The 83,484-nt window shown below is 57.5% G+C and carries 76 protein-coding genes (1 of these 76 running past the window's edge); 41 read left to right on the top strand and 35 right to left on the bottom strand.

Going from position 1 to position 83,484, the window contains the following annotated elements; translation table 11 throughout:
• From FJ145_03895 to FJ145_03910, 4 genes are all read right to left on the bottom strand, one after another.
• Window positions 1-719, bottom strand: partial view of a ribulose phosphate epimerase gene (locus tag FJ145_03895; GenBank protein ID MBM4260566.1) — the 5' portion only. Its footprint begins 61 nt before the window's first position; only the first 719 of its 780 coding nucleotides appear in the window; it begins with the start codon at window positions 717-719; the stop codon falls past the left edge of the window.
• Between the two features lie 156 nt (window positions 720-875).
• Entirely contained in the window at window positions 876-1,328 is a 453-nt protein-coding gene (locus tag FJ145_03900; GenBank protein ID MBM4260567.1) for an isoprenylcysteine carboxylmethyltransferase family protein, read from the bottom strand.
• A gap of 8 nt (window positions 1,329-1,336) precedes the next feature.
• Entirely contained in the window at window positions 1,337-2,395 is a 1,059-nt protein-coding gene (locus FJ145_03905) for a hypothetical protein (protein ID MBM4260568.1), read from the bottom strand.
• A gap of 86 nt (window positions 2,396-2,481) precedes the next feature.
• Window positions 2,482-3,537, bottom strand: a complete 1,056-nt coding sequence (locus FJ145_03910; protein MBM4260569.1) for a hypothetical protein — start codon at window positions 3,535-3,537, stop codon at window positions 2,482-2,484.
• Between the two features lie 219 nt (window positions 3,538-3,756).
• On the opposite strand from FJ145_03910, the gene tcuA (FJ145_03915) reads away from it, so the two are divergent.
• The 3 genes from tcuA (FJ145_03915) to FJ145_03925 are packed head-to-tail and all read left to right on the top strand — an operon-like array spanning window position 3,757 to window position 7,032.
• On the top strand, window positions 3,757-5,256 hold the full coding sequence (tcuA, locus tag FJ145_03915; GenBank protein ID MBM4260570.1) for an FAD-dependent tricarballylate dehydrogenase TcuA: 1,500 nt from the start codon (window positions 3,757-3,759) through the stop codon (window positions 5,254-5,256).
• Between the two features lie 22 nt (window positions 5,257-5,278).
• Complete coding sequence (locus tag FJ145_03920; protein MBM4260571.1) at window positions 5,279-6,046, top strand: electron transfer flavoprotein subunit beta/FixA family protein; 768 nt, start codon at window positions 5,279-5,281, stop codon at window positions 6,044-6,046.
• The gene (locus FJ145_03925) at window positions 6,046-7,032 is read left to right on the top strand and encodes an electron transfer flavoprotein subunit alpha/FixB family protein (GenBank protein MBM4260572.1); all 987 of its coding nucleotides are present in this window, start codon (window positions 6,046-6,048) and stop codon (window positions 7,030-7,032) included. Before FJ145_03920 ends, FJ145_03925 begins: the two co-directional genes overlap by 1 nt.
• 45 nt (window positions 7,033-7,077) lie before the next feature.
• Here the strand turns inward: FJ145_03925 and tcuA (FJ145_03930) are convergent, their stop codons facing one another.
• The 6 genes from tcuA (FJ145_03930) to FJ145_03955 form a co-directional block, all read right to left on the bottom strand.
• Window positions 7,078-8,544: an FAD-dependent tricarballylate dehydrogenase TcuA gene (tcuA, locus tag FJ145_03930; protein MBM4260573.1), complete on the bottom strand. Its 1,467-nt coding sequence runs from the start codon at window positions 8,542-8,544 to the stop codon at window positions 7,078-7,080.
• A 125-nt stretch (window positions 8,545-8,669) separates the two neighbouring features.
• A complete protein-coding gene (locus FJ145_03935) occupies window positions 8,670-9,701 on the bottom strand; it encodes an ABC transporter substrate-binding protein (protein ID MBM4260574.1) in 1,032 nt (343 codons plus the stop codon).
• Between the two features lie 25 nt (window positions 9,702-9,726).
• Window positions 9,727-10,119 carry a VOC family protein gene (locus FJ145_03940; GenBank protein ID MBM4260575.1) on the bottom strand — a complete coding sequence of 131 codons (393 nt, stop codon included), beginning with the start codon at window positions 10,117-10,119 and terminating at the stop codon, window positions 9,727-9,729.
• Between the two features lie 21 nt (window positions 10,120-10,140).
• Window positions 10,141-10,494, bottom strand: a complete 354-nt coding sequence (locus FJ145_03945) for a cupin domain-containing protein (protein MBM4260576.1) — start codon at window positions 10,492-10,494, stop codon at window positions 10,141-10,143.
• A gap of 34 nt (window positions 10,495-10,528) precedes the next feature.
• Entirely contained in the window at window positions 10,529-10,921 is a 393-nt protein-coding gene (locus FJ145_03950; GenBank protein ID MBM4260577.1) for a VOC family protein, read from the bottom strand.
• Window positions 10,922-11,072: 151 nt separating this feature from the next.
• A complete protein-coding gene (locus FJ145_03955) occupies window positions 11,073-12,473 on the bottom strand; it encodes a hypothetical protein (protein MBM4260578.1) in 1,401 nt (466 codons plus the stop codon).
• Window positions 12,474-12,651: 178 nt separating this feature from the next.
• Between FJ145_03955 and FJ145_03960 the strand changes: the two genes are divergently transcribed.
• The 4 genes from FJ145_03960 (at window position 12,652) to FJ145_03975 (ending at window position 16,937) form a co-directional block, all read left to right on the top strand.
• Complete coding sequence (locus FJ145_03960) at window positions 12,652-13,881, top strand: aminopeptidase P family protein (protein MBM4260579.1); 1,230 nt, start codon at window positions 12,652-12,654, stop codon at window positions 13,879-13,881.
• A gap of 84 nt (window positions 13,882-13,965) precedes the next feature.
• Window positions 13,966-14,877 carry a VOC family protein gene (locus tag FJ145_03965; protein MBM4260580.1) on the top strand — a complete coding sequence of 304 codons (912 nt, stop codon included), beginning with the start codon at window positions 13,966-13,968 and terminating at the stop codon, window positions 14,875-14,877.
• Between the two features lie 63 nt (window positions 14,878-14,940).
• Window positions 14,941-15,948: an ABC transporter substrate-binding protein gene (locus FJ145_03970; GenBank protein MBM4260581.1), complete on the top strand. Its 1,008-nt coding sequence runs from the start codon at window positions 14,941-14,943 to the stop codon at window positions 15,946-15,948.
• Window positions 15,945-16,937, top strand: a complete 993-nt coding sequence (locus FJ145_03975; GenBank protein ID MBM4260582.1) for an LLM class flavin-dependent oxidoreductase — start codon at window positions 15,945-15,947, stop codon at window positions 16,935-16,937. The genes FJ145_03970 and FJ145_03975 overlap by 4 nt, the downstream gene beginning before the upstream one ends.
• Before the next feature lie 29 nt (window positions 16,938-16,966).
• Here FJ145_03975 and FJ145_03980 read toward each other — a convergent pair whose 3' ends face one another.
• A complete protein-coding gene (locus tag FJ145_03980) occupies window positions 16,967-17,275 on the bottom strand; it encodes a Smr/MutS family protein (protein ID MBM4260583.1) in 309 nt (102 codons plus the stop codon).
• A 10-nt stretch (window positions 17,276-17,285) separates the two neighbouring features.
• On the bottom strand, window positions 17,286-20,474 hold the full coding sequence (locus tag FJ145_03985; GenBank protein MBM4260584.1) for a PAS domain S-box protein: 3,189 nt from the start codon (window positions 20,472-20,474) through the stop codon (window positions 17,286-17,288).
• A gap of 176 nt (window positions 20,475-20,650) precedes the next feature.
• Between FJ145_03985 and FJ145_03990 the strand changes: the two genes are divergently transcribed.
• Window positions 20,651-22,249 (top strand): UbiD family decarboxylase, encoded by a 1,599-nt coding sequence (locus tag FJ145_03990; protein ID MBM4260585.1) that lies wholly within the window; start codon window positions 20,651-20,653, stop codon window positions 22,247-22,249.
• Between the two features lie 80 nt (window positions 22,250-22,329).
• Entirely contained in the window at window positions 22,330-23,082 is a 753-nt protein-coding gene (locus FJ145_03995) for a sulfite exporter TauE/SafE family protein (protein ID MBM4260586.1), read from the top strand.
• Here FJ145_03995 and FJ145_04000 read toward each other — a convergent pair.
• Window positions 23,079-23,801, bottom strand: a complete 723-nt coding sequence (locus FJ145_04000; GenBank protein MBM4260587.1) for an isochorismatase family protein — start codon at window positions 23,799-23,801, stop codon at window positions 23,079-23,081. The two genes, FJ145_03995 and FJ145_04000, sit on opposite strands and share 4 nt — an antisense overlap.
• Window positions 23,802-23,993: 192 nt before the next feature.
• Here FJ145_04000 and FJ145_04005 point away from each other — a divergent pair, with 192 nt between their 5' ends.
• Window positions 23,994-24,452, top strand: a complete 459-nt coding sequence (locus FJ145_04005) for a methyltransferase domain-containing protein (protein MBM4260588.1) — start codon at window positions 23,994-23,996, stop codon at window positions 24,450-24,452.
• Between the two features lie 10 nt (window positions 24,453-24,462).
• Here FJ145_04005 and FJ145_04010 read toward each other — a convergent pair whose 3' ends face one another.
• Entirely contained in the window at window positions 24,463-25,599 is a 1,137-nt protein-coding gene (locus tag FJ145_04010; protein MBM4260589.1) for an amidohydrolase, read from the bottom strand.
• 211 nt (window positions 25,600-25,810) lie between these two features.
• Window positions 25,811-26,821 carry an amidohydrolase gene (locus FJ145_04015; protein MBM4260590.1) on the bottom strand — a complete coding sequence of 337 codons (1,011 nt, stop codon included), beginning with the start codon at window positions 26,819-26,821 and terminating at the stop codon, window positions 25,811-25,813.
• A gap of 255 nt (window positions 26,822-27,076) precedes the next feature.
• On the opposite strand from FJ145_04015, the gene moaA reads away from it, so the two are divergent.
• Window positions 27,077-28,087: a GTP 3',8-cyclase MoaA gene (gene moaA, locus FJ145_04020; GenBank protein MBM4260591.1), complete on the top strand. Its 1,011-nt coding sequence runs from the start codon at window positions 27,077-27,079 to the stop codon at window positions 28,085-28,087.
• Here the strand turns inward: moaA and FJ145_04025 are convergent, their stop codons facing one another.
• Window positions 28,088-29,389, bottom strand: coding sequence for an MFS transporter (locus FJ145_04025; GenBank protein MBM4260592.1), 1,302 nt, complete (start codon window positions 29,387-29,389; stop codon window positions 28,088-28,090).
• Between the two features lie 94 nt (window positions 29,390-29,483).
• Between FJ145_04025 and FJ145_04030 the strand changes: the two genes are divergently transcribed.
• Window positions 29,484-30,692, top strand: coding sequence for an MFS transporter (locus FJ145_04030; protein MBM4260593.1), 1,209 nt, complete (start codon window positions 29,484-29,486; stop codon window positions 30,690-30,692).
• A gap of 435 nt (window positions 30,693-31,127) precedes the next feature.
• Here FJ145_04030 and FJ145_04035 read toward each other — a convergent pair whose 3' ends face one another.
• Window positions 31,128-32,192 carry an exo-alpha-sialidase gene (locus tag FJ145_04035; GenBank protein ID MBM4260594.1) on the bottom strand — a complete coding sequence of 355 codons (1,065 nt, stop codon included), beginning with the start codon at window positions 32,190-32,192 and terminating at the stop codon, window positions 31,128-31,130.
• Between the two features lie 18 nt (window positions 32,193-32,210).
• On the opposite strand from FJ145_04035, the gene FJ145_04040 reads away from it, so the two are divergent.
• Window positions 32,211-33,398, top strand: coding sequence for a chromate transporter (locus FJ145_04040; GenBank protein ID MBM4260595.1), 1,188 nt, complete (start codon window positions 32,211-32,213; stop codon window positions 33,396-33,398).
• A 385-nt stretch (window positions 33,399-33,783) separates the two neighbouring features.
• On the opposite strand, the gene FJ145_04045 is transcribed toward FJ145_04040, so the two are convergent.
• Both FJ145_04045 and FJ145_04050 read right to left on the bottom strand, forming a co-directional pair.
• Window positions 33,784-34,377: a peptidylprolyl isomerase gene (locus tag FJ145_04045; protein MBM4260596.1), complete on the bottom strand. Its 594-nt coding sequence runs from the start codon at window positions 34,375-34,377 to the stop codon at window positions 33,784-33,786.
• A 17-nt stretch (window positions 34,378-34,394) separates the two neighbouring features.
• Window positions 34,395-35,342 (bottom strand): ABC transporter substrate-binding protein, encoded by a 948-nt coding sequence (locus tag FJ145_04050; protein MBM4260597.1) that lies wholly within the window; start codon window positions 35,340-35,342, stop codon window positions 34,395-34,397.
• 189 nt (window positions 35,343-35,531) lie between these two features.
• Between FJ145_04050 and FJ145_04055 the strand changes: the two genes are divergently transcribed.
• The 13 genes from FJ145_04055 to FJ145_04115 all read left to right on the top strand — a co-directional run bounded on the left by FJ145_04055 (window position 35,532) and on the right by FJ145_04115 (window position 48,528).
• Window positions 35,532-36,137: a polymer-forming cytoskeletal protein gene (locus tag FJ145_04055; GenBank protein ID MBM4260598.1), complete on the top strand. Its 606-nt coding sequence runs from the start codon at window positions 35,532-35,534 to the stop codon at window positions 36,135-36,137.
• A gap of 162 nt (window positions 36,138-36,299) precedes the next feature.
• Window positions 36,300-36,728, top strand: a complete 429-nt coding sequence (locus FJ145_04060; GenBank protein ID MBM4260599.1) for an ATP synthase F0 subunit B — start codon at window positions 36,300-36,302, stop codon at window positions 36,726-36,728.
• Window positions 36,725-37,267 (top strand): ATP synthase F0 subunit B, encoded by a 543-nt coding sequence (locus FJ145_04065; protein ID MBM4260600.1) that lies wholly within the window; start codon window positions 36,725-36,727, stop codon window positions 37,265-37,267. Before FJ145_04060 ends, FJ145_04065 begins: the two co-directional genes overlap by 4 nt.
• Window positions 37,264-37,803: an ATP synthase F1 subunit delta gene (atpH, locus tag FJ145_04070; GenBank protein MBM4260601.1), complete on the top strand. Its 540-nt coding sequence runs from the start codon at window positions 37,264-37,266 to the stop codon at window positions 37,801-37,803. Before FJ145_04065 ends, atpH begins: the two co-directional genes overlap by 4 nt.
• Window positions 37,804-37,947: 144 nt before the next feature.
• Window positions 37,948-39,456, top strand: a complete 1,509-nt coding sequence (locus FJ145_04075; GenBank protein MBM4260602.1) for a F0F1 ATP synthase subunit alpha — start codon at window positions 37,948-37,950, stop codon at window positions 39,454-39,456.
• Between the two features lie 73 nt (window positions 39,457-39,529).
• Window positions 39,530-40,396 carry an ATP synthase F1 subunit gamma gene (atpG, locus tag FJ145_04080; GenBank protein ID MBM4260603.1) on the top strand — a complete coding sequence of 289 codons (867 nt, stop codon included), beginning with the start codon at window positions 39,530-39,532 and terminating at the stop codon, window positions 40,394-40,396.
• Window positions 40,397-40,484: 88 nt separating this feature from the next.
• The gene (atpD, locus tag FJ145_04085) at window positions 40,485-41,894 is read left to right on the top strand and encodes a F0F1 ATP synthase subunit beta (GenBank protein MBM4260604.1); all 1,410 of its coding nucleotides are present in this window, start codon (window positions 40,485-40,487) and stop codon (window positions 41,892-41,894) included.
• A 77-nt stretch (window positions 41,895-41,971) separates the two neighbouring features.
• On the top strand, window positions 41,972-42,388 hold the full coding sequence (locus tag FJ145_04090) for a F0F1 ATP synthase subunit epsilon (GenBank protein ID MBM4260605.1): 417 nt from the start codon (window positions 41,972-41,974) through the stop codon (window positions 42,386-42,388).
• A gap of 34 nt (window positions 42,389-42,422) precedes the next feature.
• The gene (locus tag FJ145_04095; protein MBM4260606.1) at window positions 42,423-43,556 is read left to right on the top strand and encodes a cupin domain-containing protein; all 1,134 of its coding nucleotides are present in this window, start codon (window positions 42,423-42,425) and stop codon (window positions 43,554-43,556) included.
• Window positions 43,557-43,902: 346 nt separating this feature from the next.
• Window positions 43,903-45,420 carry a recombinase gene (locus FJ145_04100; protein ID MBM4260607.1) on the top strand — a complete coding sequence of 506 codons (1,518 nt, stop codon included), beginning with the start codon at window positions 43,903-43,905 and terminating at the stop codon, window positions 45,418-45,420.
• Window positions 45,421-45,480: 60 nt separating this feature from the next.
• Window positions 45,481-46,341, top strand: a complete 861-nt coding sequence (locus FJ145_04105; protein ID MBM4260608.1) for a DMT family transporter — start codon at window positions 45,481-45,483, stop codon at window positions 46,339-46,341.
• A 94-nt stretch (window positions 46,342-46,435) separates the two neighbouring features.
• The gene (locus FJ145_04110; GenBank protein ID MBM4260609.1) at window positions 46,436-47,209 is read left to right on the top strand and encodes a DMT family transporter; all 774 of its coding nucleotides are present in this window, start codon (window positions 46,436-46,438) and stop codon (window positions 47,207-47,209) included.
• Window positions 47,210-47,391: 182 nt separating this feature from the next.
• The gene (locus FJ145_04115; GenBank protein MBM4260610.1) at window positions 47,392-48,528 is read left to right on the top strand and encodes a cupin domain-containing protein; all 1,137 of its coding nucleotides are present in this window, start codon (window positions 47,392-47,394) and stop codon (window positions 48,526-48,528) included.
• A gap of 66 nt (window positions 48,529-48,594) precedes the next feature.
• Here FJ145_04115 and FJ145_04120 read toward each other — a convergent pair whose 3' ends face one another.
• The gene (locus FJ145_04120; protein ID MBM4260611.1) at window positions 48,595-49,497 is read right to left on the bottom strand and encodes a hypothetical protein; all 903 of its coding nucleotides are present in this window, start codon (window positions 49,495-49,497) and stop codon (window positions 48,595-48,597) included.
• A gap of 182 nt (window positions 49,498-49,679) precedes the next feature.
• Between FJ145_04120 and FJ145_04125 the strand changes: the two genes are divergently transcribed.
• From FJ145_04125 to FJ145_04135, 3 genes are all read left to right on the top strand, one after another.
• Entirely contained in the window at window positions 49,680-50,111 is a 432-nt protein-coding gene (locus FJ145_04125; protein ID MBM4260612.1) for a cupin domain-containing protein, read from the top strand.
• A 260-nt stretch (window positions 50,112-50,371) separates the two neighbouring features.
• Complete coding sequence (locus FJ145_04130; GenBank protein MBM4260613.1) at window positions 50,372-51,343, top strand: hypothetical protein; 972 nt, start codon at window positions 50,372-50,374, stop codon at window positions 51,341-51,343.
• Window positions 51,344-51,352: 9 nt separating this feature from the next.
• A complete protein-coding gene (locus FJ145_04135) occupies window positions 51,353-53,494 on the top strand; it encodes a hypothetical protein (GenBank protein MBM4260614.1) in 2,142 nt (713 codons plus the stop codon).
• Window positions 53,495-53,513: 19 nt separating this feature from the next.
• Here FJ145_04135 and FJ145_04140 read toward each other — a convergent pair whose 3' ends face one another.
• Window positions 53,514-54,200: a 7-carboxy-7-deazaguanine synthase QueE gene (locus FJ145_04140; GenBank protein ID MBM4260615.1), complete on the bottom strand. Its 687-nt coding sequence runs from the start codon at window positions 54,198-54,200 to the stop codon at window positions 53,514-53,516.
• 123 nt (window positions 54,201-54,323) lie between these two features.
• Between FJ145_04140 and uvrA the strand changes: the two genes are divergently transcribed.
• Window positions 54,324-59,996, top strand: coding sequence for an excinuclease ABC subunit UvrA (gene uvrA / locus FJ145_04145; protein ID MBM4260616.1), 5,673 nt, complete (start codon window positions 54,324-54,326; stop codon window positions 59,994-59,996).
• 4 nt (window positions 59,997-60,000) lie between these two features.
• Window positions 60,001-60,381 (top strand): DUF983 domain-containing protein, encoded by a 381-nt coding sequence (locus tag FJ145_04150; GenBank protein ID MBM4260617.1) that lies wholly within the window; start codon window positions 60,001-60,003, stop codon window positions 60,379-60,381.
• A 43-nt stretch (window positions 60,382-60,424) separates the two neighbouring features.
• Here the strand turns inward: FJ145_04150 and FJ145_04155 are convergent, their stop codons facing one another.
• Genes FJ145_04155 through FJ145_04165 form a run of 3 tightly spaced genes read right to left on the bottom strand, consistent with a single transcriptional unit; the run spans window position 60,425 to window position 62,135 of the window.
• Complete coding sequence (locus FJ145_04155) at window positions 60,425-60,763, bottom strand: TfoX/Sxy family protein (GenBank protein MBM4260618.1); 339 nt, start codon at window positions 60,761-60,763, stop codon at window positions 60,425-60,427.
• Window positions 60,760-61,620 carry an EamA family transporter gene (locus FJ145_04160; GenBank protein ID MBM4260619.1) on the bottom strand — a complete coding sequence of 287 codons (861 nt, stop codon included), beginning with the start codon at window positions 61,618-61,620 and terminating at the stop codon, window positions 60,760-60,762. Before FJ145_04160 ends, FJ145_04155 begins: the two co-directional genes overlap by 4 nt.
• A 20-nt stretch (window positions 61,621-61,640) precedes the next feature.
• A complete protein-coding gene (locus FJ145_04165; GenBank protein ID MBM4260620.1) occupies window positions 61,641-62,135 on the bottom strand; it encodes an MOSC domain-containing protein in 495 nt (164 codons plus the stop codon).
• A gap of 122 nt (window positions 62,136-62,257) precedes the next feature.
• Here FJ145_04165 and FJ145_04170 point away from each other — a divergent pair, with 122 nt between their 5' ends.
• Complete coding sequence (locus tag FJ145_04170) at window positions 62,258-62,731, top strand: DUF433 domain-containing protein (GenBank protein MBM4260621.1); 474 nt, start codon at window positions 62,258-62,260, stop codon at window positions 62,729-62,731.
• A 248-nt stretch (window positions 62,732-62,979) separates the two neighbouring features.
• Here FJ145_04170 and FJ145_04175 read toward each other — a convergent pair whose 3' ends face one another.
• The 8 genes from FJ145_04175 to FJ145_04210 all read right to left on the bottom strand — a co-directional run bounded on the left by FJ145_04175 (window position 62,980) and on the right by FJ145_04210 (window position 69,344).
• Window positions 62,980-63,897: an isocitrate lyase/phosphoenolpyruvate mutase family protein gene (locus FJ145_04175; GenBank protein MBM4260622.1), complete on the bottom strand. Its 918-nt coding sequence runs from the start codon at window positions 63,895-63,897 to the stop codon at window positions 62,980-62,982.
• A 19-nt stretch (window positions 63,898-63,916) separates the two neighbouring features.
• On the bottom strand, window positions 63,917-64,399 hold the full coding sequence (locus FJ145_04180; GenBank protein ID MBM4260623.1) for a polyketide cyclase: 483 nt from the start codon (window positions 64,397-64,399) through the stop codon (window positions 63,917-63,919).
• A 6-nt stretch (window positions 64,400-64,405) separates the two neighbouring features.
• Window positions 64,406-65,674: a hypothetical protein gene (locus tag FJ145_04185; GenBank protein MBM4260624.1), complete on the bottom strand. Its 1,269-nt coding sequence runs from the start codon at window positions 65,672-65,674 to the stop codon at window positions 64,406-64,408.
• Between the two features lie 168 nt (window positions 65,675-65,842).
• On the bottom strand, window positions 65,843-66,163 hold the full coding sequence (locus FJ145_04190) for a (2Fe-2S) ferredoxin domain-containing protein (GenBank protein ID MBM4260625.1): 321 nt from the start codon (window positions 66,161-66,163) through the stop codon (window positions 65,843-65,845).
• An 84-nt stretch (window positions 66,164-66,247) separates the two neighbouring features.
• The gene (locus tag FJ145_04195) at window positions 66,248-67,375 is read right to left on the bottom strand and encodes an extracellular solute-binding protein (protein ID MBM4260626.1); all 1,128 of its coding nucleotides are present in this window, start codon (window positions 67,373-67,375) and stop codon (window positions 66,248-66,250) included.
• Window positions 67,376-67,462: 87 nt separating this feature from the next.
• The gene (locus FJ145_04200; protein ID MBM4260627.1) at window positions 67,463-68,197 is read right to left on the bottom strand and encodes an anti-sigma factor; all 735 of its coding nucleotides are present in this window, start codon (window positions 68,195-68,197) and stop codon (window positions 67,463-67,465) included.
• Complete coding sequence (locus FJ145_04205) at window positions 68,197-68,757, bottom strand: sigma-70 family RNA polymerase sigma factor (GenBank protein ID MBM4260628.1); 561 nt, start codon at window positions 68,755-68,757, stop codon at window positions 68,197-68,199. Before FJ145_04205 ends, FJ145_04200 begins: the two co-directional genes overlap by 1 nt.
• A 32-nt stretch (window positions 68,758-68,789) precedes the next feature.
• Window positions 68,790-69,344 (bottom strand): hypothetical protein, encoded by a 555-nt coding sequence (locus tag FJ145_04210; GenBank protein ID MBM4260629.1) that lies wholly within the window; start codon window positions 69,342-69,344, stop codon window positions 68,790-68,792.
• 272 nt (window positions 69,345-69,616) lie between these two features.
• Here FJ145_04210 and FJ145_04215 point away from each other — a divergent pair, with 272 nt between their 5' ends.
• From FJ145_04215 to FJ145_04230, 4 genes are all read left to right on the top strand, one after another.
• The gene (locus FJ145_04215) at window positions 69,617-70,288 is read left to right on the top strand and encodes a hypothetical protein (GenBank protein ID MBM4260630.1); all 672 of its coding nucleotides are present in this window, start codon (window positions 69,617-69,619) and stop codon (window positions 70,286-70,288) included.
• Between the two features lie 19 nt (window positions 70,289-70,307).
• Complete coding sequence (locus tag FJ145_04220; GenBank protein ID MBM4260631.1) at window positions 70,308-71,960, top strand: DUF4331 domain-containing protein; 1,653 nt, start codon at window positions 70,308-70,310, stop codon at window positions 71,958-71,960.
• Between the two features lie 69 nt (window positions 71,961-72,029).
• Window positions 72,030-73,316 (top strand): tetratricopeptide repeat protein, encoded by a 1,287-nt coding sequence (locus FJ145_04225; protein ID MBM4260632.1) that lies wholly within the window; start codon window positions 72,030-72,032, stop codon window positions 73,314-73,316.
• A complete protein-coding gene (locus FJ145_04230) occupies window positions 73,313-74,950 on the top strand; it encodes a hypothetical protein (protein MBM4260633.1) in 1,638 nt (545 codons plus the stop codon). The genes FJ145_04225 and FJ145_04230 overlap by 4 nt, the downstream gene beginning before the upstream one ends.
• A 211-nt stretch (window positions 74,951-75,161) precedes the next feature.
• Here the strand turns inward: FJ145_04230 and FJ145_04235 are convergent, their stop codons facing one another.
• The 3 genes from FJ145_04235 to FJ145_04245 all read right to left on the bottom strand — a co-directional run bounded on the left by FJ145_04235 (window position 75,162) and on the right by FJ145_04245 (window position 78,702).
• On the bottom strand, window positions 75,162-76,256 hold the full coding sequence (locus FJ145_04235) for an amidohydrolase (GenBank protein ID MBM4260634.1): 1,095 nt from the start codon (window positions 76,254-76,256) through the stop codon (window positions 75,162-75,164).
• A 145-nt stretch (window positions 76,257-76,401) separates the two neighbouring features.
• On the bottom strand, window positions 76,402-77,496 hold the full coding sequence (locus FJ145_04240) for an ABC transporter substrate-binding protein (protein MBM4260635.1): 1,095 nt from the start codon (window positions 77,494-77,496) through the stop codon (window positions 76,402-76,404).
• A 9-nt stretch (window positions 77,497-77,505) separates the two neighbouring features.
• Complete coding sequence (locus tag FJ145_04245; GenBank protein ID MBM4260636.1) at window positions 77,506-78,702, bottom strand: amidohydrolase; 1,197 nt, start codon at window positions 78,700-78,702, stop codon at window positions 77,506-77,508.
• A gap of 108 nt (window positions 78,703-78,810) precedes the next feature.
• Here FJ145_04245 and cofG point away from each other — a divergent pair, with 108 nt between their 5' ends.
• Genes cofG through npdG form a run of 5 tightly spaced genes read left to right on the top strand, consistent with a single transcriptional unit; the run spans window position 78,811 to window position 83,086 of the window.
• Window positions 78,811-80,031 (top strand): 7,8-didemethyl-8-hydroxy-5-deazariboflavin synthase subunit CofG, encoded by a 1,221-nt coding sequence (gene cofG / locus FJ145_04250; GenBank protein MBM4260637.1) that lies wholly within the window; start codon window positions 78,811-78,813, stop codon window positions 80,029-80,031.
• Complete coding sequence (locus tag FJ145_04255) at window positions 80,028-80,954, top strand: 2-phospho-L-lactate transferase (protein MBM4260638.1); 927 nt, start codon at window positions 80,028-80,030, stop codon at window positions 80,952-80,954. The genes cofG and FJ145_04255 overlap by 4 nt, the downstream gene beginning before the upstream one ends.
• Before the next feature lie 27 nt (window positions 80,955-80,981).
• Entirely contained in the window at window positions 80,982-81,668 is a 687-nt protein-coding gene (gene cofC / locus FJ145_04260) for a 2-phospho-L-lactate guanylyltransferase (GenBank protein MBM4260639.1), read from the top strand.
• A complete protein-coding gene (gene cofE / locus FJ145_04265; GenBank protein ID MBM4260640.1) occupies window positions 81,665-82,417 on the top strand; it encodes a coenzyme F420-0:L-glutamate ligase in 753 nt (250 codons plus the stop codon). Before cofC ends, cofE begins: the two co-directional genes overlap by 4 nt.
• 15 nt (window positions 82,418-82,432) lie before the next feature.
• Complete coding sequence (gene npdG / locus FJ145_04270; protein ID MBM4260641.1) at window positions 82,433-83,086, top strand: NADPH-dependent F420 reductase; 654 nt, start codon at window positions 82,433-82,435, stop codon at window positions 83,084-83,086.
• Window positions 83,087-83,484 lie beyond the last annotated feature (398 nt).

Below are 83,484 nucleotides of genomic sequence, written 5' to 3' on the forward strand. Positions count from 1 at the left end.
CCGACATGATCCGGCTGCAGCGTAGACGCTGCAAGAGCAGCGGCCTCGTCGGATATCGCCGGCCCATTGGGCGCTTTCACGTGGACCTCGGCCACCCGTTCGGCCATCACGAACCAGCCGATCGCTGACTCCACAGACCGGCCCACCGTAAGCAAGCCGTGGTTGCGCAGGATGCAAAGCTTCTTGTCGCCGAGCGCCGCGGCGATGCGCTTGCCGCCATCGATGGAAAGCACTTCTACTTCCTCATCGTCGAAGAGCGCCTGATCAAAAACGAAAGCACACGCCTCCTGACTGAGCGCGCGGAACGGGGCGACGTTGGCTGACCAAGGCGTGCCGAAGGCCGTATGGGTGTGAGCCGCGCTCACGACGTCGGGACGCGCCGCAAGCAGCGGATGGTGGATGTTGTAGCCCGCCGTGTTGACGGCACCGGTAGCGTTGCCATCGGCATCCATCACTTCACCACCGGGCCCGACCAGAACTAACTTGCCAACGGTCGCCGCGCCAAAAGGAACGCCCCAGTCGAGCAGCCAAAAGTGGTCAGTGAGCTCGGGATCACGCGCCGATATGTGGCCGTCGCCGAGCATCCCCCAGCGCATCGCGCCAAAGATGCGATATCCGAGCGCACTTATCCGCTTGCGGTGCGCCCGTTCATCGGCAATCGAACGGATTGTGCCGTAGGGCTCGACCCCGTCAAACGGTGGATAGGGACTCGCGGCCATGTCAGTCATTGTGCGTCAGACGGTGAAGTCGGATATTTCTACGGGAAATCACAACCGCCAATTTTCTGGGCAGAGAAATATCGCCGCGTCGGCAAGCTGTCAATCATGGGAGAGTTTGGAGTTACGAGGTGATCAGAGGATCGCTCCAACTACCGGTTAGAATACTCCGGGGATCCAGCGTTTTACCGATTTCGTGTAGTCGACGTACGGCTGGCCAAGTCGCGTCACCAGTTTTTTCTCATCACCGACAACGCGTAAGTGGAACCAAATCGCTACCGCGACAGTGATCACAGCGGCGAGAATTGAATTTAACGTTAGGGTCAAACCCGTAAGAAAAATAATATGACCCAGGTACATCGGGTTGCGTGTCCAACCATAGGGGCCGCTTGAAACCAATCGTTCTGGCGGTGTCTCAAGTCCGGGACCGCCGCCGCCGTGTTTGATGCGGTACTGGCCGCAGAGGCGATACTGCAGAAAACCCCAGATCATCAAAGGCAGCGCCCAAAGATTCGCCTCGAGCATTCCTGCTCTTACGAATAGTTCCCAGAGCAGGGTGATCAGAGGATAGATCACAAATGTGCGAACAGGCGTGCGGCGAATAAAGCGCATGAATAAGGTCACTCCTCCGCCAAAACCTCTTTGATCCGCTTGATCACATCCGGCGGCTGGGTCACGGTTACGCCGATTTTTTTCTGCATCTGCTCGCCGGTAAGAAAAGCGGTTCCGTCCCAGTCCAATTGCTTCTTCGCTTCCACCCCAAACTCCGGATCTTTGAGCATGCGCTCGAAGCTCTCGCGGAGAATTTGCAGCCGTTCTTTCAGCATCCCGGGCGGCGCGGCGAAGGGGCGGTCGAATTCGGTATAAGCGAGCACGACGCCCATTAAGTTAACGAAAGGTTTGCCTTCCGGCGGCGCGATTTCCGTGACGGTAGGCACGGGTGGTAGCAGTCGGCTTTTTTCCGGACCTTGCTGAAGGACGAACGTGACAAACTTGTCTTTAACCCACTCGTTCCACGGCGCGCGGATGACGGTAACGTCTGAGGTCGCGCGGCAATCGGCCTCGCCACGTGCCACGCCCAGATCGATCTCGCGGCCCGAGCCGAAGCCGAGGACGTTTTTGATCTTAATGTCGAAGACTTTACTGACAAGATTGGCAAACACGTAGCTGATGCTGCCCGTGCCCGCCTGGCCGAAGCGCGGCGGCGTTTTCGCTGACTTTATCGTCGCGATGCTCTTGTACGGTGTGTCGCTGCGGCAGGCGATCATCATCGGCGATTTGTTGAAACTGCCGACCCAGGAGAACTTGCGGAAGTCGAATCGGACTTCCGGTTTGCCGACCATTTGATCCAGATAGTTGGAGCGCGTCACCGCCACAATGGTCAGGCCGTCGGGTTTGGTGAGATTGTAAATCTGATTGGCCGCCACCAAGCCGCCGGCGCCCGGTAGGTTCTGCACCAACGTGTTGGGATTGCCCGGAATATGTTTGCCGAGGAATCGCCCGACGAGGCGCGCGCCGATATCCGTCGACGCGCCCGGCCCGCTGGCGACGACGATGTTGAGCGTCTTGCCTTCGTAGAAGGGCTTGGCGGTTTGAGCGTGTGCCAGAGAACCCGCCGATAAGAAAGCGACGCTACAGACGACGAGAACCCGTTTGAGGGAGAAACTCTGCTCCACCATCTTTCGCCTTTCGTTGAGGAAGGGTTCCCGCGCACGAGGACTGTTCCGACGCCCGCGCCCATTCCGATGGGTTGGGGTGAGGGCAATCAATCCGCCAAAATCTCTTTGATTCGCTTGAGCACGTCCGCGGGTTGGTTGATCACGCTTTCCATCCGCTTCTGCAGTTGCTCGCCGGTCAGATGAGAAGCGCCGTCCCAGTCGAGCAGAGTTTTCGCCTCCACGGCGAATTCCCTGTCTTGCAGCATCTTTACAAAGCCGTCGCGCAGAAGCTGTAAACGGTCTTTTGGAACGTTAGGCGGCGCAGCGAAGGGGCGGTCAAATTCGGTGTAGGCCAGGATGACGCTCATCAGGTCCACCGTCGGCTTCGCTTCCGGTGGCGCCAACTCGTACACGGTTGGCACGGGTGGAATCAGATCGCTTTTCTCCGGTCCCTGTTGCAAAAAAAACGTAATGTATTTCTCCTTGACCCAGCGGTTCCACGGCGAGCGAATCACCGTGAGATCGGAGGTGGCGCGGCAATCGACCTCGCCTCGTTCCATGCCGAGATCGGTTTCGCGTGCCGATTGGAAGCCGGTGACGTTTCTCAGCTTTACGTCGAAGATCTTGTCGAGCAGCTTGGCAAAAATGTAACTGATACTGCCGGTGCCCGATTGACCGACGCGGGGCGGAGTCTTCGAGGCGCGCACTGCGGCCCAGTTCTTATATGGCGTGTCGCTGCGACAGGCAAACATCATCGGCGCTTTGTTGAAACTGCCGAGCCAGCTAAATTTGCGAAAATCGGCCCTGACCTCCGGCCGGCCGATCATCTGCTCCATGTAATTGGCCCGGCTCACCGTCAGAATCGCCAGGCCATCGGGCTTGGAGATGTTGTAAAGATAGTTCGCCGACACCAAGCCGCCGCCGCCTGGCATGTTGCGCACCAGGATCCCCGGATTGCCGGGGATGTACTTGCCAAGGTAGCGCGAAACTAGCCGCGAGACGATGTCCGTTGTCGCGCCGGTGCCGCTCGACGCGATCAGCTCGATGGTTTTGCCCTCATAGAATGGTTTTGCGCTCTGGCCCTGCGCTGGGGAGCTGCACAAAATCGCCAATAGCAAACCGCAAACGACGCGACGATCGTTAACAATGTTTCGTCGGTTCAAGGGAGCCTCCGCAAGCTTGCGCAGCAAAAGTTCGACCCAAGTGCGCAGCCCTAAGGTTCTGCTTCTAAACCTCGGTTGGAAGATTTGCAATCGCTAATTTCGGTTGAACTTTTTGCCCGAAAGGCATAGGAGCAAAGAGTTGTCGCACAGCCTCCCGCGTGTGACCTTTCTTGCGGGCACCTTCTAACAATAGTGACCACGAACTCGGAGGGACTCATTATGAAGACAGAAAACTACGACGTTGTCGTCGTCGGCTTCGGCAACGCGGCTCAAGCGGCCGCCTGCGCCGCCCATGTTGCGGGCGCGAAAGTTCTCGTCCTGGAAAAAGCGCCGGAGAAAAAGAAAGGCGGCAATACCTGGTTCAGCCACGGCGCGCAGTTTCGCCATGTGCACAATGGCCTCGTCGACGAGCGGCCGCTCCTGCCGCATATTTCGGAGGCGGAGTTCGCCAAAATCGATTTGCCGCCCTACACCGCCGACGATTTTTATTCGGACATCATGCGCGTGACACGCGGCCGCTCGGTTCCTGAATTGGCCGAACTGCTGGTGAGCGAGTCCTATCCAACCGTAAAATGGATGCGCGAGATGGGCATCCAGTGGGAAATTCTCTACAACCTCGGCAAACCCGTCGGCGACCGCTTTCAGTGGCATCACGGCAGCAGCTTTATCAACTCCAAAGACGGCGGCGGCGGTTTGGTCGAAATGTGGCACGCGATTCTAAAAAGGTTGGGCATCGAGATTCGCTTTGAAACCGGCGCGCAGCGGCTCTTGGTCAACGAACAAGGAGGAGTTTACGGCATCATCGCCGAGAGTCCGCAAAACGGACTTACGGAAATTCGCTGCAAAGGCGTCGTCTTGGCCTGCGGTGGATTTTCTGCAAATCCGGCCATGCGCGCGCAATTCCTAGGCGCGGGTTGGGACTTGGCCAAAGTGCGCGGCACGCGCTATAACACCGGCGACGGCATTCAAATGGCGCTCGACATCGGCGCGCAAGCGTTTGGCCACTGGAGCGGCGGACATGCCACGCCAATCGATGCCGACGCGGGTGAATATGAAGGCGGGTTCCTCGATCCAACGAACCGGCGCAATCGCACGCATCGGTATGCTTGGACGATCGGCATCATGGTCAACACCGACGGCCGCCGCTTCATTGACGAAGGCGAAGACTTCCACGCTTACACGTACGCCAAGACCGGCGCTGAGATTTTGAAACAGCCGGGCGGCATCGCCTACCAGATTTTCGATAAGAAATTGGAGGAATGCGTCGCCCGCTACCTGTATGAGGGCGCCACGGCGATCAAAGCCAACTCGATTCGCGAGCTGGCCGAGATGTTGGAAATCAATCCGAATACGCTGGAAAAGACCGTCGATGAGTTCAATAAAGCCGTGCAAGACGACAAACCGTTCAACGAACTGATCCGCGACGGGCGCCACACCGAAGGCATTCATCCGCCGAAAACCAACTGGGCCAACAAGATGGATACACCGCCGTACACTGCGTACGCAGCGACTTGTGGATTGACGTTCACCTACGGCGGGCTGAAGGTGAATCCGAAATGCCAAATTCTGAATAAATTCGACCGGCCGATTTCCGGACTCTACGGCGCCGGTGAATTGACCGCGGGCTTTTTCTTCTACAACTATCCGAGCGGCTCAGGCCTCCTGCGCGGTGCTGTCACCGGAAAAGTCGCCGGCACCAACGCAGCGACGAACGGATAAGCTAACGAGCGAAGCAAGTCCTATGAATATTGTTGTTTGTTGTAAATCCGTCCCTGGTTTGGTGACGGACTTAAAAATTGGCGACGATGCTAAGTCGCTCAACTACCAAGGACAACTCTTGGCGATCAACGAGTGCGATGAATATGCGCTCGAAGAAGCTTTGGTGTTAAAGAAAACCCACGGCGGGACGATCACAGCGATCTCCATGGGCAGTATCAAGTCACAGGACGTTTTGTACTATGCGCTTGCCAAAGGCGCCGACAAGGCCGTGCGCGTCGACTGCGAAACACAGGACCCGCAGGTCGCCAGCAAAGTTCTCGCTGCAGCACTGAAAAAGCTTGAATACGATCTCGTCCTCACCGGCACTCAAGCACGTGATACCTTAGGTGGACAAGTTGGAATCACAGCGGCAAACTTGCTTGATCTACCATTTGCCTACGCCGTCGTCGGTGTCGAAGTGAAGGATCCGAGAACAATCGTCGCACGCAAAGAACTTGGCGGCGGGCGTAACGCTGACGTGGAATTACAGCTCCCGGCGCTCCTCTGCATCCAAACCGGCATCCAACCACTCACCTTCGTGCCACCGGCGCGCCGCGTACGCGCGCGACAACAACCGGTGAAATCGTTCACGATGGCGGATCTCGAGATCAGTGCCGACCAGTTAGCGCCGAAGGGTTACCGCATTTTGGCGGTCAAACCGCCGGAGCGTGCCCATCAAGTCGAGCTCATTCAAGGAAATCCGCTCGATGTCGCTGACGCACTGCTTAGCAAGATTCGGGAGAATCGGTAATGGCACAAAGCATCGTTGTTCTCGTCGAACACGTCGACGGTAAAGTCGATTCCGTAACGTTGCAACTCCTAACTGCCGGACGGCAGTTAGCTTCACAGCTCAACGCGCAGCTCATTGCCCTGGCTCTCGGTCATCAAATTGCCGGTGTGGGCACGGCACTGCAGAACTGCGGCGCGGACAAAGTCGTGCTCGTTGATAACGCAGCTCTCGATTCCGCCGCTGGCGAAGTGCAAGCCAAAGTCGTCGCGCAGGTCGCCAAGCAACTAGACGTCTGCTTTGTATTGGTGGGCTACGGCCTAGTTGGCATGGAGCTGACGCCGGCGATCGCCGCGCAAATGGGTGTCAGCGCTCTGACCAACTGCGTTGACGTGAAGTTTGCCGACGATGCGGTCGTCGTGACTCGCCCCGTGTTCGACAGCACGCTGCATGCGCACGTGGCGCTGGATAACGACGAGCGGGCGGTGATCGCATTACAAAAAGGTTCCTTCGCACCGGCGGAAGCGTCGGCTAATCAAGCACCCATCGAAACTGTAAACGTCGACGTCGCGAGCATTCCCGCGCGCAGTAAAGTTTTAGGCATTTCAGAAGAACCAATAGGCGACGTCGACATCACCAAAGCAGAAATTGTCGTCTCCGTCGGCCGCGGCATTGGCACCGTAGAGAAGATTCCGCTGATCGGAGAATTAGCCGACGCCTTAGGCGGCGTGCTCGCTTGCTCGCGTCCCATCGTCGACGTCGGCTGGCTGCCCCGCGAGCGCCAAGTCGGCGCATCAGGAAGAACGGTCACGCCCAAAATCTACATTGCCTGCGGCATCTCCGGCGCCATCCAACACTTGGCCGGCATGCGCGACGCCAACAAAATCATCGCCATCAACAAAGACGCCAACGCGCCGATCTTCGGCGTGGCGCACATTGGCGTCGTCGGCGATTTGTTCGAAATCGTTCCAGCACTCACCAAAGCGGCGAGAGAAGCGAAGGCGGGCTAATCCTATCCTGAAATGTGAAATCTATAATTTGTAATAGCCGCAGGCCTAAAGCCCTTGCGCCGCTGCGTGCCTTCCCGCCAAGCGCGAGAAAACCACATTGCGTGTTTGCCCTGTGCATGACGGGTAGTTGTGAAAAAACAAGCCGACGATGTCGCCTGAGGCGTAAAGGCCGCGAATCGGGTTTCCTGACGTGTTTAGCACCTGGGCGCTTTCGTTGATCTGCAAGCCGCCGAATGTGAACGTCACGCCGCCGGTGATCGAGTAAGCCCAGTAGGGCGGCTTGTCGATCGGGCTCGACCAGTTGGATTTTTTCGGCGTGATGCCCTCGGTGCATTTGCCGTCCAGCTTTGTTGCATCGAAGGGGATGTCTTTGCGCACGGCGCCATTGAACTCTTGAATTGTGTGCTTGAGAATCGTCGGCTCGATGCCGATCTTGCCGGCTAGTTCGTCGATGCTGTCGGCTTCAATGGGTGTCGAGAACTCATAGCGGTTGCCGAGCAACGGAGTCGTCTTCTGATCGTAAATTTGATAGGCGATGGCGCCCGGTTGATTCAACACCGCCCAGCCGGTTTTTGCGTAGGTGTACGAATGGCGCGCCTCGCCCTCGTCGAAGAAACGCTGGCCGAGTGAGTTGACCGTGATGCTATAGGGATAGCCGTAGCGGTTGGCTTTGCTGCCGATCTCGACGTCGGGGTATGTCGAATCGATCGGTGTCGCGTGCGCGCCTTGCCAATGACCGGCGGCTTTGGCGCCCATGGCGAGCGTCATCATTAGCACTTCGCCGGTGTCGTGCCGACTGCCGCGCACTTTCATCAAGTCGGCGTTGGGGCCGAGATAGCGGGCGCGCATTTCAGCGTTGGCCTGAAAACCTCCGGCACAGAGAACGATCGAGCCGCTCTTGATTTCATATTCTTCGTTGGGGTCGGAAACGACCACGCCCTCGATGCGCCGATCGTTGCCGAGCAATTGCTTCACTTTCGACTCGTAGCGAATCTCAATCCCCATGCCGAGCGCGATGTCACGCCACTGGCCGAGCTGCCCTAGACCGCCGCTCACGCCGCCGACAGGATGAACCACCAGACCTGGTTCGAAGTAGTAACGGCCGTCGATGATTACATGAGAATCGATCTCCCACTTGATGCCGAGCTCGCGCATCCAATGGATCGCCGTGTTGGACTGGCTGACCAAAACGTCAGCGAGTTTTTTGTCGATGCGCCCACGCGTGACGCGCTGTAAGTCGGCGTGAAACATTTCAGACGAATAGGCGGGCAGGTTCAACTTCGCAAACATTTCGTTGCTGAGATCCGGGAGGAACTTGCGAATCTCATCGGCGCCGGAAAACACCCAGCGAAAACCGGTATGCGAATAGCGGGCGTTGCCGCCGAACTCCGGCTCCGGCGCTTTTTCCAACATGACGACTTTGGGTGCGGCCGCCTGCTTGGCGGCGACGGCGGCCTCAAAGGCGGCGCTGCCGCCGCCGACTACGAGCACGGGAATGTTTTCGGTTCTCATAGTTCGATTCTCATCTAGAAACCACAAGTATTTGCATCAAGGCTATTTATCTCAAACCAAGCGGGCGGGTCTTAGACCCGCCCCTACATCGGCCTTCGTTTGCGACGGGCTCGGTATACGCCAGGCTATTTCTTGTAAAGACTTGCAATGAAACCGGAGCTTTCAAGCTTGTTCATGACCGAGTGATCGACCAAGGCCTCGACCTTCACATCGGCGACCTTTGGATTCTGTTGCGCCAGAAGTTTTTGCAAACGCTTCATGCCCTCGATCACGACATGAGGCGCGCGCTCATAGTTCTGAATCACCGCCTGATAGGATTCCTCGACATCGGCTGGATTGGTCAAGCGTAGATTGGAGGCCAGAAGGCGGCTGACCAATTCTTTGTGCGCGGGATCGCTGATCAGAGATATCGCTTCGATGGTTGCCTTCAAGTAGCCTTCTATGACTTGCGGCTTGGCTGCCATGGTGCGTCGCGCTGTGACCAGCATGTTTTGCGGCAGGGTTACACCGGCAGTTTTCAGGTTATAGAGTTGCGTGAACCCCTTGTTGGCGTAGACCTCGCCCATGGAACCGCGCAGCGATGTCGCATCGACACTGCCGCTTTCCATCGCCAAGCGCCGGTTCATTTCGGTGCCGGGTATGGTCAAAAAAGCGATCTTCGATTGAGCTGGATCGATATGCAGACCCTGCAGCGCCAACATCGATACCATGTGCGACGTCGATCCAGGTCCGCTGACCGCGATGCGCTTACCGCGAAGGTCCTCGGGTTTCTTGATTTCGGGGCGCGCGTTCAATCGGTAATCGAGCTTTTGATTGAAGTTGGCGAGGCCGACCAGTTCCGTCGCTCCCCCTAGACCGGCGTTGATCAGATGACCGGGACCGATGATCGCGGCGTCGATCTCCCCGGCAAGCAGCGCAGCGATCGCGAGCGGATTGCGCGGCATCAAGATAAACTGCATGTCGATGCCATATTTCTTGAACAGCCCGCGCTCCCGAGCGACCCAGACATGAGTCATGGTCTCGCTGGTGACGCTCGAAGAGAGATTGGATTTGGTTTGCGCGCTAGTGGGCTTTGGCGCACAGACCGAAACGAAGAAAATCGCGATGGCAAGCAGCGCGGTGCTACGCATGAAATTTTCTCCGTAGGGGCGATTCATGAATCGCCCCTACGTCTGTACTGCGTTATTCCGGCTTTTTCTCGCCGAGCGGAATATTGACCTGAAAACCGTGCTCAGAGATGTCGAAGAAATTGCCGTCGACGTCGGAACCACGGGTTTCCGCATAGGGCCGGCCATTGGGACGTGCCTTGGGCAGCTTATTGGGATTGATTTTTTTCATGCGCTCGACGATCTTTTCGCCGTCCTCCACCTCGAAGCCGAAGTGATAGAGGCCGGGCCGCGATTGCTGATCGTGATTGGGCAATATGGCGAGGTTGAAGTAGCCGTCGGTTAGAAAAATCGCGCCGCCTTCTTCTTTCGCTTTGTGCAGCACCTGCATTTCGAAGACATCGCAATAGAACGACGCGAGCTTGCCGGTGTCTTCGGTGCGAATCGCCAAGTGTTTCAATTTGGGCATGATGGGCTCCTTAAATTTTATTTAGGCTTTGCCTTCGGCGCGGGTAATGCCGATGCCAAACGGCTCCGAACGATTGCCGAACAAAATCATCGGTTCTTTGCTCTTGTTGATGAGCTGGTAGTATTCCTTGGCCGCGAAGAACACGATGTCATTTTTCTTGACCACGCGCTCGCCGCCTTTAAGGTCTTTGATCGAACACTCGCCTTGGACGACTAAGAACGTCTCCGGATTCTGGTGAAAATGCATCGGCGTCTCACCCCCCGGCTCGAAATAGAGCATCCAAGTGCGAAAGTTATCGGTGCCGAAGAAGTGGCTGTTGCGAATGTTATGCGTGCGCGCTTCGTCGATTTTTTTGTCTAGGTTCAAGACTTCCATGATCGCCTCTGCTTGCGGTCACCCGCGTCACTCGCTAACTCTTCTTTTTGTCGCCCACCGCCTCGGCGATCATGAAGCCATGCTCCGAAATATCGAACAGGTTGCCGTCGGGATCGGAGCTGCGGGTTTCGGCGTAAAGCCGATCGGCGGGACGTTGCTTGGGCGCCTTCTTGGGATCGACCTTGCGCAGCCGTTCGGCGATTTTCTCATAGTTCTCCACCTGAAAACCGAAATGATACAGCCCATTGGGGGCGTTTTGCTCATGGTTGGGCAAGATCGCCAGGTTAAGATATCCATCGGTCATATAGATCGCCCCGCCCTCTTCCCTGTCCTTGTTGAGGATCTCCATTTCAAAAACGTCCTTGTAAAAGGAAGCGAGCTTGCCGGTGTCTTCGGTGCGAATCGCCAAATGGCGGATCTTAGGCATAAGTGACCTCCGCAAAAAAAATTAGACTGCCTCACCCTTAATCCCCATTGCTAAGAGTTGTCAAGGTGCGGCGAATACACCTAAGGACCGAGCAAAGCTTGCAGCGGAGAGCTTGGAATCGTGAGGAGGGTGGCGAAGAAGAGGGTGCGCGTTAGTGCAAATCGAGTGGAATCTGATCACGATCCGCGATCATTGGCACCATGGCGTCGCGGATCGCTTTTTCGCTGACTTCGCCGAACTTTTCTTTGAAGCGGTCCACGGGAACAACGGCTTTGGCCATGGCGCGGTGGCCGCCGGCGCTGCCGATATCGTCGTAGAGTCTCTTCACGATGTCGCCGGCGCTCTTGACGTAGCCGACGTTACGCACCGAAATGACGACGCGGTCGTCTACCAGGCCCGACACAACGCTCCAATCGACGCCTTCGATCTGCAGGCAGAACTCGGCCATTTGCGGGATCACGTCTTCGCGGTTCACTTCGCCCAGGTGAATGACCGCAACGCCATTGTCGACGTCCAAGTGGCTCAGCGCCCGACCCATGGACTCTAAATCTTCGCGCGGCAGTGCCGGCCGCTCGATGCGCGTGATCATGGCTTTGTTGGCGATCGGGTAGAGATAGTTGAAAGCGCCCAGGTCGGCCAGATTGCTGCCGCGCTCGAGAAACAGGGTGTCGGTTTTGATGCCGTAAAGCAGGGCTGTGGCCAAGCGCTGCGACGGTTCCATACCGGTGGCGCGCAAATATTCCGTAAAAATCGTCGACGTAGAGCCGTAGCCCGTGCGTAAATCGGCGTAGCGCGCTTTGAACGCCGCGCGCTTAGGATGATGGTCGACGACCAAATCAACCCGCCCCAAGGGCTGCTCGAAGTAAGGCGGCTGGACATCGACCAGAGCCAGGCGCGCGCCCTCCTGGTGCAGATCTTCCGGCGTTATCCGTTCGATCTGAATCTCAAGCAATTGTATCATCGCAAGATTTTCCGGACGGGTCACTTGGCCGAACGTAACAATCGGGGTGGTCGTGCGATTGCGTCCCAGGAGTTCGCGCAGGGCCAGAGCGCTGCCGATGGCGTCAGGGTCGGGATCGTGCTGCAACAGAATGTGAACTTTTTCGCCCTCGGCGAACAGCGAGCGAATGCGCTCAATTTTTTTGACGTTGAGTGTGTCGAGTAGTTGCGTCGCGCAAAACTGCTCGAAGATGTCGGCCAACTGCAGGTGACGGAGCAACGGGTCGGGCGGTTCTTTTTTCTTGCCGTTTTTCTCCGACGTCAACGATACGATCGAGAGGTTTTTGTCGAGGCTGCGCAACAGTTGGCAAACGCGCTGTTGCACCTCCGCGTCACGGACAAAGACGATCGCCTGGTCGACGTGGTGCAGCTTGATCTTTTTGTAGGTCTCTTCTTTGAGAAGGTCGCCCTGCGCCACTTTGCCGCCGCGCCTGCGAACGCCGCGCGCAACGGCGTTGTTCTGCACCAAATAGCGCACCTCGCCTTGTTCGGCGGCCACGTTGCGCATGAACTGAAATAGAAGATCGTCCTCGCAGATAGCTAGATATTGCATAGTAGCCCCCAAAGGGGCCTAACGTGGCAACGGCGACGGGGTCGGAATGGCGCGATGGGCAGTGGTTGACACGGATCGGACTCTATCATCACCCATTTTGCATTTCCAGTGGCGGGAGTTTGAAGCCCAGGAGCGATGCAGTTAAGGTGAGCAAAACTAAAAAACGAGAGTAAGGCCTATGATCAACAGCGGTGAACGTGGTTTTGGTTTACCTAAATTCAGCTTGGCGGAACGCGAGCGGCGCTGGCATCGTGTGCGCGAGTTGATGCGCCAGGAAAAACTCGATGCCCTCATCGGTTTTCCCAACCAAAGCCATTGGGATCAGTTCCAAGCGGACATCCGTTACTTGACGCATATCGGTGGCCACCAAACGGAAGTTGCGGTGGTGTTTCCCCAGTGCGGCGACGTGACCGCGTTCGTGCGTGGCGGCAACGAAGTAGAATGGTGGTCGATTGCCCAGGATTGGGTGTTGGATATCCGCACGTCGCGGCGCGAGTGGAGTCCGCCGGTGATCGCGCGCATGAAGGAATTGAAGCTTGACGGCGCGCGTATCGGGGTTTCCGGTCTGAGCGGTTTGTTGCGCGCCCCCGAAGGAACCGTCGTCACCGGAATGCTCGACAAAGTGCGCGAGGCTTTTCCGAAAGCACGGTTCGAGAACGCGACAGAGCTGTTGCAGGACGCCCGTTCGGTTAAAGGCGGCGAAGAAGTGGCTTGGATCGAGCGCGCCGCGGAAATTCTCGACAAAGTGGTGGCGGCGATTCTCGCTAAGGCGAAGCCCGGCGTGATGGAAAACGATATGGTCGCGACGATCTGGCAAACGATCATCTCCAACGGCGGCGACTATCCCTCGATGACCCACTGGGGCGCCGGCGCCGGAGTGCCGTGGGCGTGCCGCATTGCGCCGCATCGGTCGCTGCAAGCAGGCGACATGATCAACACGGAGTTGGAAGCGAAATATGGCGGTTATATTGCGCAAACCGTTCAAGCCGCGTGCCTGGGCAAGATTGCTCCTGAGCTCAAACGCGGATTCGACGCCAGCGTCAAAGTCTTCAACGAACTAGTAAAGTTCATGAAACCGGGTGTGACGTATCGGGAAGTCATTGCGTTCTACCAAAAGCTCGTGCGCGAAGCCGGACTCATCCCGAAAGGGATGTTGCTGCACGGCCGCGGCATCGGCGAAGACCGCCCGCAGGTGACCGGCGAAGTCGCCGGCGATATGTACACCAGCGCCACCTACACGCAGCACCTCGACATACCGCTCGTCGAAGGCAACGTGTTTGTCCTCAAGCCCGGGGCGATGGCCGCGGATGAGCCCGACTCGATCCGCTGCGGCGATACGGTGGTAATCGAAAAGAATGGCTCGCGCCGTCTCGGTAAACGAGTTTTCGAGTTCCCGGAAATTATTTGAAATTTTTCTCGTGGCGTTTGCAAAATCTGTTGACGACACGGACGGCTTCACATAGTTTGCTGCAAAATCGTTTGGAGGTCATTCATGGTCGCAGAAGTTAAGAACGGCGTCGAGACCATCGATCACATCGCCATTCCGGTGCGCGATCTGCCGGCCAATCAAAACTTCTATGTGGATGTCCTCGATCTCAAGTACAAAACCACGCGCAAAAATCCCGACGGGAGTCCGCGCCAAACCTACGTGCTCGCTGGCGATAATATTATCGGCCTACACTTGCCCGGCGTCAGTGCGGCGGCTTCGGCGAGCGCGGGGCCGCGCATCGGCGTCGGTGTATCCGACGAGAAGTTCGACTGTGTCAAAATCAATCTCGCCAATGCAAACCACCCTTTTCGCGGCCCGGTGGAGCACCCTTTAGATGCCCCATTTGTCAGGTCCATTTATTTCGATGATCCCGACGGCAATCATCTAGAGTTTTGCGTGCGCCGCCGGCCACCGGCATTTGAGTGCATTAGCCATACCGTTTTCGAGACTCGGGATATGAACAAAGCGCTGACTTTTTTCGGTGAGGTGTTAGGCACCGGGTCTCCGATGGCCTGCGGCGACGAGTGGTACATCCCGACCCAAAACGGCCAGATGATCGCGCTCGTCGAAGTAAAAGAACTATCCGAGAGGAGCAAGAAGCACGGCCGCGGCTGCCACATGGCGATGAACGTGCCGCAGGAAGATTTCGACGCCATGGTCGCGCTGGTCGACCGTTACGGCGGCAAATCGCAAGGCGATAAACGGGCCGAAGACGGCCTGCGCCCGGAGGGCGAACGCAGTATCTATCTTTTCGATCCCGACAATAATCGTCTGCAGATCACCGCACTCTCACCTGATCACAAAGATGACGAGCTGCTTTCCGACGAGGAAAAGTGGCGCCGCATCATCGCCGCGCGCAAAGAGCAAGGCAAAGGGCTGACGCGTTGGGAGAGCGGCGGCAAGAAACTGATCTAACCTGCGCACTGCGTTTTTGACTCGCTACCTCGACACGCCACCGGATAAATTGTAAAACCACGCATGCAATTTTCCGTGTGTCGCATTCGACTATCCACGCCAATAGCTGTATTGCTTGTCGCAGCGAATTTATTTTTCGATTGCGCCGGCGCGCAGGAGCGCCGCGAGATAAGAATGGCCTATGTCTCGCCGAGCAACAGCCAGTCGATTTCTTGGATCGCCAAAGAGACCGGCATCTTTGCCAAGAACGGTCTCAACGTCGAGATGATCTACATGTCGGGCGGCCGCTCGACGCAGGCTTTGGTCGCGCAGAGCATTGAATTTTCTTCCAACGCAGGCCCACCGATTGTTCAAGCCGGGTTGGCGGGAACCGACGTGGCGTTGATTATCAGCTCCATTGGCGTGCCGATCTTTTCGGTGATCACCCGGCCGGAAATTCAAAAACCGGAAGACTTTCGCGGCAAAGTGTTTGGCGCCTCCGGGCTCAACAACCTTTCCTATTTTATTGCACGCCGAGTATTAAAAAAGTGGGGATTGGAGCCTGACAAAGACGTCAAGCTGATCGCCGCCCGCGAACGCTTTCCGGCGCTGCAGCAAAATATCATTCAAGGCACGTTACTCTCGCCGCCGGAAAATTTCGCCGCGCAAAAAGCGGGTTTTAAAAGCTTGGCAGAAACCGCCGACATGGGGATCAGCTACTCCTACGCAGGCATTATCACGACCAAGAAACTGATCCGCGAGCAGCCGGACGTGGTTCAGCGTTTCGTCCGCTCCTATGTTGAAGGTTTATCGGTCTATCTCAAAGACATGGAAACCGCGCTGCGTGTTGTCGGCAAGTACGCGCGCATCACCGATCGCAAAGTGCTCGAGGAGGCCTACGCGCCGTTTGCCAAGCACTGGCGTAGAGCGCCGTTGCCCGACCGCGAAGGCATCAAGACCATCTTAGAAGATCTTGTTGCGATGGAGCCTAAAGCGAAGGGCGCCGATCCGGATAGTTTTTTCGATCCCAGCTTCGTGCGCCGATTGGTGCAAGAGGGATTCGTCGACAAGCTTTACGGAGACAAGAAATGAAGTTCAGCCTGCACAGCGTCCACGGCGGCGTCAAAACCATCGATGAAATTCACAAACGCGCGCGCCGCGCCGAGGAGGCGGGCTACGACGGCATCTTTCTTGGCGAAAGCCATCTGAGCACCATCGACTCTTTTCAAACTCTGGCGAGCTGCGCGATGATTACACAGCGTCTGCTGCTTGGCATCGCGGTCACGAATATCGTCTTTCGTCATCCAACGGTGATCGCTGGCGCCGCCGCGTCGCTAAACGAGATAGCCAAAGGCCGCGCGATCATGGGACTCGGCACCGGCGATGGGCCGGTTTACACCCAGGGGCTCAAAGCCACGCCGATGAAAGAGTTCGAAGACGGCGTCAAGCTCATCCGTAACCTGGCGCGCGGCAACGCGGCAACTTTTCCCACCGGCGAGGTCAATATCGGGTTTACGATCCATCAGCCGGCGCCGATCTATGTTTCCGCTGAAGGCCCGAAAGGTTTGCAGCTCGCCGGCCGCTGCGCCGATGGCGTGATCTTAGGCACTGGCTTCGATTTGCAGGTCTACGATTGGGCGAAGCAGAAAATCCGTGAGGGCGCTGCCGAAGCGGGCCGAAAAGAAGGCGACATTAAGATCATCGCCGCTGGCATGCTGTGCGTCGACGAAGACGGCAAGAAAGCGCGCAAAGTAGTGCGTAACCGCATCGCCAACCGCGCCCATCACAATTTTCGCTTCACGTTCGAGACCGTGCCGCCGGCAGAACTGCCGGGAATCAAGAAATTCATGGCCGGCTTCGACGTCATGAAACCGATGGAAGACAGGGTCGACCCCGATCTCGTCAGCGATTACCTGGTGCAGCGTTTTTCGGTGGCCGGCAATCCGTCTGAATGCATCGCACGGATCGAGGAACTCCAAGCTGCCGGCGTCGAACATTTGATGCTGACGCCGGCGCGCAAAGTCTACAGTGAGACGGTGGACATGTTCGCCGCCAAAGTGATTCCACACTTCAAGCACTAGCTGACGTAATCACACCATCTGGGCTCGGGCTACCCGAGCTTCAACACGACCAGCGTCGCGCCCCAGCCGCCGGCCTCCAGAGGCGCGTCTTTGAACGAAGCCACCAGTGGGTGATTTGCGAGCAGCCGCTGGACAATGTTGCGCTGCACGCCAACGCCTTTGCCGTGAATAATGCGCACCTCAGGAAAACCGGCGGTGTGGCATTCGCGCAGATATTCGTCAACGACGCTGGGAATTTCTTTAGGTTGAAACGTATGCAGGTCGAGGGAGTCCTCTAGCGGGAGAACGATCGGCTCCGGAAATGGATCATCGGGGTTGGGGTCGTCAGTAGAGGCCATTCGCGCACCGCTAGGCTGATTTCGCACTGCTGGTGTCGCGCCGCTCGTGCGAAAGTTTTTGCAGAAGCTGAAGCAGGACATCGTATTTGATTGGTTTGGTGACATGCATGTCGAAACCGGCTTCCTTCGACCGATCGCGGTCACGACTCTGACCCCAACCGGTGAACGCGATCAAGATCATCTCTTTGCCCCAGGGCTGAGCGCGAATCCGGCGCGCGGCTTCATAACCGTTCAAGCGCGGCATGGCGATGTCGAGCACCGCGATGTCGGGATGGAATCGCTCCGCCACATGCACGGCTTCCAAGCCATCGTTGGCAGTCTCGACTTGATTGCCACTCTCCACCAAGAGCTTGGCGAGAGTGGTCGCGGATTCGGGGAAATCGTCAGCGATCAATATACGGTGGCCTAGTTGCGGCAGTTTGATTTTGTTGGCCGGCGGTATCGGCAGTGGCATAGGAGCGCACGGCTGCGCCAGCACCGGCAAACGGACGATGAACTCGCTGCCGCGATTGATGCCGTCGCTTTTGGCATCGACGCTACCGCCATGCATCTCGACCAAGCGGCGCACCAGCGTTAGCCCAAGCCCGAGCCCGCCCTCGGCCTGTAGATGCGAACGATCCACCTGGTAGAACATGTCGAACAGGTGCGGCAGGCTTTGCGCGGGGATCCCGGCGCCGTTGTCTCTGACCGAAACTACTACAGTGCCGTCATGATGCTGCTGGTTAATCCAGATGCTGCCGGCGCGCGGCGTATACTTGGCGGCGTTGTGCAACAAGTTCATGAAAACCTGGGTCAAGCGCATCTTGTCGCCGTCGATGTAAACCGGCGCGTCTTTCAGATCGAGCCATAGCTTGTGGTTTTGCTCGTCGATCTGAGTGCGGCAGGTGTCGATCGCCGCTCTGAGAATCTCGCCCAGCTCAAGCCGTTCCTTTTGCAGCTCGATTTTTTCCTGCGTGATGCGGCTGACGTCGAACAGATCGTCGGTCATGCGGGTTAGATAGTCGATTTGTTTTTCGACGATGCGATGGCTGCGCTGCACCTCGGCCGGTGACGCACCCGGGTGCCGCAGCAGGTCGATGACGTTGCGAATCAGCGCCAAGGGGTTGCGCAGCTCGTGGGCGAGGGTGGCGAGAAATTCGTCCTTGCGCCGGTCGGCATCGCGCAAAGCTTCTTCGAGCTGTTTATGTTCTGTGATGTCACGCGCCACCGTCGATAGGTACTCGACTTTGCCGGCAGTGTTGCTATGGGCAAGGACCAGCTGCGACACGCGAACTTCCGTGCCATCGCCCCCCAACAGCGCAGTCTCACCGCGCCATAAGCCGCGGGCGATCGCCTGTGGAATTGCCACCTCCGTGACGACGCGGGCGGCCCAGGGCGGGTGGAAATCAGCGATCGTGGTTCCCGTTATATCGGCACTCTCGCTAATGCCGACCATCTTGCGGCCGGCGCGGTTAAGATAGGTGGCGCGCGCGTTGGTATCTGCGGTGCCGACAAAGTCCGTTGTCTGCTCTAAGATCGCCACCAAGCGGCGCAGCTGTGCCTCGCTTTGGCGCAGCGCGGTGTCGAGGCGGAGTCGCTCAACGGCGAGCCAGGTGCGCTCCGCCACGGCCATCACTAGGGTTACTTCGCTGTCGCGCCACTCGCGCGGCCGTTGCGACGCAACGATCAACGACGAAGTCCAGCGGCCGTTGCTCAGCAGCGGCGCGACAACGTAAGCGCTCACGCCGAGCTTGACATAGTTCTCAGGATGCGCGGCGGTGCGTTGATCGGTCGCAATGTCGTTGACCACCACGCTCCAACCGGCGCGCGCCTCGCTGACGATGTCCGGGCCAAATAGATCTAAACCGTAGGTGCCGCTCAAGGAGCGAGCGTGACGGTGGTAGTCGCGCTGTACGATGAAACAATCGTGATCAGTATCGACTTCGGCGAAACCGGCGCGATCCACATTGAGATGCTCGCCCAACGCCACCGCGACTGCCCAGGGCAGCTCATCCGCTTCCGTGGCCAGCCGGATGCACTCGCCGACGTCGAGCATAAAAAGCGCATCTTGTTCGCTTCGCTTGCGCTGCGTAATGTCGCGTACCGCCACGTTGACGCCGAGCACGCGACCGGTATCGTCTTTCACCGGATAATAACTAGAAACCCAGTAGCGATACTCGTCCGGTTTTGCTGGCGCATGGCCACGCACTTCAACGTCGAGCACCGGCTGTCCCGTCTCGATGGCGCGCCGGTAGCGCGGCTCGACGGTCGCTGCCAAGCGGGGTACCAGCTCGCGAATCGTTTTGCCGATATGTTCTTCGGGTGAGCGGCCGTTTATGGCCGCCAGCGCGTCGTTTACCGTCACATAGCGGAGGTCGCAGTCGACAAAGGCCAGCGCAGCGGGGGCGGAGGCGTACACGCTCTTGAGCTGCGCTAAACGCTCATTGGCCAGCCGTTCGCTTTGGCGCAGCGCGTCCTCGGTTTGTTTGCGCTCGGTGACGTCCTCGCACACGATCAAAGCCTGAAGAACCCCGGTGTCATTCTTGACAATGCGCACCCACTCACGCACCCACAGGAGCGTGCCGTCCTTGCGCAGCTTGCGGAACTCCCACTGGGTCAATTTACCTGGGTATTCGAAAGCCTGGGCAAACTGCGCCGCGACTGTGGCACGGTCGTCCTCGTGGAAGATATCGAACACCGAGCGACCCACAAGCTCACCGGGACTGTAGCCCAATTGGGCAGCGCCAAAATCGTTGACGGAATGAACTAAGCCGCCGCGGTCGACGCTGAAGTACATCGACGGCGTGCCATGATAAAGCGTGCGGTAGCGTTCTTCGCTGTCGCGCAGCTCCTTTTGCGCGCTGCGGTGGCGGAACTCGAGCGCGGTAACGACCCACAACATCGAGACCGCAAAGCAATGGGTGACGATTTGCACCCAGGGTATGACTCCGGGCCGGGTCAGCGAGCCGATGTAAACGGCGACCGTCAACGCGGTGCATAGAGCCGCGAGCACCGCTTTGTCGCGCCCGTTGGGAGCGAGGATGATCAGGACCAACGCCGCCATATAGCAGACCGGCATGCTGATCACCATCGGCAGCCACATGTCGACATAAAACAGCGCCAACACGAAGAATGGCGCGGCATGCCAAAGCCGCGATCTCTTGCGCTCGGCAAACATCAAGTTTAGCGGGGTCGCTACGGTTGGATTGGCGTCTTGCATCGCTTGTCTCTAGCTCACGGCGGAAGCCTCAAAGATGAAAGCGGATATTAACAAACCGAGAAGATTCTATTCAAGAGATCGACTGTCCTATGGCTGCGGCCCTGTAAGCGCCACAACGGCTTGACAATGTGCAGATGGCAGACGATAGATGACGGAGAAACTTTCAGGAGAGTGGCATGGCCAGTTCGAAAAAGTACTACCGGGATTTTCGTGAACATCTTAAAGCGCTCGAAGAGTGCGGGAAATTGGTGCGCATCAAGCGCGAAATCAACAAAGACACAGAGCTGATGCCGTTGGTGCGCTGGCAGTTTCGCGGCTTGGACGAACGGGACCGCAAAGCTTTCATGTTTGAAAACGTCGTCGATTCGAAGGGCCGCGAATATTCGATGCCGGTCACGGTGGGGACGCTGGCCGCAACGACAGAGATCTACGGCATCGGCATGATGTGCGATCCGGACCAAATCCACGTGCGCTGGAATCAAGCCCAGCTCAATCCAAAAGAACCCGTGAAGGTAACTTCGGCTCCAGTGCAGGAGGTGGTTTGGCAAGGAAACGATCTGCAAAACGGCCACGGTTTGGATATGATTCCGGTGCCGATTTCGACGCCGGGCTTTGACAACGCTCCCTATCTCACTTCCGCCAACTGGATTACTAAAGATCCCGACACTGGAATTTACAACATCGGCAACTATCGAAGCCAAATCAAAGCGGGCAATCGCTGCGGCGGCTTTTTCATGGCGCAGCACATGGGGCAGCATTGGAAAAAATGCAAAGCGATGGGCAAACCCCTCGAAGCGTGTATCGCCATCGGTGTTTTGCCGAGCATCGCCTATTCCGCCACCGCGAAGATTCCCTACGACTTCGATGAATATCGCTTGGCGGGCGGGCTGGCCGGCGAGCCGGTCGAAGTGGTGCAGGCTAAGACGGTTAATCTCCTGGTACCGGCTACCGCGGAAATCATCATCGAAGGCAAAATTCCCACTGACACGATCGAACCGGAAGGCCCCTTCGGTGAATATCCCGGCTACATGGGCCATCGCTCGGTATCGCCGTTTTTGGAAGTGTCCTGCATTACCCATCGCAAGGACGCCATCTACACGGCTCTCATGAGCCAGTTCCCGCCCAGCGAATCAAGCAAGATTAAACACACCGGCACGGAAAAAATTATTTTTAAATTGCTGCGCCAGGACAGCGGCAACTCGGCGGTCATCGACGTGGCGCTGCATGACGAAGTGAGCGGCAGCGGCCAGGCCTACTGCGTTATCAAGATGAAAAACGCGACTAAAGCCGAAGCGTGGCGCGCGCTTTGGGCTTCGGCCGGTTTCACCGGCAGCTATGCCAAAGTATGCGTGGCCGTGGATGAGGATATCGACATTCACGATCCGGCGATGATCAACTGGGCGATTTGCTACAACATGCGCCCCGATGAAGACGTCGAAATCGCCAAAGGGAAAATGCCCGGGCTCGATCCGTCGACTTATCCGCCCAGCGGCGAAGGCCAGGCGAGCCAGCGGCAGTCTACTTCGGCGCTGCTGATCAACGCCGTGCGCCCGTGGCCGTACACGCCGGTGTCGCTGCCGAAGAAAGAGTTCATGGAACGCTCGAAACAAATCTGGGAGGAGCTCGAACTGCCGCCGCTCAAACCGCGCATGCCGTGGTATGGCTACAGCCTGGGCGCATGGACCGACGCCGACGACGCTGAGGCGATGCTCGCCACCAAGGGCGATTACTACGAGACCGGCAAGAAACAGGTCGGCCAGCGAAAAAAAACCTAAAAGACTATTAGCGACTAGGAACCGGCCGCTGTCTTTGATGGCGGCGCGGTCGCTTTCCCTGTCCTTTTCTATCTCGGTTCATGGCATTAGATCCAACTCATATCCTGGTCGGTGTCGCCCTTTTGTTCGCGGCGTTCGTCAAGGGCGCCACCGGCCTGGGCTTTCCTCTCATTGCGACGCCGACCGTCGCGCTGCTGTTGGACATTCGCATCGCGGTGACGATTCTTATCCTGCCCAATTTATTAATGGACGTCACGCAGGCGTTTCGCGACGGCTTTCCCCACGCGGTGTTCAAACGCTTCAGATCGATGGTCGGGCTGACCGTCGTCGGTGTGTTCCTCGGCACCATGGTGCTGGTGATGCTGCCGCTATGGGCATTGAATCTGTGCCTTGGAATCATGGTGCTGGTTTTTGTCGCGTCGAATCTCACGAAGTTCGACTTCACGATCACGCCCGCGGCGGAGAAAATACTTTCACCGTTTTTTGGCTTCGTCAGCGGTTTTCTCAATGGCATGACCAATGCCGCCGGGCCGACGCTGGCGATTTACTTTTACAGCTTGAAATTGGAGAAGCGCGACTTCGTCAAATCGATCGCCACGATCTTCGTGATCACCAAAGCCACGCAATTAATCGCCGTCTCGACCTGGAATCTGTTCAACTGGGAGACGATCACGCTGTCGATGCAGGTTTTGCTTTTTACCTTGCTCGGTTTCTTCGCCGGCCTGAAGACCCAAGACCGAGTGAATCAAAAAACCTTCAATCGCGGTCTCCTAGTTTTGCTGACCATCATCGGCGTGATTTTGATTGCGCGGGCGATGCTGCAAACAGCTTAAAGCGCCGGCGCGTAGAGATTGTCCGGCAGGCTGCGAATGTACTCGAGGGCCTCTTTGAGCGGCACCACGTCGGCGTACTTCATGGCCATGTCAAAAAGATTGATCTTGTGCGACGCCTGGCCGCGGTCGAAGACGCATTCTTCGACCACCGAGACTTTCATGTTGTAGGAAAAGGCGTCGATGACGCTGGCACGGACGCAGCCGCTGGTGGTTGTGCCCGTGACGATCAAAGTGTCGGCATGAACTTCGGTCAGCATGCTCATGAGCGGCGTGCCGAAAAAGGCGCTCGGTTTTTGTTTGTGCACGACGATATCGCCCGGTTGCGGCGCGATCTCGGCGACGATTTGATTGGCTTTTTCCCATTGATCGGTCATGTCTTCGGTGCTGCGGCTGCTTTTCGCAGCCCAGCCGCCGATCAGCGTCGTGCTGTTTGAGCGGTTTTCTTCCGCCGTGGTGTAAAACGTCGGCAGATGTTTTTTGCGCGCTTCAGTCAGCAGCTCACGAATGTTATACACGCCGTCCCAGCCCTCTTCGCCGCAGCTGGTGCGAAAGCGCTTGACCGATTCCAAAATCGGCTCGGGCTTGTCACCGGTAAAATTGTAATTGACATCGATGATCAAGAGCGCGGGCCGCTGGCCAAAACCGGCCTTTTTGCCGAAACCTGAAAGCTTGAAAACTTCTTTATCGCGCGGCGTCAGAATGTCGTCCCAACTGGCCATGGCGGATCCTCCCACTCGTTGATGCGCGATGTTCATAACAATCGCCGTGCTTTGTCAAGCTAGTGATTGCGCGCTCTTTTACTGATAGAAACGTTGAACGGTGAGCAAAACATGAAACGGTTATTCATTGTAATTCTAGTTGCATTGACAACCGGCTGCGGCATACCCGTCGCGGTCTGGACAACCGGTGAGGTGCCCTTCGTGCCGACGCCGCCGGAAGTGATCGACCGCATGCTGCAAATGGCTCAGGTAAAGAGCACTGATTCGATCTATGACATCGGCAGCGGCGATGGGGCGATCATTATTTACGCCGCGAAAAAATACGGCGCGCGCGGCGTCGGCATCGAAATCGACCGCGATTTGGTCTTGAAAGCGCGCAACAAAGCGTTTGTCGAAAAAGTGGAACATCTGGTCGAGTTCCGCGAGCAGGACGCTTTTACGGTGGACGTGTCGCCGGCAACCGTCGTGACGCTCTACATGCTACCCGAGTTCAACGCCAAGTTAGCACCCATCTTGGAGCGCCAGCTCAAACCGGGAACTCGAGTGGTCTCGCATGACTACGAGATTCGCGGCTGGGTGCCCGACCGCGTCGAGGACATGCCTGGCCACGTGCTCCACAAGCACACGATCCTGTTGTTTGAAATCCGTTGATCTGGGCAGTCTAGAACTCTGGCAAGTCGTAAAAGCGTGTCGGATTGGTTTCCAAAATCTTGGTTTTCGCCGCGTCGCTGATATCTTTGCGATCCGTCAAAGTTTTTGCGGCGAATCGTTCGCGGTCGCCGTGCGGCATGTCGGAAGCGAACATCAGTTGTGTGTCGCCGACCAAATCGAGAACTTGCGGCAGCAGAATGTCTTCGACTTCGGAGCTGAAATACAGGTTGCCCTTCTTGATGTATTCTTCCGGCGCCAGTTTCTGTATCGGCGCCGTGCGCGAAACGATGTTAGACAGGTTCTTGCCGGAGTGCTGAAAGCGATGGTGCAACCGTTCGAGAATGAAATGCACCCACAGGCAGCCGGCCTCTAGGTAAACAACGCGCAGCTTTGGAAACTTGTCGAAGATGCCGCCGCTCATCATCGACACCATGCCCATCAACACCGGCATCAAAAAGGGAATGACGCCCGAGGGATAGATGTGCGTGTAAAGATTGTTCAGCGACGGACAGGCCCAACCAACATGCACCGCCAGCGGCAAGTTTTCGCTTTCCATCGCTTCATAGAATGGCAGAAGGCTGGCGTCGTCGAGCAGCCGATCGCCGGCGGTGCCGAGAATCATCATGCCGACGGCTCCCAGCTTTTTTGCTTCCTTCACTTGTTTAACCGCTGCGGGAATGTCGTCGAGGTTCGCCACACCCACCCACTTGAGCCGCTCATGGCGGCCCAGCACATCACCCAACCAACGGTTGTACGCGTCGCACATGGCCGAGACATAGGCGGGATTGCTGCTGAGCGGATAGGCAAGAAAAAGCGTCGGGTACATCACTTGGATCGCGATATTTTCTTCATCCATGATCTGTAAGCGTTCACTCAGATTGGTCAGCTCCATGCTGCCGACCGTGTCAGGTTTCCGCTGCGCGTGGCGCACCGGTTTACCGTTATAGCTTGTAGGCGTGCCTAAATTGTTGCAGCCGCGGCCGACGCGGCGCGGCAGGAGCTGCTCATCGATCATCCAATAGGCGAGGCCTTCTTCGGGGCCGGGCACAACGACGGGTCGAAACGGGCGAAACTCGGGGGCGAAATATTTATCGCTGAAAGTGATCGGGTTTTCTTCGACGTGGCCGTCAGCATCGATGACACGCATGGGGAATTCCTCCGCTTGATTTAGCTGTTTTTCTTATAACAAGAGGAGTTTGCGCGATTCAACCACAAAGCGATGTCAGAGTGACGGAGCGCTGAAGCAAGTCAATTGGGGCACGCGGCGATGATTCGCCGCGGGAAAAAGGACCGGGGGGATGGTCCCATAGCGTGAGGAAAAATCCGCCTCGGTCTTTCTTGCAACGCGGGAAGAGAAATTAGTTCCAGCCGTAGAGCCGCTTGGCGTTTTCTCCGAGTATCCGCTTCTTGCTTTGTTCAGATAGATCCTTGCGCTCGCGAATGGTTTTCGTCACATAGGGAAACATGCCGTCCCAGTGCGGGTAGTCTGACGCAAAAATAATCTTATCATCGCCAAGGTGCTCGATCGCAAAGGGCAGGGTTTTCTCCTCGGGCTCGAAGGCGAAGAACCAGTTGCCTTGACTGATATATTCACTGGGTTTGTGTTTGCACAGCGGCGCTTCGACTTTGCCGCGCTTTTCCCACTCTTCGTCCATCCGTTCGATCCAATAGGGCGCCCAGCCGACGCCGCATTCGAGAAACGAGATGCGCAGTTTGGGAAACTTCTCTGGCACGCCAGCATACATCAAGCCGGCAAATTGAATAACGGTCTCCACCGGGCGGCCGATGGTGTGCATAAAGATAAAACTGTCAAAGCGTTTGTCGCCCGCCGGCGTCTCGCGCCGATTGTGCACGCTGAGGGGAACATTTAAGCGCTGCATTTCTTCGTAAAGCGGCCAGAAAGTTTTTGAGCCGAGGTGCTCTTTGGTGCCTTGGGTCGCCACGGCGATGGAGCAAAGGCCAAGCTTAGTCACCGCACGGTTGGCTTCAGCAACTGCCGCCTCGGGATCTTGCAGCGCCACCAGGCCTACCGCTTTCAGACGCGGGCTGTGTTTGCAAACTTCGGCGGCGTAGTCGTTGTAGGCGCGCGCGTAGGCGACTGCGTAGTCGCGCTCCATGAAACCGTTAACGGCGAAGCTGCTGGTCGGAAACAGCACGGCGACGTCGATGCTTTCTTTGGTCATGTCGGTCAGGCGAGTCGGAATGTCAACTTCCTCCAGGCCGCCCACTAAACCGCCCAGATTGGTGTCCAAGCCGTCGGAGGGCAGCAACCTGCCGCCGCGTTTGTTGAAAGGTTCGGTTAAGTATTTTCTGATATCGGAATCTTTTTCGACGATATGGCCGTCGGCATCGATCGTGTTCATGTTCATGGCATGCCTCCCTTGAGTTTCGAGCTTCGCACAAAGCTTAGTCGTTAGCGGTTATTGCTGTCAAATTCTCTCTAGGGCTAGAGAAATCTTCGGAGTCCTTCGACTGGCTCAGGACGAACGGATCAGATGCTGTCAATTGCACACATTGCGGCCTCTTTGGCTCCTTGCGCTTTGCCCTTTGCGCTTGCCTCCCTGCTCCGCGCTCCCTGCCGTGCCGCCTTGCACCCCCAAATGCGATATTGCATATTGACTGTGATGCTCGTCGACACTTTCAAACGCCCGGTGAAAGACCTGCGGATTTCGGTCACCGACCGGTGCAATTTCCGCTGCACCTATTGCATGCCATTGGACGAGTACGAGTGGATCCATAAGAGGGAAATTCTCACTTTTGAGGAGATCACCCGGCTCGCGACCCTGTTTGTCTCTCTCGGTGTCGAGAAAATTCGCCTGACCGGCGGTGAGCCGCTGGTGCGCCAGGACCTACATCAACTGGTGGCCAAGCTCTCTGCCATCGATGGTCTCAAAGACATTTGCTTGACGACCAATGGCGCGCTGCTGGCGGAAAAGATCGCGGCGCTGAAAGACGCCGGTCTTAAGCGCGTCAATATCAGCGTCGATTCGTTGGATCCCGGGAAGTTTCGGCGCATCACCAAACGGGGAGATTTGGACAAGGTGCTCGACGGCGTCTTTGCCGCAAAGCAGCATGGACTTGCGCCGATCAAACTGAACGCGGTAGTAGAGCGCGGCGTCAATGACGATGACATTCTCCCGTTGGTCGAGTTTTGCCGCGAGCATGGGTTCGCCATGCGCTTCATTGAGTACATGGACGTTGGCAATGCCAACAATTGGACTTCGGCCAAGCTGGTTTCCAAAAAAGAAATCATCGAGATCATCCACTCGCGCTATCCGCTCAAAGAAATCGGCCGCGCCGATGGCCACGCGCCGTCGGTGGATTACGAATTTGTCGACGGTAAAGGCGATATCGGCGTCATCGCCTCGGTCACCGAGCCGTTTTGTTCGAGCTGCACGCGGGCGCGCATCACTGCCGATGGCAAGTTTGTGACGTGTCTCTTCTCACAAGTGGGCCACGATCTTAAAGCCAAGCTGCGCAGCGGCGCTTCGGACGATGAACTCTTGCAACTGCTTAGTTCCATCTGGGGCCAACGCACCGATCGCTATTCCGAAGAGCGCCTGCGCGCGATGCGCTCGGCCAACTACGATCCCAAAGAGCATAAGAAGATCGAGATGATTTCTTTGGGCGGTTGATCAAACCCGCGCCCGCGCGTTCTCGCGAACCTCGAACTTTCGCACTGAGCCAACCGCCGCCAAGCTGGCGGCGACCACCGTCACCAGCGCGCCGCCTAGTGCCGTCGACGCGACCGGGCCTATGGCCGACGCCACTGCGCCGGCTTCGAATTGCCCGAGCTGCGGCCCGGTGTTGGTAAACATGCTGTTGACGCTTGTGACGCGTCCACGGATTTCGTCGGGCGTTACCAGTTGATTGATGGTGTTGCGCAGCACAAAGCTCACGGTATTCGCCGCGCCCGCTCCGGCGAGCATGAGAAACGATAGCCAGAAGGAATGCGAGATGCCGAAGAGCGCCGTGAAGATTCCATAGGCAGCGACAGCCATTAGAACCCATATGCCCGCACGCTGCGGGGGCCTGCGCACGCTCATGACCGCGCCCATGACGAGCGCTCCGACCGAATTGGCGGTGTAGAGTAATCCGAGTCCCTGCGGGCCGACGTTTAAGATGTCGCGGGCGTAGACTGGCAGGAGCGCCCGGCCGCTACCGAAAAAATTTTGCGCGAAATCCAACGCCATCATGGCGAGGATCACCGGATGCGCCCAGACAAACTCCACGCCTTCGCGCAGCGCTTTCATGGAGACCGCGCCGCGTCCGCCAGCCGTCTGCACCAGCGGGCGCATCATCGCCAACGCGGCCAACATTGCCAACCATGATAACGCATCGACGACGTAGCACAGCGCGGCGCCGCTGTGGGCAAGCAACAAACCCGCCAAGGAAGGGCCGACGATATTGGCCACCTGCCGTTGGGTGCTGCTCAAGGCCAGCGCGTTGGTGAGATCGCTGCGCGGCACGATGTTGGGAATAATCGCGGTCCGTGCCGGCTGCTCAAGGGCGCTGAACAGGGCGAGAAATAGACTGGCGGCATAGAGCACCCAAGGCGACACTTGCCCCCAAAGGGTTAGCAGCACGAGAACGACCGAGACAATCAATTGGCCGATCTGCGTCGCAATCAAAAGCTGACGCCGATTGACAGCGTCCGCCAGCAAGCCGCCGAACAGTAGCAACACCAACATCGGTGCACCGCGCGCCAAGCCGAGCATGCCCAACTGCAGCGGCGAGTTGGTCAGCTCGTAGATCTGCCACGCCATCGCCACGGTGGTGAACTGGGTGCCGACCAACGATAAAACCGAACCGCCCCAGTAAATGGCAAATTCACGATGCCGCAGCGCGGAGATCGGTGTGCGTCTTTCGTCGGGTCCTTTGACCGAGGCTTTATCGTTCATCGATTTTCCGAGAAGCGCCAGCTTCGCACTGCTCATGCCAATTGTCGAGCCAACAGGTGAATCTGTATGAGAGACACGGTATGACTTAAGTTGGCGTGGCGAAGAATTTCTCCTACCGCAGCAGATTCCAATGACCTTCAAACTATCGCGCGATGGCTGGCTGCTACTTGTCACCTGCGCGGTGCGTTCGTTTGCCTACGGCTTTCTCTCGGTCATTCTCGGTCTGTATCTCGATGCGCTTGGCCTCAGCGCGGCGACAATCGGTTGGATCTTTACCGCCGCGTTGGCCGGCGGCGCGGTGATGACGCTGCTCTTGACCAGCGTCGCCGATACGATGGGGCGAAAATTCCTGCTGGTCGTCGGCGCTTTGTTGATGGCTGCGGCAGGTGTGGCATTCGCTGTCACGAGTAATCCGTGGTTTCTAGCCATCGCGGCAGTTCTCGGCACCATCAGTCCGTCTGGAAAAGACATCGGGCCTTTTCTTTCGATAGAACAAGCGATCCTGCCGCAAACGACCGACGATCGAAATCGAACGACAATATTCTCCGTCTACAACCTTGTGGGGTCATTGGCAGGAGCGCTGGGCGCGCTTGCCGTCGCCGCGCCATCGTTCTTCTTGTTTTCCCAATTGGAAGGCTATCGGTATCTGATCTGGGGATACGTCTGTTGCGCTCTGCTGCTAGCGTTTTTGTTTGGCTTACTTTCACCCAGTGTGGAAGGTGCGAGAAAGCGCGACCCCGCAGCGCCAAGAGCTGGTTTGAATCGTTCGCGCGGTATCGTGATCAAATTGGCTGCGCTCTTTTCACTCGACGCGTTCGCCGGTGCGTTTATCGTGCAGAGCATCATGGCTTACTGGTTCTATCTGCGCTACAACGTCGATCTGAAATCGCTCGGCGGTATCTTCTTCGGCACGAATGTGCTCGCGGCGCTGTCATTTCTTGCTGCGCCAGCCATCGCGCGGCGCTATGGTTTGCTCAACACGATGGTCTTTACTCATCTACCGTCGAATGTGTTGCTCTTATTGGTGCCGCTGATGCCCAGCGTCGAGTGGGCGGTGGCGGTGCTTTTGTTGCGTCATCTGCTATCGCAAATGGACGTGCCGACGCGACAATCCTACACGATGGCGGTCGTCGAACCCGACGAACGCGCCGCGTCCGCCGGCGTGCTCTCCGTCGCACGGAATGTCGGAGCAGCCGTTGCGCCGTTGTTTACAGGAGCGATCCTCGCGGCGCCCGCGCTAGGGTTGCCGTTCTTACTCGCCGGCGGACTGAAGATTGTTTACGATTTGTGGATCTTCGGGGTCTTCCGGCATGTGAAGCCGCCGGAGGAGCAGCGATAATTCTGCCAAGCTTTCGCCAGATAGCAACTGTGGCCGCAGCCAGAAAATGCTTGCTCCATATCGAGCTTGCGCGAGGGCGTGATCGAAAAGGCCTCGCGATTCGGCCGGGCACTCTTCTAAGCGAAGCTATCGTCGATTATCGGCATCACATCGACGTCGTTAGGCGCTTGCTTTGCCGTGACGAACAAATCGGCTGACGTGTCCGGTCCGCAAAGCAAGATCAACAAGGTGAACTAAGCGGCGGCTGCAGACATTGCGCGGTCCTGTTGGTGAGCCGAATCGCTCCAACACCTCGGCCAATGAGCTCGGTGTACGCCAACCACCAAATCACCCTGTGCATGAAATCAAGTAAAGGCATTCGTCTCTTAGCATGCCGACGCTGGAGGATTTCGGTCTACCTCTCGACATCCGAAACAGAGTTCAAGCACGAGGCAACTACAGCCGAAATCGCCGCGCGAAGATTTTCAACTTTCCCTCCCGCGCGGTCCACACCATGAGATACTCACCTGGCTGATCGGTGGCGATAATCTTGCCGGAATAACTCGGGCGATTTTCGTTGGTCAGTTGCAGCACCGGCGCAGAGTTGTTGGACAGATCGCGAACCAAGATCGCGCCGTCGGGACTCGATCGGCCCGAAGTCCAACTGAGGTAGAATCGCCGCTGTTCACGATCGCTGAAAACATGGGGCACAAGGTCAAGATATTGTGAGTTGGGATCAGTTGGAGAAACAACAACGGGCTTCGACCACGTGACTCCGTCGCGTGAGTTGGCCATGACGATTTCCGCTGAGCCGTCTTTGACGTAATCCAACAGCGGCGAGCCGGGACGGTAGCGCGTCCAAACCATGACGCGATCACCGTTCGCGTTTGCCAACACGTGGGGAAAATCATCTTCCTCCGGACTTCTCGTGATTTGCTGGGGCGCAAACCAGTTTTTTCCGTTATCGTGCGACTGAACTGCAAACAATTCGCGATTGCCGGTGCGACCGGACGACCAAACAATCCACAGAACACCCTTGGCATCTTCGTAAACCGTCGGCGCCCAGTCTTTGCCTTCTTTTGTGATGGTCGTCGGTCGGGCCCAGGTGTGACCATCGGATGAGTTGGTATAGAAAATATCACGCCGCCCGCCGGCTCTTTGCAGCCGAAACCATCCTAAATGAAAGGTGCCGTCGCGTGACTGAGTAAGCGATGGATAAAAGTTTTCCCCGGGTCCGTCCGGAATACGCCTTTCGTTGGTCCAAAGTCGTCCATCGCGCGAGCTGCGCATCGTGAGATTGGCCTGGTTGCCTTGCTTTGCCGACCAGACCACATAAAACTGACGGTCGCGTCCCACGATCAGCGTCGGATCTTCGTCGTCATCCGCACTGTGACTCACGCGCACCGGCGCAGATAGGTCAAGATTCGTGATCGGTGAGGTATCGAACGCTTGGCGCGGCGGCGCGCACGCGCTAAGTAGGAAGATCGCCGACAACAGAAAACCTAACATGAACTTGAACATACCAGAGTAGTCGACTCGATGACCAACGAATTGAAGAAAGGCAGTTTTCTTGAAGTTCTGGGCGTCGCCCTGCGCTTGGGACTCACTTCCTTCGGTGGGCCGATCGCACATCTTGGCTACTTTCGCGACGAATACGTGACGCGGCGCAAATGGCTCGATGAGCGCAGCTATGCCGATGTGGTTGCGCTGTGCCAATTTTTGCCGGGGCCGGCGAGCAGCCAAGTGGGCATGGCGATCGGCATCGCGCGCGCGGGATTGCCCGGAGCATTAGCCGCATGGTTGGGATTTACTTTGCCTTCGGCTTTGTTGCTGGTCGCGTTCGCGTTCGGGATTAATGCGCTCGGCGGCGCGGCCGACAGCGGTTGGTTGCATGGACTGAAAGTCGTGGCGGTGGCCGTGGTCGCCCAAGCCGTTTGGGGCATGGCGAAAGGATTGTGTCCCGATCGACAACGGGCAACCATCGGGATCGTCGCGGCGATAATAACGTTAACTTGGCCAACGGCGGCGGGGCAGTTGGCTGCGATCTTCGGCGCAGGAATCGTTGGCTGGCTGCTCTTGCCGCCGACGGCACTGGGCAGCGACTCGCATGCTCGGTTTCCCGTGAGCAAGCAAGTCGGTGTGTTCGCATGGGTAATTTTTTTCGTGTTACTTTTCGGCTTGCCAATATTAACTCAAATTTCCGGGAGCAAATCGCTGCACGTGTTCGACGGCTTTTTTCGCGTCGGTTCGCTAGTCTTCGGCGGCGGCCACGTCGTGCTGCCATTGCTGCAAACAGAGGTCGTTGGCCCCGGTTGGTTGACCAATGAACAGTTCGTCGCCGGCTACGGCGCAACCCAGGCTGTGCCCGGGCCGTTGTTCACTTTTTCGGCTTATATCGGCGCAGTGATGAATGGTTGGACCGGTGCTTTGCTGACGCTAATCGCAATTTTCTTGCCGTCCTTTTTGCTCGTCGTCGGTGCCCTGCCGTTTTGGGATTCGCTCCGCGCCAACGGGAAATTCCAATCGGCATTGAGCGGTATCAATGCCGCTGTCGTAGGGTTGTTGCTGGCTGCGCTCTACAAGCCGGTGTGGACCAGCGCGATCCTCACGCCCGCGGATTTCACTCTCGGGCTGACGGCCTTCGGGTTATTGATGTATTGGAAGTGGCCGCCGTGGGTTGTGGTTGTCTTGAGCGCTGTGAGTGGGGAGATCCTCTCAAACGTCTGATTTTTCCGTGCGATGACGCTGGGACCGAAAGTTTCTTGGTAGCGCTATTGTTCGCATGCACCTCCGAGGATAGACTCGCAGCATACCCACTGTCGTGTTCGCGTTCTGTGGAGGAGTCATCGGAATGTCAGGCGGATAGACCCGTTTGCATCTCTTCGAAAAGAGTCTTGGCACCTGTTCGTCAGTCAGAATTCTTGCGCATAATAGGCGACTACCCCGGCTGCTGTCAAAGTTTTTTCGATTGACGGCAAAGCTTTCGGTAGCTTTAGGGGGAACTTCAGACCAGAGTGGCAGGCAATAGGCGGGTGAACAGCAGGGCAGCACGCCAATCTGCGCCCCAAGCGCGGGCGGAGATTGGCGAGAGGGAAGCAAGAATTAGCGCATCTCAGTAGCTGCCTCTGGTAATGACGATTTCTTTGATCGTTACGTCTTTGACAGGGCGATTGTTAAAGTCACGAGGGACGTTACCAATCGCAACAACCACATCTTGGCCTCTAATCACTTCTCCAAAAACGCTGTGTCTATTGTCCAGATTCGGCGTCGCTACGTGCGTGATGAAGAACTGGCTGCCGTTGGTGTTCGGCCCGGCGTTGGCCATTGAGAGAATGCCGGCCTTGGAATGTTTCAGATCGGGATGAAACTCATCGGCAAAGCGATAGCCCGGCCCGCCGGTGCCGTTGCCGAGCGGGTCGCCGCCCTGAATCATGAAGCCGGGGATAACTCGATGAAAAATCGTGCCGCTGTACAGGGGCTTTTTTACCTTTTCTTGGGTTTTCGGATCGGTCCATTCCTTCGAGCCGTTTGCCAGGCCGACAAAATTAGCGACGGTATTGGGCGCTTTGTCTTCGAAAAGCTGCACGACGATGTCGCCCATGCTGGTTTTGAAAGTCGCGTAGACCGGACCTTTTTTGTCCTGGGCATGGGCGCTGACAATAGCTAGACCTATCGTTAATGCTGCGATCGCGAAAATCTTTTTCACCGGTTCCTCCTGGTTTATTACTTCTGTCCTAGCTCAGCCATGATTTCATTGACGAAACGCAGATCCATATATTCACGGGCCGGCCGCTTCGCTTTGATGTTCAGTGCGGTGGCTTGCCACTGGGCCATTAGCTCGACACCTTTTTCCGTCGGCACCGGCACCAGCGCTTCTTTGACAAGATTGTAAGCGTCGAGGGCGGCGTCGCGGTCCATGCGAAAATGTTTAACCATTGTATGCACCGCATCGTCGCGGTTCTCCCGGGTGTGGAGGACGCCGCGAACGATGGCGCGGGTCATGCGTTTTACCAATTGCGGATTTTCTTTAATGGTCTTGCCGGTGGCGGCAAGACCGCTGAAGGAGGTGTCTTTAAATAGGTCGGCCAGGTTGGCAATGCGCTTGAAGCCGGCTTTGATGGCGACGTAATCGGAGGGCGGCGCCAACAAACCCGCTTGCACGATGCCCTGTTGCATGGCGGCGATCTTCGGTTGACTGCCGGGAATGCTGACGTATTGGACATCTTTCTCGGGGTTCATCTTATAGAGTTCTAACAGCGCCTTGGTGCCGGCAAAGGTCGAACCGCCGAAGCTGACGCCGATTTTTTTGCCCTTGAGGTCGGTGACACTCTTGATGTCCGGCGTGACCATCATCGAAAACGTCGGCCGGCCAACCATTTGCGCGAGCAGAATAATATCGCTGCCCTCCCAAATCGAAGGCATCTGCGGGCCCACCGAGAAGATGAAATGAATTTGATTGCCGATCAGGGCCTGCACCGCGGTGACCGCGTTACGCACAGAAATTAGCTCAGCATCGAGCCCCTCGCGCTTGTAAAAGCCCTTTTCTAGGGCAACGAAAGCCGGTAAGAACTGTACGTTGGCGGACGGGTAGGCGCCGCGCACCGGCTCGGCTCCGGCATGGGTGCAATGGAGCAAAATCGACGCCGCAATGATGCCAATGAACTGCTTCATGGGGCTCCTTTGGACAGAATTTTGCCACAATAGTTTCAGCCAAACGGCATGGTGCTTGGGAATGTCGGGCTTCGGATTATTCCTCCAAGCTAAACAAAGGTCGCACAGGGGTCAAGCAGGGCTACGACTTTTTGACAATAGGGTGGCTGGATGGTATAGCAAACTTGCTCAAACAAAGGACTGACTTCAATGGCATGGTTCGATCGCAATGTCGGCGGTAAAAAGGGTCAAGAGGAAGAGCGCCCGGTGGTGCACGAAGCACCGGCAGCGCCGGTGACAGCGGCTCCGACGCCAACGCCGCCGCCGGTGCAGGCACAAACACCGACGCCGAAGCCGCCCGAGCCTGCGCCAACGGTGGCGAAAGATACTCCGCCGCGGGTGCCCGACCCAGCACCGTCGCTGGTTGCGGCCTTACATAAAGGGAGCAGGGTTAGCGGTCAGCTGATTTTTCAAGGCGCGGCGCGTATCGACGGCAGCGTCGATGGCGAGATCCAGTGCCATGGTAAGCTGACCATCGGCGAAGGCGCCGAAGTTAAGGCCAAGATTTCTGGCCAAATCGTAGTTGTGCAGGGCCGGGTCGAAGGTAACGTCACGGCAAAAGAAAAAGTGGAGCTGCTTGCGCCGGCGCGCTTGTTCGGTAACATCAGTGCGCCGCGCTTGACGATTACAGAGGGCGTGGTTTTTGACGGCGACTGTTCGATGGGGGTAGGTAAGCCAAAGAGCACGGTTGCCGGGTCACAGAGCGCTAGCGCCGAGAAGGCGGGTGCGGCGCAGAAGGTACCAGCCGAGTCATAAACTTTACGACTTCGTTCGCTGTTCGCCTCATCTCTTAGTTCCTACGTTCATTCCTTAGGTTGAAGGTAGGTTTTTTATATTGGGTGGCTCACGGGCCGCCCGAAGGATCACGGCAACCGCTGTGTTGGCCGGCTTGTTGATGGTAACGCTAATCGAAAGCGCATGATTCATTTAGACATAAGCATCCTCTATCAGGTAGTGTTGTTCGTCGTCCTTTGGATGATCCTGAGCAAGCTATTCTTCAAGCCCTACATAAGTTTGCTGGAAGAGCGGGAACGCAAGACCACCGGCGCACAGCTTGATTCCTCCGACCTTGAACACGACGCTGCTCATTTAAAAGCCCAATACGAAGAGCGCATGGCCAAAGCGCAGGCGTCTGCCTATGCCGCCAAAGACGCGCTGCTTCAGGACGCGCGCCAGCAGCGCGAAAAAATTCTCGCCCAAGCCCGAGAAGATGCCGCGAAAAATCTCGACCAGGTGCGCCGCGACGTCGTCGCCGCACTGGCGCAGGAGAAGCAGCTCGCCGACGCGGAGGTTTCCCGCGTCGCCCAGGACATGGTGAGTAAGGTTCTGGGGAGGAGCGTGTCGTGAGCCTGTTGGACCTTCTCGCTCCCGCCCAGGCGTGGGCGGCAGGTGGCGCCGGTCATCATCCGTCGATCGCCGATCTCATCTGGCCGCTCGGCAACTTTCTCATTTACCTGTTCATCATCGTTAAATTCGCACTGCCGTTGGTGCGCGATTTTCTGCGCTCGCGCCGCCAGGAAGTGGTCGAGACGGTGCAATCCGCCTCCGCCAAAAAACAGGCCGCCGAAGCCCTAGTCAGCGAATACAAAGGCAAGATCGCCGGCCTCGACAAAGAAATCCAAACACTCGAAAACACTTTGCGTGACGAAGGTCAGCGCGAAAAGACCAAGCTTGTCGACGAAGCCAACGCGATGGCGACAAAAATTAAAGACGATGCGCGCTTTCTCGCCGACCAAGAAGTTAAGATGGCGCGGCAAAAAGTGCGCGAAGAGATGGCCAATCGCGCCGAAGCGAGCGCGCGCGAGTTGGTCCAGCGCAACCTCTCGGCGGCTGACCAGGGCCGTTTGGTGGACGACTTCATTCAAAGCATTGGACAGGCCCGATGATCGAAGGCAGCCTAGCGAGACGTTATTCCCGCGCGCTTTTCCAGCTGGCCAACGAGGCCCGTCAGGAAGACGGCGTCGGCACGGAGATCGAGCAGTTCAATGCGGCCTATAACAGCTCTGAGCTGCAGCAAGTTCTAACCAACCCGGCCTTCGGCGTCGATGTCCGCAAAAAAATTCTCAGCCAAGTGATGCAGTCGCAGCAGTTTTCGTCGTTGACCGTGCGCTTTCTGTCGCTGCTTTTGGAACGCGATCGGCTGGCGCATCTGGGCGGCATCGTTAGCTGCTATCGTCGATTGTTGAATCAAGCCAAGGGGCGTGTCGAAGCCAAGGTGGTCAGTGCCAGCGCCCTCGATGACGGTATGGTCGAGCGCGTGCGCACGCAGCTGCGGGGCATATCCGGCAAGGAAGTCGTGCTGCAGCAGGAGGTCGATCCTAACCTGCTGGGCGGCCTGCTGGTCGAGTTGGAAGGCAAAGTTTACGACGGCAGCGTGCGCACCCAATTGGAAAAGATGAAGCAGCGCATCGCCCGCGCCTAGTGTGTGAAAAGTAGCAGCTGAAAACGGAACATGCTTCGACAAGCTCGGCATGAGCGGTCAACGGACATACATCCGAGTCCGTTCGTCCTGAGACCTGTCGAAGGACTCCGACAGTGTTTCGTGGAGTTTCTAAGGAGCAAATAGATGGAGATCGGAACAGCGGAAATCAGCCGGATCATAAAAGAACAGATCCGCGACTACGAAAAGACGGTTGAAATCCAAGAAGTCGGCACCGTGCTCTCCACCGGCGACGGTATTGCCCGCGTGCATGGCTTGGACAAAGTCGCCGCCGGTGAGCTGCTCGAATTTCCCCATGGGATCTTCGGCATCGCGCTGAACTTGGAAGAAGACAACGTCGGCGCCGCGCTGTTCGGCGAAACCCATATGATCCGCGAAGGCGACACGGTGAAGCGCACCGGCCGCATCGCGGAAGTGCCGGTCGGCAAAGCCTTGGTTGGCCGCGTGGTCGACGCCCTCGGCGGGCCGATTGACGGCCGCGGTCCGATCGATACCAACGAGCGCCGCCGTATCGAATTGAAAGCGCCGGGCATCGTTGCGCGCCAGCCGGTGAAAGAGCCGCTGCAAACCGGCCTCAAAGCTATCGACGGCATGATCCCGATCGGCCGCGGCCAGCGCGAGCTGATCATCGGCGACCGCCAGACCGGGAAAACCGCCGTAGCCGTCGATGCCATCATTAATCAAAAGGGCGGCAACGTTATCTGCATCTACGTCGCCATCGGCCAGAAGCGTTCCACCGTCGCGCAGGTCGTCGACAAGCTCAGAGAGTCCGGCGCCATGGACTACACCATCGTCGTTGCCGCGACGGCATCGGACTCCGCGCCCTTACAATTTATTGCACCCTATTCGGGCTGCACCATCGGCGAGTTTTTCCGCGACAACGGCGGCCACGCATTGGTGATCTACGACGATCTTTCCAAACACGCCGTGGCCTATCGGCAATTGTCCTTGCTCCTGCGCCGGCCGCCGGGACGTGAAGCGTATCCCGGTGACGTTTTTTATCTGCATTCGCGCCTGCTCGAGCGCGCCGCGAAAATGAGCGCCGATCGCGGCGGCGGTTCGCTGACCGCGTTGCCGATCATTGAAACCCAAGCGGGCGACGTGTCGGCTTACATTCCGACCAACGTCATTTCGATCACCGACGGACAGATCTTTTTGGAAAGCGATCTTTTCTATTCTGGCGTGCGCCCGGCGATCAACGTCGGTATTTCGGTGTCGCGCGTCGGCGGCAACGCGCAAATCAAAGCGATGAAGCAAGTTGCCGGAACCCTGCGTTTGGAATTGGCCCAATACCGCGAAATGGCCGCCTTCGCCCAGTTCGGTTCCGACCTGGATGCGGCGACGCAGAAGCAGTTGAACCGCGGCGCGCGCCTGGTCGAATTGTTGAAGCAGGGCCAATATCAGCCGCAGCGGGTCGAGCAACAGATCGTCATCATCTACGCCGGCACCAACGGCTTTGTCGACGATTTGCCGGTGACATCGCTGAAAAGATACGAGCAAGAGCTGTTCTCGTTCATCGAGTCGCGGCACAAAGACGTCTTCGACGATATTTTGAAAAAGCGCGAGCTCGACGGCGACCTGCGCGGCAAGCTGAACAAAGTTTTGGAAGAGTTCAAAGGGATATTCAAAGCCTAGTTTCGAGTTTTGGGTTTCGAGTTTCGTGTTGAACCCGTAACCCGAAACGCGAAACTCGAAACACCACGAACCCATGGCCACACTCAAAGCCATAAGAAAACGGATCAGCTCGGTAAAGAACACCCAGCAGATCACCAAGGCCATGAAAATGGTCTCGGCGGCCAAGCTGCGGCGCGCCCAGGAGGCCGCCGTGCAAGCGCGGCCCTATGCCGAGAAGATGACCGAGCTGTTGAAAAACGTTTCGACGCGGGTTTCCAGCAGCGCCCATCCGCTGCTCACCAGCCGTGAGGAGAAAAAAGTTCAGCTGGTGCTCTTTACCTCGGATCGCGGCCTGTGCGGCGGCTACAATACAAACATGATCCGTGCCGCCGAAGCGTTTGTACGCCAGCACTCGGGCGACAAAGAGATCGAGTTGACCTTGGTCGGCCGCAAGGGCGCCGATCACTTCCGCCGCCGCGGCGCCAAGATTGCCGATCGCTACGGCGACATTCTTTACAAGGCGCCCGATGAGTTGGCGAGTGAAATCGCCCAAAAGTTAATTGATCGATTCATCAGCGGCGACGCTGACGCGGTTTACATTGTCTATAGCCGCTTCCGTTCGGCGTTATCGCAGGTGCCGACGTTGGAAAAGCTGTTGCCGGTGTCGTTAACGCAAGCTAGCGAAGCGGAAGCGGCGCAGCAGACCGAATATGTTTATGAGCCAGGTGTTGAACAGTTGCTAGCGAGTCTTTTACCCCGGGTCACCGGTGTGGCGGTGCAACGGGCGCTCTTGGAAGCGACCGCCAGCGAACATGGCGCGCGCATGACCGCCATGGAGTCAGCATCGGGCAATGCGGCCAAGATGATCGGCTCGTTGACGCTGCAAATGAACCGCGCGCGCCAAGCCTCGATCACGCGCGAGCTGTTGGAAATCGTCGGCACGGCGGAAGCATTAAAATAAGTTTCGGGTTTCGAGTTTCGGGTTCCGAGTTAACGCGAAACTCGAAACTCGAAACTCGAAACTGTTCCGATTTGGAGGTTTGAACACAATGAGCATGGGTAAACTCACCCAGGTTTTGGGTGCGGTCGTCGACGTTGAGTTCTCCGACGGCGCGCTGCCGCCAATTTATAATGCGCTTAAGATCACCAACCCCGCCATCAGCGATGAGGAATGGAATCTAGTTATCGAAGTGGCGCAACATTTGGGTGAGAACACCGTGCGCGGCGTCGCCATGGATACCACCGAAGGTCTGGTGCGCGGTATGGACGTGATGGATACCGGCGCCGGTATCAGCGTGCCGGTGGGTGAAGGAACCCTCGGCCGAATTATCAACGTCATCGGCGAACCGGTGGACGAAGCCGGTACGATCAAGGCGACCAAGCTCTCGCCGATTCACCGCGCCGCGCCTGAGTTTGTCGATCAAGAAACCAAAGTCCAAGCGCTCGAAACCGGCATTAAAGTCGTCGATTTGCTCGCTCCCTACGCCCGCGGCGGTAAGGTCGGCCTGTTCGGCGGTGCCGGCGTCGGCAAAACCGTTATTTTGATGGAGTTGATCAATAACATCGCCCAGAAGCACGGCGGTTATTCGGTCTTCGGCGGTGTCGGCGAACGGACCCGCGAAGGCAACGATCTCTGGCTGGAAATGAAGGAGTCGGGGGTTATCAACAAAACCTCGCTGGTTTACGGCCAAATGAATGAGCCGCCCGGAGCGCGCGCCCGCGTCGCTTTGACCGCCTTGACCCTCGCGGAATATTTTCGCGACGACGAAGGGCGCGACGTGCTGCTGTTCTTGGACAACATTTTCCGTTTCACCCAGGCGAACTCGGAAGTCTCGACCCTGCTCGGCCGCATGCCCTCCGCCGTCGGCTATCAACCGACCTTGTCGACCGACTTGGGCGAGTTGCAAGAACGCATCACCACCACGCGTAAAGGTTCGATCACTTCGGTGCAAGCGATTTACGTCCCGGCGGACGACTTGACCGACCCAGCGCCGGCGACGACTTTCGCCCATTTGGACGCCACCACCGTTTTGTCGCGTCAGATCGCCGAGCTGGGTATCTACCCGGCGGTGGATCCGCTCGATTCCACCTCGCGTATTCTCGATCCACTGGTAGTCGGCGAGGAACATTACGCGGTCGCCCGCTCGGTGCAGTTGATCCTGCAGCGCTATAAAGACTTGCAGGACATCATCGCGATTCTCGGCATGGACGAATTATCCGAAGACGACAAGTTGACTGTCGCGCGCGCCCGCAAGGTGCAGCGCTTCCTGTCGCAGCCGTTCCACGTCGCCGAGCAGTTTACCGGCACACCCGGGGAATATGTCGAATTGAAGGACACCATCCGCGCCTTCAAAGAAATTGTCGACGGCAAACACGACGATATTCCGGAACAGGCATTTTACATGGTTGGCACCATCGAGCAGGTGGCTGAGAAGGCCAAGAAGATGGCGGCGGCGTAAGAAGGCAACAGGCGAAAGGCAACAGGCAACAGGAAGAGATTCGGAGGCCGGGAGGCCCTGTTGCCTGGGATTTCAGAATGGCAGACAAAATCAGACTGAGAGTGGTGACGCCTAGCCGAATGCTCCTCGACGAGGAGGTCGACGAAGTCACTGGGCCGGGCGAGTTGGGTGAGTTCGGCGTGTTGCCGAACCACATTGCGTTTCTGACCAACTTGGTCCCCGGCGAGATGACTTATCTGCAGGGCGGCACACGTCATGTGCTGTCGGTCAGCGGCGGCTATGCCGAGGTGCTCGACAACGTGATGACCGTTTTGTCGCCTGCGGCCGAGTTCGCCACCGAGATTGACACCGCCCGTGCGCAGCGCGCCAAGGAGCGCGCCGAGAAACGCATGGGCGAGGTGAGCTGGGAAGACGCCGAGTTTGCGGGACTCGAAGAAGCGCAGCGCCGGGCCAACGCGCGGCTGCAGGTTGCTACCCGTCAAGCGAGAAGATAAAAAGAGGCAAGCATAGAAAGAAGGAGAACGCCTTATGGCCGAAGCAGCAAAACAAGAACCCGTCATTACTATGTGGAGTAAGGAATTTACCTACGACCGCTGGATGAAATCGAAGGGCATTCCGATCCACAAGGGTTATTTCATTCCCGATCTGCGCACCATCGAGTTGGAATGGTGGGAAGAACGCGGCGCCAAATCCGCGTTCATTCAGCTGCTGGGCCAAGAGGGTGTCAGCGCCTCGCGCGTCACCGAAGTGCCGCCGGGGAAATCGTTGCCGCCGGTAAAGTTTGCCCTCGACGAGATCATCTATGTCTTAACCGGCCGCGGTTTAACCACGGTTTGGGCCAACGACAACAGACCGAAAAAGAATTTCGAATACCAGGAACATTCGATGTTCTTGGTGCCGCGCAATCACTGGCACGTCTTCAGCAACATGACCGGCGATAAGCCGCTGCGGCTGTTTCATTACAGCTACATGCCGATGGCGATGTCTGCGCTTCCCGAGCCAGACATGTATTTCAACAACCCCTACGAACCGAAAATCACCGCCGATCAAGGCGACTTCTATTCGGAAGCGAAGATGGTTCAAGCGAAAGACGCCGACGAAGGCTTGGGCATGCGCGCCTTCTGGTACGGCAATTTCTTCCCCGACATGCGCGCCTGGAACAAGCTCGACGCCAACGAGCGGCGCGGCGCCGGCGGCAAGAGCGTGTTCATGCAGTTCCCCAATTCTGAATTGACCGCCCACATGTCGGTGTTCGCGCCGAAGACTTATAAAAAGGCGCACCGTCACGGCCCCGGCCGCGCCATCATCATCCCCGCCGGCGAAGGCTATTCGATCATGTGGGAAGAGGGCAAAGAAAAGATCGTCTGCCCGTGGCACGAGTGCAGCATGATCACCCCGCCGGATAAATGGTTCCATCAACATTTTAACGCCGGCGGCGACATGGCACGCTACTTGGCGCTCCATCCGCCGATGCAGTTCCACGGCCATGCGGAAAAAGTCGAAGACCGGGCCAAAGATCAGATCGAGTACCCGAACGAAGATCCGTTCATTCGCAAGAAGTTCGAAGACGAGTTGGGCAAGCGCGGCATCAAGAGCGAAATGCCGGCCGAATGCTACAGCAATCCAGAGTACGAGTGGTCGAAGGCGATGGGCAAACAATAGGCAGAATTACCAATCAACGACAAAAAAGGTCGGTTTGGAATCCCCGCTCCAGCGAGCGGGGATTCCTGTTATTGGCGCCCGAGAATTTTGAGGTGCAGCGAGATTGAGGCACAATCCTTCCGGACCGAAGGCAACAGAGTTGCGCTTACATGCCGCGATGTTGGGGCGACCTACGGATCGCCTGCGCTTTGCGAAGGACAGGGAAAGGGTCGAAAGATTGCACCAAGTGTCGAAGAACAACACGCGAGATTTGCGCTGAGGCCTTCACTCCTCCAGGATTGCACCGCAATCTCGCACTACCCAATCGTAGGAAAATAAAATGGCAGAAAAAATACAGAGGCTACCCATGCACGACGATATTTACGATCACGACCATCCGGATAATTTTATTATCAAAGAAGATGAGATCGTCACCGACATCGAAGGCTTGGAGATGTTCTCGCTTAAAAGCGTGGGCATTGACATCGGCTCTTCGACGTCGCACTTGATCTTTTCTTTGATCACCCTGCGGCGCGAAGGCGCGTCGCTGTCGGGCAAATTCCGGGTGACCAATCGCGAGGTGCTCTATCGCTCGCCGATCATGCTGACGCCCTATCTGTCGCCGACCAAGATCGACACCGACAAGGTCAACGCTTTTATTCAGAACGCCTACAAGGAAGCCGGTTTGACGCCGGAAGACGTCGACACCGGCGCGGTCATCATCACCGGCGAAGCGTTAAAAAAAGAGAACGCCCAGCCGATCGTCGAGAACTTCGCCAAGTACTCGGGCAAGTTCATCTGCGCTGCCGCAGGCCATAATCACGAAGCGCTGCTCGCCGCTTATGGCTGCGGCGCCGTCGATCTGTCGAAGTCGGAACACAAAACCGTGCTCAACGTCGACATGGGTGGCGGGACGACGAAGTTCTCGCTCGTGGAAGACGGGGTGGTGACACAGACCGCGTCGATCAGCATCGGCGCGCGCCTGATCGCCTTCGACGAGAAAGATAAGATCACCCGCGTCGAAGACCCCGGCGGCACGATGATGAAAGAGCTTGGCCATGCGGTTGCGGTCGGTCAGACAATTTCCGATAAAATGAAAGAAGACTTCGGCGCCTACATGGCGAAGATTCTTTTCGAGACTATCGAGCAGGGGCCGACTTCACCAATGGCGAAATCGTTGATGGTCACGGCGCCGTTTGTCAATTACACCGGCTTCAAACAAGTGCAGCACCTGGTCTTCTCAGGTGGCGTGTCGGAGCATGTCTACGATCACGATCCCAAATCCTACGGCGACATTGGCCCAGTGCTCGGCCGCAACGTGCGCGATTATCTGAAAAAACTGCCCAAAGACGTCCTGCGCGAACCGGTGGAAGGCATCCGCGCCACCGTCATCGGCGCCGGTGAATACACCATCCAAGCGAGCGGCAACACCAGCTATGTGTCCAATGAGAAGGCTCTGCCGGTGCATGGTTTGAAAGTCATTCAAGCGCCGGTGCGCGAGGGCGAGTCGGTGGCGGCCGCGCTGCGGCAATCGCTGCGCAAGTTCGACCTGGAACACTTCACTGCCGGCCTTGCGCTGTCGCTCACGGTCGCCGGCGTGCCCGACTATCAATCGGTGCGGCGCATCGCCGAAGGCATTGCCGAGATTCTGAAAGACGCCGACGATGCCAAGTGCCCGCTCTATCTGACGTTGGATCTCGACATCGCCAAATCTCTTGGCGGCATGTTGAAGGATGAGTTGAAAGTCAGCCGCGACATCATCGCCGTCGACGGCATCGAAGTCGGTGACTTGGATTATATCGACATCGGCGAATGTCTCGGCATCACCGAAGTTATTCCGGTCACCGTCAAGTCGCTGATGTTCCCGACCTCAAGCAGCGACTAACAATGTGCCGCTGCGCGAGTCTCAAGAGGCCTCGCTAAACGCGGGGCCTTTTTTTTGCTCATGGCCGAATACTATTCCCTTCAAGCCGCGCTGCTTTTTTCCATCGCGCACATTTTCGTGCGCCGCGGCCTGGTCGGTTCCAATGCCCTGACCGGTTCCGTTATTTCCCTTGGCACCAGCGCAGTGCTTTTCTGCACGATGGCTTTGTTGTGGGTACCGATCGCGCAGCATTGGAGGCCGGAGCTGGGCTATTTCATCGCCGGCGGCTTCTTTGCGCCGGCCATCGGGCAGACGCTCGGTTATATCGGCATGGAGCGCATCGGCGTCGCGCGCGCCTCGCCGATTGTCAATACGTCACCGCTCTTCTCATCGATCTTGGCGGTTTTGCTCCTCGGTGAAATCTGGGTGCAGCAGAACATCGCCGGCACACTGCTGGTGATTCTGGGCGTGGTTATCTTGTCATCGAGCAGCGCAGCCAAAGAGCAATGGCACAAGAAGGATTTGATCTTTCCGATCCTTGCCGCTTTGGCGTTTGGCATTTCTACGACGCTGCGCAAAACCGGATTGACCACGGTGCCGGTGCCGCTGTTGGCGGCGGCGGTGACGGTGGGCACGGCGTTTTTCGTCGTGCTCGGCATCGTCCGGCTGCGCGGCGGCTTCCAAAAACTAAATTTCACCAAGACCAGCAGCGCCTGGATGTTCGCCGGCGCCATCGTCAACTCCGGCGCGATCCTGTCGTTTTTTTCCGCGTTAAGCGTCGGCAGCATCGTGCGGGTGGAGCCGCTGGTGGCTTGCAATCCGCTGCTGACGATGATCTGGGCGTCGATTTTCTTGCGCCAAATCGAAACTCTGTCGAGCCGAAGTGTGCTCGGCGGCTTAGTCACCGTGGCCGGCACGGTACTGGTAGTGATGGTCAAGTAGGCAGGCCCTGGACATCTATTTTTCCTTTCAAGCGGCGCTGTACTTCTCGATCGCCCATATCCTGATTCGGCGCGGGCTGACTGAGTCGAACGCGATGACCGGCGCGTTCATCTCGCTGTCCATGAGCGCCGTCGTGCTCTGGTGCGCGCTGCCGTTTTTCGTGCCGCTTTCGGCACTGGCCGATCCCGCCATATTGATCTTTGTTGCGGCGGGAATTTTTGCACCGGGTATCGGCCGGACTTTGAGCTATGTCGGTATCGAAAGAATCGGCGTGGCGCGCTCGGTGCCGATTGTTAACTCCTCGCCGATCTTCGCATCGGTTTTTGCGGTGATCTTTCTCGCCGAAGCCTGGGTGCTACAAAATATCGTCGGCACCCTGCTGGTGATCGGCGGCATTGTGATACTTTCCATGGCCAAGCCGGCCCAAGGCGAATGGCGCAAGATCGATATCATCTATCCTTTGATCGGCGCGGTCGCGTTCGGCATCTCCACGACGCTGCGTAAGGCCGGGCTCGGTTACATCAATATCCCGCTGCTCGCCGCGGCGATGACGGCGGGTGCCGGCGCGCTGTTCTCGTTGGCGTTGCTCAAGTATCAAGGCGGCAGCAAGGCTTTTAAACTCACGCGCAATAGCGCCGCCTGGCTGTTTCCCGCGGGAGCTTTTAATACCGCGGCGATGCTGTCGGTATTCTTCGCCTTGAGCCACGGCAAAGTCGTCATCGTCGAGCCGCTGGTAAGCTCCAATCCGGTGTTGACGCTGACGCTGACGGCAATTTTCCTACGCGACGTCGAGTCGATCTCGCTGCGGGTCATCATCGGTTCCGCGCTGACGGTGACCGGGACGATCTTGGTGGTGCTGGTGAAATGAGCGCTATGGGATGATAGATTATCAGCTTTGCTGAAAAACCGATCGGGGTCCTTCGACAAGCTCAGGACGAACGGAATTGAAGTCTCAAACATGTCACAAAATCCGTTCATGCTGAGCTTGTCGAAGCATTCTTCGGGGTTTTCAGCAGAATCATTACCTAGATCTACTTTTTGGAGGAAATCATGTCGAAGGCGATGCAGGGCGAGCGAAAAATGTGGAGCAAAGTGTACACCTACGACGAATGGATGGAAGCCCAGGGCGTGCCCATCTATCGCGGCTACTACATCGAGGATCTGCGCACGTTGCAGTTAGGGTGGTGGGATGCGCGGCAGTGCCATTCGGCATTCATTCAATTGGTCGGGCAGGAAGGCGTGACTTCTGCCCGGGTGACCGAGATCCCCGCCGGCAAGACGCTGCCACCGCTCAAGTTCGCTCTCGATGAAATTGTTTACGTTGTCGAAGGCCGCGGCCTGACAACGATTTGGGCAGGAGATAAACGGCCGCGCAAGACCTTTGAGTGGCAAAAGCACAGCATGTTCTTGCTGCCGCACAATTACACCCATCAGTTCACCAATATGCAGGGCGACAAGCCGGTGCGTTTGCTGCACTATAATTACATGCCGCTGACGTTATCAGGCGTGCGCGATGTCAATTTCATCTTCGGCAGCAATTACGAAAGCAACGACATCCAGAACGAGATGGATTTTTACTCCGAAGCCAAGATGGTCTCACAGAACCAGCTCGACGAGACTTGGGGCCGGCGTGCCTACTGGTTCGGCAATTTCTTTCCCGACATGCGCGCCTGGGATAAGCTCGACACCAATGCGCGCCGGGGAGCCGGCGGGCGCAGCGTTTACATTCAATTTCCCGATTCAGAAATGTCGTGCCACATGTCGGTGTTCGACGCGCGGTTGTACAAGAAAGCGCACCGCCACGGCCCCGGCCGCGTCATTGTGATTCCGGTCGGGGAGGGCTACTCGATCATGTGGGAAGAGGGCAAAGAAAAGGTCGTGGTGCCGTGGCACGAAGCCAGCCTCTTCGTGCCGCCGAACAAATGGTTTCATCAACACTTCAACGCCGGCGGCGAACCGGCACGCTACCTGGCGCTTCACCCGCCCATGCAGTTCCACGGCCATGCGGAAAAAGTCGAAGACCGTGCCAAGGATCAGATCGAGTACTGCAACGAAGACAAATGGGTACGCGAAAAATTCGAGGGCGAGCTGGCGAGCCGCGGGCTGACTTCACTAATGCCGCCGGAGGCGTATTCCAATCCCGATTTTGAATGGAACTGGAAGCCGTTTGTGCAGAGCGCGAAATAGGAGCCGCGCACATTTTAGTCGGAAAGCCCCGCTCAACGCGGGGCTTTTTTTGGACGTGGTGAGCGGCTATGCCGCCTTCACCGCGCCGGCCACGGCCCATTCGGCGGCGATCTCGCGCACCTGGGCGGATTTTCCCGGCGCGACTTGGCCGACCAGTTTGCTCAGGTGTGCGAGATCGATCTGCAGCGACTCGTCCATGTGACCAAGATATTGCTCAAAGACTTTGTCGGCTAAGAGCTGACCGTGGCCGAACTTGGTCTTCAACAACTCGATCACTTTGGCCCGGTTGGCTTTGGCATAAACGATGCCCTCGCGATGGGCGGTAACAAAAGCTTTGAAATCGGCGGCCCGGTCCCGGGCAAGCTGCGCTGTGGTTTCGATGGAAATACATAGCGGGTCATCGACGATATCGGGCCAGGCGCTGAGACGGCGACACCCCTTTTCCTCGGCGACGAAGCCATAGGGGCGCGGCACCAGCGCCGCGGTGGCTCTCTTATCCAAGAGACGGTGAAACGCCTCTTGGTCGCTGGCGACGAGGTCGAGTTTGACATCGCTGCCGATGGTCAGACCGCCGATCTGTTGAAATGTTGCGCCGAGCGGCACACCGCGCGCCGGCCCCTCGCGACAGACCACCGTGCCGCCCTTTAGATCCGCAATTTCTTTGATCGCGCCATCGGCGACCAACCAGTAGGGGCAACTGTTCATGGCGCAGCCCAGCAATCGGCTTGCCTTGGTGTCCAGAAAATGCGGCAGCGATGCGCGCGCGACGACGAACGAAATCTGCGCTTCTCCGGTTCCCAGTCGGCGATAACGTTCTTCGGTACCCTGCACGTGGTTCCACGACACTTCGAGCCCGTGCTTGGCGTAGATGCCGGCATCGATGGCCAAGTAACCGGTAATGTCGCGCGCGAACTTTGGCTCAATGCCTTCGAGATGACCGTACATGCAATTGATTTTGGTTATCGACACAGCGTTTCTCCTTCGACGTGTGCGCTCAAACGACAGCCACAAGCACGAGTCACGAACAATGAATTACGACCTTCTATAGTACGCTTGGCTGTGCGGTACAAACTTCGCCTTGACAGAACTTTGACAACGGGACTAGAGTCACGCCGTCTGAAGCACCAACCCCATTTTAGAAGGAGGTTACGATGAAAGTTTTAGACGTGTTGGAAACGTCCAAGGGGCGCAAGAAAGGCCAGCGGCGCATTGATTTATTTCGCCGCGAAAATTTAGAAACGTGGATCTTGATCTTCCCACCCGGCGATGTGCAGCGCATGCACAACCATCCCTCGGACCGGACCTACTATGTGCTCACCGGCAAGGGCATCATGAAAGGGCGCAACGAGACCCATGAGCTGAGGCAGGGGGAAATCATTAGTATCCCTGCGCATGAGTTTTACGAAGGCTCGAACCCGTTCGACGAACCGATGATTTTGCTGGGCAATAGCCACAAGGCGACGGCAGAAGATCTTGCTAAAGCCGGCGGCCAGCGCAATGAAATTGACGATAAGACCGGCAAGCGCGTCATCTTTCAGCATGGCGGCGGTCAGGACATGGGCGTCTTGGCTGACTGGAATTAACAGCGTCGAGTTTTACTCGCACAGGGCCGTTACCTCCAACAACGGGGCTGACGCCAGGCCCAACGCGCGGCTGGGTTACCACCGGTCGCGCGTCCCAGTCTTCATCGATCGCTCCACAAATTCCTCTAAACGATCAAAAATTACGCGGCTCTTTTTCGGTCATCAGCACAAGATCTCGGCGCGCCGACGGCGCCGAAAACGGCGCGCTTTTCGCATAGTTTTTCGCTTCGGTTGTGATATAAGTTCCCTGGCGTAGACCCATGAACGGCAAGTCCATCCCTAGCGAGCTCTCTCAAGTTCGGGCCTCCAAATTTCGCTGGTTTCCCGCATGGCGTGGCCCGATTAGGTGGCGCCGTTGGCTGCTGCTGCTGGCCATTCTGCTCGCCGTTTGCGTTTTCGTCGAGATTCAAACCTCCGTGGTTCAGTCCTGGGTATTCACGCGCACCAATCAAGAAGTGCATTACAAAATTGCGCCGGGCGCCAGTCCAAGCATTGCGTTTCCGCGCGGCGGACCTTTGGATGAGCGGCGCGGTTACACCAAGTTGGGGAATTTTCGCGCACGGCTGGAAAACCAGGGCTACCGGGTTGCGCTGCAAGCGCAGCAATCGGAGATGATGGTATTTCTGCTGAACCGAAACATCTCGCCACCCTATCGCGAACCGGTGGAGACCGGCATGGCGGTCAGCGGCAAAGACGGCACTGCGCTGTTTCGTTACGCGCAGGGCGATTTCTTGTTCAATAAAGCCAGCGATATTCCGCAGCTGGTCACCAAGACACTGCTCTTCCTGGAAAACCGCGACCTCGACCAGCCGGCAACGGATTGGCAGAACCCGGTGATCGAGTGGAATCGCATGTTTAAGGCGATGCTGTATTACATCGGCTCGAAGCTCTATCTGCCGGTGCCGGTACAAGGTGGCAGCACGCTGGCGGTGCAGCTGGAAAAATTTCGCCACTCGCCCAATGGCCGCACCGATACGCCGCTGGAAAAGGTGCGCCAAGTGTTTGGCGCAAGTTTGAAAGCGTATCGCGCTGGAAAAAACACCCGGGAATGGCGCGAGCAGTTGATCGTCGATTATCTCAATTCCGTGCCGTTGGCGGCGGCGCCCGGCTACGGCGAGATCCACGGTCTTGGCGAAGGACTCTACGCCTGGTTCGGCACTTCTTTGAGCGATGCCGTCAAGGCCATCGAGATGCCGGGCATCACAGTGCCCAAAGTGCGGGCTTTCAAGTAGATACTTTCTTTGCTCGTGTCGGTGCGCTCGCCATCGGTGTTTCTCGTTGAGGAGCGTGAGTCGCTGGAAGAAAAAGTCGGGCAGTTTACCCGGCTCATGGCGCGCGAAGGTTTGATCGATTGGGAGTTCGCCACGGTGCTGCAAGAAACACCGGTGCAGTTTCTCGGCAAAGGCCCGGTCTCGCCACAGGCTTCATCGGTCCAGAACAAAGCAGCCAACGCCATTCGCACGTCGATGATGGAATATCTAGGCCTAACAAATCTTTATGATTTGAATCGGCTGCACCTGGACGTCGAGAGCACCATCGATGTGCCGCTGCAGAAAAAGATCACCGATTTTCTCCATACGCTGACACAGCGGGAGGTGATTCGCGCCAACGGGCTCACCGGCAAGTACTTGCTGGAAGATGCCGACCCGCAGAAGGTGGTGTATTCGTTCCTACTGGTCGAGCCTGCCGCCGACGGCAAGAAAATCCGTGTGCAAGCGGACAATCTCGGCAGCCCGCTCGACTTCAACAAAAGTGTCAAGCTCGAGCTCGGCAGCCCCGCCAAACTGCGCACGGTGGCGCACTATATGGAGCTGATGGGCGAACTGCATAAGGATTTATTTCCGCTGGACGCAGAGGGTTTGAGAAATACTGCCGAGCAAGCGCGCGACCCTCTGACCAAATGGGCGGCGGCGGTCCTGCTGCAAAATAAAAAACTTGCGCTCGAGCCGTTTTTGGAGCGCGCCATGAATCGGCGCTACTCCGCGAGCCCGTGGGAACAATTTTATACCGGCGGCGGCATGCACACGTTCGAGAACTTCGACAAAAGCGACAACGAAAGAATCCTGCCGCTGCGCGATGCTTTCCGGAACTCGACCAACTTGGTTTTCATCCGTCTGATGCGCGAGCTGGTTTACTACCATCGCGCCCGGCTCGACTACAACGCCGACGAGCTGCTCGCCAATCCGGAAAACGAGCGGCGCAAAAAAATGCTTCAGGAGTTGGCCGACGAAGATTCGAGCGCGATCCTGCGGCGCGCCTTTCAGAGCTATCGCGGTCAAACCGCAGAGCAGATCGCTGCTCGCCTGTTGGGTACAAAAACCAACGTCGAGCGACATCTGGCGATCTTGTTCTTTGCCTGGAAGCTCGGCAATGACGAAGCCACTTTGGCCGCGTGGTTCAAACAGAATCAAGTGGAACTTGCCGAAGAGGACGTCGGTAAACTCTTTCAAGCCTACGCTAACCCGCGCTTAACGCTGCTCGATTACGCCTATCTCCTTAGCTTCAATCCGCTGGAGTTGTGGTGCGCCGGAGAGTTTCGCCAGCAGCCCAACCTTTCCTGGGAACAACTCTATGGGCGCAGCAGCGAAACCCGCCGTTTAGCGGCGACCTGGCTTTTGAACCCAAACAACCGGCGCGCTCAAGAATCGCGCTTGCGCACGCGTGTGGAAAAGGAAGCGTTCGCTCGCATGACGCCTTACTGGCAGAGATTGGGTTTTCCGTTTAAGACCCTGGTTCCGTCTTACGCCACGGCGATCGGCAGTTCGTCGGACCGGCCCACGGCACTAGCCGAGCTGGTTGGCATCATCGTCAACGACGGCGTGCGCCGCCAGCCGACCAGTCTGACCAACATTCACTTTGCAACTGGCACGCCCTACGAGACCCACTTCGAGCAACAGAAAGAAAAAGGCAGCGTCGTGCTGCTGCCGGAGGTGGCGCGCGCTATCCGTAAAGCGATGGCCGCCGTGGTCGAAGGGGGCACAGCGCGCACCCTGCACGGCGTGTTTAAATCGGCCGACGGCAAGATCATTGCGACTGGCGGCAAGACCGGTTCCGGCGACAACCGTTTTGAAACCTACAATCGCTTCGGTGCCGTAACGTCATCGCGCGCGACCAACCGCACCGCGACCTTTGTCTTTTACATCGGCGATCGCTACTACGGTGTCGTCACCGCTTACGTGCAGGGACGCGAGGCGGCCAACTACAAATTCACCAGTGCATTACCGGTGACCGTGTTGCGCCTGCTGGCGCCAAGCATCATGGAAACCATGAACAGCAATGTTGGCATGATCAATCCCGCCGCTGTCAAAGTGCCGGACAAAACGGCTACGCAAAACGTCGGTCACGCCGGAGCGCCGCGGGACGCCAAGGCGCAAATCTATTAGCCACTTGGCTACGCCGGCTCTAAGTGCCGCGCCGGTTGCCAAACAATTCGATGTGCAGGCGCGGTGTGAAACCGTAGCCGGTTTTTTTGCAGAGCTCGACGATCCAAGCCGATTTCTGGCGCAGTTCGTCTCGCCGGTTGCCTTCGGGCATGAGCAAAACTCGCGTCGGGTCGACGCTTCTTAGCATACGGATCAAAGTGCGGATCTCGCTGAAATCTTCTGCTTGCTGCACGACGAATTTCAATTGGTAGTCATAACCATCGACGAATTGTTGCAAGACCTCTAGGTTACTCCGGCGCGCTTCGTGCATCGCGGCGAATTTTCCCCGCTGTTTTTTCCACGGCGTCGAATTGGCGAGCTTCGGGCTCAGCGAGATCAGGTCGCAATCTACGACTTTGAAGATCGTCGCCGCGGTTTCGATGGTGATATGTTTGCCGCGGCGCTTTAACGCCGCCGTGAGTTTGCCCAGCTCGGGCGCTATAAACGGTTCGCCGCCGGTCACGACCACGTGACGGGCGGGATATTTGCTTATCTCTTTGAGGATTTCACTCAAAGACCACTCTCTGCCCGTCGGACGCCAAGACGTGTAAGGCGTGTCGCACCAAATGCAGCGCAGGTTGCAGCCCGAAGTGCGCACGAACACTGAGGGCACGCCGACCAGTCTCCCTTCGCCCTGGATGGAATAGAAGATCTCCGCGATTCGCATAGTCGCAACTTAACAAGGCGGCGCGGCTGGTGCCACCTGCTTTTGTTTCGCTTGCCGGCTGTGATAAGTGTGTAAGCTTCGCACGGAGCGAAGAGAGACTCAGTAGTAACAGCAGAGCGCGTCATGACCCAGAACGCTATTCATATCCGCGGCGCCAAGCAGAACAATTTGAAAAATCTCGACATCGAGATTCCGCTCAATGCTTTAACCGTGATTACCGGCGTCAGCGGCTCGGGCAAGTCGACGCTCGCCTTCGACATTCTCTATGCCGAGGGACAGCGGCGCTACGTCGAGAGTTTTTCCGCCTATGCGCGGCAATTTCTCGACCGTATGGACAAGCCCGACGTCGAGAGCATCGAAGGCATTCCGCCGACCATCGCCATCGACCAGAGCCGGCCAGTGAAGACCTCGCGCTCGACGGTCGGCACCATGACCGAGCTGCACGACCATTTCAAATTATTATTTTCGAAAATCGCTGTGCTTTACTGCCGCGGCTGCGAGCGCGTGGTTGAACGCGACGGCGCGCCGTCGGTGCTGAAGAAAATATTGAATCTTGCCGAAGGCACACCGATGGTTCTGACGTTTGCGTTGTCGCCGTCGACGCTGCCGTGGGAAGAGGTGCGGTCCAATCTCCAGCGCGCCGGCTTCCACCGCCTGCTCGACGGTGAAACTTTGCGCGATCTTGAACAGCTGAACGAGGCGCCCGCAGGCGCGGAGTTGTTGCAGATCGTCGTCGACCGCTTCGCCTATCGCGCGGAGAATCGCAAACGCATCGCCGATTCGCTGGAACAAGCGTTTCACTACGGCAAAGGCCAGCTGACGCTGCATTTGCCCCAGGACAACTGGCGGCGCGAGCCGTTTAGCAATCATTTGCACTGCCCGCATTGCGATATCGCCTACCGCGATCCGGTGCCGAATATTTTTTCTTTCAATAGCCCGTTAGGCGCATGTGAAGCTTGCCGGGGCTTTGGCCGGGTGATGGACATTGACATGGACCTGGTGATTCCCGACCCGGGCAAATCGCTCGCCGACGGCGCGATCCGGCCGTGGATCAATCGCACACGGCGCACGCGCCGTTTGCTCGACTTTTGCGAGCGCCATCGGGTGCCGACCAAGAAACCCTGGGGCGAACTAACCGACAAGCAAAAACAGTTGGTCGTCGACGGCGACGGCGACTACAAGGGCATCCGCGGCTGGTTTCGCCGGCTCGAGCGTAAAAGCTACCGCATGCATGTGCGCGTCATGCTGGCGCGCTACCGGGCCTATTTAACATGCCCGGATTGCAGCGGCAGCCGCTTGAAACCGGACGCGCTGCACTATCGCATCGACGGCAAGGACATCGCCCAGGTCAACGCCATGAGCGTCGGTGCAGCGGCGCAGTTCTTCAACGATTTGAAACCAGCCGGCGCGCTGGACCAGGTGGCGAGCTTGATCCTCGACGAGATTCGCCGCCGCTTGAACTATTTGCTTGGCGTTGGCTTGGAATATCTCACCCTAGATCGCCAGTCGCGCACGCTTTCCGGCGGCGAGTTGGAGAGGGTGGATTTGACGACCGCCATCGGGTCGTCGTTGGTGAACACGCTTTACGTGCTCGACGAACCTTCGATCGGTCTGCATCCGCGCGACAGCCGGCGCTTGGTCGAGATTCTGCATCGACTGCGCGCCAACAAAAATACCGTCGTGGTTGTCGAGCATGATCCCGAGATCATCAAAGAGTGCGATCACATCATCGACCTCGGCCCGAAAGCCGGCGAGCAGGGCGGCGAGATCATGTTCGCCGGCAGCTACGATGCACTGTTGAAAGACGAAAACTCGTTGACCGCGGCTTATCTCAGCCAGCGCAAAGCGATCCCGATGCCGGCCCGCAGCCGCAAGCCGTTATTTCAACGGGCGATCAAAATCAGGGGTGCCTGCGCCAATAATCTCAAAAATATCGATGTCGAAATTCCGCTCGGCTTGTTCGTTTGCATCACCGGTGTTTCTGGTTCGGGCAAATCCAGCTTTGTCGAAGACGTCCTGCACAAGAATTTGAAAAAACTCAAAGAGGCGCCGACGGCCGGCGTGGTCGATTGCGCGGCCATCGACGGCGTCGACAAGATTTCCGAAGTGGTGATGGTCGATCAGTCGCCGGTGGGCACGACGCCGCGGTCGAATCCGGCGACGTATATGAAAGCTTTCGACGGCATTCGCAAGCTCTTCGCCACCGCCGATCTGTCCAAACTGCGCGGTTACACGCCGTCGACTTTTTCTTTCAACATCGAAGGCGGCCGCTGCGAATCGTGCCGCGGCGAAGGCTACGAGAAAGTCGAGATGCAGTTTCTCTCGGACGTCTACACGACTTGTCCGGAGTGCCATGGCAGCCGCTACCGCGAAGAAATTCTCGAAGTCACTTATCGCAACAAGAACATTCGCGAGGTGCTCGATCTGACGGTCACCGAGGCGTTGGAATTTTTCAAAGACGTCAGCGAAATCAAGGCGGCCATCGAGCCGCTGCGCGCCGTGGGATTGGAATACGTTCGATTGGGGCAGCCGCTGACGACATTGTCCGGCGGCGAGTCGCAGCGTTTGAAACTTGCGGCGCATATGGCGCGCGCTAGAAAGTCGGGCACGCTGTTTATTTTCGACGAGCCAACCACCGGGTTGCACTTCCACGACATCGAACGGCTGCTGTGGGCCTTTAACGAGCTGATCGAGCAAGGCCACTCCATCGTTGTCATCGAACACAACATGGAAGTGGTGAAATGCGCCGATCATATCATCGACCTCGGCCCGGAGGGCGGCGACCGCGGTGGTGAAATCATCGCCACCGGGACGCCGCAGCAAATCGCGGCGGTGAAAGCGTCGCATACCGGTGTCTATCTGCGGTCCTATGTCGATCGAAACAGCGCGTCGCCGTTTGCCGCGACTCTGGAAAAAGCGGCGCAGGAGGCGGACGCCGCGGCGGCGGTGCTCGACGAAAACGCCATCGCCATCGTCGGCGCCAAGGAACACAATCTAAAAAACATCAGCCTGAACATTCCGCGCGACCGCTTTGTCGTGATCACTGGTCTCAGCGGTTCAGGAAAATCGTCACTCGCCTTCGATATCATCTACGCCGAAGGACAGCGGCGTTATATCGACAGCTTGTCTGCTTACGCGCGGCAATTTTTGGAAGTGATGGCGCGGCCCAATGTCGACCTGCTCTCGGGCATTCCGCCGACGGTGGCGATCGAGCAGCGGCTCAGCCAGGGCGGCAAGAAATCGACTGTCGCCACGGTCACGGAGATTTACCATTATCTGCGACTACTCTACTCCAAAGTCGGCAAGCAGCACTGTGTCCAGTGCGGCCGGCAGATTCACTCGCTGACGCGCAGTCAAATTCTTGACCGCGTCGCGCGCTCCTATCGCGGCAAGGAAGTGATGATCTTGAGCCCAATCATCCGCGGCCGCAAAGGTTTTCACAAGGAAGTGATCTCGGGCGCGCGCCGCTTGGGCTATCGGCGCGCGCGCATCGACGGCAAGTTGGTCGACCTGCGTGCGCCCGAGTTAACCAACGGCCTAGAGCGTTTCAAAGAGCACGACATCGACGTCGTCATCGGCAAGGGCAAAGCTGGCAGCCGCGAGGTCGAAGCGATGGTCGATCACGGTCTGCGCTTGGGCAACGGTGTGATTCACCTGATTTCGGAGGGCGGCGAGCAGGTGTTCAATCAGAAACTGTTTTGCTTGCAATGCGGCATCGGCTACGAGCCGCTCGATCCGCGGCTGTTTTCGTTTAACAGCCGCCAGGGAGCATGCGCGCAATGCAGCGGCATGGGTTTTCAGTGGGACTTCGATGCCGATTTGATCCTTGCCGACCCGCGCAAATCGGTGCGCGAAACGCTCGACGTCATCGGCGAATCCTTTAGCTTGAACGCGGCCCATTTGCGGCGCGCCATGGAGCGGCTGAGCGAAAAGCTCGAAGCGCGCTGTGAGATGGACACACCATTCGCCAAGCTGAGCAAAAAAGAACAGGAAGAGGTTCTTCACGGCGGCACCGGCCGCGGCAGCGCGCGCGGCATCATTCCCTTCCTGCGCGAAATTTGGGGCGACGGCGAGGATGAAGCCAATCAAGAACTGAGCGAGCTGCTTTCGGAAACGGCGTGCAGCGCTTGCCAGGGGCTGCGCCTGAACCCACGCGCGCAGGCGGTGCGCGTCGATGGCAAGTCGATCTCGCAGGTGACGGCTTTTTCCGTCGAAGCGGCGAAAGAGTATTTCGATTCTTTAGAGTTGGCGCAGGGCGACAACGGCAGCGCCGAGCGCGACCGCGCCGTCGCCGACAAGATCTTGCGCGAAATTCAGCAGCGGTTGGCGTTTCTCGCCGAAGTCGGCTTGCCTTATCTGACCCTGGACCGGCGCGCCGATACTCTGTCGGGCGGCGAGGCGCAGCGCATTCGTCTGGCGGCGCAGCTGGGCTCGAACCTGCGCGGTGTCTGTTACATCCTCGACGAACCGACCATCGGCTTACATCCGCGCGACAACGACATGCTCTTGCGGACATTGAAACGGCTCGAAGAAGTCGGCAATAGCGTGCTCGTAGTCGAGCATGACGAAGCGACGATGGAATCGGCCGACCTGATCATCGACTTGGGTCCGGGCGCCGGCGTGCGCGGCGGCACGGTGGTTTCCATCGGCACGCCGGAGGAGATTCGCAAGAATCCCAATTCGCTGACGGGCGCCTATCTGCGCGCACAGCACAAACGGCTCGGGCCCGAGCGCGCGTTGAAAAAAGCCAATTGGCTGACCATCAAAGGCGCCAAGGCGAACAATTTGAAGAACGTCGACGTGCGGTTGCCGCTGGGCATGTGGACATGCGTGACGGGAATTTCTGGTTCGGGCAAGAGCACGCTGGTCAAAGAAGTGCTTTACAAAGGGCTCAAGTTGAAGCTCGGCCAATTTGCCGGACGACCCGGCGTTTACAAAGAGATCGTCGGTTGGGAGAAGTTGGAACGTATCGTCGAAGTCGATCAAACCCCGATCGGCAAGACGCCGCGCTCGGTGCCCGCCTCCTACGTCGGATTGCTCGACGAAATCCGCAAGCTCTACACGCTGACGCCGGAAGCGCGGCTGCGCGGCTACACGCCGAGCCGGTTTTCGTTCAACGTCAAAGGCGGCCGCTGCGAGGAGTGCGCCGGGCAGGGGAAGATTCGCAAGGAGATGAACTTTCTCCCCGATGTTTTTATCGACTGCGAAGCCTGCAATGGCCAGCGCTTCAACGAGGAGACATTGAGCATCCGCTTCAACGACAAGAGTATTTCGGATGTTTTTCGCATGACCGTCGAAGAAGCGGTGCCGTTTTTCCAGGCGTTTCCGAAAATCGCCCGGCCGCTGAAAATCCTCGACGACATCGGCATGGGCTACATCACCCTCGGTCAGGCGAGCAACACGCTGTCGGGCGGTGAAGCGCAGCGCATCAAGCTTGCCTATGAGCTGGGGAAGGAATCCCACGGCAAAACGCTCTACGTGTTGGATGAGCCGACCACCGGTTTGCACTTTGCCGACGTGGAAAAGCTGATCCAGATTCTTCACCGCCTGGTCGACATGGGGAATACGGTGGTCACCATCGAGCACAATCTCGACATCGTTAAGGACGCCGATTACCTGGTTGACCTGGGTCCCGAAGGCGGTCAGGACGGCGGCCGCGTGGTCGCTTGCGGCACGCCGGCGGAAATCATCCAGGACGGCAAGCAGTCTTTCACCGCGCGCTTCTTGCGTGACTATCTCAATGGCGGTGCCAAACCCGTCAACTCAAAGAGACGGCGCGAATCGGTGACGGCTTAGTGCTGTGGCGAGTAGAATCGTTTCGTTGCTGAGTTACGCCCTGTGGCTGCGCTGCCCGCGCTGTGGCATCGGCAAGCTTTATGAGAAGCTCTTTCGCATGCGCGCCCGCTGCGCGCGCTGCGACCTCAAGTTTGAAAGAGAGCAGGGCTATTTTGTCGGCGCGATTTACATTAACTACGCGGCCACGGTCGGTGTTGCGGTGCCAGGGTTCTTCCTACTGGACGCTTTCGCGGGCTGGACCATCGATCAGCAGCTGTCGCTCTGGGTGCCCTTTGCCGTCATCTTTCCGGTGATGTTTTTCCACCACTCACGCAGCGTGTGGCTCGCGTTTGATCATTTTTTCGACCCGCCGGACAGGTTGTATCCCGTGCCGCCGAAAAATTAAGGGGTCTGGCGTCTCGCGGCTACTTGCCGCGCCTCTTGTTCCTTTAGGTCTCTTTTGTCGCTTTTTTCCTCTGAGCTTGCACCGCCCGCCGCGCCCACTGGCAAAGCTCGTCGCTATTCTCCAGCACATCCACCGGCACCTGATAGTAGCTTTTTATTGTCTGTCGCGCGTTGGGCCTAAACGGTTTCATCTTGCGCTTGCGGTACTCATCGACCGTCGTCTCGTCTATTTTGAAATAAAGCTTGCCTTTGTTGACGACGGCAAAGCAGGTTTCGGCTTGGTACAAGGCGAAGCTGCCGAACATGCGGCGCGCTTCGACGTCTTCTAGTGCTTGCAGCTGGTCGAGCACGAAATCTCTGAATGATTCGTCTTTCTGGTTCATCCGATGGCCAAAAAAATTAGCCCTAGCACCATGGCGCCGGCCGCGGTTAGCCGGCGCGTGGCATCGCCTTCGGCGAGCAGCCGCGTGCCCATGATCGTGCCGATGAGAATGCTGATCTCACGCGCCGGTGCGACGTAGCTGACCGGCGTAAATTGCATCGCTGTCAAGACGAGAATGTAAGAGAGCGGTATCAGCGCCGCGATGCTGATCGCTTCGTAGCGGTGCTCGCGCCATTCAATCTTTGTCTGCGGCCAAAAGTGAATGGCAAAAGGTGTCAGCATGATCGCCCGTCCGAGGTTGGCGCCCCAATCGAGAGCAAGCGGCGAAAGCGCGAAGCGGCTGACCGCGTGTTTGTCCCACAGTGTATAGGCCGCGATGAACAAACCGGTGATGAGCGCGTACATGATTGCCCGGCGGCTTCCTTGCGCACGAAAGTTCGCGCCGCTGAAACTCAGCAATGCAACACCGGCGAGAATCAGCGCGGTGCCGAGCATGGCTAACCACGACGGCCGCTCGCCGAGAAAAACAATCGCCGCGAGGCTCGATAGCAGCGGTCCTGTGCCGCGCGCCAGCGGATAGACGAGCGACAAATCGCCGACGCGGTAGCCCTGGTTGAGCAGGAGAAAATAGGCCGTGTGCAGTGCCGCGCTGCCGGCCATCAGACCGATCTGCATGAAGCCGATTTCGATCTCCCACACGACGATCATGCCGATCGTCAGTGGCGCGTAGAGCACTGCTGATGCCACCGCAACGATCCAAGTAAACGTCGCGTGGCCGCTCGCTTGTTTGTTCAGCAGGTTCCAGGTCGCGTGGATGAAGGCGGCGACCAGAATGAGAATGAGGGCCCAGAGAGTCACGGCATTAAGCGGAAATAGCTCTATCCATCAAGTGCGATTGAGTCGCCGACGCGAATCACACCGCCGCGGAGTACCTCGGCGCGCAAGCCGCCGCGATGGATTAGGCCGCGCATGACCCCTTTGATGCTGAGTTGTTCCAAGTGCATGCATGGCTCGCACAGGCGCGTGCCACGCAGTACAACCTCGCCAACGCGAAACTCGCGTTCAACGAGATGATTGAGGGCAACGCCGCGCGTTATGAGATTGCGTCGCGAAAGCCCGGGATCGAGAGCGATTTGATACTCGCGCTGCAGCGCTTCGAGCGCCTCGATTTCAATCAACGTCACATCGCGGCCATTGCCGGGATGGTTGGAGTAAGTGCCAAGCTGGGCCGCGTAGCGATCGCCCTCAAGCCCTTTGCCGGGCCAGGCTTGCACGCTGGCAACTGTTTGCATCGGCGCCGCCGCTGTTGGCGCAATGTGGATCGACAGGACTGTGCCCCATCCGTAGCGCGTGTTTTCTGCTGAAAATTCCATTTGACACTAACCTTTGCTTTGTTTCCAGATAAATCACTCTAGGCAGCTTCGCAGCAAAAAGTGGTTTTGCCTGGGAGTTCCAGCGGTTGTCCTGGTGCCCAGTGTGGATGATCATATCTAACATGGATACGACCTTCGACCTCGGCAATCTTCTAGTGCCCACGCCACAAGGTGGGTTGCGTATAGGCAACACACGCGTTTCGCTCGACAGCGTTGTCTACGCCTACCGCGACGGTGCCACCCCAGAAGAAATTTGCCAAGACTACAGAGCGCTGTCCCTTGCCCAAGTCTACGCCACCATCGCCTGCTACCTGAACAACCGCGATCAGGTCGACCGCTATCTCGAAAATTCAGAGCAGTGCGCTGAAGTTATTCGTCAGGATCTCGACAGCCGTCACAAAGAATTCCTTAAAGACCTGCGCCAGCGCCTCGACGTTGCGCGCCAAGCGCCAACGCGCCGCTGGCGCAGTCAAATACCTCTTCGACCAAGACTTCAATGGTCGTATTGTTCAGGGTGTCCATCGAAGGTCGCCGAGCTGCGATACGGTGACCGCACAGGAAGTCGGTCTATCCGAGGCGCCCGACCCGGGATGTGAGAATGGTCAGCAGCTGAAGCGCGACTGGTGGTTTCGCATGACCACCGAACCATGCGAGCGTACGCAGAGGAACGGTTAGGTTCCCAACTACCGATGCGTAGTCTCATCTTAATCCATCAACCGGCTAACGTAGGAGAGGCGATTGACAGCTTGGTGCTGGTCGCCGAAAGCTCTGCCGCCGAAGAATGGGATGTTAAGATCGTGTTCCTGCCGTTTAAGTAGCTGAGCAATCGTTCGCCGATTCGCTCTCATGCTGACGTCTTCTTCTTGCTCACCAACCCGGTGACTTCCGGCGTCTGCATGCCTTCTTTGAGGAGATTGCAGCTGCCTTGCTCGAGAATCTCCTGGGCCAATTTCTTGGCGCCGCTGATCGCGGCTTTTAGAAATCCCGAGCCGTAGCTGACGCGGGCAACGCCGAGGTCCTGCAACTCCTTGACGCCGGGGGATTGCGGCCCGGCGAGAATGCTGATCGGTGCTTTGACTTCTTTGGCGACTCGGCCGATGGTCTCGGCGCCGTGAAGGTTTAAATAGAAAATGCAGTCGCCGCCGGCTGCCGCATAGGCGTTGCCGCGCTTGATCGCCTCGTCAAGAATTTTTTTCGGGTCATCTTTCATGACGTGGAACGCATCGACGCGGGCATTTAAAAAAAACTCACTGCCGAGGTCTTTTTTGGTTGCCATCACCGAACTGATCTTGCGCAGGTGCTGCGCCATCTCGACCAAACCACTGCCGCCTTTGCCGGTGCTGTCTTCGAGGTTCATGCCGGCGACGCCGCGCGCGACCAGCGCGCGCACGGTCTCTTGGACGCCGTGCTCATCGCCATAACCTTTCTCGCCGTCAGCGTTGAACGGAACCGACACAGCCGCTGCGAACTGGCCGGAGGTCTCGACAAAAAGATCGCGGCTCATCACTTCGCCGTCCGGATAGCCGAGCGCTGCGGCGATACCGCCGCTGGTGCCTTGGATCGCTGGGAAACCAAGGTGTTGGAAAAGCAGTGCGCTCAAGACATCGTAGGCACCGGGCATAACCAAAATCTCCGGCGCGCGCACCAGCTCGCGCAGGCGGCGGCTCTTGGCGTTGGCGGCGGCTAAGATCTCGGCAGCTATGGGTTCCATGGGGACACCTCCAGGATCGATGCGGTATCGTATGCCAGCACACCGATGCATCGCAAGCAGGACCAGCAGACTATTTTGCTGCAGAGCTGTAGTGCGCTAGCTCGGCGCGCAGCGACCTCTCGCCCTGCGCCATGGCCCAGCGATGATTCGCAGCAAAGATCGGCTTGAGAATAAACGACAAATAACGCAGCAGCGGCTTGTCAGCGCGAATCTGCCAGTCGTAGCGAATGTTGGCCCAAGCGCCGTCCTGTTTGAATGTCCAGCGACCCGTGCCGACAAAGTCACCCCACGCTTCGAGCGCGAGGCCGTGCGGAAAATTCACCTCGGTGACACGGAACTGCCAGCGCAGCGTGTAAGGTAGCCAGCCGCGCGTGTAGAGATCGACGATTTTGCCAACGCCTTTTTCATTGCCGGGCGAGAGCTCGCGCACATCGAGATAGACCGACGGCCACCAACGTGGCAGGTCGGCGGCGTTGCTGATGATGCGATAAACCTCTTCGATTTTGGCTTCGATGCGCCAATGCGTGACGAAACGATAATCGTTGCTCGCCATCTGTGGTTACGGCTTTTTGTGCCAATTCACCAGATGTTCGCGCTCGTTGATAGACAAAGCGTCTGCGCGGTAATGGCGGTCATAGAAGTCGATATCGAGATGACCGGCCTGGAAACCAAGCACTGTGCGAAATGGCGGCAAGTAGGCAGGGAAGCGGCCGTAGCGGCCATGAATGTATTCACAGTAGGCCACCGTGGCAGCGATGGTAGCAGCGCTGATGTCTGCGACATCATTCGATATCTTTGCCGGATTGCGCCAGGCGCTATTTTGCGCGCCGCCACGAAACAAACCCTGCGCGCCGTACTTCACGTCGATCACCGCTTCAACCGCCGCTTTCATTGTCGGGTAATAGGGCGGGCAATAAGGCTGCAGCAAAACGTTGCCGTCGCGCTCCAAGCCCACCGCATAGGGCACGTGTTGATTGCGCCCAAGTAAAGTCATGACTGCGCGCGTCAGGCGATTGGCGCCAAGATAGTTGCCCACCGGCATTTCGTTCATGCGGAAATCGAGCGCCTGAAACCAGCCGTATTCATGCTCGGCAAAATTGGGAAAGCCGCCGAGTCCCAATGCTTGCGCCATGAGACCGAGGTTTTGCAGCATCATGCCTTGCTCGGCGGTGACGAACTCTGTGACCATCGTCTCCAAGCGTTGCACGGTCAGCACGCGCCCACTGGCCGGATTGTCAATCAGGTGGCCGCCGCGGCTACGACTGAATTGCTTCAATCCCGCCGGTTGGAAATTGGCCCGCTCGTCTACCACAAATGCCCCGGTGTGCTCGTTGAAAACCTCCAGCAAGCCGTTGATGTACATGAAGGTCAGCTCGTTGATCGGCAGAAAATAAGTCGTGCCCGGCGTGTAGAGCGACCACCGATTGACGTTGACGTTGAAAAATGGCACCAGCGGCGGCGCAGCGCGGCCGTGCTTAATCTTGATTCGGCTTTGGCGGTAGAGCTCGGTGTAATTGCCCTGGTGCGCCGCGTCGATCAGTTGGGGAATCGCGCTGGGTAGAAAATCCTGCGGCCGTTTGATCACGTAAGTCGCGTCGTCGTTGGTCACCACCAGCGACACGGTCTGAATCGCATCGCCGCTGGCGATGGTTCGTCCCAACGAGCGCGCGACAATGGCGCCGCCCTGAGCCGCGTCAAAGTTCAGATCGAGCAGCGCGTGGCCGGTGATGCCCGCCGCCGCGAAAACCAGCAGAGCTTCTTCCTCTTCGGTGAGCGGCAGCGGCGCGTGCTGACTGTGAAAAGCCAGCGGCCCGCTCGCCATTTTCATCCCTAGGCTGAAACGGCGGGAGCGGCGTTGGATTAGAGCATCGATGAGAGGATAGGCACGAAGTTCCTTGTTCACTGCGCCAACCGATCTAGCAAAACAAAAACTGCGCCTGGTTGGGGCTCAGCCAGACGCAGTCTCAAGATAGCAAAGAACGCCAGCGGTGCGGTCTCAAGCCACGCCGGTGTCGAGCAGCTGGCAGATCATGTCTTTTAGAGATGGATCGATGGTGTCGAGGCGGCTCACGGCGGGACCACCAGCCAACGATGCGACGATCTCCGGCAGGTCTTCCTTTTTCACGCCGGCGTACCAATTCTTTTGCGGGTGAACAACAACGTTGGGACCGAAGTCGCAGCCGCCAAAGCAGATATATTCCTTCACTTCGGCATCGACACCTTTTGCCGCGACCTGTTCTTTTAGCTCCTTGAGCAAAGCTTCCGAGCCGCGGCTCAGACAATCGACGTTTTGGCACACATAGCAGGTTTGTTTCATTGCTAACTGTCCCCTTGTTCAGATGATTCCAACTATTTATGGAAAAGCCCCGAGGCAGTCAAACGCCCGCAACTTGCTAGCGCGTTATCGTGCATCGATGGCCTGGATGGCGATTTTGAACCCGCTTTCGACATCATCGTATTCCGGCCGGGTAGCGTCGAAATATTTGCGGCCTTCAATTAGTTTATTGTGCAACTGGACGTCGTTTTTGGGGATGTCGATGCGCGCCGAATTGGGCGGCTCGTCGGGGTCGCCGAGTTTCTGCAGCGCCATCTGTCCCTTGCGCGAGAGGAACCAGTTGACGAAAACTTTCGCGGCGTTGGGGTTGGGGCCGTTGCTTGGCAACGTCAGCGTGCCGCCACCCACCGAGAAGCTGGCTCCTTCCTTCCACAGACTGGTGTCGAAGATTTCGATCGGTAAGCCCTGATTCTTCGCCTTGAGTGCGCCGGAGCAGCCAAAGCAGATGGCGAATTTGCTTTGCGCCAACCAGTCGATCATCTGGCGCGAGTCGCGGCTGAGGGTCATGCCCTTGTTGCCGAAGAATTGTTTGAGGAACGCCGGGCCGAGCTCGGGCTGGTAATAGAAAAACTGCATGGTGGAGCCGATTTCCGTCTTCGTTTTCGGATCGAGGCCGACGATTCGGTTGCGCCACTTGGGCGAAAGCAAGTCGTAGTAAGAGCTGAGCTCCTGCGGATTGACCAGTGTGGTGTTGTAATAGAGCTGCGCCGCGCTGGCATTGGCGATATAGGTCACAACGTATTTGCCTTCGGCATCCAGGTAGCGAATCTTGCCGCCATACCATTTCGATGCATCGATAACTTCCGGCAGCATCAAGGCCGGCTGGATCGGCTCCAACGCTTTGGCTTGCTGATGGAGAATTCGATAGTTGGACGAGCCCAGGCCAACCACATCGGCAAGAAATTTTCCCGCGCGCCGCTCAGTCGTGATGCGCGTGACGATCTGCGCGCCGGTGCCAGTGAGAAGGTAAGGGCGAATCTCGGGGAAATCTTTGCGGAACTCATCGAGCACCTTGCCGTAGCGGTACATGTAGATGTTGACCTTGCCCTCTTTCTTGGCGGCCTCGAGGGTGGCTTCCCATTGACGTTGGGCGGGGAATTCTGCCGCATTGGCGGCGAGTGCGATGCCGATTAGGATCAACGCGAGAGTAAGCGCTGTGATGTAAATCCGACGCTCAGCGGTTGGCTGGTGCACAACTACCTCCAACGAATCGGCGGGCTTGATTAGCTACGCTGCCAAATGACGACGCCGTCGTCAAATGGCAGATCGCGATAGAAGATCTTACGAGGGCTTCGATACGAGCACCATGGGACCGGTGGGGGCGGTGGTGGTGCCGGCGGGTTCGAGGGTGACTGCAAAGGTCTCGACGGGTTTGTTGTCGCCCGGGGGGTTGATGTGCAACCCACCACTACCCTTGGCATCGGTTTTGATCGTACCGACGTACCGCGGCGCGGAGTTCTGCGCGATGGTCCAGACCGCATACATGTTTCCTGCGGCCGCGGTCGGCAAATCGCTCGCGAAAATATGCCCCTCGCCGGATGGGTTCCAGAGAAAACGGCCTTTGGCGTTGGGTGTCGGGCCGCTGCCATAGAGGGGATAGTCGCGTGTCGCCGGGTCGCGCAGTAGATCGATGACTTGGCTATAAACCGTATGGCGCGGCTCGTATTGCATTCGGTAATAGCCGCCGCCGATGGCGAGGCCAACGATGCCGGCGGCGATGGTTCCCATCACTTTCAGCCACGGCCTTGGTTGTTTGCCTTGTGCCGGTGCGATTGGCACGACCTTTTCGCTGCCGATTTGCTCCATCAAGTGAGTCTTTACGGTCGGTGGCGGATTTAACTGTCGCAGCGAGCGCGGCAAGAGATTCACCGCCTCGCGGGTTTCCCGCAGGTGGGACTCACAGACGATGCAGTCGGCCGCAAGGTGAGCTTCGAGGTCTTTGAGTTCCGCACCGTCGAGGGCCCCGAGCGCGTAGCTGTCGACGCGCTCGAGCCAGTTATCGTGGTCGCTGACCATTATGCTGCCTGGGTCCCCAACATGTCTCTTAGACGCTGCATGCCGCTGCGCATTCTAGTTTTTACCGTGCCCAAGGGCTCATTTAATTTATCGGCGATCTCCGATTGGCTTAAACCGTCGAAATAGGCCAGCTCCAGCACACGCCGCTGCGCTTCCGGCAGAGTGGCCAGCGCGCTATTCATCGTCAGCTTGGTCTCCGACTCGGACGCGCTCGCTTCCACATTGTCCCCCGACTCCGCCTTTGCGGGATCGTCGGTGAGAACAAAGCTCTTTTCCATTCTACGTATGGAACGGAGCCTATCGATTGCCCGGCTGCGGGCAATGTTGATCAGCCAGGCTTCCGGTGTGCCGCGCTCGCGGCTGTAGTTAGCTGCTTGCCGCCACACTTGCATGAACACTTCCTGTAACAAGTCTTCAGCATCCGATTGGGCGCGCAGCATGCGCAAGGCAAGTGAATAAACTAGAGACGAGTAGCGATCGTAGAATTGACTGAAGGCGTCGCGATCTTGCGTCGCAATTTGTTGGATCAAGACAATCGGCTCAGCGGCGGAGGTGGCCATGACGGTTTCCGTTTTGTCCTTTGTCGGTTCGGCTACTCCAACATGTCGTTATGCATAGTGGTCTTCAGGAGCATCAACGAACCTTCATCGGTGCGGGTGTCAAAGTGATAGCTGTTCGGTTCGGCCCGGTGATAGTCGCCTTTACGCAGCAATCGGCCGCCGCAATAGCAGCTTCCTTCCAGAACCAACAGCTCTTCGGTGTTGGTATGGCGATGATTGGCGTAGCGGGAGCCCGGCACCATGCGGCATAGCGCGGTGACGACGCCGGTTTTTTCGTCGCGGTGCAGCACCTTGACGAAAATCCCCGGTGCCATCTCCGGCCAATCGCCCTCGGCGGCATGGACAAAGAGTAAGCCTGCCTTGTCTGAGCCGATGCGCTCTAAGAGCCGTGCTTTCTGTTTCGATGCTGGGGCTACGGGCGCCAGTGAGGTTGGTAGATGCGCAAGAGCCGCGCTCGATTCCTTGACCGTTTTTTGGCAAAGGGCACAACCTGAGGCAAGATGCCCTTCAAAATCGCGCAGTTCTTCGCCCTCCAAAACCCCCAGAGCAAAGAACTCAGCCTTTTCTTGCCACTCTTCGTGTTCCAAGATTTTCCCTAAAATCAGGTCATTCTAGACCACAGGTTTCCGTGGCGCAAACAAACCCTTTACACACTACGAATGAGGCCTGGTTATCGGATTTCGCGGGCGGATTGTGCGCCAAAATTAACGAAAATTTTTCCTGTCATAAATCCGCGACAAAACCTCCAACGTATTCACGATAGAAACGACGGTGCCATATGCGATGCCTTCACCCTCCCTGAACGGGCTTCCTATACGTCAGCCAGGGTACATTCGTTCGCTTTGAAAGGAGATTCCGTGTGAAAAATAAGCCGAAGGAGATTCAAAACCCTTGGGTTCTATGTAGTTTGTCGATCGCTGTCGTTCTGGCTTTGGCGTTCCCGAAGCCGGCTTCGGCTGTGTTGGTGAATATCAACAGCAGCGCTTTGAACGGCACCGCGGCACGCTTAGACTTCCAGCTGCTCGATGGTGATCTAACAGCGAATAACTCGGCGACGATCGCCGCGCTGAGCACGAACGGAACGTTGCAGGGAAGAGATTGCAGCGTCGGTTGCGCCGGCGGCCCGCCGTTCGTTATCAACGACGCGCTCGGGTTAGGACAATTCATACAAGATCTGCTGTTGAGCACCGTGTTGTCGTTCGATCTTGGGTTAACGAACAACTTTGCCGGCGGGGACGCCGATTTGCTGGTGCTGAACTTGCTCGATCCAAATAATAATTTCAGCCTGATCGATACCGATCTCGATGCCCTAAGCGCGGCGGTGCCCTATCAAGACGCGTTGTTGGTGTTCAATTTTCAGACTGGGCAGTTCTTATTTCCTAATGTTTCGAGCCCGGCGATCAGCGCTGCGCGCGTGGCGGAGCCCAATGGTGCACTGCTGTTTGGCGTCGGCTTGATTGCTTTGGCCACCGTCGTTCGTCGCAGGGCGCATTACTGCGCGGTCGCAGCATCGATCAAAGTAAACAAATAACTTACAGGAGGAGTGTCCGATGAAATCGCTAAAGGAAAGATTTCGCTACCTAGTCTTGTTTCTCGTTGCCTCGCTCACGGTTGGCTCGCCGACGCTGACAGTGTGGGCCGCCAATCACCGCGAGGCGCCGATTACGGCATTGGATCAGAAGGCAGACATTACAGACTGGTTCGCGTTCGTCAGCTACGACGACCCGACCAAAGTGACAATGCTGCTAAACGTCGATCCATTACTCGAACCGGCCAATGGTCCCAACTATTTTCCCTTCGATCCGGAAATTCTTTATGAGATGAAAATCGATAACAATCAGGACGGCAAGGACGACGTAATATTTCAGTTCCGCTTCAATACGGAAATTCGCTTGCCGGGGGTCTTTACCAGTTTTGTCGGAGTCGGAGGAGGTGGTTCAGTCGCGCCAGGCAATTCTCCCGCACCGGTGCCGCCCGGCGCGCTCATCGTGCCGGGAGAAATCACCAAGTTGGACGGTCCTGGTTCAGAAGGGTTGAGCTTGCGCCAGAACTACACGGTGACGATGCTTAAGCGCAATGGTAACGGCAACTCGTGGCAGACCACTAACCTTACGGGAAACCGCAAGCTCTTCGCGGTACCCAGCAACGTCGGCCCGCGCACTATGCCGAGGTACGACGATCTCGCTCGTGAAGGCATTTACAATCTAGGCAATGGAGTCAAAGTCTTCGCCGGCACCGTCGACGATCCGTTTTACATCGATCTCGGCGCGGCATTCGATACGTTTAATTTTCGTCCCAGCGCATTCGGCACGAACGTGCCCGGCGTGCTCACCGATGCTCAGGATGCCGACGACACGCGCAACTTCGCACCTGACGCGGTGGCAGGTTTTAACGTCAATACGATTGCCATCGAGGTGCCGATTACGCTGCTCACGAGCGACGGCGCAATGCACCCGGCCAACAATCCCAAAGCCTTGATCGGGACCTATGGCACCACGTCACGCCCGCGCACCAAGGTTTTGCCGAGCAAGCCTGGTGGCAAACCGGCGTTGTCGGCCAACTATGTGCAAATTCAACGCATGGGCAATGCGCTGATCAACGAACTGATCATCGGCCCCGGCGATAAAGATAAGTTCAGCATGAGCGAGCCCAAAAACGATGCGCAGTTTGCCAATTATTTTCTCGATCCAGTCCTGGCGCGGGTGCTCAACTCCCTCTATGGCGGCGCGGTGCCGATCCCGACGCCACCGCGCGTGAATCCAGCTAACCCAGCTCAAGATCTCGGACCTTTAGCGTTCTATTCGACGCTGCTCTGTCCTGGTTGCCAGAATCTACAGCCGGGACCCATTGCCGACTTCCTGCGCCTGAACACCGGCATTCCTCCGACAGCGAAGGCTAACCGCAAGCGGCTCGGCGCCCTAGCCGGCGACTTTGGCGGCTATCCCAACGGCCGGCGGGTTTCCGACGACGTAACCGACATTTCGGCGCGCGCGGTGGTGGGAGTTTTGGCGGGCGGCGTGTTCGCCAACTTCCCGAACAATCGCATTGGCGATGCGGTCAACAGCAATGACCGGCCGTATCAGGAAACCTTTCCGTACGTGGCGTTCGCCAACAGCGGCCGCAACAGCCGGCACCAAAATCCAGGAACCCCCGGTTGTGCCGACGCGCTGTCGTTTCTGGCGAAGGATTGTCCAGTTGATTGACGTGATAAACCTGGCGAGCTGCCGCACCGACGAAGTGCGGCGGCTCGTTGGAGCAAAGTAAGGCCTGCAATGGTGATGAAACTTACAGCAAGAACTTTAGTCATAGTCGGGGTTTTTGCAGTCATCGTGTGGCCCGGAGTCGGCCGAGCGGCATCATCTGCGACGGACCGGCTCATCGCCCAAGCGCAATATAAGATCCAGCGCAATCCCAACAACGCCCAGGCGTACTACGAGCTGGGCGATGCGCATATTCAGAAAGCTCGTGCGAGCGGCGACATGAGCCAGTTTGATCTCGCCGAGAAAGCGCTGAGAAAGTCGCTCGATATCAATCCAAAACAGAGCGGCGTGTTGCGCCATCTCGCGCACGTGTTGTCGTCGCGCCACGATTTTGCCGGCGCTGCCGTAGAAGCGCAAAAAGCGATTGCCTTGAACGACAAAGATGCCGACGCCTACGCGGTCTTAGGCGACGCCTATCTCGACATGGGCAAGTACGCCGAAGCGGAAGATACTTACAAGAAAATGATCGGCTTGAAGGAAAGCCTGTCGACCTACAGTCGGCTCTCGGGATTGAAGAGTCTAAAAGGCGATAGCGACGGGGCCATCGCCGATCTCAAGAAGGCGATCGCGCTTGGCATCGAGCAAAACCAACCGGCTGAAAGCGTCGCCTGGGCGGAATGGCAGTTGGGCATGGAGCACTTTGCGGTGGGACGCATTCAAGACGCGAAAAAGGCGATGCATGCCGCTTTGGAACGACAGCCAAACTATCATCGCGCAATCGCAGGGCTTGCACAGGTGCGGGCGGCGCAAGGCAAGCACAACGAAGCGATCAGGCTCTATCAAAAAACTTTGGCAGCGATTCCCAACCCCGAACACGCCGCGGCGTTGGGCGACGTGTACAAAAAGCTTGGCCGTAATGCGGACGCCAACAAACAGTACAAACTCGTCGAATACATCGGCAAGCTTAACTCGCTCAATCAGGCGCTGTATAACCGCGAGCTGGCTTACTTCTATGCCGACCGAGACATCAAACTGCCGGAGGCGCTAACACTGGCGCAGAACGAAATGAAAGTGCGTCAGGACGTGCAAGGTTACGATCTACTGGCGTGGAGCCTTTACAAGAACGGCCGCTACGAGGAAGCGAAGACGGCGATCGCCGAAGCGCTGAAGCTCGGTACCCGCGATGCGAAATTATTTTTTCACGCCGGTATGATCCACAAGCGGTTGGGTGAAAACGACAAGGCGCGGGATTTTCTCCAACGCGCGGTGGCGACCAATCCGCAGTTTCATATTTTGCACGCCGACGTGGCGCGCAAGGCGCTGGCCGAGGTAAACGCACTGGTGCGCGCGGCTAAATGAGGCGATTTATGCACTTGAAGCGAAGGCTAAAGAATAGCTTGTTAATCCTATCAGCGTTATTGCTCGCGTTGCCCTTGGTCGCATCGGCCCATCCGCTCGGTAATTTTAGTATCAACCACTATGGCGGCATTCGCATTGAAGCGGAGCGCGTCGAGTTGCGTTATCTGATCGACATGGCGGAGATCCCCGCCTTTCAAGAAATTCAGGAAGGTAAGATCGTTGCCGAAGCGAACCATCCGTCGCTCGCTGGCTATTTAGCTAGCAAGTCAGAAGCGCTCAAACAAAACCTGCAGCTGGAAGTCAACGGCCGACGAGTGGCGCTGCAAGTGGAGAACAAGGAAGTTATTTTTCCTGAAGGCGCCGGCGGCTTGCCGACTTTGAAACTGGCGGTCACCTATAGTGGTCATTTCGCACCGGGCGCCGCTGACCTGCGCCTGCGCTATGTCGATCGCAACTACCCCGATCGTATGGGTTGGAAGGAAGTGATCGTGAAGCCCGGGGTGGGAGTTAATCTGCTGCAAAGCACGGCGCCTGCGAGCGACCGCAGTAATGAGCTGAGCGATTACCCCGCGGATTTACTGAACAGCCCGCCGCAGGATCTCGAAGCGAGTGCGGTTTTTTCCGTTATTGCACCGGTAAAGAGTTTGGCTGGTGCCGAAACGCCAGTTACTCCGGTCGTTCAAGGGAAAAGCGAAATCAAAGTGACGAGCAAACCAGCGGCGACTGTGAGCGCCGCGGAGTCGAGTATTTCGGCAGATAGCATAGCAGCTATGCCGCCCGTCAAAGTCGAATCAAGCATCAAGCCGCCAAAGCCGCTGCAAGCAAGCCGGCAGACGACACCGCGCAACGCTTTCACGGAATTGATGGCAACACCGCAGTGGAGCGTGACGATGCTGCTATTCGCGTTGGTCGTTGCGGCAGGTCTCGGTGCGCTTCATGCGCTGGAGCCGGGTCATGGCAAGACGTTGGTCGCGGCTTATATGGTCGGATCGCGTGGCACGATCAAGCATGCAATGCTGCTCGGCTTGATTGTCACTGTGGCGCATACTGCCGGCGTGTATCTGCTCGGCGCGGTGACGCTCTACGCTTCACAGTATATTGTTCCGGAAAAACTTTATCCGTGGTTGACGCTAACTTCCGGCCTGATGATCTTGGGTTTGGGCTGTGTCTTGTTCCTGCGCCGTTACCGCGGCGACGGCCAGCACCATCACGGGCATTCTCATTCCCATGGCGGGCATCACCACCACCATCACGGGCACTCTCACGGTCACTCGCATGGTCACGACCACGGCCATCATCACCATGATGCCAGCAAAGAAGTTTCGCTGAAGCAGCTGCTGACACTTGGCATCAGCGGCGGCATCGTGCCATGTCCCGCTGCTTTGGTCGTGTTGCTAAGCGCGCTGTCGCTCCACCGTGTTGGCTTTGGCTTATTGCTGATCGTCGCTTTCAGTATCGGCTTGGCCGCAGTGCTGATCGGCATCGGTATGCTCATGGTCTACGCGCAAACTTTCGCCGCGCGTTTCAAAGGCACCGGACCACTGACAACGCGCTGGCTGCCGCTGACTTCGTCGGCGTTTATCGTGCTATTCGGTGTCGCGCTCACTTGGCAGGCGCTGCAGAGCCAGTTCTGAGGGTTGTTTTGCCGATTTGCCGCCAGACCCTAGAGGAAGAAAATCTTCTGTGCGTGCTTAGGTCGGTGAATTGTGCGCCTGAATCTGTACTTCAAATGATCATGATTATTTGAAGCGGCACTTCAAACGATCATAAGTGCCCGAATTGAAATGAAAAAGGCGAGCCGTGAAGCTCGCCTTTTTGTCCAAATCCGGCAGTTTTTGATGTTTTTTACAGTCCGGAAGCTCCCAGATTGTAAAAGCGGCGGGCGTTGCCATGCAGCACGGCGGCTTTGTCGGCGTCGGTAATATCTTTGTTTTCCAAGAGCTCGCTGATCTCGTGTTTGCAGAACTCATTGTTCACTTCGTGCGGGTAGTCACTCGAGTAGACCCAGGGTTTGTTGCCGAAGCGTTTGATCGCGTAAGCCATGTCCGGTTCCTCGCCCTCGCAGCCGACGAAGACTCTTCCGGCGTCGATGTGGCGGGCGACGTATTCACACACTTTTTCTTTGGGCTTTAAGTCAAGAAATCTTTTGCGCGGATCGTGTTGGATGTGGGTCTCCCAAGAACGGTCGAAGCGCTCCAAGCACAGGAACGTCCAGGCAACGCCGCCTTCCATGAAGCCAAATTTGACGTTGGGGTATCTGTCAAACACGCCGTTGAAGACGATGCCGGCGAAGGAAACCATCTGGCCGAACGGGTGGCCCAACGCGTGCACGGGAGCGTAGGGCGTCAGGTCATCGAGGCCGAGGTTTTCATGGGCGCCGCCGTGGATGCCGATGGCGCAGCCGTGCTTGTTGGCTTCTTCGTAGATCGGCCAATAGCGCGAATCACCCAGATGCGCTTGAATCCCGGTGGAGGGCAGCATGACGCCGCACATGCCCAGATCTTTCACACATCTGCGCAGCTCCGCTACCGCCTCCGATGGCTCTTGGAGCGGCACCAAGCCCATCGCCTGAAAGCGCGGGTTGAACTTCATGTAGGTGTTGTAGATCCAGTCGTTGTAGCCGCGCGCGACATCGATGGCCCAGTCGCGGCTGACGATCTTGCCGAAGGCCAGGCCCAGTGTCGTATAGAGCACGGTTTTCTCGATGCCGACATCTTCGAGAAAATCGACCCAACCCGCGGGCCCGACTTTGTTAAACGCGCCGGGAGGAAAGTCGTGCATGTTGGCGGAGTGCAGATGGTCGAGGGGCGGAAACGGGTTGAAGAATGGATGAGTGTCGAATTTGTCGCGGTATTTCTGCGGCATGTAGTTGATGATTGCTTTGGTGTCTTCGATCACGTGGCCGTCGCCGTCGATGATTGTATAGCCTTTGAAGGGCATGGCTTTTCCTCCCGGGGATTTTCGCTTAGGTCATCAAGCGGAGCAGTCTTTGTCAAGACTGCTCTGTTTCGCGTTATAGGGAACTGGGCCTACAGCTCTGGACTCTGCATTAACCCAAAACCCGAAACACTACGACTCGTTCGGATTATTTTGAGGCGGGCAAAAAGGAAAAATCGGTGTGCTTCATCGGGTCGTAGTCCGCTGCAATCGGCCGCTCCTGGCGCAGGATGTCGAGATAGCCGCGCGCGATCTTGGGGTTCATGCGGGCGTCTTTGTTCATGATGCCGATCAACGTCGCGTAGGTGCCTTCGGCTTCCTGCTGATTCACTTTGAACTTGTCGACGATCATCTTGACGCTCTCGGCGCGGTTGGCGCGCAACCAGGCCAATGATTCGACGATGGCAGTGACGGTGCGCCGCACCGATTCCCGATTGGTTTTGATTTCGTTCTGCGAAGTGATCAGTCCGACGTAAGGGATGTCGGCCAACTCGCCCAGCGCCATGAACTTCTTGTAGCCGAGCGATACCGCCTTGTCGTCGAAGGGCGGCGTGACGACGGTGGCGACGACGCGGTTGCTGGTTAGCGCGCGAAAGCTATCGGCGGTGCCGCCGGTGTTGATGACGTTAATGTCTTTGTCTTTGATCTCATGCTTCTTGAGAAACGCCTGGAAGAAATAGTAGGGCGAGGTGCGTATGCCCGAGAGCGCCACGGTCTTGCCGATGAGATCCTGCGGTTTGTTGATGTCTTTGTTAGTCAACAGCACCCAGGGTGAGATGTCGCTGAAATTGGCCAAGACGACCATCGGCAAGCCGGACACCGCCGCGGAAAGCGCCGTCGAAACCGAGGTGAGATAGTTGATGTTACCGTTGACCAGCGCCTGGGGCTGGATCGAGCTGGTCATCTGAATATATTCGGACTCAATGTTGTATTTTTTGTAAATGCCTTTCTCGGCGGCGACGTAGTAGGGCATGTAGGAGAACGCGAGCGAGGGGAAGCCGATGCGGATTTTGTAGGGGGTTTCGGCGGCCGAGAGGACGGCTGCGAAGAGCAATGCCGAGAGAAAGCTTGCAACTCTTGTGATAGTGACGGTTCGGTTGATACCAGTGCGCCGAAGCCGTTCTTTGTATGTCATTCTGAGCCGAAGGCGAAGAATCTCGTCTTGACTCGCAGTGCCGAAGACGAGATCCCTCGCTGCGCTCGGGATGACACCGCCGCTACTTTGTGATCGCGTCCCTATCATGTTGTCTCCTCACGCATTCGCTGCTTTGGCTTGCCCATTCCAACTCTGCCGCGCAATTTTCAACGCGTTGGGCTGCGGTAAGTTTTTCAGCTTGAAAAACTCGATGGCGGTTTTGTTAAAAAGTTTTTCTTTTTGCGCGAAGGACAGATCTTTGCTGTCGACGGCGTCTTTGACCGAGTAAGGAAAGTGGCAATCCCAATGGCAATAGTCGGAGGCGTACATGACGGTGTTCTCGCCGTTGGCGGCAAAGACGCGGTCTAAGCCTGTTTCTTCGGACTCACACGTCAACGTTATCTGCTCGCCGCGGATGATGTCGCTTGGTTTTCTCTTCAAGTCCGGCATCTGCGGTGCGAGCTTCTCGATGTGCTCGTCGAAGCGCTCGGCCCAGAAGGGCAGCCAGCCGGCGCCGCCTTCCATGAAGCCGACGCGCAGCTTTGGATAACGGTCGAAGACCCCTTCGCCGATCATGTGCATCATCGCGAGCATGAGCTCGAACGGAAACGCGGTCATGTGCACGTAGACATATTTGTTTAAGCGCTCGCTGCCGGCGCCCATGACGCCGGACACGCCGAGCACGCCATCGTGGCCGGTCTGTGGGTGGACGCTGAGCGGCATTCCTAAAGACTGCGCGCAATCGTAGATCGGGTCGAACATGCGGTCGCCCATGTTGTTCAAGCCGTAAACGTTGGTTGGCAGCATGGCGGTTACTGCGCCGGCTTTGGCGAGATACTCCAATTCTTTGACTGCCGCAGGCGGGTTTTGGCAGGGAATCAAGCCAACCCCGAGCAAACGTTTCTTGTCGGCCGAGCAGTATTCCATGAGCCAGTCGTTGACCGCGTGGCAGAGCACGGCTGACAATTCTTTGTTCATCAATCCGTTCACCGTCAGCGCGATCTGGGTACCGAAGAGAATCGCGGCGTCGATGCCTTCGGCGTCCATGTCTTTGAGCCGCGCGTTAGGGTCGACCATGCCTTCGCGAAAGCCGCGGGCTTTTTCGGTCATCGGTCCGGAGACGCCGGGACCAAGGCCCTGCGACGCTGACCACATGCGCCCTTCGAGCAGCATGCGCGAGTTGCCTTCGTTATCCTTCATGCGAATAGGCGCCTGCGAACGCCATTTCTCCGGCATGCGCGGCCGCAGGTCGATGTTGCCCTCGTATACATGGCCGTCGGCGTCGATGACTAGAACATTGTCGAAGTTATCCATGATACCGTCCTCCGATCAGTGGCTTGAACACTCCCCTAGCACAGCGAAACTCTCCAGGGCAACCGCCGTTTGAAACCGCCATGGCGATCTTATATTCAAACAGAGTCGATGAAACGTCTTCTCAAAGAGTGCCGAGAGGGAAAGAAGCTCGAACGTGCCGATGCCATTGCTCTTGCGCGCGTCGAACCCGACGAGCTGCGTGAGTTATTAGATGTCGCGGCGCTCGTGCGCGACCGGTGCAAAGGCCGCGTAGTCACGTTTTCGCCGAAGGTTTTTGTGCCGCTGACGAACCTGTGCCGCGATTTTTGCGGCTACTGCACGTTTCGCAAAGCACCAGAGGAGTCGGGTGCCAAGACCATGTCCCTCGAAGAGGTGTTGCAGGTCGTGCGCCAAGGCAAGTTAATGGGCTGCACGGAAATCTTGTTTAGCCTGGGCGACAAGCCCGAGGCGATCTATCCGGAGATGAAGCAGTTTTTGAACGAGCGCGGTCATCAACGCACGCTCGATTATCTTTTCGCGGCCTGCAACGTCGTGCTTGACGAAACTGGCTTGTTGCCGCACGCCAATGCCGGAGTAATGGGCAAGGGCGATCTGCAGCGCTTGAAAAGCGTCAACGCGAGCATGGGACTGATGCTCGAAAGTGTGAGTGAGCGTTTGATGCAGGCCGGTGGCGCCCATGACAACGCGCCGGATAAAAAGCCCGCGGTGCGGTTGCGCACATTGGAATTGGCCGGCGAGCTGCGCATTCCTTTTACCACGGGGATATTGATCGGCATCGGTGAGACCTGGGAAGAACGCATCGATTCGCTGCTGGCGATTCGCGAGCTGCATGAACGCTACGGCCACATTCAAGAAGTGATCGTGCAAAACTTTCGCGCCAAGCCGACTATCCCGATGCACGACCATCCCGACGCGACGCGCGACGACATGGCGAAAACCATTGCGATCGCACGTTTAATCCTTGGCGGCGACATGAACATCCAGGCGCCGCCCAATCTGACGCCGGACGGATTTGAGTCTTATCTCGACGCCGGCATCAACGACTGGGGCGGCGTGTCGCCGCTGACACCGGATTTCATCAATCCCGAAGCGCCCTGGCCGGCGCTGCAATTGCTCCAAGAAAAGAGCGCGCAAGCTGGCTTCGCATTGAAAGCGCGCTTGCCGATCTATCCCGAGTACATTCGTGAGGCATTTGTCCATGCCGATGTCCTATCGGTCATAGAAAAGCTTTGCGATGCCAATGGCCTGGTCAAGAACGGCGGCCCGCTGGCGCAGCTTCCTTCACTCCAACACTCCGGTACTCCCTCCGCCCAGGTCTTTCGCCGATGATCGCGGTTCTGACCGGCGGAACCGGCGGCGCCAAGCTGATTGAGGGCTTGGCGGCGGAGGTCGATCCATCCGAGTTAACAATCATCTGCAACACCGGCGACGATTGTGTGTTCCACGGGCTAAACATCTCGCCCGACATCGATACGATTCTCTACACGTTGGCCGGCCTGGCCGATACCGAAAAAGGCTGGGGTGTCAAAGGCGATACTTTTACGGCGTTAGAACAGCTTCGGCGTCTCGGCAATGACGCTTGGTTTAACCTCGGCGATAAAGACTTGGCGATGCACATCACGCGCACCAAGCTGCTGCGCGAAGGATTGCCGCTATCGGCCGTAACCGAGCGCTTGTGCTTGGCGCTTGGCGTGCGAGCAATGCTTGTGCCGATGTCAGACCAAACGATCGAGAGCCGGGTCACAACACCGCGGGGGGAAATTTCCTTTCAAGAATTTTTTGTGAAAGGTCGTTGGGCCGCCGAGGTGACGGCGGTGCGCTTTGCCGGTGCCGAGCAGAGCCGTCCGGCGCCGGGTGTTATCGAAGCGATCCAGAGCGTGAGCGGCATAATCATTTGCCCGAGCAATCCGATCACCAGCATCGGTCCGATCTTGGCAGTGCCGGGAATACGCGCTGCGCTCGAGCAAGTAACAGTGCCGGTGGTGGCGGTGAGTCCACTGATTGGCAAGGCGGCGATTTCTGGACCGGCGCACAAGCTGATGACCGCGTGCGGCTTCGAGGCGACGGCGCTGGGCGTGGCACAAAAGTACCGGGGATTGCTCAAAACGCTGCTGATAGACCACGCAGATCGAAAACTTGCCGCAGGCATCGAAGAGCTCGGAGTCGACCTCGGCGTTACCGATATCCGCATGCCAACGCTTGCGGACAAGCGTCGGCTTGCGCGCGAGGTCTTGGCTGAGGTGCGCAAATAGTGATAAGAAAATTCTTTCTACTCCCCCATGAACGTCGTCGCTCTGATACCGGTTAAAGGCTTCCGCAATGCCAAGCAGCGCTTGAGCCCGCTGCTCGGCGCGGCCGATCGCGAAGTGCTCGCGGAGACCATGTTCCGCGATGTGTTGCGCGCGGTTGTCCGCGCGCGCGGTTTGGCTGGCACTTATGTCGTTACCGGCAACGATCAAGTGGCGGCGATAACAACCGAGCTGGGCGCGGAAGTCATTCGCGAAGCCGTGGAGACCGGCGAGACCGGCGCGGTGGATTTTGCGCGGCTCGAGTTGAAAAAACGCGGCTGCGAAGCGGCGCTGATTATTCCCGGCGACATGCCGCTGGTACGCGCTCGGGATATCGAACAGGTACTCGCTCAGGTTCCCACAGATGCTAGAGCGCCTTACGCGCTGCTCGTGCCGTCGCATGATCGCCTGGGCACGAACGCATTAGTTTTGGCGCCGCCGGATTTGATCAAGCTGCGTTTTGGCTACGACAGCTTCACGTTTCACATGAGCCAGGTAACTTCGCAGGGCTTGCCGATGCGCTTTGTCGAGAACGAGGCGATTGCCCTCGATATCGATGACCCCAAAGATCTCGAATGTTTCTTAAGTCATAATCTCGCCGACGGTGATTCGACAGGCGTGGCGCGGGCCATGTTGAGCGAACGACAAGCTGAGAGCCGCCGTTCCGGTGGCGCATGAAGAAAATCGAGCTGCTCGGGGTCGAAGGGCTCGGCGAGATTCGCGCCGGGGACGCGGTTGGCAAGATCATTGCCGAGGCTTGCAGGAACGCAGGTATCGCTTTGACCGACGCCGACGTGGTTGTCATTGCGCAAAAGATCGTGTCCAAGGCCGAAGGACGCATGGTACGGCTGGCCGACATCGAACCGTCGGCGCGCGCGCAGGAAATCGGCCGCGAGCTGGACAAAGATCCAGTGTTGACCGAAGTGATTCTGCGTGAAAGCCGCGGCGTGGTGCGCAAGGGCGGGCGCGCCTTGATCGTCGAGACCCAGCACGGTTTTGTCTGCGCCAACGCCGGTGTCGATTGCTCTAACGTCGGGCTCGGGCAAGCCGCGTTGTTACCGAAAGACCCCGATGCGTCGGCGCGGCGCGTTCGCACGGAAATTGAAGCGCAGTGCGGCTGCGCACCGGCGGTGATTATCACGGACAGCTTCGGCCGGGCGTGGCGCGTGGGGACGGTGGACGTGGCCATCGGCGTGGCGGGCATGAAGGCGATCAAAGACGAGCGCGGCACGAAGGATCGTTACGGTTATGAGCTGCATGCGGCGGTGGCAGCGGTGGCGGACGAGTTGGCGGCGGCGGCAGAGTTGGTGATGGGCAAGAAGGATGGGGTGCCGGTGGTAATTGTGCGAGGTTATCAGTTCGAAAAAAAGGAGGATGGATCGGTGCGAGAGCTGCTCCGGCCCCAGGCCGAGGATCTCTTTCGCTAAGGTTCGAGAAGTACAATGGACAATTTGAGTGTGGCAATTGTCGGCGGCACGGGAAATCTCGGCAGTGCGTTAGCGCTGCGCTTGGGCGCGCCGGGGGTGAAGATCATCATCGGCTCGCGCGACGCCGAAAAGGCCAAAAAGGCCGTGGACACGTTGAAGCCCAACCTGCGCGCCGGCGAGATGGTCGGCATGACTAATCAGGATGCGGTCAAGGACGCCAACTTCGTCGTTATCGCAGTGCCGTACGAAGGCCAAGCGCAAATGATTCAAGATTTGAAGGGCCAAGTAGCGGGCAAGATCATCATCGACACGGTGGTGCCATTGAACAAGGTAAAGCCCTTCGTGCCGCCGGCGGGTTCGGCGCTGCAGGAAGCGCAGCAGATTCTCGGCGACGAAGCGCCGGTGATCGGCGCGCTGCACAATATTTCCGCAGTCGATTTGGGCGACGTCGATTCGCCACTGGGCGACGTGCTCGTGGTCGGTGACAACGCCGAGGCGAAGAATAGGGTGATGGAGATCATCACCCGCATCGGCGCGCGTGCCTTCGACGGTGGCCCGGCGAGCAATGCTTACGTAGTCGAAGGGCTCACGGGCGTTATCATCGCGCTGAACCGCAAATACAAATCCAAACACGGCAGCATCAAAATCACCGGCATCGGCGATCACTAGTAAGTTCGTTCTCCGCTTGCGCGGTGCGAGCCCAGCAAAACCCTTCCGGAGCGAAGGCAAAACAGTCTGCTCCTAAGAATGGTATATGACTGAGAAAAGGCTGTGCTGATGCCTTCGCTCCTCCAGGGTTTCGCCGGGCTCGCAGTTTTCCCCAACAAGTACCAGTCCAAACACGGCAGCATCAAGAAATAAGCTTGTCTACGCTTGCGCGGTGCGAGCCCAGCAAAACCCTTCCGGAGCGAAGGCAAAACAGTCTGCTCCTAAGAATGGAATATGACTGAGAAAAGGCTGTGCTGATGCCTTCGCTCCTCCAGGGTTTCGCCGGGCTCGCAGTTTTCCCCAACAAGTACCAGTCCAAACACGGCAGCATCAAGAAATAAGCTTGTCTACGCTTGCGC

The sequence above is a fragment of the Deltaproteobacteria bacterium genome (assembly GCA_016874755.1).
Lineage (GTDB): Bacteria > Desulfobacterota > Binatia > UBA9968 > UBA9968 > DP-20.

Bases quoted from the DNA above. Each gene is read 5' to 3' on its own strand.
- FJ145_03900 (MBM4260567.1), bottom strand. From the start codon at position 1,328: ATGCGCTTTATTCGCCGCACGCCTGTTCGCACATTTGTGATCTATCCT.
- FJ145_03905 (MBM4260568.1), bottom strand. From the start codon at position 2,395: ATGGTGGAGCAGAGTTTCTCCCTCAAACGGGTTCTCGTCGTCTGTAGC.
- tcuA (MBM4260570.1), top strand. From the start codon at position 3,757: ATGAAGACAGAAAACTACGACGTTGTCGTCGTCGGCTTCGGCAACGCG.
- FJ145_03920 (MBM4260571.1), top strand. From the start codon at position 5,279: ATGAATATTGTTGTTTGTTGTAAATCCGTCCCTGGTTTGGTGACGGAC.
- FJ145_03925 (MBM4260572.1), top strand. From the start codon at position 6,046: ATGGCACAAAGCATCGTTGTTCTCGTCGAACACGTCGACGGTAAAGTC.
- tcuA (MBM4260573.1), bottom strand. From the start codon at position 8,544: ATGAGAACCGAAAACATTCCCGTGCTCGTAGTCGGCGGCGGCAGCGCC.
- FJ145_03935 (MBM4260574.1), bottom strand. From the start codon at position 9,701: ATGAATCGCCCCTACGGAGAAAATTTCATGCGTAGCACCGCGCTGCTT.
- FJ145_03940 (MBM4260575.1), bottom strand. From the start codon at position 10,119: ATGCCCAAATTGAAACACTTGGCGATTCGCACCGAAGACACCGGCAAG.
- FJ145_03945 (MBM4260576.1), bottom strand. From the start codon at position 10,494: ATGGAAGTCTTGAACCTAGACAAAAAAATCGACGAAGCGCGCACGCAT.
- FJ145_03950 (MBM4260577.1), bottom strand. From the start codon at position 10,921: ATGCCTAAGATCCGCCATTTGGCGATTCGCACCGAAGACACCGGCAAG.
- FJ145_03955 (MBM4260578.1), bottom strand. From the start codon at position 12,473: ATGCAATATCTAGCTATCTGCGAGGACGATCTTCTATTTCAGTTCATG.
- FJ145_03960 (MBM4260579.1), top strand. From the start codon at position 12,652: ATGATCAACAGCGGTGAACGTGGTTTTGGTTTACCTAAATTCAGCTTG.
- FJ145_03965 (MBM4260580.1), top strand. From the start codon at position 13,966: ATGGTCGCAGAAGTTAAGAACGGCGTCGAGACCATCGATCACATCGCC.
- FJ145_03970 (MBM4260581.1), top strand. From the start codon at position 14,941: ATGCAATTTTCCGTGTGTCGCATTCGACTATCCACGCCAATAGCTGTA.
- FJ145_03975 (MBM4260582.1), top strand. From the start codon at position 15,945: ATGAAGTTCAGCCTGCACAGCGTCCACGGCGGCGTCAAAACCATCGAT.
- FJ145_03980 (MBM4260583.1), bottom strand. From the start codon at position 17,275: ATGGCCTCTACTGACGACCCCAACCCCGATGATCCATTTCCGGAGCCG.
- FJ145_03985 (MBM4260584.1), bottom strand. From the start codon at position 20,474: ATGCAAGACGCCAATCCAACCGTAGCGACCCCGCTAAACTTGATGTTT.
- FJ145_03990 (MBM4260585.1), top strand. From the start codon at position 20,651: ATGGCCAGTTCGAAAAAGTACTACCGGGATTTTCGTGAACATCTTAAA.
- FJ145_03995 (MBM4260586.1), top strand. From the start codon at position 22,330: ATGGCATTAGATCCAACTCATATCCTGGTCGGTGTCGCCCTTTTGTTC.
- FJ145_04000 (MBM4260587.1), bottom strand. From the start codon at position 23,801: ATGGCCAGTTGGGACGACATTCTGACGCCGCGCGATAAAGAAGTTTTC.
- FJ145_04010 (MBM4260589.1), bottom strand. From the start codon at position 25,599: ATGCGTGTCATCGATGCTGACGGCCACGTCGAAGAAAACCCGATCACT.
- FJ145_04015 (MBM4260590.1), bottom strand. From the start codon at position 26,821: ATGAACATGAACACGATCGATGCCGACGGCCATATCGTCGAAAAAGAT.
- moaA (MBM4260591.1), top strand. From the start codon at position 27,077: ATGCTCGTCGACACTTTCAAACGCCCGGTGAAAGACCTGCGGATTTCG.
- FJ145_04025 (MBM4260592.1), bottom strand. From the start codon at position 29,389: ATGAGCAGTGCGAAGCTGGCGCTTCTCGGAAAATCGATGAACGATAAA.
- FJ145_04030 (MBM4260593.1), top strand. From the start codon at position 29,484: ATGACCTTCAAACTATCGCGCGATGGCTGGCTGCTACTTGTCACCTGC.
- FJ145_04035 (MBM4260594.1), bottom strand. From the start codon at position 32,192: ATGTTCAAGTTCATGTTAGGTTTTCTGTTGTCGGCGATCTTCCTACTT.
- FJ145_04040 (MBM4260595.1), top strand. From the start codon at position 32,211: ATGACCAACGAATTGAAGAAAGGCAGTTTTCTTGAAGTTCTGGGCGTC.
- FJ145_04050 (MBM4260597.1), bottom strand. From the start codon at position 35,342: ATGAAGCAGTTCATTGGCATCATTGCGGCGTCGATTTTGCTCCATTGC.
- FJ145_04055 (MBM4260598.1), top strand. From the start codon at position 35,532: ATGGCATGGTTCGATCGCAATGTCGGCGGTAAAAAGGGTCAAGAGGAA.
- FJ145_04060 (MBM4260599.1), top strand. From the start codon at position 36,300: ATGATTCATTTAGACATAAGCATCCTCTATCAGGTAGTGTTGTTCGTC.
- atpH (MBM4260601.1), top strand. From the start codon at position 37,264: ATGATCGAAGGCAGCCTAGCGAGACGTTATTCCCGCGCGCTTTTCCAG.
- FJ145_04075 (MBM4260602.1), top strand. From the start codon at position 37,948: ATGGAGATCGGAACAGCGGAAATCAGCCGGATCATAAAAGAACAGATC.
- atpG (MBM4260603.1), top strand. From the start codon at position 39,530: ATGGCCACACTCAAAGCCATAAGAAAACGGATCAGCTCGGTAAAGAAC.
- atpD (MBM4260604.1), top strand. From the start codon at position 40,485: ATGAGCATGGGTAAACTCACCCAGGTTTTGGGTGCGGTCGTCGACGTT.
- FJ145_04090 (MBM4260605.1), top strand. From the start codon at position 41,972: ATGGCAGACAAAATCAGACTGAGAGTGGTGACGCCTAGCCGAATGCTC.
- FJ145_04095 (MBM4260606.1), top strand. From the start codon at position 42,423: ATGGCCGAAGCAGCAAAACAAGAACCCGTCATTACTATGTGGAGTAAG.
- FJ145_04100 (MBM4260607.1), top strand. From the start codon at position 43,903: ATGCACGACGATATTTACGATCACGACCATCCGGATAATTTTATTATC.
- FJ145_04105 (MBM4260608.1), top strand. From the start codon at position 45,481: ATGGCCGAATACTATTCCCTTCAAGCCGCGCTGCTTTTTTCCATCGCG.
- FJ145_04110 (MBM4260609.1), top strand. From the start codon at position 46,436: ATGACCGGCGCGTTCATCTCGCTGTCCATGAGCGCCGTCGTGCTCTGG.
- FJ145_04115 (MBM4260610.1), top strand. From the start codon at position 47,392: ATGTCGAAGGCGATGCAGGGCGAGCGAAAAATGTGGAGCAAAGTGTAC.
- FJ145_04125 (MBM4260612.1), top strand. From the start codon at position 49,680: ATGAAAGTTTTAGACGTGTTGGAAACGTCCAAGGGGCGCAAGAAAGGC.
- FJ145_04130 (MBM4260613.1), top strand. From the start codon at position 50,372: ATGAACGGCAAGTCCATCCCTAGCGAGCTCTCTCAAGTTCGGGCCTCC.
- FJ145_04140 (MBM4260615.1), bottom strand. From the start codon at position 54,200: ATGCGAATCGCGGAGATCTTCTATTCCATCCAGGGCGAAGGGAGACTG.
- uvrA (MBM4260616.1), top strand. From the start codon at position 54,324: ATGACCCAGAACGCTATTCATATCCGCGGCGCCAAGCAGAACAATTTG.
- FJ145_04155 (MBM4260618.1), bottom strand. From the start codon at position 60,763: ATGAACCAGAAAGACGAATCATTCAGAGATTTCGTGCTCGACCAGCTG.
- FJ145_04165 (MBM4260620.1), bottom strand. From the start codon at position 62,135: ATGGAATTTTCAGCAGAAAACACGCGCTACGGATGGGGCACAGTCCTG.
- FJ145_04170 (MBM4260621.1), top strand. From the start codon at position 62,258: ATGGATACGACCTTCGACCTCGGCAATCTTCTAGTGCCCACGCCACAA.
- FJ145_04175 (MBM4260622.1), bottom strand. From the start codon at position 63,897: ATGCATCGGTGTGCTGGCATACGATACCGCATCGATCCTGGAGGTGTC.
- FJ145_04180 (MBM4260623.1), bottom strand. From the start codon at position 64,399: ATGGCGAGCAACGATTATCGTTTCGTCACGCATTGGCGCATCGAAGCC.
- FJ145_04185 (MBM4260624.1), bottom strand. From the start codon at position 65,674: ATGAAAATGGCGAGCGGGCCGCTGGCTTTTCACAGTCAGCACGCGCCG.
- FJ145_04190 (MBM4260625.1), bottom strand. From the start codon at position 66,163: ATGAAACAAACCTGCTATGTGTGCCAAAACGTCGATTGTCTGAGCCGC.
- FJ145_04200 (MBM4260627.1), bottom strand. From the start codon at position 68,197: ATGGTCAGCGACCACGATAACTGGCTCGAGCGCGTCGACAGCTACGCG.
- FJ145_04205 (MBM4260628.1), bottom strand. From the start codon at position 68,757: ATGGCCACCTCCGCCGCTGAGCCGATTGTCTTGATCCAACAAATTGCG.
- FJ145_04220 (MBM4260631.1), top strand. From the start codon at position 70,308: ATGAAATCGCTAAAGGAAAGATTTCGCTACCTAGTCTTGTTTCTCGTT.
- FJ145_04225 (MBM4260632.1), top strand. From the start codon at position 72,030: ATGGTGATGAAACTTACAGCAAGAACTTTAGTCATAGTCGGGGTTTTT.
- FJ145_04230 (MBM4260633.1), top strand. From the start codon at position 73,313: ATGAGGCGATTTATGCACTTGAAGCGAAGGCTAAAGAATAGCTTGTTA.
- FJ145_04235 (MBM4260634.1), bottom strand. From the start codon at position 76,256: ATGCCCTTCAAAGGCTATACAATCATCGACGGCGACGGCCACGTGATC.
- FJ145_04240 (MBM4260635.1), bottom strand. From the start codon at position 77,496: ATGATAGGGACGCGATCACAAAGTAGCGGCGGTGTCATCCCGAGCGCA.
- FJ145_04245 (MBM4260636.1), bottom strand. From the start codon at position 78,702: ATGGATAACTTCGACAATGTTCTAGTCATCGACGCCGACGGCCATGTA.
- cofG (MBM4260637.1), top strand. From the start codon at position 78,811: ATGAAACGTCTTCTCAAAGAGTGCCGAGAGGGAAAGAAGCTCGAACGT.
- FJ145_04255 (MBM4260638.1), top strand. From the start codon at position 80,028: ATGATCGCGGTTCTGACCGGCGGAACCGGCGGCGCCAAGCTGATTGAG.
- cofC (MBM4260639.1), top strand. From the start codon at position 80,982: ATGAACGTCGTCGCTCTGATACCGGTTAAAGGCTTCCGCAATGCCAAG.
- cofE (MBM4260640.1), top strand. From the start codon at position 81,665: ATGAAGAAAATCGAGCTGCTCGGGGTCGAAGGGCTCGGCGAGATTCGC.
- npdG (MBM4260641.1), top strand. From the start codon at position 82,433: ATGGACAATTTGAGTGTGGCAATTGTCGGCGGCACGGGAAATCTCGGC.